This window comes from Proteiniphilum acetatigenes DSM 18083 (assembly GCF_000380985.1).
Lineage (GTDB): Bacteria > Bacteroidota > Bacteroidia > Bacteroidales > Dysgonomonadaceae > Proteiniphilum > Proteiniphilum acetatigenes.
Window position 1 is genome coordinate 1 of record NZ_KB905703.1, and the last position, 115,343, is coordinate 115,343.

The 115,343-nt window shown below is 43.0% G+C and carries 80 protein-coding genes, 2 tRNA genes, 1 pseudogene, 1 CRISPR repeat array and 2 riboswitches (1 of these 86 running past the window's edge); of the genes and pseudogenes, 36 read left to right on the forward strand and 47 right to left on the reverse strand.

The features are described 5' to 3' along the window. The 17 genes and pseudogenes from F597_RS22720 to F597_RS0115395 all read right to left on the reverse strand — a co-directional run. Positions 1 to 221, reverse strand: a pseudogene (locus tag F597_RS22720) (hypothetical protein); the annotation flags it as partial. 258 nt (positions 222 to 479) lie between these two features. Next, positions 480 to 1,244, reverse strand: coding sequence for a creatininase family protein (locus tag F597_RS0115315; RefSeq protein WP_019540638.1), 765 nt, complete (start codon positions 1,242 to 1,244; stop codon positions 480 to 482). A gap of 110 nt (positions 1,245 to 1,354) precedes the next feature. After that, positions 1,355 to 3,205 (reverse strand): cobalt-precorrin-5B (C(1))-methyltransferase CbiD, encoded by a 1,851-nt coding sequence (cbiD, locus tag F597_RS0115320; protein WP_019540639.1) that lies wholly within the window; start codon positions 3,203 to 3,205, stop codon positions 1,355 to 1,357. A 12-nt stretch (positions 3,206 to 3,217) separates the two neighbouring features. After that, entirely contained in the window at positions 3,218 to 4,219 is a 1,002-nt protein-coding gene (locus tag F597_RS0115325) for an ABC transporter ATP-binding protein (RefSeq protein ID WP_019540640.1), read from the reverse strand. Further along, a complete protein-coding gene (locus F597_RS0115330; RefSeq protein WP_019540641.1) occupies positions 4,219 to 5,253 on the reverse strand; it encodes an iron ABC transporter permease in 1,035 nt (344 codons plus the stop codon). Before F597_RS0115330 ends, F597_RS0115325 begins: the two co-directional genes overlap by 1 nt. Before the next feature lie 8 nt (positions 5,254 to 5,261). Next, positions 5,262 to 6,404, reverse strand: a complete 1,143-nt coding sequence (locus F597_RS0115335) for an ABC transporter substrate-binding protein (RefSeq protein ID WP_019540642.1) — start codon at positions 6,402 to 6,404, stop codon at positions 5,262 to 5,264. 24 nt (positions 6,405 to 6,428) lie between these two features. Beyond that, positions 6,429 to 7,163 carry a precorrin-2 C(20)-methyltransferase gene (gene cobI, locus F597_RS0115340; protein ID WP_019540643.1) on the reverse strand — a complete coding sequence of 245 codons (735 nt, stop codon included), beginning with the start codon at positions 7,161 to 7,163 and terminating at the stop codon, positions 6,429 to 6,431. 139 nt (positions 7,164 to 7,302) lie between these two features. After that, positions 7,303 to 9,162 (reverse strand): precorrin-4 C(11)-methyltransferase, encoded by a 1,860-nt coding sequence (gene cobM / locus F597_RS0115345; RefSeq protein WP_019540644.1) that lies wholly within the window; start codon positions 9,160 to 9,162, stop codon positions 7,303 to 7,305. A 59-nt stretch (positions 9,163 to 9,221) separates the two neighbouring features. Then, positions 9,222 to 10,406 carry a precorrin-6y C5,15-methyltransferase (decarboxylating) subunit CbiE gene (gene cbiE / locus F597_RS0115350; RefSeq protein WP_019540645.1) on the reverse strand — a complete coding sequence of 395 codons (1,185 nt, stop codon included), beginning with the start codon at positions 10,404 to 10,406 and terminating at the stop codon, positions 9,222 to 9,224. A 100-nt stretch (positions 10,407 to 10,506) separates the two neighbouring features. Further along, complete coding sequence (cobJ, locus tag F597_RS0115355; RefSeq protein ID WP_019540646.1) at positions 10,507 to 11,919, reverse strand: precorrin-3B C(17)-methyltransferase; 1,413 nt, start codon at positions 11,917 to 11,919, stop codon at positions 10,507 to 10,509. Between the two features lie 29 nt (positions 11,920 to 11,948). Further along, entirely contained in the window at positions 11,949 to 12,875 is a 927-nt protein-coding gene (locus F597_RS0115360; RefSeq protein ID WP_019540647.1) for a sirohydrochlorin cobaltochelatase, read from the reverse strand. Between the two features lie 55 nt (positions 12,876 to 12,930). Continuing rightward, complete coding sequence (locus F597_RS0115365) at positions 12,931 to 14,400, reverse strand: PepSY domain-containing protein (protein WP_019540648.1); 1,470 nt, start codon at positions 14,398 to 14,400, stop codon at positions 12,931 to 12,933. A gap of 18 nt (positions 14,401 to 14,418) precedes the next feature. Next, positions 14,419 to 15,681 carry a DUF4374 domain-containing protein gene (locus tag F597_RS0115370; RefSeq protein ID WP_019540649.1) on the reverse strand — a complete coding sequence of 421 codons (1,263 nt, stop codon included), beginning with the start codon at positions 15,679 to 15,681 and terminating at the stop codon, positions 14,419 to 14,421. 11 nt (positions 15,682 to 15,692) lie between these two features. Continuing rightward, positions 15,693 to 18,050 (reverse strand): TonB-dependent receptor, encoded by a 2,358-nt coding sequence (locus F597_RS0115375; protein ID WP_019540650.1) that lies wholly within the window; start codon positions 18,048 to 18,050, stop codon positions 15,693 to 15,695. A gap of 86 nt (positions 18,051 to 18,136) precedes the next feature. Continuing rightward, positions 18,137 to 22,411, reverse strand: a complete 4,275-nt coding sequence (locus tag F597_RS0115380) for a cobaltochelatase subunit CobN (protein ID WP_019540651.1) — start codon at positions 22,409 to 22,411, stop codon at positions 18,137 to 18,139. A 47-nt stretch (positions 22,412 to 22,458) separates the two neighbouring features. Continuing rightward, on the reverse strand, positions 22,459 to 23,643 hold the full coding sequence (locus F597_RS0115385) for a TonB-dependent receptor plug domain-containing protein (protein ID WP_019540652.1): 1,185 nt from the start codon (positions 23,641 to 23,643) through the stop codon (positions 22,459 to 22,461). A 94-nt stretch (positions 23,644 to 23,737) separates the two neighbouring features. Next, positions 23,738 to 23,944: riboswitch (cobalamin riboswitch) on the reverse strand. A gap of 160 nt (positions 23,945 to 24,104) precedes the next feature. Continuing rightward, a complete protein-coding gene (locus F597_RS0115395; protein ID WP_019540654.1) occupies positions 24,105 to 25,406 on the reverse strand; it encodes a cobyrinic acid a,c-diamide synthase CobB in 1,302 nt (433 codons plus the stop codon). 293 nt (positions 25,407 to 25,699) lie between these two features. Here F597_RS0115395 and F597_RS0115400 point away from each other — a divergent pair, with 293 nt between their 5' ends. From F597_RS0115400 to F597_RS0115420, 5 genes are read left to right on the forward strand one after another with little or no spacing between them, the layout of a single operon-like run. Then, entirely contained in the window at positions 25,700 to 33,430 is a 7,731-nt protein-coding gene (locus F597_RS0115400; RefSeq protein WP_019540655.1) for a SpvB/TcaC N-terminal domain-containing protein, read from the forward strand. Positions 33,431 to 33,485: 55 nt separating this feature from the next. Further along, a complete protein-coding gene (locus F597_RS0115405; RefSeq protein WP_081624394.1) occupies positions 33,486 to 35,468 on the forward strand; it encodes a zinc dependent phospholipase C family protein in 1,983 nt (660 codons plus the stop codon). Positions 35,469 to 35,484: 16 nt separating this feature from the next. Beyond that, positions 35,485 to 36,708, forward strand: coding sequence for a hypothetical protein (locus tag F597_RS0115410; RefSeq protein ID WP_019540657.1), 1,224 nt, complete (start codon positions 35,485 to 35,487; stop codon positions 36,706 to 36,708). A gap of 40 nt (positions 36,709 to 36,748) precedes the next feature. Next, the gene (locus F597_RS0115415; RefSeq protein ID WP_019540658.1) at positions 36,749 to 43,021 is read left to right on the forward strand and encodes a neuraminidase-like domain-containing protein; all 6,273 of its coding nucleotides are present in this window, start codon (positions 36,749 to 36,751) and stop codon (positions 43,019 to 43,021) included. 28 nt (positions 43,022 to 43,049) lie between these two features. Then, complete coding sequence (locus F597_RS0115420) at positions 43,050 to 46,349, forward strand: Tc toxin subunit A-related protein (RefSeq protein ID WP_157279181.1); 3,300 nt, start codon at positions 43,050 to 43,052, stop codon at positions 46,347 to 46,349. A 159-nt stretch (positions 46,350 to 46,508) separates the two neighbouring features. On the opposite strand, the gene F597_RS0115425 is transcribed toward F597_RS0115420, so the two are convergent. From F597_RS0115425 to F597_RS0115435, 3 genes are all read right to left on the reverse strand, one after another. After that, entirely contained in the window at positions 46,509 to 47,927 is a 1,419-nt protein-coding gene (locus tag F597_RS0115425) for a DUF5723 family protein (protein WP_157279183.1), read from the reverse strand. Between the two features lie 71 nt (positions 47,928 to 47,998). Beyond that, a complete protein-coding gene (locus F597_RS0115430; RefSeq protein ID WP_019540661.1) occupies positions 47,999 to 48,610 on the reverse strand; it encodes a hypothetical protein in 612 nt (203 codons plus the stop codon). Between the two features lie 207 nt (positions 48,611 to 48,817). Then, a tRNA-Met gene (locus F597_RS0115435) sits at positions 48,818 to 48,891 on the reverse strand. Between the two features lie 380 nt (positions 48,892 to 49,271). On the opposite strand from F597_RS0115435, the gene F597_RS0115440 reads away from it, so the two are divergent. The 9 genes from F597_RS0115440 to tdh all read left to right on the forward strand — a co-directional run bounded on the left by F597_RS0115440 (position 49,272) and on the right by tdh (position 63,612). Continuing rightward, the gene (locus F597_RS0115440) at positions 49,272 to 51,698 is read left to right on the forward strand and encodes an endonuclease MutS2 (protein WP_019540662.1); all 2,427 of its coding nucleotides are present in this window, start codon (positions 49,272 to 49,274) and stop codon (positions 51,696 to 51,698) included. Positions 51,699 to 51,796: 98 nt separating this feature from the next. Continuing rightward, the gene (locus tag F597_RS0115445) at positions 51,797 to 53,188 is read left to right on the forward strand and encodes an MFS transporter (RefSeq protein ID WP_044060397.1); all 1,392 of its coding nucleotides are present in this window, start codon (positions 51,797 to 51,799) and stop codon (positions 53,186 to 53,188) included. Between the two features lie 101 nt (positions 53,189 to 53,289). Continuing rightward, entirely contained in the window at positions 53,290 to 55,275 is a 1,986-nt protein-coding gene (locus tag F597_RS0115450; RefSeq protein WP_019540664.1) for a glucosamine-6-phosphate deaminase, read from the forward strand. A gap of 293 nt (positions 55,276 to 55,568) precedes the next feature. Next, a complete protein-coding gene (locus F597_RS0115455; protein WP_019540665.1) occupies positions 55,569 to 55,958 on the forward strand; it encodes an START-like domain-containing protein in 390 nt (129 codons plus the stop codon). Between the two features lie 486 nt (positions 55,959 to 56,444). Next, the gene (locus F597_RS0115460) at positions 56,445 to 58,403 is read left to right on the forward strand and encodes an LptF/LptG family permease (RefSeq protein ID WP_019540666.1); all 1,959 of its coding nucleotides are present in this window, start codon (positions 56,445 to 56,447) and stop codon (positions 58,401 to 58,403) included. A 17-nt stretch (positions 58,404 to 58,420) separates the two neighbouring features. Next, on the forward strand, positions 58,421 to 59,641 hold the full coding sequence (locus tag F597_RS0115465; RefSeq protein WP_019540667.1) for a bifunctional 3,4-dihydroxy-2-butanone-4-phosphate synthase/GTP cyclohydrolase II: 1,221 nt from the start codon (positions 58,421 to 58,423) through the stop codon (positions 59,639 to 59,641). A gap of 159 nt (positions 59,642 to 59,800) precedes the next feature. Next, positions 59,801 to 61,312 (forward strand): DNA recombination protein RmuC, encoded by a 1,512-nt coding sequence (locus tag F597_RS0115470; protein ID WP_019540668.1) that lies wholly within the window; start codon positions 59,801 to 59,803, stop codon positions 61,310 to 61,312. A gap of 27 nt (positions 61,313 to 61,339) precedes the next feature. After that, positions 61,340 to 62,530 carry a glycine C-acetyltransferase gene (gene kbl / locus F597_RS0115475; RefSeq protein ID WP_019540669.1) on the forward strand — a complete coding sequence of 397 codons (1,191 nt, stop codon included), beginning with the start codon at positions 61,340 to 61,342 and terminating at the stop codon, positions 62,528 to 62,530. Positions 62,531 to 62,586: 56 nt separating this feature from the next. Beyond that, positions 62,587 to 63,612, forward strand: a complete 1,026-nt coding sequence (gene tdh / locus F597_RS0115480; protein WP_026327517.1) for an L-threonine 3-dehydrogenase — start codon at positions 62,587 to 62,589, stop codon at positions 63,610 to 63,612. Positions 63,613 to 63,615: 3 nt separating this feature from the next. On the opposite strand, the gene F597_RS0115485 is transcribed toward tdh, so the two are convergent. Further along, on the reverse strand, positions 63,616 to 64,443 hold the full coding sequence (locus F597_RS0115485; protein ID WP_019540671.1) for a DUF4230 domain-containing protein: 828 nt from the start codon (positions 64,441 to 64,443) through the stop codon (positions 63,616 to 63,618). 157 nt (positions 64,444 to 64,600) lie between these two features. Here F597_RS0115485 and F597_RS21015 point away from each other — a divergent pair, with 157 nt between their 5' ends. Next, positions 64,601 to 65,089, forward strand: a complete 489-nt coding sequence (locus tag F597_RS21015) for a SixA phosphatase family protein (RefSeq protein WP_019540672.1) — start codon at positions 64,601 to 64,603, stop codon at positions 65,087 to 65,089. Here the strand turns inward: F597_RS21015 and F597_RS0115495 are convergent, their stop codons facing one another. Further along, positions 65,090 to 66,274 (reverse strand): YeiH family protein, encoded by a 1,185-nt coding sequence (locus F597_RS0115495; protein ID WP_019540673.1) that lies wholly within the window; start codon positions 66,272 to 66,274, stop codon positions 65,090 to 65,092. It lies immediately after the preceding gene. Between the two features lie 313 nt (positions 66,275 to 66,587). Here F597_RS0115495 and F597_RS0115500 point away from each other — a divergent pair, with 313 nt between their 5' ends. From F597_RS0115500 to F597_RS0115510, 3 genes are all read left to right on the forward strand, one after another. Continuing rightward, entirely contained in the window at positions 66,588 to 69,437 is a 2,850-nt protein-coding gene (locus F597_RS0115500; RefSeq protein WP_026327518.1) for a TonB-dependent receptor, read from the forward strand. Between the two features lie 116 nt (positions 69,438 to 69,553). Then, positions 69,554 to 70,675 (forward strand): sensor histidine kinase, encoded by a 1,122-nt coding sequence (locus F597_RS0115505; protein ID WP_019540675.1) that lies wholly within the window; start codon positions 69,554 to 69,556, stop codon positions 70,673 to 70,675. Beyond that, positions 70,647 to 71,357, forward strand: a complete 711-nt coding sequence (locus F597_RS0115510) for a LytR/AlgR family response regulator transcription factor (protein ID WP_019540676.1) — start codon at positions 70,647 to 70,649, stop codon at positions 71,355 to 71,357. Before F597_RS0115505 ends, F597_RS0115510 begins: the two co-directional genes overlap by 29 nt. A gap of 191 nt (positions 71,358 to 71,548) precedes the next feature. On the opposite strand, the gene F597_RS0115515 is transcribed toward F597_RS0115510, so the two are convergent. Both F597_RS0115515 and F597_RS0115525 read right to left on the reverse strand, forming a co-directional pair. Beyond that, the gene (locus F597_RS0115515) at positions 71,549 to 72,022 is read right to left on the reverse strand and encodes a Dps family protein (RefSeq protein ID WP_019540677.1); all 474 of its coding nucleotides are present in this window, start codon (positions 72,020 to 72,022) and stop codon (positions 71,549 to 71,551) included. A 178-nt stretch (positions 72,023 to 72,200) separates the two neighbouring features. Then, positions 72,201 to 72,551 (reverse strand): ABC transporter permease, encoded by a 351-nt coding sequence (locus tag F597_RS0115525; protein WP_044060392.1) that lies wholly within the window; start codon positions 72,549 to 72,551, stop codon positions 72,201 to 72,203. Positions 72,552 to 72,621: 70 nt separating this feature from the next. On the opposite strand from F597_RS0115525, the gene F597_RS0115530 reads away from it, so the two are divergent. From F597_RS0115530 to cas2, 9 genes are all read left to right on the forward strand, one after another. Continuing rightward, positions 72,622 to 73,017 carry a DUF6266 family protein gene (locus tag F597_RS0115530; protein ID WP_019540679.1) on the forward strand — a complete coding sequence of 132 codons (396 nt, stop codon included), beginning with the start codon at positions 72,622 to 72,624 and terminating at the stop codon, positions 73,015 to 73,017. 215 nt (positions 73,018 to 73,232) lie between these two features. Continuing rightward, on the forward strand, positions 73,233 to 74,003 hold the full coding sequence (cas6, locus tag F597_RS0115535) for a CRISPR-associated endoribonuclease Cas6 (RefSeq protein ID WP_019540680.1): 771 nt from the start codon (positions 73,233 to 73,235) through the stop codon (positions 74,001 to 74,003). Positions 74,004 to 74,056: 53 nt separating this feature from the next. Beyond that, on the forward strand, positions 74,057 to 76,207 hold the full coding sequence (locus F597_RS0115540) for a hypothetical protein (protein ID WP_019540681.1): 2,151 nt from the start codon (positions 74,057 to 74,059) through the stop codon (positions 76,205 to 76,207). Between the two features lie 12 nt (positions 76,208 to 76,219). Next, a complete protein-coding gene (locus F597_RS0115545) occupies positions 76,220 to 77,170 on the forward strand; it encodes a type I CRISPR-associated protein Cas7 (protein WP_019540682.1) in 951 nt (316 codons plus the stop codon). Continuing rightward, positions 77,167 to 77,877 (forward strand): CRISPR-associated protein Cas5, encoded by a 711-nt coding sequence (gene cas5 / locus F597_RS0115550; RefSeq protein ID WP_019540683.1) that lies wholly within the window; start codon positions 77,167 to 77,169, stop codon positions 77,875 to 77,877. The genes F597_RS0115545 and cas5 overlap by 4 nt, the downstream gene beginning before the upstream one ends. Continuing rightward, positions 77,862 to 80,324, forward strand: coding sequence for a CRISPR-associated helicase/endonuclease Cas3 (locus F597_RS0115555; protein WP_019540684.1), 2,463 nt, complete (start codon positions 77,862 to 77,864; stop codon positions 80,322 to 80,324). The genes cas5 and F597_RS0115555 overlap by 16 nt, the downstream gene beginning before the upstream one ends. 92 nt (positions 80,325 to 80,416) lie before the next feature. Then, positions 80,417 to 80,929, forward strand: coding sequence for a CRISPR-associated protein Cas4 (cas4, locus tag F597_RS0115560; RefSeq protein WP_019540685.1), 513 nt, complete (start codon positions 80,417 to 80,419; stop codon positions 80,927 to 80,929). Continuing rightward, positions 80,926 to 81,945 (forward strand): type I-B CRISPR-associated endonuclease Cas1b, encoded by a 1,020-nt coding sequence (gene cas1b, locus F597_RS0115565; RefSeq protein ID WP_019540686.1) that lies wholly within the window; start codon positions 80,926 to 80,928, stop codon positions 81,943 to 81,945. The genes cas4 and cas1b overlap by 4 nt, the downstream gene beginning before the upstream one ends. Continuing rightward, positions 81,946 to 82,212 carry a CRISPR-associated endonuclease Cas2 gene (gene cas2 / locus F597_RS0115570; RefSeq protein ID WP_019540687.1) on the forward strand — a complete coding sequence of 89 codons (267 nt, stop codon included), beginning with the start codon at positions 81,946 to 81,948 and terminating at the stop codon, positions 82,210 to 82,212. It begins immediately after the preceding gene. Between the two features lie 212 nt (positions 82,213 to 82,424). Continuing rightward, a CRISPR array of direct repeats spans positions 82,425 to 83,097; the repeat unit is 29 nt; unit sequence CCATTAATCGTACTAGGTAGAATTGAAAT. 90 nt (positions 83,098 to 83,187) lie between these two features. On the opposite strand, the gene F597_RS0115575 is transcribed toward cas2, so the two are convergent. The 7 genes from F597_RS0115575 to F597_RS0115605 all read right to left on the reverse strand — a co-directional run bounded on the left by F597_RS0115575 (position 83,188) and on the right by F597_RS0115605 (position 90,449). Further along, on the reverse strand, positions 83,188 to 83,424 hold the full coding sequence (locus F597_RS0115575; protein WP_026327520.1) for a hypothetical protein: 237 nt from the start codon (positions 83,422 to 83,424) through the stop codon (positions 83,188 to 83,190). Positions 83,425 to 83,658: 234 nt separating this feature from the next. After that, positions 83,659 to 85,212: an alkyl hydroperoxide reductase subunit F gene (gene ahpF / locus F597_RS0115580; RefSeq protein ID WP_019540689.1), complete on the reverse strand. Its 1,554-nt coding sequence runs from the start codon at positions 85,210 to 85,212 to the stop codon at positions 83,659 to 83,661. Between the two features lie 74 nt (positions 85,213 to 85,286). Further along, entirely contained in the window at positions 85,287 to 85,853 is a 567-nt protein-coding gene (gene ahpC, locus F597_RS0115585; RefSeq protein ID WP_026327521.1) for an alkyl hydroperoxide reductase subunit C, read from the reverse strand. Between the two features lie 601 nt (positions 85,854 to 86,454). Continuing rightward, entirely contained in the window at positions 86,455 to 88,572 is a 2,118-nt protein-coding gene (locus F597_RS0115590) for a prolyl oligopeptidase family serine peptidase (protein WP_019540691.1), read from the reverse strand. Positions 88,573 to 88,714: 142 nt separating this feature from the next. Continuing rightward, complete coding sequence (gene trxA, locus F597_RS0115595) at positions 88,715 to 89,131, reverse strand: thioredoxin (RefSeq protein WP_019540692.1); 417 nt, start codon at positions 89,129 to 89,131, stop codon at positions 88,715 to 88,717. 1 nt (position 89,132) lies between these two features. Beyond that, positions 89,133 to 90,092 carry a thioredoxin-disulfide reductase gene (trxB, locus tag F597_RS0115600; protein WP_019540693.1) on the reverse strand — a complete coding sequence of 320 codons (960 nt, stop codon included), beginning with the start codon at positions 90,090 to 90,092 and terminating at the stop codon, positions 89,133 to 89,135. Between the two features lie 9 nt (positions 90,093 to 90,101). Beyond that, positions 90,102 to 90,449 (reverse strand): YbbN family protein, encoded by a 348-nt coding sequence (locus tag F597_RS0115605; protein WP_019540694.1) that lies wholly within the window; start codon positions 90,447 to 90,449, stop codon positions 90,102 to 90,104. A gap of 224 nt (positions 90,450 to 90,673) precedes the next feature. Between F597_RS0115605 and F597_RS21020 the strand changes: the two genes are divergently transcribed. Next, the gene (locus tag F597_RS21020; RefSeq protein ID WP_019540695.1) at positions 90,674 to 91,369 is read left to right on the forward strand and encodes a Crp/Fnr family transcriptional regulator; all 696 of its coding nucleotides are present in this window, start codon (positions 90,674 to 90,676) and stop codon (positions 91,367 to 91,369) included. 124 nt (positions 91,370 to 91,493) lie between these two features. Here the strand turns inward: F597_RS21020 and F597_RS0115615 are convergent, their stop codons facing one another. The 6 genes from F597_RS0115615 to thiM all read right to left on the reverse strand — a co-directional run bounded on the left by F597_RS0115615 (position 91,494) and on the right by thiM (position 95,217). Beyond that, complete coding sequence (locus F597_RS0115615; protein WP_019540696.1) at positions 91,494 to 91,757, reverse strand: hypothetical protein; 264 nt, start codon at positions 91,755 to 91,757, stop codon at positions 91,494 to 91,496. A 356-nt stretch (positions 91,758 to 92,113) separates the two neighbouring features. After that, positions 92,114 to 92,188, reverse strand: a tRNA-Val gene (locus tag F597_RS0115620). A 52-nt stretch (positions 92,189 to 92,240) separates the two neighbouring features. Continuing rightward, positions 92,241 to 93,053 carry a bifunctional hydroxymethylpyrimidine kinase/phosphomethylpyrimidine kinase gene (thiD, locus tag F597_RS0115625; RefSeq protein WP_019540697.1) on the reverse strand — a complete coding sequence of 271 codons (813 nt, stop codon included), beginning with the start codon at positions 93,051 to 93,053 and terminating at the stop codon, positions 92,241 to 92,243. Between the two features lie 18 nt (positions 93,054 to 93,071). After that, positions 93,072 to 93,725, reverse strand: coding sequence for a thiaminase II (tenA, locus tag F597_RS0115630; RefSeq protein ID WP_019540698.1), 654 nt, complete (start codon positions 93,723 to 93,725; stop codon positions 93,072 to 93,074). A gap of 62 nt (positions 93,726 to 93,787) precedes the next feature. Then, a complete protein-coding gene (gene thiE / locus F597_RS0115635; protein ID WP_019540699.1) occupies positions 93,788 to 94,426 on the reverse strand; it encodes a thiamine phosphate synthase in 639 nt (212 codons plus the stop codon). Next, on the reverse strand, positions 94,423 to 95,217 hold the full coding sequence (thiM, locus tag F597_RS0115640; RefSeq protein WP_019540700.1) for a hydroxyethylthiazole kinase: 795 nt from the start codon (positions 95,215 to 95,217) through the stop codon (positions 94,423 to 94,425). Before thiM ends, thiE begins: the two co-directional genes overlap by 4 nt. Positions 95,218 to 95,379: 162 nt before the next feature. Next, positions 95,380 to 95,476: riboswitch (TPP riboswitch) on the reverse strand. Positions 95,477 to 95,795: 319 nt separating this feature from the next. On the opposite strand from thiM, the gene F597_RS0115645 reads away from it, so the two are divergent. Continuing rightward, entirely contained in the window at positions 95,796 to 96,911 is a 1,116-nt protein-coding gene (locus F597_RS0115645) for a DEAD/DEAH box helicase (RefSeq protein ID WP_019540701.1), read from the forward strand. Positions 96,912 to 96,960: 49 nt separating this feature from the next. After that, positions 96,961 to 97,404, forward strand: a complete 444-nt coding sequence (locus tag F597_RS0115650; protein ID WP_019540702.1) for a cold-shock protein — start codon at positions 96,961 to 96,963, stop codon at positions 97,402 to 97,404. 88 nt (positions 97,405 to 97,492) lie between these two features. On the opposite strand, the gene F597_RS0115655 is transcribed toward F597_RS0115650, so the two are convergent. Together F597_RS0115655 and F597_RS21025 are read right to left on the reverse strand one after the other, a co-directional pair. Then, the gene (locus F597_RS0115655) at positions 97,493 to 98,242 is read right to left on the reverse strand and encodes a LytR/AlgR family response regulator transcription factor (RefSeq protein WP_019540703.1); all 750 of its coding nucleotides are present in this window, start codon (positions 98,240 to 98,242) and stop codon (positions 97,493 to 97,495) included. After that, positions 98,217 to 99,248 carry a sensor histidine kinase gene (locus tag F597_RS21025; RefSeq protein ID WP_019540704.1) on the reverse strand — a complete coding sequence of 344 codons (1,032 nt, stop codon included), beginning with the start codon at positions 99,246 to 99,248 and terminating at the stop codon, positions 98,217 to 98,219. Before F597_RS21025 ends, F597_RS0115655 begins: the two co-directional genes overlap by 26 nt. A 197-nt stretch (positions 99,249 to 99,445) precedes the next feature. On the opposite strand from F597_RS21025, the gene F597_RS0115665 reads away from it, so the two are divergent. Then, positions 99,446 to 101,896: a TonB-dependent receptor gene (locus F597_RS0115665; protein ID WP_026327523.1), complete on the forward strand. Its 2,451-nt coding sequence runs from the start codon at positions 99,446 to 99,448 to the stop codon at positions 101,894 to 101,896. Between the two features lie 26 nt (positions 101,897 to 101,922). Here the strand turns inward: F597_RS0115665 and F597_RS0115670 are convergent, their stop codons facing one another. The 4 genes from F597_RS0115670 to F597_RS0115685 all read right to left on the reverse strand — a co-directional run bounded on the left by F597_RS0115670 (position 101,923) and on the right by F597_RS0115685 (position 104,305). Next, positions 101,923 to 102,969 carry a DUF2891 domain-containing protein gene (locus tag F597_RS0115670; RefSeq protein WP_019540706.1) on the reverse strand — a complete coding sequence of 349 codons (1,047 nt, stop codon included), beginning with the start codon at positions 102,967 to 102,969 and terminating at the stop codon, positions 101,923 to 101,925. A 162-nt stretch (positions 102,970 to 103,131) separates the two neighbouring features. Further along, positions 103,132 to 103,470: an antibiotic biosynthesis monooxygenase family protein gene (locus F597_RS0115675; protein ID WP_019540707.1), complete on the reverse strand. Its 339-nt coding sequence runs from the start codon at positions 103,468 to 103,470 to the stop codon at positions 103,132 to 103,134. Between the two features lie 34 nt (positions 103,471 to 103,504). Further along, positions 103,505 to 103,729 carry a hypothetical protein gene (locus F597_RS0115680; RefSeq protein WP_157279187.1) on the reverse strand — a complete coding sequence of 75 codons (225 nt, stop codon included), beginning with the start codon at positions 103,727 to 103,729 and terminating at the stop codon, positions 103,505 to 103,507. 210 nt (positions 103,730 to 103,939) lie between these two features. Beyond that, a complete protein-coding gene (locus tag F597_RS0115685) occupies positions 103,940 to 104,305 on the reverse strand; it encodes a winged helix-turn-helix transcriptional regulator (protein ID WP_019540709.1) in 366 nt (121 codons plus the stop codon). A 146-nt stretch (positions 104,306 to 104,451) separates the two neighbouring features. On the opposite strand from F597_RS0115685, the gene F597_RS0115690 reads away from it, so the two are divergent. The 3 genes from F597_RS0115690 (at position 104,452) to F597_RS0115700 (ending at position 108,006) form a co-directional block, all read left to right on the forward strand. Beyond that, positions 104,452 to 105,084 (forward strand): NAD(P)H-dependent oxidoreductase, encoded by a 633-nt coding sequence (locus F597_RS0115690; RefSeq protein WP_019540710.1) that lies wholly within the window; start codon positions 104,452 to 104,454, stop codon positions 105,082 to 105,084. Positions 105,085 to 105,103: 19 nt separating this feature from the next. Beyond that, positions 105,104 to 106,018 (forward strand): VOC family protein, encoded by a 915-nt coding sequence (locus tag F597_RS0115695; RefSeq protein ID WP_019540711.1) that lies wholly within the window; start codon positions 105,104 to 105,106, stop codon positions 106,016 to 106,018. Positions 106,019 to 106,209: 191 nt separating this feature from the next. Then, entirely contained in the window at positions 106,210 to 108,006 is a 1,797-nt protein-coding gene (locus tag F597_RS0115700; RefSeq protein ID WP_019540712.1) for an SWIM zinc finger family protein, read from the forward strand. Between the two features lie 850 nt (positions 108,007 to 108,856). Here F597_RS0115700 and F597_RS23150 read toward each other — a convergent pair. Then, positions 108,857 to 109,087 (reverse strand): DUF7713 domain-containing protein, encoded by a 231-nt coding sequence (locus F597_RS23150; RefSeq protein ID WP_019540715.1) that lies wholly within the window; start codon positions 109,085 to 109,087, stop codon positions 108,857 to 108,859. 64 nt (positions 109,088 to 109,151) lie between these two features. Here F597_RS23150 and F597_RS0115720 point away from each other — a divergent pair, with 64 nt between their 5' ends. Then, positions 109,152 to 110,498 (forward strand): ATP-binding protein, encoded by a 1,347-nt coding sequence (locus F597_RS0115720; protein WP_019540716.1) that lies wholly within the window; start codon positions 109,152 to 109,154, stop codon positions 110,496 to 110,498. 189 nt (positions 110,499 to 110,687) lie between these two features. Here F597_RS0115720 and F597_RS0115725 read toward each other — a convergent pair whose 3' ends face one another. Genes F597_RS0115725 through F597_RS0115735 form a run of 3 tightly spaced genes read right to left on the reverse strand, consistent with a single transcriptional unit; the run spans position 110,688 to position 114,866 of the window. Next, positions 110,688 to 111,380, reverse strand: a complete 693-nt coding sequence (locus F597_RS0115725) for a LytR/AlgR family response regulator transcription factor (protein WP_019540717.1) — start codon at positions 111,378 to 111,380, stop codon at positions 110,688 to 110,690. 1 nt (position 111,381) lies between these two features. After that, entirely contained in the window at positions 111,382 to 112,422 is a 1,041-nt protein-coding gene (locus F597_RS21030) for a sensor histidine kinase (protein ID WP_157279189.1), read from the reverse strand. A gap of 5 nt (positions 112,423 to 112,427) precedes the next feature. Continuing rightward, on the reverse strand, positions 112,428 to 114,866 hold the full coding sequence (locus tag F597_RS0115735; RefSeq protein ID WP_019540719.1) for a TonB-dependent receptor domain-containing protein: 2,439 nt from the start codon (positions 114,864 to 114,866) through the stop codon (positions 112,428 to 112,430). A 323-nt stretch (positions 114,867 to 115,189) separates the two neighbouring features. Between F597_RS0115735 and F597_RS21035 the strand changes: the two genes are divergently transcribed. Further along, positions 115,190 to 115,343, forward strand: partial view of an ATP-binding protein gene (locus F597_RS21035; protein ID WP_019540720.1) — the 5' portion only. It continues 530 nt past the right edge of the window; the window shows 154 of its 684 coding nt (coding positions 1-154); it begins with the start codon at positions 115,190 to 115,192; the stop codon falls past the right edge of the window.

The following is a 115,343-nucleotide window of genomic DNA, read 5'->3' on the forward strand; positions in this document are numbered from 1 at the left end:
CCATATCTCCCTAATTGTAGGAAATTAATCCTGCCGGGAATGACCAGATACAAAATAAACGTCTCCATAAGGAATGATTTGAAACTTTTGTTTAACTTCGTGGTTAGTTCAATTAGAACATCACCGCAGATACCTCTATATTGGTTAAGTATGCTGGTTTTATCCATCTTTAATAGACTTTGATCAGCTATAAAGATACTGATAATCAGCTGCTTAACCATCTTTTTTATGTTAAACTATGTTATGTAAATCATTGAATTTTAATTAGTTAATTGAATATTTACCGAAGTATTGTGTACCACAAAGTAGGGAAATTTAAAAGGCCCAAAATCGCCATTACAGCAACTCCAGGCCTTGATATCTAAAAATACAGCTGTCAAAGTCGGGATTTAGTAAATATAAAAAAATTAGACTTCAATATTGCTCATAAACTGTTTTATAATTGAATGACAAACCTTCGACCAATAATTTTCAGATATTCATTCGTACATGTTATTGATATCATTTTGGGCCAACTCCAATAATACGGCAGCAACTTTCTCGGTAATTGTTTTAAAAAATCGTTTCCCTTTGTCTGCAGTCGACGCTTTAGGATCGCCAATACCGGTATCTTCCGTCACTTGCGACCAACGTCGTTCTGCCCAGAACCAACCTTGTCTTAAGGCTTCGATCTTATGTTTTTTCTCTTTTCCTTCGCCTGCCTCGTCCAATGAGAGTACTAATTCCGGCCTGAGGTGCAACAACAGGCTGGTCTCCATCTCATCGGCATGATCACCTTTGTGTTCAAAGAAATCGTCTCTCCCTTTCCATTGAAACCAATTGCATACGCAAATAAACATCTCCGGATATTTCGCCCCCAGTTCACGCGCCATAATCCTGAAATCATTGCCTCCGTGACTGTTGAGAATAACTAACTTTTTAATACCATGCCGGTTGAGATTTTCCACAATGTCATTCAGGATGATCAACTGTGTACTCGGATAAATATTCATATCGAGCCGGATATCCAACTGTCCGGTATTTACTCCGAAAGGTATATTGGGCAGTACGACCGGTCTTGCGCCTTTTTCCCATGCAATCCGGGCTGCTTCGGCTGCGATGTTTTCCGCCAGAATATTGTCCGTGGCGTAAGGTAAATGGTAGTTGTGTGCCTCGGTAGCACCCCACGGCAATACCGCCAGGTCAAAACCGGCATCCTTGACCGATTTCCAGTTCGATTCCGCTAAAATATAAGGTCTGATCATCTTTTGTTGTTTTTATAAATGATTGGACTTCCGTATGTTGATCCGTCGAAATATATGCAACTGATGAAACTTGAATAAATGAATAAAAGCAAAAGTAGATGAAAATCGCATTATTTCCAAACGCGTCCCTCTTCATCCATCAGCAATATTGTTAATTTGGCATTGGGTAACAGAGGTTCACAAACTTTCCGGCAATGATGGAGCAAAGCTTGAAAGAAGATTTTCTCCGACGCCGGAATAATCTGCCATAGTGCACGGGCAAGCATTATCTCTTCGATTTTTTCAATAGTGGCTCCGGTACAGCCGGCTTCCCTCGCTACGGATTGAATAAAACTCCTGTTCATTACGGATCTTTTACTGTGGGTATCCAGCACTCCTTCCGCGAGTTTTACAGCCTTGCCGATCATAATGCCGAGTGTCACTTCTTCAAAATTTTCCTCTGCCGCTATTTGTAATGTTTCACCGATAAAATTACCATATTGCACGAATGCCTGTGGCAATGCATCGGGATACAGAGATTTCAGGTGTCTCTCACTCTTTGCTCCCGAGTTAATAATAAGATGTTTCACCCCCAACGCTTTGGCAACTTTCGCTTCACGGTGAATGGAGTTGACAAATGCCTCACTCGAATAGGGTTTTACGATACCCGATGTGCCAATGATGGATATACCACCCACAATTCCCAATTTCGGATTAAAGGTCCTTTTGGCGATCTCTTCACCGTGGGGAACTGAAATGGTAATATCAATGCCGGTATGGAGATCGTCCGACAACTTTTCGAGTGTTTCCTGCGTTTCACGCTCTATCATTTTACGGGGTGTGGCGTTGATGGCCGGACCGCCAATTTCCAGTCCCAGTCCCGGGAGTGTTACTTTTCCCACGCCTATACCTTGTAAAAAACGTATTCCGCCGTGTGTTGAATTAATAGCGATATTGGCACATATTTCCGCTCCGTTGGTCATATCGGGGTCATCACCCGCATCTTTTAATACAGTGCAGGTCACGCTGCCATTCGGCTCGAAAACTGTACGGACGATATTGATAGTGACCGGCTCGTCGTTTGGGAGTGAAATGGTGATATCTTCTACCGGAATACCCGACAGCAATGCGGTGAGTGCCGCTTTGGCAGCGGCCGTGGCACAACTTCCCGAGGTATATCCGGTTTTCAGGTCGAAAAAACCGGGTGACAATGTTTCAATCTGCTTGCGCAAACCATGTTTGCCATAGATCGTTGCATGAGCGGAGTAGGGTAGTGGGGGCCTGCGAATAACGAGCACAGGAATACTGAGCGCCAGTGCCGTATCGATTTTCCCGGTAAAGCCACCCGATTCACCGCTCTCTTTTGTAATGATTGCTCCGGGGGACAGGCGCTGGAAAAGTGCTGACTCGTCACGTTCATCCTCATAGAACAGGATATTTTCGTGCGGGAACCCGTTTTTTTCGACAACCGCCAACGACTCATCCCGCTTCATAATACGAAAGATGCATCTGTAATTTAGCCAATAGGATTTCAGTTTGGGAATGGTATTCACTCCCGTGAGAGCAAGCAGATTATGGATATTCTTTTCTTCCAGAAAGCGGATAGCCGAATGATAGTCATCGAACCAGTGCAGGAGCGGATTGTGGGGTAGGAAACTCCGTTCGAATCGGATCACAGGGATTTGTAACTTTTGCGCCGTTATCCCAATGTTCTTATGCACATTTTCGGCAAACGGATGGGCTGCATCCACGATAAGGCGGATGTTGTGGCGAAGGCAGAAACCGGGCATCGACTCTTCGTCCAATCCGCCTGAAATACGCTTACCATGTACACAATCTATTTGTTGGGAGGCGTTTTTGGTAGAATAAAAATAGGGTTTACCCGCTTCGTCGCATACCTCCACAGCAATCCTTCCTTCGGTCGTGCCGCCGATAATGAGGATAGCAGGCTGCATGGGCTGTTTAATATCTGCATTTACCATTGGCTCTTTGAATTAATAGTAGTTCTTCATCTTCTCCAATAGTTCCTCGATACTGTCAACCCATATCTTAGGCTGATTTTCGATTGAGAGGAGGATTCGGTTCTCCACTATTTCGATAGTGTCGTATGACGGGGCATTGCGTTCAGCAAGAATACGGTTACGCAGCAATGCTTTACGGATCATGGAATAGCGTTGTCCGTGTCCGACGAGTCGTATTTGCCGGTCGAAATCATTTTCCACCCGGAACAATCCCGTGTCCTTGTCGAAAAGGATACCTTTACGGGCAAAGAAGTTACTCAAATCGCCGTTAAGAGAGAGGTCTTCGGGCGTACCGACATGGATCCGGGCGCGATCGTCCATCAACCATATTTTATCGGCGATTTGCAGTGCCAGTTCGAGATCGTGTGTGGAAAGGAAAATGGTTTTCTGCGTTTCCCGTGAAAGACGGTGCAGTAACTGCATCATCTCCACTTTGCTGGGGAAATCGAGGAAGGCAGTGGGTTCGTCCAGGAAAATGACCGGCGTATTCTGTGCCAGCGCTTTGGCAATCATCGCTTTTTGACGTTCGCCGTCACTAAGCGTATGCACCATCCGATGGGTGAGATGTGTTATCTTTACAAGAGAAATTGCTTTATCTACTTCCTTATGATCTTTCGGAGTAAGTTTGCCCCAAAAACCGGTGTAAGGGCTTCTGCCAAGTGCGACAAGCTCATGTACGCTCATATTTTTAATGTCGAGCCTTTCAGTCAATACTACGCTTATAAGCATCGCAAGCGCTTTTTCGGAATAGGCTCCGATTTCCTGTCCGTGAATGAAAACCTCTCCCGACAGTTTGGGTTGGAATGCCGAAAGAGTACGTAATAAGGTGGATTTTCCTATACCATTGGCTCCCAGCAGGCAGGTCAACTCGCTGCCAAAAATCTGTGCATCGATGTGTTGAGCCACTACTTTTACTGATTGGCGGTTTTTGTAGCCAATGGCAAGATCACGGAGTTCAATACTTTTGGTCTTCATCAGTTTACCTCATTTTTTCGTTTTCCAAACAACACCGAAATAACAATGGGTGCTCCAATCAGTGCAGTGACCGAGTTGATGGGTAACGCCCCTTCGAATCCCGGCATGCGTGCCACCAGATTGCAGAAGAGTGCCAATGCAGCTCCTGTAAGCGTGACGGCGGGAACAAGTACAATATGGTTGGAGGTGCTGAAAAGCGTACGGCAAAGATGCGGAACAGCCAACCCGAGAAATACGATAGGGCCGCAATAGGCCGTAACTACCGCCGTAAGTACACAGGAACAGGCGATTACTGTAAATCGTGCACGTTTGACGTTCAGTCCGAGGTTGCGGGCGTAATTATCACCCAGCAGCATCAGGTTGAGCGTTTTAATGAGCAGGAAAGATAAGGGGATCAATATTGCCATCACAATGACGAATGTGTGCACCTGATTCCCCGAAACTTTAGAGAAACTGCCCAATCCCCAGATCACATAAGCCCGTACATCTTCATCGTTACTGAAAAATTTCAGTACACCGATGATTGCTGTGGCAATATAGCCGATCATCACCCCCATAATCAACAAAACCACATTGCCGCGTACCCGTTGCGAGATGGCAAGTATAATAGCCATCACAGCCATAGCACCAATGATGGCGCTTACCGTAATGGCTACTTCTCCCATAAGTCCCATACGGCTCAACGCCCTGCCGCTGATACTCCCGGAAAGCAATATAATAGTAGCGACCCCCAGGCTTGCTCCGGAACTGATGCCCAATTCCGACGGACCTGCCAATGGATTGCGGAAGACCGTCTGCATCTGTAAGCCGCTGATAGATAATCCCATACCGGCCACCAATGCCGTAATAGTCTGTGGGAAGCGCGATTTCCAGACAATATTCTGCCAAATGATCTGCGACTCATCATTTTTTCCCAACAGAATATTCCATATATCGGCAAGCGGGATAGAAATGGTGCCCAACGCCAGGTTGAGCATCACCAGAACAATGATGGCAATAAATATGAAGGTGAAAAATAACGTATTACGATTCATTTAAAGAATTATTTCAAGACTTCATAATAGACCGGCGTATGATCCGGCAGCAATTCCGGATGCAAGGCCTTGATAAGGTCGGCCAGTACCACTTCAGGCTCTACGGGGGTGTTTTCGTAGAACGGTTTGTTACGCAGGCTGCAATAAACGACTTGCTTTTCTTTAAATGCTTTGAAATCGGCATAACGCGGATCAGTCTGTTCCAGTGCCTGATAAGTGAACTCTCCGTCAAAACTATTCACGATCCGCCAGAAATCGGCATTCGCGCCTTGTGAATAGACGCTTTCGAAATCAACATAAAATCCACCCGACTCGTTGTCGTTCTGCATAAAATAGTCGCCCCCCGCATCTTCAAAAAGATGTGCCAGATAGCTTTTCCCTCCCACAACATACCAGTTTCCGCCATGCATTTCGCCACTCAATACTTTGGGACGGGGTGATGCCGTGGCTGCCAGGCTCTTGAGTTCGTTATAACGCTTTTCAATTTTATCGAACTGACGGTTTGCCTGCTCTTCTATCCCCAAAAGCATGGCCGTAAACTTTATCCATTCTGCCTGTCCCAGTGGGGAACTCTCTTTGTATCCAAGAAAGGTGACCAAAGGGAAGCCCAGGTTTCTGATGGCATCATATCCCCCTTTTTTGAAAGGCGATACAAGAATAATATCCGGATTGATAGATAGGATTACCTCGTTATCGAAATTTCCTTCGATGCCGATACGGCTTGTCCTGTTCTCTTTGAGTTGCTGTTTGATCTTTTCATTGAACAGGAAACGTGTGCTATTGATTCCGGCAATTTTATCGGTCTGCTCCAACTTAATGAAGTTCGACATTTGCAGTGCCGTCATACATATCACACGTTCCACAGGTGTTTCAATAACAGTGTAATGATCGGGAATCCCTTCGGGCTTGGTACCCCGGGCTACCAATGCATAGTGATAGGTCAACGTGCTTTCATCCAATGGGTCCCGCACATCGACAAGGCGGTGTGTACCAAAATCTGTCACTTTAAATCCCTTTGCATATCTGATATGTATTTCGGTACCTTGGGATGTATCTATATTTTCCGCACTATTTTTTTCTTTTTGCGCATTGCCTTTACATCCGGTAAGAATTAAAAGACAAACAAATAGGATAGAAGTTATTTGCTTCATATGATTATTATCTTTGTTTTATTTTCAATCTCTCTCAATCTCTCTCTCAATCTTTTTTATAATAAGTAGGGAGAAATAGGGAAATAAACGTTGTGTGATTTCATTCCGATCGTTTGTATAAAACTCTTTTTGGGCAATTCCCACGTTTTCAAAATAATGGAATTGTGCTTCGGAAAGGGCCTCAACAGTTTTTTTTATGGTATCTTTCTGTTGTGAGAGTTTCATTAATACGACTGACTTTCCGGCTTCCACTTCCATCACGATCTCTTCAGTCGACGTGCCGGAAGGAAAAACCGACAATCGTTCATCCTGCTTTACTACATGAATACCAGCCAATGCACCGCATGCAATGAAGGCGGGAACGCCGGCAATATGTTGTACGTCAATATCCATTTCTTCCAGTTTGTCGGAAATATAATGGACGGAAGAGTAGAAGCCTGAATCGCCTTCCGCGACAAATGCCACTGACCGCCCTGTCTGATAACATCCCGCAATTTCAATGGCAATATCACTATATACTTTCTCCGCAAGAGTGCGGTCTTTGCTCATCGGCACTAAAAAGATCCTTATTTTTTGTGTATCAATACTGATCTCATCCAGGATATCTTTTGCCCGTGACAGAGGTTTCCCGTCCGATTGCGTGGCCGGACAATAAATTATAGAGACCTCCTGCAATGTCTTTAGTGCTTTCAGTGTAACCAGTCCGGCATCGCCAGGACCAAGAGAGACACAAACAGGTAATTGTTTTTTTATTTCCATTTTTTCTGTCATTGATATAAAACAGTTTCTAAATTCCTACAGTGACTATTCAAGACCGGTCGTTACCTTATTCTTTCATTTCTCCACACTCCTCGTCTCCCCAGTCTTCCTTCCCACTGTCCCACCTTCCACATTCCCACTAACTCCTGAACAGATGTTTAAACTCGTCAGCATACAGCCGTGAAAGCCCGTGGCGGTTATCAATGGCTTCACCTACCACGATCATTGTCGTTAGCGTGAGGTCATTATCGCGGATAATCTTTGCCAGGTCTTTTAACTCTCCGCGATAGATCCGCTCATCTTTCCATGTGAGTTTGTAACAGGCTGCTACAGGTGTGAAAGGAGGATAATGTTCCAGCAACTCCCTTTGCACATCTTCGGCTATGGCTGCGCTCAGGAAAATACACATTGTACTTTGCGAGCGGGCAAGCAGGCGCAACTTCTCCTTCTCCGGCATGGGGGTACGCCCTTCACCACGCGTAAGGATAATGGTTTGTACTTTCCCGGGAATGGTAAATTGTGACCGTAATGCTGCTGCCGCTGCCTGAAACGACGAAATACCGGGTGTAATGTGATACGACATGCCGTGTGCATCGAACAGGGCCATTTGCTCCTGTATAGCGCCGTAAATGCAGGGATCACCCGTGTGTAGGCGCACAATAAGTTTACCCTGGTCGTAAAATTCTTTCATTATAGCGAATTGCTCTTCGAGGCTCATCGGGGCCGAGCTGCGTACTGTCGCTCCTTTTTTTGCATAGTGTGTCAGTTCCTCCGGAACTAGGCTGCCTGCATAGAGAATCAAATCGGCGGCTTCCAGAAAATATTTTCCTTTCAACGAAACCAATTCGGGATCTCCTGGCCCGGCTCCCACGATTTCGATATGTCCGTGGCGTAACGCGTTCCTGTTGATTGCCAAAGAGAATGTGAAGTCATTACCTTCGCTTAATAGCCCTTTCTGTTTCTCCAGGATTAACAGTCCCATTTCAGAGGCTTTCAGCGCCGAAGCTTCCGACACACCTGGCACGGATGTCACACTAGCCACTTTATCAGATGGATTGGGTACGTCTATGCCTTCTAACTCGGATGCGGTGTAGATCTGTAAAGGTACGTTGTAACGTTGGGAAAGATCGTACAACAGTGGTTCATCCTTTTTTAATTCGATAGAGGAAATGCCTGCGATTGCTTCTTTCGCCACATGTTTCTCCGACAGAAAACGATCAATATATTCACCTATCCCGGCAGGACTGCACAACTTACGACAACCGACGCCCAACTGCAATACTCTCGGGTGAAAATAAATCACGGGAACAGGAGAATGGGGATATAAGAATGGAGTGACGGCGATCAATAATTCATATTTTTCCCAGGCAATATTTTCAATGGAATAGAAAATATCAGTATGCCCGGGTTTGGTGCGCTCCAAATAATCACAACCGGCATCTTTTATATCGAGCAATAATGCCGTTGGTCTTTTATTGACGAAGGTCGTAAGTGGATGATTGAAGTTTCGGGCAGTAGTATGTGTTGTCCATCCAAACTGTTCTCCCAGTGTGTCCAGAGCCCACAATCCGGTGTTGTCACTTTGCGTGGTGATGACCTCTTCGCCGCCTATAATGCGTGCCAACCGTTCGCTGAAAATGTTGGCGCCACCTACATGTCCCGATAAAACGGAAATAACGTATTTTCCGGTACTGTCGATATTAATGACCGCCGGATCGGTATGTTTATTCTTTATACAGGGTGCAATGCTACGCACACAAATGCCCATTGCCCCGATAAAGACCAGTACATCGACTGTCGGGAACAATTGTTTTACTCCTTTTGAAAAGGATGATATCTGTACGCACCCTTCTATAGGGGACTTTGTATAGATAACCGTTTCGGGTAGCTCGTGTTGGATCAAACGAGCGATCCCGATAGCGGTTTCCGAAACCAGTATAACGGCAAGTGTTGCCTGTTCAGGTTTGTCTGTTTCAGATTGTATGCTGGAGTTATTCATCTTTCTATTTTTCTATTCTGTTTCAATAGTCTTATGATTTTGAATATTAGCGCTTTCAGCTATTTGGTTGCTTTCATCACATCAATCGAGTTGAAATCATCCGTTTGGATACGGATCGTTTGCCTCAATTGAAGGTTATATTTGGTGATGGCATTCAGAAATAGCCGGCGGCTCTCTTCCGATACAGAGTTGAAGACGATCACTCCGTCATCGACCAAAAGCTCGCTGATTTTTTCTATGATCTCATCCATCTTTCCTCCGTGTCCGCCAATGAAAACTGCGTCGGGGCTGGGGTAGGGAGTAGTATCGATTTGTGCGAAATCGCCAATGACCGTCTCGATACCGGGTGTACCGAATTTTCTTGCGTTATCGTGCATCAACTGTTCCCCCTCAGTGCGTTGTTCGAATGCCACAATACGCAGGTGTGGAAATTGCAGCTTTGCCTCCACCGATACTGAACCGGTACAGAAACCGATGTCCCAGAAAACGTGGCGATCATGCAAATCAAGCATACTGAGCGACAGTAACCGGATAGGCATTTTGGTAATCATCCTGGCTCTTCCGTCAAGCAAATGAAAATCGGATTCCGGAATGCCGAACTGGCGCGGACGTACATATGTACGCCGTAAGATGAGATTATTAGGATATGCGAATATTTTACCAATCACCTCCTCCAATCTCCAGTCCGATACTTTCTCTTTTTCTTCGTTACCAAGCAGTTCGCCCACCGATATGGTATAGTTGCCATAACCATACTCCAGCATCCGCGCGGCAATAGTAGCGGGCGTGTGCTCCTTATTATCGGTCAGCACCCCGATCTTTTCGTAACCCCGTATCAGCGCTTCATCCAATTTGTCCCACGGACGTCCCGTAAGTGACACGATATGCATATCGTGATAGGGCATCAGGAGCCGGTGTGCTAATAATTGCAAAGAGTGGAAGAATGGGAAAACCTTCACTTTTGCTTCCGGCATTTCCCGCAGCACCGTATTGGCAAAACCATAGAATAGCGGATCACCCGATGCGAAAATCACCACGGCTTCGTGTATACGATATTGCAGGAAGACATCCGAAAGAGGCACGGTAATGGGAATCCACACATGCTTCCCTGGCAGATAGGACTTTACGATCTCGTAATGCCGCGCCCCACCCGAAAAGACAGCGTGCGATTGTATCACCTGCCGTACTTCGGGTGTAAAGAACTGTTCACGGTTATCGTCTATACCTATGATAAAGAAGTTCATTTCGGTTTACACATTCATTTGTTTATTCTTTTTGCCTAACGTAAGCAACTAAAAAGAAGCTCTTTAGATATTTTGTGGGGACCCATAACTCGCCTACATTCTACATATCCCTTCCCGGCTTTAGTTGCGCTGCATCATCGAGCGTGAGGATAGAATTCACAAGGGTGGCAGCAAGATTGCTTCCGCCCTTACGTCCCTCCACGATCAGCTTGGGGATATGCCTGAACGGCTTGGTCATATGTTTCGATTCCCGTACATTGACAAAGCCTACCGGTGCGGCAATAATGCCCGCGGGTTCAGCAGTCCCTTTCCGGATCAATTCGCACAGTTCGATAAGCGCAGTGGGTGCATTTCCGAAGACGAACAACGCCTCGGGATGTTCCGCCACCGCCAGGCGGATACCGGCTTGCGTCCGGGTAATCCCTTTCTCTTCCGCCAATGCCGCTACGCGCGGATCATACAAATAGCATTTGGGCTCTATTCCCAGCCGCTCCAAAGCTCCTTTGCGGATGCCGGAAACGACCATGGTTACATCCGAGATAATATGCCTGATCCGCCCGTCCCTGCATTGCTTATGCAGCTTTTCTACGGCGCCTCCGTCGGTATAGAGGATATTCTCCATATCGAAGTCGGCTGTCGTATGGATCGCATGCAGCAATGCCCATTTCTTGTCCAACGCAATATCCCGGTTTTTCAGTTCACTGTCGATCGTCCGGAAACTGCGGATCATGATATCCTGTCCTATATTCTTGGCGCCGTTGTCGATATCTTCACGATAGTAACCCCGGGGAGTGATAAAGGTGTTGTCTGCAGAAAAGTAGGATTGGGAGTTACCGATGATCACCACCGTAAACATATCCACCTCTTCGGGATCAAATTTTTCCAGTGTGGTGACTTTGGTTTGCTGTTCTTCACGTCCCGCCTGGCGGACATAACCTACCGGTGTCTCGGGCGAACAGTATTGCAAAAAGATCTCCTGCAAACGGTACAGTTGCCAATATCTTCCCTTGCTCCTGGGATTGTAGACCGCCGTAACAAAGTCGGCGGATGCAGCTGCTTCAATTCGTTTCTCGATCTTCTCCCAGGGTGTCATCAGGTCGGAAAGAGAAATCACACAGAAATCATGCCCTACCGGACAACCCAACAAGGCGGCTGCTTTCTGAAATGCGCTGATACCGGGCAGGACTTCCACTTCCACATCGCTGTTCCGCTCTGTTTTCATCTCATAGACGAGCGGGGCCATGCCGTAGATCCCTGCATCACCGGAGCTGATCACACAAACCGTTTTACCCTGTTCCGCATATTCAAAAGCCTGTAAAGCCCGCTCGCGTTCTTTTTTCATGCCTGTATCTATACAGACCGTCCCGGGTTTGATGATATTTTCAACAAACCGGAAATAGTATTTATATCCCACAATGACATCAGATACGGCAATCGCATCAAGCACTGCAGGTGTAATATCTTCTTTGCCTCCAGGGCCTATGCCGGCAACAATGATCTTTCCTTTCAACATGATTTTATTTATATTGTAAAGTTGCTTTTTTATTCCTCTTTTTCTCCCGTTTGACGGTACTTCGCTTTCTTTTCCAGAATATCCAGCTTACGGTGAAGGGTTTTGAAAGTAAGATGGTCGATAAAAAGATCCTGTATGGCAACATTTTGCCCGAGTCCCTGCATTTTTACGTCGACGGTATAGCCTGTCTTTTCGAGTTTTTCTTTCCAGTCGCCCTCGATATCGTTTTTGGCATGTTCGCCTGCTACAAACATAAATGGAACCAGTACGACATTTTTCAACCCTGACTGTTGCAACTGAGCGAGCATATCATCATATTCGGGATAACCTTCGATGGTTCCTACGAAGAAATTCTGATGACCTTTCGCTTTCAGCATATAATCGAGCATGGCGTACTGTGCCGTGGTGGAATCGTATGTGCCGTGTCCTACCAAAACATAGCCGAGATTTTTATCGGTTTCTTTGGTAATTGCCGCAATGACCGCTTTATAATCGTGGGGGTCGAAAAGCAGGGGATTCCCAATACGGATCTCCTTAAATTCATCTCTTACTTCATCCGCATTTCTCTCGAGCGATTCCATCTCTTTACCATCAATAATGGTGGAGGACTGAATAAGGATATGGGTATATCCTTCCGATTTGAGTTGTTGAAGCGCTTCGAGTGGATCCTGTTTTGCGATTCCTCTGTCACCCAGACGCTTTATCACAATACGCGAAGTATATGCTTCACGTACTTCAAGATCCGGAAACTGTTGTTTTACCCGGTCGTTCAGCACATCGATTGTCAATGCACGCGTGTCGTCGTGTGTCGTACCGAAATGCACCATCAGGATGGCCGCTTTGTCACCGGCCTGCAGCGAACTAAAAAAGTCGGAATGTTCATAATTGCCGCCGCCATGAGCCAATAAACCGAACGTTGTGAGTAACATAATGAAAGAAATAAAAATCGTTCTCATTGTATAGTTGTTATTTAAAAAGTTGATATTTACATATTTATTATAGTTAGATATCTTATCTGTTCATCTTGCGTATGCGTCTGACAGTATATTTTATCCCCATCCACACGCCGGATAAAGAAATTAATCCTACGCCTATGCAGAGTGCCCATATAACGATTGTCCACAACACGGGTCTCTCCACTAACCATTTTATATGCAGGTAGTGCAAGCCACTGTACAGCCATTTTTTTGCTTTCCGGCTTTTGTTCAGATAGTGGAAATTACCCGATTTGGGATCGATGTAATAACGGCTTTTATCCGCATTGTCCACCTCCACTTTATAGGCCGGAAGCGGGAGTTCCCTCTTCCTGGGAAGATAATACTCTTCATATTGGTCGATGAGCGTGACTGTAAATGCTTCATTGTTTTTATGAATGCGGGAGATCGCTTTTTCTATTTGCGATTGGGGAAGATAAAGTTCTTTCACTTCCCCGGTTGAAGCATCGATACAGACCGCACTGTCTTTTACAATAATATTGTAAACGGGGGTATCCTGAAAATGGCTCCACTCAACTGATTTAATATCAGCATATTGTTGTGTAAGGCTACGGTAGTCCAATATATATGTATCCAATGATAATGGTTGTCCTCTCATTTTCGTGCTGCTGACGCGGTAATCTCCATGTGTTTTGATGATCCACTGAGGTATCCTTTGCAGTGCCATGGCTCCGCTCAACGCCCATGTGGCAGCAAAGATACCGAATGTAAGACCCAGGATATGATGCCATTTCCAGGTGAATTTCTTATAGGGAATTATATTCCGTTTAACCCTGTATCTCCGTATGGAAACGGATATTCCCACGAATAGACCGGATAATGCAACTGCAAGCGCGATAAATCCGCTGACTGTCAGGATCGTTATCCATGCATCGGTATGCTGACGGATGAACGGGAAGTAGAATTTGTGGGGTATAGCGCCCAACCATGCCCAGATCCGTTGTGCTTTATCGGTGAATTGCAATACTTCACCGGTTTTTGACGAGATATACAACTGCTGTTTTTCAGGATTAGTAAAATAGAGTTTATAAATGGGCATCTCATTTAAGTAGCGTGTATACATGATCCATTGATCCCGTTCGTATAGCGTATCCAGTCTAACAACGGGCGAGTTCACCCATTTTTTTGCAATGCCCTCTATGGTTTCCGCTGTGATCGGTTTTATGTGCCGACCTGTTTCTGCACAGATGGTATAAAGGCTGTCTTTTGTTTTGATCGAAAACAGTGTTTGGTTTTGGAAATTTTTAAGGCTGATATTGCTGACACTCTCTCCCGGTATCTGTTGTTGGGACAGGAGTGTACGGATATCAGCTAAAGAATCAGGCAGGGCATCCATATTCTCGTTTATCTGAGTCTGCGAAACATTGGGGAATGGATGATAGACGAGCACCAATCCCGAAATGGTCCACATCAGAAAGAACAAAGAAATGATTGTTCCGGCTATCCTGTGAAATGAGAATACAAAAGCCCTGACCTTTTTCTTCATTTGAATAGTGTACTCAGATTAATTTAAAGCAACGATACGGGAGAAATCATAACCTTCCTCAATGCTTATCGTTTTTTTCATTGTTCCGGTAGGAATATCATAGCTGTATACGCACGGTAAGTTACCTTTACCTTTTGGATTTACGCCGATATAAGCCGTGTTCCCTATTACAACGGAACGCTGTGAGAAATTGCCGGAACTATGAGGCAGACCTAATCTCTCCAGTCTATCCGTTTTTAGATCCAGGATGGCATAGTAGCAATTATAATCGGCACCCCATCCGTCTGCTCCGGTATATTCAGGATCCATAACATAGAGTAATGCCTTTCCGGAAGTCAGTAATTCTGCTGTTACAATTTTGCCCTTGCCACTCGATGGTGTTATGTAGCCGAAATAGTCTTTATCAAATTCTGTCTGGCCATTTTTTATACGGACCAACGATCCGTGTTGTTGTGTGGTACTTGTTGCACCTTCATTGACTGTGTTGCACGCCAGATAATAGTCGCCGTTTGTATCGAAAAACGATTTGCTCTGGAGCAGTTCTCCATAAGCCGTACCCGCCATCATTTCCGCGCGTTCTTCTGTAATCACTTTTTCTACTTTCATATCGGAAGGATTAATAAAGGCCAGGTGAAAACGCTCCTTGTCTTTGTTGTCGAGGTAAGAATAGAGGATCTTGCCATCGCCTGCACGGAAACTGGCAATACCGGATGTGCTGAATTGGGCTATCTCCGGTGCTGATGCAGGAAATTCCAGGGTTCCCTCGCTTATTATCGTCATATTTTCCGCATCCAATTTTGTCCAGATCACTTTGGAGGCATCGCCGTTGGCCGCCATAATCACCAGTGTGTTTTTGTTGATCCAAGCATGCGTATAACGGCGGTCTTTATAAGTATTACTCCCGAAAGCCACCTCTTTGACTGTCACAATACGTTCATTGGTAATGATGTACTTACCGAAGCGGTCTTTTTCTTTTGGTATCTGATAATAATAGGGTGCTTTAATAATGGATTCCTGATCCATTTTTGCTGTAACATCCAGTCCTGATCCTTTAAAATCAACGATTTCGGTGCCATCCAGACTTTTGAGACCCTTGACTATTAAAGAAGCCGTGGACCCCATACCTGCTCCACCTCCAAGGGATACCCATATATTAAAAGGTTCCGGAGTGGGAACTCCGTCGTCCGGATTGTCATTGCCATTGCCATCCGAACAGGCAAAACTCAGCAACCCTGCTGTTGCGATGAGAAATGTTTTAAAAAGAAATTGTAAAGATTTCATTTTGAATAATTTTAATTGATAAATAACCTGAATTTGCAAAAGAATGAGCGCCCCGGCTTCTGTAACAAATAGTTGTCATAGGTGAGGCGGTCGAAAATATTGTTACACTCCAGCGAAACGCTGTATTTTTCGTTTCTAATGGAATAAGTCAGTTGTAGGCTGTTGAGGTACTGGGTGGGGATAGTCGCTTTAGATTCGAGTATTCCGTAACCTTCCCAGGTCAGGTAAAACCAGTGTACATATTGAAAGATATAGGCCAGTTTCAGTTGATTCTCTTTCTGTCCGAATATATCGTGTTTCCTGAAATTCAATTCCACATTGCTATACAGCCATGGGCGGTTAGGCATACGATTGTTGTAAGTTATATCAGGTTTTCCGTTCGCCTGATAGCGGGTTTTGTTCTTTTCATCCAGATAGCTGGCATTGGCTACAAGTTGAATAGAATTGTTATAGTCGTACCGTAGTTCACCTTCAATTCCCTTTACCGAAACGTTATTTACATTAGCATATTGGCTCATACCCTCCGCTTCGGTAATTACCAGCCGGATATAATTTTCAACTTTACGTATAAACCCTGTTGCTTCGTAATACAATCGATGCCGCGGTGCAAGATCGACTGTTCCGAAAACGCCCAGATTGAAATTATTGCTTGTTTCAGGATCCAGCTTGAAATTGGGATATACTGTTGTTCCGTTTCCCAGATACTCACGGGCCAAAGGAAGCCTGACACTGTTTTCATAGGAAGCTTTTACCGAGAGCCATTCAAAAAATCGGAACCGGCTCGCCAGGCCATATCCCCAACTTTCGGAAGTAGAGGATCCGGGCATTTGAGATGAGCCTGTAATCCAACTCAAATCCTGTTGTCCTATCTCAAGATGATTGATATAGCTTTTTCCGAAAAGCGTATTGTCTAACCGCCTTTCCAACAAACGCTGGTTGTAAGAAAGGCCAATGATATGTTTACTCAGGATATCTTCCGATGGTTCAAAATCTTTGTCGATATCATCGTATCGGTTATTCTTTATATGATTCAACAAATAGTTCAGGTTGAGCGAATGATTTTCATTCAACGTATAGTTGAAGTTCGAGCGGACAACGGTCAAAGGCCGTTTGATATGCCTTACTGATTTGCCACGCCCGGTTATTTCGTTGCGCGAGCTTTCGATAAATGTACCGTCCCAACGGTATTTGCGGTAAGCGGAGTCGGTTACCACCGAATAATCCCGGGTATGGGAAACAAACATATCGGTCGTCAGGTTTTTTGTCAGAAAATCTCTTTTGCGGTATTGTGCCAGCATACCGTATGAGTTGTTCTTGCGTTTGGCTTCGCCATATACGGAAGTCTGTACACTTCCGGTTTGTATATCCTTATTTATATTTGAATAGGAAAGTGTGACAGACAGCATATCGGCCCATTTTTTATTGGCAACGCCCATTGCTATTTGGCCGACCATAGAAAAATAATCGTCGTGAAATCTTCTTGTGTTCACCCTTTTAAATTCGGCGACTGCGGCATCCCACACTTCTACGCTTTTCATCATATAGTTATTTTTGGAGTAGTTGACACCTAAACCCGGCCTGATGAAGAAATTGGTACTGGGATTTTGGTACTGCGCATTAAATTCTACCTGGTGCGAGTTGAAAGAACCGATGCTGTATGATGCATCGACATAATTTTTTACATCTTTTTTCGTGATAATGTTGATTGCTCCACCCAATGCATCGGCCCCTAATTCTGTAGGAACCACCCCTTTGTATATCTCGGTACGCTCTACTATGTTGACCGGCAGGTTTGCCAGGTTTACGCTGTTACCTATAGTAGCCAAAGGTACTCCGTCGATAAAATAACGGATTGAATTTCCCGACAGCCCGTTGATGGTCAGGTCGAAATCGGCACCCATACCGCCCTCTTCCCTTATCCTGATACCGCTGCTTCGCCCAATGATTGAATTCAGGTTGGCTATGCTGCCGGCTATGCTTCTGATATCAATTGCATTGACAGATAAATTGCCCTCTCGCAACTGCTGGTTTTTGCCTTTTCCATATACCTCGACCGGAGATAAATTAATGGTTTCTTCTTCAAGGATAAAGTCCTGTGATGTATTGTTCTTTACTTCGAGAGTCTTTATCCGGGTTTTGAAACCGATAGCAGAAATATGGATCGTATACGAGCCGGGGGGAACTTCGAGGGAATAATAGCCGTTATCATTTGAATAAGTGCCGAAAGTAGTTCCCTCCAGCGCAACCGATACGACCGGAATACCAAGACCGGACTCATCTTTGATCTCTCCCGAGATGGTAATTTTATTTTGTGCATCTACCCCTGCTGTCAGCAGGCAAAATATAATAAAAATAAATAAAAATCTCATTCCATAATAATTTTAGAATAATCCGTTGCTTTGGCGCCTGCATCTCTATATTGCATATACCTTGATCGTGTTATCCGCAACCTATTCTATTGATTTTTTCTCCTTTTCCTTATAAGGACCAATATCGTGACAAAACCGACCAGCACGACAACTGCAACGATCAAGCCGTCCAGGGCATTTTTACCTGTTTCCTGTGGTTGCGACAATGCGTCCTTTTTCAATACCATGCCGTCTTTAACTTCAGCAGAGGCTTGCTGTATCTGTCGTATTCCTTCTCTGTATTCCTGTGCGACCTCGGGTGATACCCGTTCGGCAATGAAAGCCTGTAACCTGGTATTATCACCGGAGAAATCGGAACCACTTTCCCCGAATTTTCGCACCAGACCGGTGTGCAATATGGCAAGTTCGTTCAGTTGCTCTTCCGATGCATCCCACATGCCCTTACGGGCAGTTTCGAGCATAACGGCCGATATTTCCTGCAGGGCAGCGGGATTTTCCCGTTCGAAATAGGATTGTACGTCCAGGTTGAATTTGTCCCTCACATATACGTTGTGCAATTCGTCCCACAATTCATCGTCAATGGCATCCGACTTCATCACGTTCCATCCGTACGTGTTACGGATTGTTTTTGCAAAAGTATTTGCAGACGATGCTCCGCCTTTCATTTTTTCCTTGATGTATTCCGGATTGAGTAGGGTAGTACGGCTTTCCACACCGATCGCCTCTTTCAGTTCCTGCATGCGTGAACGATTCCGGTTGCGGTAATCGGCGAGATAGGTGTCGGGCGATTTCCCGGTTACTGTTTCTACTGAAAGGTTGATACCTCCCATAAATTCATACACATGGTCGAGGCTCAATGCTCCCCATGTATTGTTCTGGCGCGGTTGCACCACGATATCGGTGTTTTGCAGCGCTACCTCGAACAGGTGTTGTGAAAAAGCACCCCATTCCTTTTCACTGCCATAGATGGCACTCATATTGTTTATATAGGTCTGTGCCACTTCCGTGGCGTCTTCCCAGGCGTCTCCCTTTTCCACCAATGACATGATACCGGTTCCGTAGTGGCCGTTCAGTCCGCCGAAGACACGCATAACCGAGAGATCACGCGCTTCAAGGGGCGAAATGCCTTTGTCCACAAGCGCCTTCTCCGATTGTACAGTACCGCCCGCCACATAGTTCTCATATTGGTCATCGCCGGCAGTAGCAGCCATTTTTACGGCGCGGGTGATCATCAGCAGGCGCGATGCCGCCAGATCACGCAACTGCCCTGATGTCTGTACCACGATATCGATACGCGGACGTCCCAATTCTTCCGACGGGATAAGCCGTAGATCGGTCACACGGTTCATGCCGTCGCGAATCGGTTCTACTCCTAACATATACAGTGCCTGTGCGAGTGTTGTCCCTTCGCTTTCAATAAATTCTCCCGCCCAGAAGGTATAGCTCACCTTGCGCGGATAGCTGCCGTGTTTACTGCGGTACTGTTCGATGGTGGCATCCGCAAGCGCCTTTCCGGCGTTCCATGCCGTGATGGTAGGTGTATTTTCAGCATTGATGGAAAACATATTCCGGCCTGTGGGCAGCGTATTGGGATTGCGTACGGCGTCTCCACCGGGTGACGGGGCAATATAGCCGCCATTGAGTCCACGCAGCAACGATTGCATCTCCTGTTCGGGTGATTCTTCGAGTAATCTTTTGTACATGCCGACATTGGATGCCGTACGTTCGATTTCCAGTATGGCGGCGGCAAATTCGCGTTCTTCATCCGTTACGGTTTCGGAATCCGCCGGCATACTGCCACCCATTCCCTTCATCTCCGTCGCTCTGGTCGATTTATCTGCTGCTGCCTTTTCCCTTTCCGCCAACATTTTCTTCACACTTTCGGGCATTTTTCCGACACGTGGCATTCCGGCGGGCATTTTTGGTTTTCCGTCTTCTTTATTGTCTTCTTCTTCTTCTTCTGTCGACGGCATACTTCCGCCCATTCCCATCATCTCCATCATTCCCGGAGGAGGGTTCAGGCGACGGTCGATAGCATGTGCCCGCTCCAGATCGGCAGGCGTAAGGCGTGCCACACCGTACAAAAGACGTTGCGGGTTGCTGTTCCCGCTTGCCAATTGTTCGCGGATCGCTTTTTTTACCGGTGTAAGGTAGTTCCCGGAAATAAAAGCATTACTTTCATATTGCTCACGCGTGATGCGCTTATTGAGCAGATCAAGGCGTGCCATGCTGTATGCCAGCGGATCGGCAGATATGGCAAGCACTGACGAGAAGATATCCTGTGTATCGTACGGTTCTCCGAGGGTATAAAGGCGCCCTGTCATTTTTTCGTTGGCGATCTCTTCAATAAAGTTTTCAATATAGGCCATTTCCTCCTCGGTATAGGGTTCCGACAGATCATCGTCGAGTTGCAGGTCACGGTGGATACCGAGTGCCACGGCTGCCGATTTCACTTCCGATGCAGCGTGCGGACGAACCTCGTCGGATGCTTTGCGCCACGCTTCCAGCTTATCGAACAGCTCATCGAAGCTATTGCGCGTACGGCTTTCCATAAACGGGGGTGTGAGGTATGATGACAGCACAGAGTGCAACCTACGTTTAGTGATAATGCCTTCACCCACGTTTGAAATACTGTAATAATAAAAATGGGGAAGCGTACCTATAAGACAATCCGCCCAATCTTCACGCGACAGGGCGGCTTGCTTGCCGGGAGTAAATTCCAGGCTGCCGTGTGTGCCGAAATGGATAAGCGCATCGGCCCGGAATCCTTTTTGCAGCCACAGGTACGAAGCGATATAAGCGTGCGGTGGCGGAACATCCGCGCCATGTACCATCTTAAAATCGTCACCGCCGATCGCGGCTCGGGGTTGTGGGAGGATCACTACATTTCCGAATTGCAATCTTGCAATAGCTACCGACGGTTCTCCATTATGCAGGCCGCTCATATAACTGCCCGGCGCTTCGCCGTAGGTATCGGTTACCTGTTTGTATTGATGGGGAGCCACCACTTCGTTTACCCACTGTTCGTAATCGGTTTTGGATATCCATTGCGGATTGCCGTTTTGCAGAAAATCGGCAAGCGCACCCTCGGCATAACTGCCCCAGACGGCACCCTGCCTTTGTAGTAGTTCGTTGAAGCCGTCAAATGTGTCGGGAAGGCCGTCCACATTGTATCCTTCGCTTTTCAGCCGTTGTAAGAAATTGTAGAGCGAGGGTGCCACTTCCAGGCCGGTAGCGACGAGTGAATTTTGTCCTGCACCGCGAAAATAGTAAATACCTAATCGTTTGTCGGCATTGGATTTGGTACGCAGGGAAAGGTAGTTGGTTACGTTGGCAATGAAATTTGCCGTGCGCTCGGGTTCGGGTTGGATCACGAAGAGATTTTCCCGTGCTTCATCTTCGGTAGAGACGACAAGCGGATAGATACCGCCGTCTATTTCGGGCAACACGATACGCGCTGTCAGGTATCCGCCAGTCGCCCCGTGCGGGTCTTCGAGCCACGCTTCACGGCTTTTACTGACCGGGAGCGGACAAAAAAGCGGAATGTCGTTTTTGGTGAGCCATTGTACGGCGGCATCATCGGCCAGTCGTCCCATCGGCATGTAGATGACCGCTTGCGGTGCAATTTCTTTCAACAATTCTAAACGCCGAGCAGAGCTTGAAAACGGATAAACATTGAATCCTTCACGGGTAAATCCGGTGATAAGACTGTCCACATAAGCGCGGTTGCCTTCTAACGGTGACATGGAACCGGAAAGCAAAGCGATACGAGGAGCACCTTCCTTGTACAGGCCTTTTTGTTGTAAATGGGAGGTTAACTCTTCCGCCGTACGGAAAAAAGTTCCCTCTTCGAGATAATAAAATATGTCGGATGGTACGATGACAGGTTTCGTTACCTCACCGCGAAACAGTTTACGGCCGTCGAATTCAGCTCTGAGATAGCCCAGCATATTGCCGAAATTGGCGCGGCTACGGTTTTCATAATAGGTGTCGAGTGTTTCCCGTTGTTCTTCCGAAAGGTTATCTCCTTTGATGCTGTTGGAGGTGAAAACGAACGAATAAACCGGAATCCCTTTTTTCTCGGCCTTTTCGATGGCTTTTACCTGCGATTCGGTAGGGCGAAACCCCGGTCCGAATACCAGAATGGCATCGTAACGCGTGAGAGAGGAGGCTTTGTCAGCTTCGACTTTTTCTACGCGGATATTCCGGTTGTCATTGGCCAGTATAAAATTCGATACCTGGTAGGTAGGAAAATGCACCAGCGCAATGCGTGTCGGTGCAAAAAAGAGCGTATAGGCGAAATAGACTGCGGCAAGCAGAACAATTGCACAGAGGGAAACAAGTAGCGTTTTTTTATTCATCTCAGGAGATCGAATTGATTATAGTTTTTTCCGATGCAGACTATAAGTTATTTTGCAGCCAACGGATACATCCGTTCCTTCACATGCAATTGAACGAATACCTGCCAATCGGCCTGTAAAAAACCGTTTATATCGTTTACACTTCGCTTCTGATTAGTATCCCCGAACTGCATAATGCTGAAATCGCTCGTCCGGTTATACTCCCCACCTCCTATAAATTGTAATTCGTCAGAAGGAGTGAAGATATCTGTCAGGCGTAGGGTTTCTACATTGGAGGTCGCATTTTTGAAGACAGAATCCTCTTGTTTCATTACCGTTTTCCGGGTATAGAAATCACCGTAATAGGTGAGTTTGAGTTGATGCGCATCACCGAGTTTCTGTTCTGCCGAAACGCCGAACGTTTGGTTCCGGCTCTTGTAGTGGTTATTCAGGATACTTTGGGGTGGATTGAATTCTTCGGTAAAAAAGAATGTACCGGAAGCCGACAATTTCGTCGTACCACGTTCCCAACCGAGTTTCTCTTCGATCTTCATCGAACTCATAGGGTTTCGGGTATAAGTTTGTTGGTTTGAGGGATTCAGATTGTATCCGTTATTCGAACTGCGGTAAAATGAGGTAAGTGATGAAAAACCGTTTTTGGCGAGACCCACACCGGCATCGGTAATCAGGTCATTGAAGCGGCCGTAGCGCACCTTTACCCATCCTTCAAGCGGTTGGGTAGGGGTTTGGGTGATGATATTGATGATCATACCGATGGCATTGGAGCCGTAAAGTACCGATGATGCACCCTTCACCACTTCAATCTGCTTGATGTTGGATAGGTTGAGCCGGTCGAAATCGATATTTCCGCCCGGTGTGTACGAAAGGCGTTCACCGTCGACCAATATCAATATATATTTGTTCTCCAATCCCTGCACCGAAATATTGTTGCCGCGCCCGTCCGCACGGAATGATAATCCCGGAACGGTAAATTCCAATGCATCTACAATGTTCTCGAAATCGTTTTGCCGAATCTGTACACCCGATACCACACGCGTGAGAACAGGTGTGTTGGCCAGTGTCTTTTCGGTACGTGTGCCGGTAACTACAATTTCGTCAAGTCCGTAATCGCTGTAAATATCAGTCGTGTCGTTAGTCCACTGACTGTAGGCGCTATCCTGTGCCACAACAGCATTCGAAGCCAGCATACCCAATACAAGCAGCATAACTGACGTACGCTTTACATACTTCATTTATGATAAATAATAAATTGGTGAATTATTCTTGCGATAGGAAGAATTCATTCATCCGGTTCTGTATCCAAAAACCCGGGACACTTTCACTTGTGTTGTTCTTGCGTTTCTGGCAGGTCTTCTGACTTACTCCCGTGTCTGAACGCCTTCCCATCCCTGATCGGGACAGTGGCATTGGGTTATTTGTTCAGCACGTAAGCGGAGCTTACAGCAGCGGGTCTGTTCAGGACTTTCACCTGATTCCCTTTTCATTCCGATCACGAGAACTCGTAATCGGAACACCAAAAATCGAGTGCAAAGATAGCTCTTTTTGTATAATAAGAGTAATAAAAATGATGGGATATAGTTTTTATCTATAAGGTTGAGTTTTTGATTGCAAATATTTGATAAATGACTTAAGTTTCGCATGTAAATTTGAAGTGTATGCAACTTACGAAACTTGGGTAAATCATAGTTTTGTTCTAATTGAAGAACCTCATCAAATCATCCATTTCTGCCCAGTATATATGTGTATATCCGGCAATTGCATTCTTATAGCGTAATAGTTTCGTCTCAACCGGAATACCTTTGGCATTATATTGAGTGATGATACTTTCTTCATTTCCGGAAACAGATGAGTAATGAAATTCATGTCCCTTCACACTGACACCATTCGATGCGAATTGCCGGTACCCCAGTGTGAGTTTCATTGCTTCCATACTGGCTTTTTGTTTAAAAATATTAACCATGGGATACTCTTTTCCGGATTTGTCGGCAATACACGAAGAGAGGTACATCATTCCCCCGCACTCGGCAAGCAATCGTCCTCCTTGTTCTACATAACGGCGGATACTTTCCTGCATAGAATTATTCTTACTTAGCTTGTCGAGGTACAATTCAGGATATCCCCCGGGAAGATACACGAAATCGGCATTGGGCAATTCTTTATCGTGCATTGGACTAAAAAATGTAACGGTTCCTCTTCTCTTCAGGTACTCAATATTTTCATGGTAGTAAAATGCAAAAGCTTCGTCCGTGGCGACAGCGGATTTTAACACTTTGCGGTGTGATACCGCGTTTTCCTTTGAGAGAACAGGCGGAGTTGAGCTTTTCCGGGTCATCTCCAGTATTTCATCAATAGGGAGATGTTGCTCCACAAAATGGCCCGCTTTCTCAGCAAATTCATCCAAAAGCAGGTTGCCGTCGATACTCAATCCGAGATGACGCGACGGAATCTCCAGATCGTTGTTTTTCGGCAGACGTCCCAATGCGGGTATACCCACATCATTGCAGGCATCCTGTAAAAAACGGTAATGGCTGTCGGAATTGACCATATTAAAAATAACACCTGCAATAGATATATTCTTGTGAAAATTTTTAAAACCATACAGGATAGGTGCTACGGAGTAGGCCGTTGCTTTGGGATTCAAGACCAGTATAATAGGTATATCGAGTATTTCGGCAATATGTGCACCGCTGCCCTGCCACTTGTCAAATCCGTCGAAAAGGCCCATAACCCCTTCGGTCAGGGCAATATCACAGCCGGACGTATAGGTCGAGTACAATTGCTTTACATGTTCTTGTGAGGAAAGGAACAGATCCAGGTTGATAGAGGGTTTACCCGCCGCCAGTTCGTGGAATTTCGTATCGATATAGTCGGGACCACACTTAAACGGTTGTACCTGTAACCCCCGGTTTTTGAATGCCCGCAACAACCCGATGGTCAGCGTGGTCTTTCCGCTTCCCGATGATGATGCGCCTATTAAGAACTGATATCTTGCCATGGTTGCAAAGGTAAGGTTTTTGAATAAAATTTTACCTGTTAAATCACTGTAAACCGACGAATATCCGGATACTATTCATTTCACAGTCATTCCGGATAATTTCCGGATAATAAAAATTGTATTTTTTATGTATTAAATATCAGATACTTATGATTGAATTATGCGCAAATAGTACAAATACATTTTATTGTTAATGCACGATTTGTACAAATTTTCGCATGTATAATCCTACCATTTTAACCCCGCATCCAATTATGTTTGCCAGCGTCCTCAATCGCTAAAGACAATAAAAAATGAATGCGCAATCATCAAATAAATCCAGCTCTCAATTTCTCAAAACAGATGGAGGAAAAACCGAATCCAATGCGATAGAAGTACCATCCATTTCATTACCCAAAGGTGGTGGTGCCATAAAAGGAATTGATGAAAAATTTTCTGTGAATGCTGTAAATGGAACTGCTTCATTTTCCATTCCACTTCCATTCTCTCCGGCGAGGGGTGATTCTCCTACTTTAGATTTATTTTATAACTCAGGGTCGGGCAATAGTATTTTTGGTTTGGGTTGGAACTTGAGTGTAGGCTCAATCAAGCGTAAAACAGATAAAGAATTGCCTCAGTATCTTGACTCCATAGATTCGGATACATTCTTGTTTTCAGAGGCAGAGGACCTGGTGCCGGAATTTAAAAAGAATCCTGATGGAACTTTTACTGTGGATGCTGATAACGAATACATCCTGAACGAAAGAAATTCGACAGATGGATTGTTCACTATCAGAAACTACAGACCACGTATAGAAGGTCTGTTTGCCCGTATAGAACGGTGGACGGAAAAATCAAATGGCAGGATCAGATGGCGCGTAATCACCCGGGAAAACAGAACCACTCTTTTCGGATGGACGGACAATTCCATTTTATCTGATCCGGTTGATTCTTTGAAAATATATGAATGGCTACCTGAATTTGAGTTTGACGATAAAGGAAATTGTACGCATTATCTCTATAAAAAAGAAGATGAAATTGGTTTTGATGAATCATTGTTACACAATCGTAACCGGCTGAAAGATGGTACCATTTCCTATACCAATCTGTATATAGATAAGGTATTGTATGGCAATAAAACACCTTACAGGCAATTTGGAGATGCCTTTCCTGATGAGACAGATTATTTATTTGAAACACTGTTTGATTACGGGACAACCGATTATACTACGCAACACATAGATCAATTAAATCCATGGGATTTCAGACAGGATGCTTTCTCTGATTACAAAGCCGGATTTGAAATCCGTACAACCCGGCTTTGCAAAAGGGTTTTATTGTTTCACCATTTCAAAGGAGCTAATGAATACGACGGACTTGTCCGGTCATTAAATTTTGAATACGACATTTCTTCCGGGCAGGATTTTACCTTTCTGAAATCCATTTCCTCATACGGATATATAAAAAAACCGGATGGTTCCTATTCCTATAAAAAATTTCCTCCCATGGAGTTTGAATACCAGAAGCATGAATGGAACAGTGAAATAAAAACTGTTTCACAGGAAGCGTTGATGCATGCTCCTACAGGTATAGAACATGCTCCTTATCAATTTGTAGATTTATACAATGAGGGACTTGCCGGTATTCTTTCAGAACAGGCAAATGGTTGGTATTACAAACATAATCTTGGTATCCGTAACAATGATGGTGAGGCGGAACTCATGTTCGAACAGGCGAAATTAGTTTCTCCCAAACCATCTTTCATGGGATTGGGCGGCCAGCTCCAATTGAACGATCTGGATGCGGATGGAGGTAAGCAATTGGTCAGTTTTGAGGAAGAACCACGGGGCTATTTTGAACTGGACGATGACAATGAATGGCAAGGATTACGTTCGTTTAAAGGGTTACCCAATATTGATTTTGGTGATACCAATACCCGGATGCTCGACCTGAATGGTGACGGTAAACCCGAAGTAGTAATTTCAGAAGATACTGTTTTTACATGGTATGCATCCGAAGGCAGAGATGGTTTTACTACTGCACGAAAAACATCCAAACCTTTTGACGAAGAAGAAGGTCCGCATATTGTTTTTGCTGACGCTAAACAAACCATTTACCTCGCCGATATGTCGGGTGATGGAATGACCGATATTCTGAGGATCCGGAATGGTGAAGTCTGCTACTGGCCCAATATAGGATATGGAAAATTCGGAGCCAAAGTAACAATGGACCAGGCTCCTGTTTTTGATCATCCTGATGCTTTCAATCCCGACTATGTAAGACTGGCAGATATTGATGGGTCAGGCACTTCGGATATTATTTACCTGGGAAAAAATAAATTCACCTGCTGGAAAAATTTAAGTGGAAACCAGTTTGACATTGCTCCGTTTGAAATCAATCCCTTTCCTGAAATTCATCCGCAGTCCGCAATAACTGTGACTGATTTGTCAGGGAATGGAGTGGCATGCATTGTATGGTCAAGTCCTTTATCAAAAGATGCCAATGCTCCATTAAAATACATCGATCTGATGAATAGTAAGAAACCGCATATCATGGTTTCTTATAAAAATAATCTGGGTAAAGAAGTATTATTGGAATATACACCCTCCACAAAATTTTATATTGAAGATAAGCTTGCCGGAAAACCATGGGTAACCAAACTGCATTTTCCGGTGCACTGTATTTCGAAAACCATTATCGAGGATAAAATTTCGGGTTACCGCCTTGACAGTTCTTACAAATATCATCATGGGTATTATGACCATGGCGAACGGGAATTCCGCGGATTTGGCATGGTGGAACAAACCGATGCCGAGACCTTTGCACACTGGGTAAAACAAGATGCGACCAACATTACCGAACAAGCATTACATCAGGAACCTGTCGTTGTTAAAAACTGGTATCATACCGGAGCATTTTTGAGAAATGACAGAATCCTCAATCAATATGAAAAAGATTACTGGTACAATGAATATGAAAAGGAATTCGGAATTATAACCCATCCTGAGATTGCCTTGCCCGATGCGCATCTTACGGTGCCCGAAGGGATGGATGTCTCATTAATTGACCAACTGACTGCGGATGAGTGGCGGGAAGCCCTGCGTGCATGTAAAGGTATGGATTTGCGTGTTGAAACCTTTGCTAAAGATGCCGTTCAATTTGGAAATACCATGGAAGCCCGTAAAAAAGAGTTGATTCCATTTTCGGCAGCTACCCATAATTGTGTGATAGAACTATTGCAGCCACGAGGCAAAAACAAACATGCCGTTTTTGTTGTAAAGGAAAGCGAAGCTATTACGTATAGCTATGAACGCAATCCCGACGATCCGAGGATCGAGCATGATCTGAATATCCGGTTAGACGAATACGGTAATATATTGGAAGCTGCATCGGTAGTTTATCCCCGGTTAAACCCCGATTCTTCGCTTCCAGTCGAAACGCAGCAGGAACAAAGTAAAACGGTTATCATATATAGCCATAACCAATTTACCAATGATGTTCCGGGTGAAAACACACATCGTTTGAGGATGTCATCCGAAGTAAAAACGTATGAATTGAAAGGCGTAGCAAAATCGGGAGTCTATTATATACCGGCAGACTTTACCGACATTCTTTCGGATGTGAATTCAGACACAGCTTTTTATCATGAGTTTAACAAACCGTTAACCTCAGGAAAAGCACAAAAAAGATTGATTGAACATGTCCGCACTATTTATTATCGAAATAACTTAACCGGAACTTTGCCATTGCATCATCTGGAATCTTTGGCACTTCCTTATGAAAGCTATCAATTGGCCTACACTCCTGAGTTGATAACAGATATTTTTGGCACAAAGGTGGATGCGGGAATTCTTGCTGAAGGTAGATTTACACATAGTGAAGGAGATGATAATTGGTGGATCCGATCCGGTACAATTCAATTTAAAGCATCATCAGAAAGTCAGACGGATGCGCAGGATCGTTTCTATTGTCCGGTCTCTTATACAGATCCATACGGAGCTGTAACCAAAGTAAAGTACTATGGTTCCTATTTCCTTTTTATAGAAGAAACCGAAGATGTATTGGGTAATAAAGCCAGGGTTGATGCATTTAACTTCCGTACGCTTTCTTCCCGAAGGATGAAAGATATCAACGGCAATTTATCTGAGGCTGTTGTGGATGAACTGGGCCTGGTGAAGGCGGTGGCAGTGATGGGAAAAGGCAATGAGGCAGATGACCTCTCCGGCTTTTCTGAAATTACAGACGCTGCAGAATTAACAGCTATTTTCAATTTTCTCCAATCTTCCGATTCCACACAACTCACCGGTTCAGGAAAGAATTTGTTGAATCATGCTTCTTCGAGATTTGTATATGACTTTGAAGCTTATATTAATCACGGTAAACCTGCTGTAGTGGCAGCTATTATACGGGAGCAACATTTTCAGCAGCTTTCTGATTCTCCCGTTCAGATGGTTTTCGAATATTCCAACGGCATGGGCGAAGTGATCATGAAAAAAGTGCAGGCGGCTCCCGGAAAAGCAAAACAGGTTACTGTAAATCCTGATGATTCAATTTCAGTGTCTGAAATAGATACCGCTTCCCTCAATCCCAGACAACTTCGTTGGATAGGCGATGGCAGAACCATCAAAAACAACAAAGACAATGCTGTCAAACAATATGAACCCTATTTTTCAGTAGACTGGGGATACGAAGACTATAAAGAATTGGTAGAAACAGGTGTAACACCGGTAATGTACTACGATGCGCCAGGCAGGCTGATTAAGACCGAAATACCCGATGGCACCTTCTCCAAAGTGGAATTTGATTCATGGAAACAAATTATTTATGATGCCAACGATACAATTCTGGAATCATCATGGTACAACAACCGTACAAACCGTCTTATCGATGCTGCACTCATAACGGAAGGCAAAGATCCGGGCCGGGAAAAAATGGCTGCCGATAAAGCCGCCAAACATGCAAACACACCCGGTATACTGCATTTCGACACCCTGGGCAGGCCGGTCCTCTCTGTTGAGCACAATAAAAATACAGCTACAGACGCTGATGAATTTTACCTCACCCGGGTTTATCTGGACACGGAAGGTAACCTGCGCTCCGTTACTGATGCCCGGGGAAATATTGTCATGCAATACAAGTATGATATGCTCGGCAACTTAGTATATCAAAACAGTATGGATGCCGGACAGAGGTGGCTACTCACAAATATTCTGGGCAATCCGCTTCGGACCTGGGATGAAAGAAACCACGAGTTTCAATATTTTTATGATGTAGCGCAACGTCCCACATATAGCAAGGTAATAGGGGGTGATGGATCTACTCCGCTTGATCACATTTTCGACAGGATAGTATATGGAGAAAGTCTTTTGACAACAAACCGAAGTAACGAAATGACCCTGCAAACCAGAAATATTTTAGGTCAGGTTATCCAACACTATGATACCGGAGGATTGGTTGATACTCCTGACTTCAACTTTAAAGGGCAGCCTTTAGCCACGACGCGTAAATTATTCAGAAAATACAAAGAGATAGCCAACTGGATTGATGCTAATTTGGGGAATGAACTGGAACCCGAAGAATTCAAATTCATCACACAAACCGATGCTTTGGGAAGAATTACCCGACAAACGGCACCGGATGGCAGCATCATTACCCCTTCTTACAATGAAGCCGGTTTGCTGAATGGAGAAAGTGTGGTGCATCCCACTTACGCAATCCCATCTGTTTATATCAAAGATATAGACTACAATGAGAAAGGACAACGGAATAAAATCATCTACGGCAATGATGTAAGCACAAAATTTTATTACGATAAAGAGACTTTCCGACTCAAACGGCTGGAGAGCAAGCGGCTAAGTGGTGACCCCCTGCAGGATTGGTATTATACGTATGATGCTGTGGGGAACATTACGCACGTGGAGGATAAAAATATTCCGGTATTATTTTTTAATAATCAAAAAATTACAGGAGTTTCTACTTATACTTATGATGCCCTATACCGGTTAACTGAAGCCACCGGCAGGGAAAATAATGCCGCTTTAAATTTCGGCGATTGCGACAACTGGAACGACAATCCCTTTATGCACAGCATGAGCCCGGGTGATCCGATGGCGGTACGGAACTATGCACAGAGCTATCAATATGATGAAGTGGGTAATATCATGCAGATGAAACACCTCGCAGCAGGTGGTAACTGGACAAGAAGATATGAATACGAACCTACCAATAACCGGCTCAAAAGCACACATATAGGAGACAATGCCAATCCTGCCGATTATACAAAATACCGCCACCATGCAAAGCATGGGTATATGGAGGAACTGCCCCATCTTGAACAAATTGAATGGAATTTTAAAGAAGAAGTGGTACGCACTACCAGGCAACATTGCACGGATGATACTATTCCTGTAATGACCTACTATCAATACGATGACGGCGGCCAGCGTATCCGTAAGATTACCGAAAACCAGGCCGCACCGGGAAATATGCCTGCCAAAAAAGAGGAACGCATTTATATAGAGGGTTACGAACACTATAAAAAGTATACAGGTACACATGCGGGATTGGAAAGGGTAAGCCTGGGACTGATGGATGAGGATCACCGCTTTGTCATGATTGAAACCCGAAATGATGTGGATGATGGAACGGAAAAACACTTGATTCGTTATCAGCTACACAATCTCTTAGGTTCTGCCGCCTTGGAGTTGGATGATAAAGCACAGGTTATCAGCTATGAAGAGTACCATCCTTATGGTACTACGGCATATCAGGCTAAAAATGCGACCATAAAATCTGCTGCCAAGCGCTACCGCTACACTGGTATGGAACGCGATGAAGAAACCGGCCTGGAATACCATAGTGCCAGGTATTATCTGCCGTGGCTAGGCAGGTGGTTGAGTCCAGACCCGATCGGGATTGGGGATGGGGTAAATGTATATGGGTATGTGAAAAATAATCCGATAAATAACTTTGATTTAGACGGAAAACAATCCCAAAGAGTAATTGTAACAGAATCTCAATTACAGACATTTTCACCACAAGTTGTGCAACAATTAATTGTTGCAGGAGGAGGTACTCCTGGTCCATGTTATGCGAATCCAACATACGAACAACGGCAAGCAGATATCAATATCTTGAGGAATATTTTGAGGGCTGGTAATATGTACGATCCAACTTTTGCTCCTCCTATGCCTACAGCTGCGGAAGTAGAGCGACGCAATAATGAACAAATTTGCGTAGCAGATTCCAGAGGTATGGGCTATTGTGGTCCCCGATATATTGTTGAAGGCCAAAGACGAAGAGCAGATTTTGGTTATAAGTTGGAAGTCGGAGAAAATATCAGAGGAGGAATATTTGGTGCCATCGGCTATGGTTTAGGAGGAGATAGAGGTTCTTATGTGGGCGCCGCTTTTGACGGATTAGCTTCGGCTGCTGCCGGAACTGCCCGTGGTAGGAGCGATATGAGAAGTGTCAGGCCATCCACCCCCTCCAGACCGGTTCCTGCCGAAGTCAGACCCTCCAGACCTGCTACACCTGCTGCTCCTGTAAGGCCTGCTGCTTCTCCAGGGTCTGGTACACCAGGCACACCAAGAGATACCAGGCCTTATTCATCACAACGAATGAGACAACAGCTTGAAGAGCGTTATGGCAGAGAAAACGTTACTTCCACCACAGTTCCACCATCTACCCATCGATCAGTAAGAAGAGCCCCCGTTGATGTGGGTGGAGGAAGAAGTGTGGGATTTGATGAAAGAGGACTTCCCGATTTTAGCCCATTTGCCGTAACGAGTGCAAGAGTCTCAAGAGGGAGCTATAGAGGCGAAATGAGAGCCGCTACCAGACAGCTTAGGGAAGCTCTGGCAAGAGGTGAAAGTGTGGGCGTAACTTTTACACCTGCGCAGTTACGTGCAATTAGAGCCGGAAGATCAACAATACCAGGATATCGCTGGCATCATGTTTCCGGAGGAGAACTTCAACTCATTCCTGCTCGTATTCATGATGCTGTACCACATATTGGTAGCGGGGCAATGAGACATGGGCGCTAATAACTGATAATGACAACAAATCAATGATTAAATAACGGATTAAAAAATTAAAATTATGCCAGGACCAGCATTACATCACATGATAGCAGACAGATTAAAAGCATTGATCTCTCTGAACGAAGGCCTGGGGTCAAAAATGACACCGGCTCAGTACACTGCGTTGCAAAATTTATTAGCAGACGACAAGAACCTGCCTTACCTCTTTTTTGGGTGCCAGGGACCAGATTATCTTTTTTTCAACACAAAAGATATGCCCGGACCAATTGGCGATATGGCCGAATTTTATTTTGAAGTCGTGGATTTTATCGAAGACTTCAAACAAAAATTGCTTGCCGTAGTTCCCCAACCGATATTAGACGCTTTGGAAGCATTTAGCGAGGCAGTGGACGAAATAATTGAAGATTCGGCTTTGCTGAGTGAGCTTCAACAAACGTTTAACGATATCAACCAGTTGCTGGACGGATTTTCTGCCACATTGATGACAATGGTGCAGAAATTTATCACCGATTTCAACCTGTTCGAAGTGTTTGACCATCCTTATCGTGACGGAGTACCCAATAAGAGCAGGCCACCATTTTTGCAAAGTGATAAATGGTGGTGGTTCGATGCACTGCATTATCGCAAGACAGGCAAATTTGCAAAAGCGCTGTTGGATGCTACGGCCGGAGATTTCTCCGATCCCAAGATCTTATATGCCTTGGGTTATCTTACTCATTATTGCGCTGATGTCGTAGGGCATCCCTACGTGAACCTGATTTCGGGAGGACCTTACCGTTCGCACGCCCAACGCCACAAAACCGGCGAGAACTATCAGGATGTTTTCAATCTGCTGAATGCAACGGGAACTGATTGGAACCGCTCAAAACTGCACGCTTTTTATAATTTTAATTTTGATGGGACCATTGATACCGAGAACGACAAACCGGATCCATTTACCGTATTGCCTGATGATCTGGCTGAAATGATCGCTGAAGCCATCAATAAAGTATACCAGGAAGATGGTGATCCCGAACCGGAATATGGCCCTGAAATATCGGCAGGTGATGTAAACAATGCCTATCGTATTTATTATAAATGGCTCAGGAGTTCTACCGACACAGGCACCATTCCCGAACCGGTACCCTATTCATTCTCAAAGGAGATAAGGGAAGTCTGGGAAAAGACAGTGGATAATCTTGGCGATGCCGGTGATTTTCTTGAAGATGCCATTGACAATGCCGGAAGTTTTGGCATCCTGAGTATTTTCATCATCCTGGCCGCATTGGTGATTGCAGCGGTAATGGCAGCGGCTGCCATCGCAGATGGTATTGCCGGCGCCATTACTACCCTCGGAACGTCAACCATACGTGCTGCTGCTTGTCTGATTTACGAACAGGTCTACAATGCCTATCAGAATTTCAGGCTTGGTGTGGCACTAAATGGATTGGCTTTCCCGATGAAAGAGCATCTGAATGATCCCAGGCTTACTCAGTTCGCCAATCCGTCAAATATTGACCCCACCGGTGTCAACGCCTTGCCGTTTGTACCTCATCTGCCTTTGCTGAAATTTATGCCTGCCACTTTTGAAGATACCTTGTTCAATATGGAACGTCATTTAATTTATCCTGTTACTCAAAATGAAAAAGGCGCTGTAATGGGGACACTCAACAGCTACCTGACTGAATCATCGTTACATTACGCTTTTGGCAGAATACCTTTTCAGCCAAAAGACATTCTTGACCGCTTGCAAGGGTTGACTCCCGATGTGAATCCCATACATAACGACGACGGCACCCGCCTGAAAAGTTTACTGATGGAAAAAGCCAGTTTAGGGAATGCAATGGATCTGATTGAAAAAACATTTGAACGTTTTGCCGATAAAGAAGATTTGATCGATTTTAACCTGGACGGGGACAGAGGCTATTCCTATCTATGCTGGACGCAAAAGCAAACGAGCTCTACTGATGCTCCTGATTATCCCGAAAAATTAAAAGTAAATGTACCCGGTGGAGATCCTTCGGATGATAATATCAATGTGGATTTAAGATTTATAAAATAATAAAACATTCATAACTATGAGTTTAGAAAATATACATAAGGCCAGTGAGATCATCAAAAAGCTTCAGGGCCAACGCAGGGAAAAGAGTGTCAAATTCAGGGAAACATGGTATAAGACAATCGAAGCCTCTCCGGTTAAAAAGAGACGCATGCCCGAGGATTTCAAAGATAGCTCCTATCTCTACATCCGTTCCTATGAAGGCGATAACGGCTACAGGCCAGGTGCGAATGTAGCATACTGGAGATCGCCCGATGTAATGGTTTCGCCTGTCTCTTCATTGAACTCTTATACTACGGAATTGAATGCCGGCACATTGTACAATATCAAATGCCTGGTACACAATAAAGGTGATTTAAACGTACCTTCTGCCAAAGTCGAATTTTATTTAGTGACGCCAAGTCTGGGTTTTGATACTCGTTTTGGGAAAAAACTGGGTCTTGCTTCTACCTGGGTCAATTGCTACAGCTCGTCTGAAGTAAACATCCGGTATCTGGTGGAACCGTCTGATGCAGGTCATAAATGTCTGTTTGCAAGGGTGTTCTCTTTTTCCCCGCTCGATATCCCGCTTCATGATACCTTGCTCGACCCTGTGCAGGACAGGCGTATCGGACAGAAAAACCTGAATATTGCAGGCCAGGCAACGCAGATGAACCTGAATATCCTACACATGCCTCAGGCCCAATTGACAGTAAAATTCGTTCCGTTGACCAGGGAGGCAGTTTTAGCAATACGTCATCCTGTTGCTGCGGATTTTAGGATTATCGATAAACCAAGGGAAAAGGCTGAGTTCAGATTGAATTTTGCAAAGAAAGCGGAGCCGGATATAATTGGCGTAAAGTTACCCAAGCGTCTGACGAGTTTGAGTAATCGGTTGGGAGAAATCAAAAGAGGAATTGATCTGAAAATAATTCAACCGGGTAAAATTGAATACAAAGACGCTGCTTTTCATTTTGAGTTCAATCAGGAAGGCAAATATAATCTGAAAGAGCAAAAAAGGATTGAGGATGAGATGAAGAGAATACATAAAATGATTCAATCAGGTGAAAGAAAAGCATCAGATTTCAAAAAAGAGATTGACGAATATCGTCAAATGAACCTTGAAAGACGAATGACATTGCTATCGGTGGACATTCCCAACATAGGATTGCAGAAAGGTGAATTGGCCGGGTATGATGTTGTTGCCATCAACAATATAAATGGGGAAATCTTTGGTGGTATCACACTGCTGGTACATGGTTAATAATGGTATATCAATAAACTGAAAATTAAAAAACAAAAATATGAAACCGGGTAATGATAATTCGCATATCGTAAGGGGAACAATAACCGATAATAGGGGAGTGCCTCTTTCAGGTTATGCTGCGGAACTATTTATTCTCACTATCGTGAATGGCGCTTCCGCGGGCAAAACAATTTCAGGTAAAAACGGGGAGTATGCTATCTCTTACAAAGTTGACGATAGGAACAATAATCCGGATATCGAAGTGCGGGTTTACGAAAAAAACGCACGGAAAGAGATCGGGAGATCTGCCATTCAATTCAATGCATCAGGTGATGAGACCCTGAACATCATTGTATCTAACGATGAAATTAAAAAAGAAACAGAATTCGGTTTGGCTTTAAATGAAATCAAACCCCATTTGGGTCAATTGAATTTAACTGAATTAAAAGAAGATGATAAAAACCGGAATATTTCGTATTTGTCAAACAAAACAGGGTGGGATGCAAGAATAACGGCAATGCTTGCCAGTTCAGCTAAATTGAGTGATAGTTTAAAAATTGATTCCTCCCATATATATGCCCTATTACGGGCAGGTGTACCGGGAACTGAAGAGGCTATTAAATCCGTTTCTTCCAAAGATGCGGAAGCTGCGATAAAAAATGCCATTGAAAAAAATATAATCCCGTCAACCGGTAATATCCGGGAAACTATTGGAACATTGGAGACATTATCAATTAATCAGATTCTTAATAACAAACTGCCATCATCCGTTTCTTCAATGAATGAAATGTTGGATATAAGAAAACTGGACATCCAACAAAAAACTATTTTTGCTCAAATACAAAAAGAAGCAGGCAATGACCCTGGAAAATTATGGAATTCCCTTTCTGAACAAGGATTTGATACCGATACTATTGCAGCTTTACAATTAGACGGCAAACTGGGTTATCTCACAGGACAGAACGTGCCGCTTATCAGGAGGGTATACGACAAATTCAATATCAAAACAGATGTTGAGCTGGCAACCAGCGGATTATACAAAGTCGACGAATGGAAAAATTTGATTGGAAATGACTTGCCCCAGGGAATTACAGCGGATGAATATGCCCGGCATCTTGCTTTTCAGGTGAAAATCGGATATCCTACGGCAGTAGCAGGTGAAATGATAAAAAGAAAAGAAATTGACCTCGGGGCCAATGCACCCACAGATGAACTCTATCAGTTTTTCAGCAGCAATCAGACCAAAAATCTTATTGGAAGCCAACCGGTGAAAAATTGGGACGGATTCGATCAGTTAACTACTCCGGCAAAAGCTTCTGCTAAAATCATGGAAAGGATGTTTCAGATGAGTCCTTCGGATGAATCAATGGTCGCTTTGAGTAAGTCAGGGCTATCTTCGGCATACCTGATAGCCGGTTATACAAAAAATGAATTCTTACAAGCCTATGGTGGAAATTTCCCCAATACCGTGGAAGCCGAAATGACGTATAACAAAGCTGTCGAAATAAACAATGCTTCCATTAGTATTGCTACCGGCTATATTACGGCTCATACCATGCCCAACGTTTATTCCATTACCGGCAAGTCAGAGAAAGTACAAAACGAAACCATTGCTTATCCCACTCTTGAAGAACTACTGGGCAATATGGATTATTGTGCCTGCGATCATTGCAATTCAGTGCTCAGCCCTGCAGCTTATTTAGTTGAATTGCTCCATTTTATTGACCTGGAAAAAATCCCGCATGAAAAAGAAAATCCCATTGATGAATTGTTGAAGCGAAGACCCGATATACAACATATTCAGCTTTCTTGTGAGAACACCAATATGTCTCTTCCCTATATTGACCTGGTGAACGAAATATTGGAACATTATATTCTTCATGGCGATCTGAAGGATTTGACAGGGCATGATATAACAGAAGATATAACCCAATCGGAATTGCTTGCCGAACCCCAGTTTGTGGAAAAAACCGTGTATGATGAGTTGAAATCGAAAGTATTTCCTTATAATCTTCCCTTTCATCAACCGCTTGAAACCCTGCGGAGAATATGTAAAATCTGGGATACAAGCCTGGAAGAAATGTTGTCAGTTTTTTCAGCACCATTGCCTTCAAGGAAGGAGGCCCTTAGCTTTAGTGACGATGAATACAAAACCATTACGGATAGTAACTTTAAAAAATTACCGGAATATTTCGGTGAACCTGATGGTAGCACAATTGCTCAATTGAACGCAGCTATTGCCAATGGAAAAGCCTTTTGTCGCAGGACCGGTATCAGTTATGATGACCTGACGGCCTTGCTAAAAACCAATTTTATAAATCCGGGAGTAAGGATCATTCCATTATTTCAAAAATTACAGATCAATTTTACCGACCTGAATGAATTTTATAACGGCACATTGTCCGGTGCATCATTGGATGCCATGATCCCGCCTGAAATATCGCCGGATGATTATGAAGGTGATATAAAACAATGGCTTAACAAGAATAAGAATTTGATTATGGGGCTGATTACTCTTACAGATACAGTAAGCGGTTCTGTAGAGTGTGATTTTGCTAAAGTAGAATTGAGATACGTACTTCCGGAGAATGCTGGTAATCAGTTGACTGAACTTTCGTATCATAAGTTTCACCGGTTTATAAGACTGCTGCGTAAAACAGGATGGAGTATCAGGACTTTGGACAGTGTCATATCCACTTTGAGTCCGGTTCCTTCAGGACAAATTGTTATTGACAATATTGATCCGGTTTTTGTAACATTGTTCAACAGGATTGCGAATTTTAAAAAAATCGCAGATCATCTCTCCTATTCCGAAAAAAAATTCGAAGAATTGTTGCTCATTCTGAACAGTGCCAACCTGCAGGAATTACGTATCCAACAGTGTGCAAAAATCACAAAATTGAGTGTGCCCGAATTGACAGAATTAAGTGCGATAACCGGAATAGATCCGCTTGCCGATGATATGGAAACCGATGAACCGTCACTCATGAAATTTATTCTGATCGCACAGCAATTAAAAGCCAATTCCTTGAAAGTGGCAGACCTTTCCTATATTTTGCATCATGTGGATTTGACCGGTAAACTTACAGTCTCAGAGGAAACAGAACTTAAGAATGTGAAAATTTTGCGTGAAACGCTGAACAGTGTGGAAAAGGAGTACAGCATTGCTCCTGATAATGCAGATTTCAATTTTGCAAGGAGTAAAATGTCTTTGGTGTATGATGCAAGCATCACTGACTATTTCTTTGGATTGCTTCTGGGGACAAACACCTATAGCGAATCTTTCGTGACAAGTGAAGAAGTGTTACCGAAAAAAATAACTGATGCCGACACCCGGATAGGATTTGATCCATTTAAAAAGGAACTTACATACACCGGGGTTTTATCCAACACTGCCAAAACTTTACTGGAGAATACCGCAGACTCACTTGGATTGGCCGATATGGAAATTATTGGCACACAACCAGACCTGGATGCTTTTATCTCAGATTTCAAGGCTGCTGTTGATTTGTTATTCGTAATCAGCAATGCAGCACTGATCGACTTTACCGCAAATTATCCGGAACTGAAAAATATTTACGATCAGGTTGTCGCCGAATCTACACCTGCGTTACAAACAAAGAAACTGACAGATCTGATTTTGCCGGAGTTGAAGTCGAAACTGAAAAACAATGGTTTAAAGCAGGTTTTGATAACTGTCCTGAAATCTGATGCGGATACAGTGAATGTACTGACTGCCCAAAAAGAAACTATCCGGTCGGCATCTGATGCCTCCGAATCAGTGATAAATGATTTTTTACAGTTGGAAAATATTCCGGTATTCAATCAAAACACCACTCATAGTTTTTATATAGATGTGCCCGCAACGGATGAATATCTCTTTTACGTCTCTGCTGCGCAGGATACAGTCATTTCACTCACGATAAATGAACAGCCGGTAATCACCAATATTACTGTCGGTGAATCAAGGGAGATAAAAAACGTATTGCCTCTGTCATTGAAAACAGGGATATTGCACAAAGTTACAATGACAATTGCGTCGTTGCCCGCGGCTGAAACTGTGAATTTATTATGGCGTACCAAGGCTATGGAGAAATCTGCCATACCGGCCATGGCAGTATATGCAAAAGAAAATGTTGATTTTGCCAGGGAATCGCTTATCCGGTTATCCAAGGCCTCCCAACTGCAAAAACTCTTTGGTCTTACTCCTGCCGAATTGAATTATTTTGCTTCGGCAAATGAAGAAACAAAGAATTTCCTGAATGAATTGGACACGGACGGCAGCATCAACAACGCAGATCTAAAAACCTTATGGGGAAAAATAAATCTGCTTGTCAATTTCAAACAGATGAAAGATGAAAATGAACCTGAAGACAATATATGGCTACAGGTATTACAAAATCCTGATGTAAAGAACAGCCAGAATAAATTGTTACTCGAATATTTCAATTTGTGGAATGAGGCAGATCTTACAGGGGTACTGCAACACTTTGGATTGATCCGCAGCGACCTTTCAAAATTGAGTCTGCTGAAAAAAGTGGTTGATGCCATGGCTTTGTTGAGCAACATCTATTATCCTGCTTCAGATGTACTTTCATGGATTACAAACAATCCCTCTTATGATTTGATCGCCGGCATAAAGGTAACAATAAAGCAAAAAGTGACTGAAGCAATCTGGCTCGAAACCATGCAGACTGTCAGTGACCCCGTGAGGAATTTATTGAGGGATGCTTTGGTGAGTTATGTCTTACAATACAGAAAACCATCGCCTGAAATTGTCACTTCCGATAAACTGTATGAATATTTTCTGATTGATGTGGAGATGGATGCCTGTATGAAAACTTCCCGGATAAGGATGGCGCTTTCAACCTTGCAGTTATTTATTCAACGTTGCATGATGAATCTTGAACCCGATGTGTCTCCCGATTCCATACGGGCTGAGCAATGGGCATGGATGAAGCGCTACCGTTTGTGGGAAGCAAACAGAAAAGTATTCCTCTATCCGGAGAATTGGCTTGAACCCGAATTGAGGGACAATAAATCTCCCTTATTTAAAGAGCTGGAAGGAGAATTACTGCAGGCAGAAGTTACCGACGAGTCAGCAGAGCTCGCATTCCTGAATTATCTGAAAAAATTGGATGATATTGCCAAACTGGAAATCGTCGGTATGTATCTGGATGAGAATGAAAAAGGGAATCAGTTCGATGATGTTCTACACGTGATAGGACGCACCAACGGCAACACAAGACAATACTATTATCGCCGTTATGAGTATGGCTATTGGACACCCTGGGAAAAGATAAACCTCAATATAGAAGGCGATCATATTTTCCCGGTTGTGTGGAAAAAGAGGCTGCTCCTCTTCTGGTTGAATATCCTTGAAAAACCTGTTGAACGGAACACCGGTTCTTCTCCAAAAGCAATCTCCGAAAAGCCATGGACAGACCAAAAAAGGATAAATGTGGAGATCAATATGTGTTGGGGGGAATACTTTAAAGGTAAGTGGACATCACCAAAATCGACCGAGCTCAAACGACCGGTTGTAATACCAAATATCCAATCGTTCGACAGCCGCACACTATCGCTCTATGGAAGAAAAGACAGGGTTGAAAATCCGGCCGGTAGGTTCAGGGAACGCCTGGATTTCTATCTGATATATTATGGTACAGGAAGTATGCACAGGATACTATATACATCAAAGAATGCTCCTCCTTATGTAGAGAAACTAAATACTTTGGTGAATATTAATCAACTGGTAGAGAATGAATACATCACATTCCTTGAATCATACATGGCGCTGAATACACAGAATTATTTTACACAGATGCTTATTCCATCCAGCGTGTTTAAGACAAGAGTGAAACAACCCGCCGGCGCCACAACCAATTATGTGACCGAAACCATTTTTTCCAAAAAGGATGTTTTGCAGCCCGGCCTTTCAATTACTCCCTTGCGGCATCCGACAGAAAATCAGTTTGAAGCGCCATTTTCTTACGCAGATGAACACAGTACCTTTTTTGTACAGCCGGATGAGAAAGTATACAGGAGACTCCCCGAAATTGATAGTTACTTCCCATGGGTTGAATTGCCACTTTTAGAGGTAAATATTCCTGAATTGGTGGACAAACCAATACCCGGCTGGCCTCCGGTAATGGAAGATGTGATCAGGTTTGACGAAATAGTGAATCCTTCCGATCCATGGAATCAGGTAATAGGGCAGGTAGATTTCAATACTAACTACAATAAGATTCTTGTAACAAACGAGCCTTATCTCTTCGAGGGTAAGGTGATTAACACAAGAGGACCTGTGAATAAATTGATAAACAAATAGTTTTATAAGCATTTAAAAGTTGAATGTCATGATAGCAAATAATAATTTTCATTATCAGTCAGAACTAATGCTAAATAATAATCTGATGGTTGACAAAGGATTATTATGGTTATATTATAATAATGCACGAAAAGTGCACTATACACTTTCCCCGCATTATCACCCTTATACCGATGAACTGATTGAAACGCTTAACAGGGACGGTTTACCGGCATTATTGGATGCAAAATATCATAAGAGCCTCGAACGAACGTTGACTGACTGGTATATTCCGGGAGCTTATGCTATGTCGCCATTTCCGAAAGAGAATATTGATGTCACCGATGACGGACCGTATGCCGTTTATAACTGGGAGCTTTTCTTTCATGCTCCCCTTACGGTTGCTGTCCATCTTAGCAAAAATCAGCGTTTTGCGGAGGCACAAAAGTGGTTTCATTTTATTTTTGATCCGACATGTACCGACAGCAGTGTCGATGCACCGCAACGGTTTTGGAAATTCCTCCGTTTCAGGGAAGAAACAAAGGCTGAGTTTATTCAGGAAATGCTGACAGAGCTTGCGAAAAACGAAGACAATGAATTGAAGCAGCGTATGGAGAAAAGCATCCAGGCCTGGCGGGACAAGCCCTTTCAGCCGCATGTTATTGCCCGTACCCGCTACCTTGCCTATCAGCTGAATGTGGTGATGAAATATCTGGATAACCTTATTGCCTGGGGCGACAACCTGTTCAGGCAGGATACCATTGAGACACTCAATGAAGCTACGCAGGTATATGTGCTTGCAGCCGCCGTTTTAGGTCCGAAACCACAAAAAATTCCGCCTCGCGGAAAAAGGATTCCAAAAACTTATAAACAATTGAAAGATACCGGTATTGATGCGTTTGGCAATGCATTGATAGAAATAGAAAACGATTTTCCGTTTAACACAAATCCCACTTCCACCACTAAGGCAACTGAGGGAGGAACTTCAGCACTGTTTGGTATTGGCCGATCTTTATACTTTTGCATTCCGCAAAATGATCAATTACTTGCGTATTGGGACACTGTGGCCGACCGTCTGTTCAAGATCAGGCATTGCATGAATATTGAAGGTGTTGTCCGCCAATTGCCGTTATTCGATCCGCCCATTGATCCCGGCATGCTGGTGAAGGCTGTCGCTGCCGGTATTGATATAGGGAGCATTGTCAACAATATCAATCAGTCCATATCTGCTGTACGCGGACCGCTACTGCTGCAGAAAGCGATGGAAATATGTGCTGAAGTGAAATCGTTGGGAAATGCTTTGCTTTCCGCGCTTGAGAAAAAGGATGCGGAACATATTGCCCTGATGCGGCAGCAACATGAATTAAACATTTCAAAACTGGTGCAGGATATAAAATTCCTGCAGTGGAAAGAATCAGAAGCCGCCACTGAGTCGTTGCTGAAAAGCAGGGCCGTCGCTTTTGAAAGATACCGGCATTACAAGAGAATATTGGGAAGCAGTGATTCGGATATCGATAAATTAAAAACCATTGATCTTGCAAGGCAGGAGCTGAATGAGGAAAACTTTGACGAAGTATATGCACAGTTCATTGGGGAATATGCAGGAGAACTAAGCCAGGAGGATTACAGGAAAGAAACATCTGTCGGCGGCTTAATGGAATTTGCAGGAAATATGGTTACCGGAATTTTGGGCGGTGAATTGGGCAAAACCTTACCATTGAATAAAAATGAGAATGCAGAGTTGAATATTTTCCTGCCCAGCTATGATACCTTCAGTGCTCTTTCTTCTGCATTGAAGTTAATTTCACCGATTGTAGGCCTTATACCCCAGTTTGACGTGCACGGAACCCCATTAGGTGTCGGAGGGGCTGCTGAGTTTGGCGGGAAACAGTTAAAAGCGGCAGCTGACGGAGGTTCAGAAATTGCACAAAAAATCGCAACCGCATTTCTTACCAGCGCAGAGAGAGCTTCCAAAATGGGAGGCTATTACCGAAGGGCAGAGGATTACGTGCTTCAGGCAAACAGTGCCACTGCGGAACTTGTGCAATATGGCAGACAAATTATTTCATCCCTGATCCGTGAACAGATTACCAAAAAGGAATATGAAAATCATATCAGACAAATTGAACAGTCGGAAGAGATGAACGCCTTTCTACAGGATAAATTTACCAATGAGGAGTTGTATAGTTGGATGCAAGGAGAAATTTCAAGGATTTATTTCTCTTGTTACCAATTTGCTTACGATATCGCAAAGAAAAGCGAACAGACAATGAAGTATGAATTGATGCGTCCTGAATTCACTGACACCGATTTCATTCAATTCGGCTATTGGGACAGTGCAAGAAAAGGCTTGTTGTCGGGTGAATCGTTGTATCTGGATCTGAAACGGTTGGAAATGGCTTATCACGAAAACAACAAAAGGGAGTATGAAATTACAAAACACATATCAATACAACGTTTGGACCCAATGGCCCTGTTGAAATTAAAAGCTACCGGCACCTGTGAAATTGTAATTCCCGAATGGATATATGATTTGGACAGTCCCGGACAGTTTATGCGGCGCATCAAATCGGTAGCTGTTTCCATCCCCTGCATTACCGGCCCTTATACTACCGTCCATGCAAAGTTGACATTACTGCAGAGCAGTATCAGGATTTCATCATTGAAAGGGGACGACTACCAACGGTCAGGTTCGGAAGACAATCGTTTCCGGGATTATAACGGCGCCATTCAATCCATTGTTACCAGCTCGGCACAAAACGACAGCGGCTTATTCGAAACCAATTTACGCGATGAGCGTTATTTGCCGTTTGAAGGGGCCGGGGCAATCAGCAGATGGAAAATCGAACTACCCAACGATATTCCCCAGTTTGATTTTGAATCCATCGCCGATGTTGTGTTGCATTTCCGCTATACATGCCGGGAAGCCGGTCATCTGGCAAAGGATGCGACAACCTGGATTAAAGAGGAGATTTTATCTGATCCGGAAAAAGGGTTGCTTCAGTTATTCAGCATCAACAGCGAATTTGCAGGAGAATGGAATCTGTTTAAAACAGCCACCAATAATAATGAAAGAAAATTAGTCCTGAATATCAATAAAAATTACTTTCCTTATTGGACTAAAACATTGGGTATGGATGATCAGATAACCGCTACATTCTGTAGTATGGATTTAAAGAAGAAAAAGCTGACCGTTGCAGCAGAAAATGTGGATTTAGTGGGTGATGTCGACAGTGGATGGAGCCTGACAATAGATAGTACAAATGCAGTTCCGTTTAATTTCCTGAATAAAATGCGTACTGAGAACAAAACTGTTTACATGTTGCTGAGTTATAATGCAGATTTATGAGTAGGTAGTAAGTTTCGCATATAAATTTATAATGTATGCAACTAAAACGGAGACCTTTAGATATTTTTTGGGACCCATAGTGCTGGATGAGCGTTAGTAAAGGTTTTAGCTGCAACTATACGACTTGCGAATCTTAAATTAGGTAGTAATCATGATAAATTAACGGTGTAACTTTTCCCCCATTGGTATGCTAAATCCCACTTGTACGTTAAGGGCCTTGCTTTTGGTCGGGAAAAAATGGGAATTCACGTGTGGGAATATATAATCGCTTGCAAGGAAAAAACGTATTCCCTTTGGGGGAGCAAGGTGGGCGGCAAATCCCAGGGTGTTGAAAGCGCCATGCATCACGGAATAGCTTCCGGTCAGTCCCAGCCAACCGGCATGGACGAAATTTGCTGAAACCGTAAGTTCCGGAGAATTGAAATATGTTCCGAAATAGTTCGAGAACAGGACTCCGAATGACAGTCTTTCATTCAACCTGTATTCCGTCCCGATATTCAGGGAAGATCGCAACGGGACGGTTCGTTTAACCGGCTCTGTTTCCTGCAGGTCCACTGCGGATTGAAGATCTTCCACTACATCTTCAAAAACGTCGTTTAACGACGACGACCCGTCGGTATGCAGTGTATAATCGTTGGGATTGATACGCACCGTTGTTTCGGGAGACTCCAGGAATACGGCGTTTTTCCTTCCAAACCTTATAAAACCGATATCTGTCAGGGCTGCTGAAATTGTTAACCCGTTCAATCCGGGAAATGTTTCCGACAGGTCGTACTGCGCCCCGATATCGAATCCGGCGCCCCATCCGGTCGCGCTTATTCTTTTCCCTTCCGACAGCTCGAATCCGTCAAATTTACCCTCTTCGTCGTGCTTCACCTTTATTCCCGGCATGGATGCTTTCAGCAGCACGGACGACTGAGCTTCCCAGTATTCTGTTCCTGCATCGACGGTTAACCGGGAAGCATTTAAATCGAAATCGGCTATCCCTATTAATCCTTTCATACGTCCGCCGACTATCAGGTTATCGTTTATCAACGGGCGTGAATAGCCCACTCCCAACTCCAGCTTGCCGTTACCCGTGGCACGGATATTTTCTATTTCATATTTTGTCTGTTCCTGACGGCCAAATCCTTTTTTTACGAGTTCGAAAACCGATTTTGGAATAGTGGCATCCACGTGTGTCTTGATATCCAGATCGATGCTCCAGAAATCGTCGTTCCTGTAAAAGCCCAGCCCGAACAGCTTGTAAGAAAACGCGCCGATGACATAATTATTATTTTTCATCCTGTTTAAAAAATCATCGGCATCTACCGATTGGTGGAGAAAGGTTACCCGTTCTCCACCGGCTTTCCTTGTAAGATGGTCGAGGTTGAGTGTATTTGTTTTCACCTCGCCGTAAAAGCTCGGCAATACCGGTAAAACCATATATCCCTGATTGGGACGCAATGCCGGGTTCAAGGAACCTCGTTCGAATGACGATTGCATAAAATATTCAGTTTTACTCTGGCCCTTTGCCGTGCCGGAAATAAAATAAAATGTGATAAAAATAACAAGAATAGGGATTGGAAAACGTTTCATTTTCATTATTTTTTTTGATTCTCAAACAAGATAAATGAGTGATATGCGCTATAGTATGAAAAGAGGGTTGTTTATAAAGTAATGGACATACCGCCGGTATTGAGCACAAGCTTGTCGAACAGGAGGTAGCTGTCTTTACCCAGGGAAGAAGGAAGGGTATCAATAACAATTGAGATACACAATGACCGTGCCGGTTTCATGTATTTCATATATTCTTTTCCGAAAACGATTGCTGCTTTTTGTTTCGATGCGTGCTCGACATATATGTTCGGAATTTTAATCTCCTCAATGACTTTCCCATTTGCATCCAGAATACTGAACCCGATATTCATCGAGAACAGATCCTTGTTTCCCAAATCAAGTTCTAAGTCCGAATTCAATACCACGTCGTCTGCTCCATCATAAAAGAAGTGTTCGATAACCTCATCATTAAAGAGCCCCTCCACAACCGTTTCCAACATATATTGAGAGGCGGTAATTTCCAGTCTCAGCTCTTCGGGGATATCAATCGTGTAGCCCGAAGTGTTCAGGAAGATAGTATCTAATTGCCCGAGAGGCACGGGAGGAATGTTCAAATGGGCCGTTTTGTTTATAGAGTCAAAATCATAATCGTGGTAGATGCACGATTGGAATACCAGGCATAGCCCGATACCGAGTTGAAAAAAAGCTGATTTTAAATTCATATTTTGTGCTGTGAAGTTTCAATATCTGCGATAAATATATGCATTTTCTTTGTATGACGCACCTTCTTCGCAAAAAAACAGATTGTTCCTGCCAAGTATCAAACCTATTGGATAGGTAGGTTATTTATATCATTTGTTTACCCCATTGTTTATCCATAAAAAAAACAGCTACAGGTTTTATGCTGTAACTGTTTAATATTCAATTTGTAGCGAGAGGGGGGCATGATCCCCCGACCTCATGATTATGAATCATGCGCTCTAACCAACTGAGCTATCTCGCCAACAAAAAATAAGAATTTCCCTCCGGAATTCGAGGTGCAAAAGTAGTACAACTTTTTGAATTCTGCAACACCAAAATCGAAAAACATACAGGAAAATTAAAAAACAGTCAAAGCGATCCTCCGGAAGGATCATCATCGGCCTCTGAATTAATATAACCGGTTGTATCTGTCTAAAATGGTAAATATCGGTTTAAAATTGTAATTTTGCAGGCTCAAAGGTATTTTATACAAATCTAGTGTTTGGTATATGGAAACCTTTAGAACCCGCACTTTCAGAATCAGAGAAAGTTCGTCAACCATAAGACTATGATCAATATTTGACAATTGAAACGTCTTGGCTCTTGGTTCTTGGCTCTTGGTTCTATTTAAATTGACAGATAATGATCTATCCCGATAATTTCGAACAGAAAATAGAATTTCAGAAAGTACGCCAACTCCTTTTGGAACGGTGCCTGAGTCCTCTTGGAAAAGAAAAGGTGGAAGAGATGCATTTCTCTGCTTCTTACGATGAAATAGAGCCTCTTCTTTTCCAGACTGAAGAGTTTGTCCGTATCAGGGAGGAGGAGGATTCATTTCCTGCCGACCATTTTTATGATATGCGTCCCGTGCTGAGGCGCATCCGGGTGGAAGGGGCGTGGATCGACCAGAATGCCTTGTTTGAACTGCGGCGCTCATTACAGACCATCAACGGGATTGTGGCATTTCTGCGGTGTGATGAAGAGAAAACACCCAAATATCCATATTTGCTTGCATTGGCAGGTGAGGTCCTGACCTTTCCGGAAATTACCAGGAGGATAGATTCTATATTGGATGGTTTCGGGCAGGTAAAAGACCATGCGTCGCCCCGCCTGTCGGAAATCCGGCGCGAATTAACCTCTACCATGAACGGTATCTCTAAAAGCCTGAATGCCATCCTGCGAAGGGCTCAGGCCGAAGGGTATGTGGATAAGGATGTGTCGCCGAGTATGCGCGACGGACGGTTGGTGATTCCGGTGAACCCTTCCCACAAGCGAAAGATCAAAGGTATAGTGCACGATGAGTCGGCTTCGGGTAAAACGGTCTTTATCGAACCGTCGGAAGTAGTGGAAGCCAACAACCGGATTCGTGAGTTGGAGGCCGATGAACGGCGGGAGATCATCAAAATACTGACAGACTTCACTAATTACCTGCGGCCTTTTCTGCCCGATCTGCTGGAGTCATACGAATTTCTGGCAAAAATCGATTTTATCCAGGCAAAAGCAGCTTTCGCAACGCTGATAGGAGGTATCAAGCCTTCTATCGACAACACTCCGCAAATCGATTGGGTGGAAGCAGTGCATCCATTGCTTTACCTGTCTCTAAAGAAGCAGAACCGGAAGATCGTCCCGCTCGATATTATCCTGGAAGGTGATAACAGGCTCCTGGTGATCTCCGGTCCCAATGCCGGTGGTAAATCTGTTTGCCTGAAAACGGTGGGGCTGTTACAATATATGGTGCAATGCGGATTATTGATCCCGTTGAAAGAGAATTCCAGGGTAGGGGTGTTCAATGATATCTTTATTGATATCGGTGACGAACAATCCATTGAGAACGATCTGTCGACCTACAGCTCTCACCTGCTGAATATGAAATTCTTTGAGAAGCATTGTAATGGTAAATCGCTGTTATTGATCGATGAGTTCGGGAGCGGTACCGAACCCCGGATAGGGGCAGCCATTGCCGAAGCGCTATTGGACAGGTTCAACCGTCGGCAGTCGTTCGGCGTGATCACCACCCATTATCAGAACCTGAAACATTTCGCCAACGAGAATAAAGGGGTAGTGAACGGTGCCATGCTTTATGACCGACATGAGATGCAGCCGCTCTTTCGTCTCGCTATTGGTAATCCGGGAAGTTCATTTGCCGTGGAGATCGCCCGCAAGACAGGTATTCCGGAAGATGTAATAGCCCATGCATCGGAGATCGTGGGGAAAGATTATATCGATATGGATAAATACCTGCAGGATATATCACGCGACAAGCGATACTGGGAACGGAAACGGGACGAGATACGCCGCGAACGGAAACGGTTGGAGGAGATCACTTCAAAATATGAGGCTGATCTGGAAACGATCAACAAGCAGAAAAAGGAAATACTGGCGCAGGCTCGTGAGCAGGCGGAACAGTTGTTGGCCGAAAGCAACGCCCGTATTGAAAATACAATCCGTGAGATCCGGGAGGCAGGAGCTGATAAGGAAAAAACCAAACAGATACGGCAATCGCTCCGGGAATTCAAAGAGAAAATAGAACCGGTCGACATGCCGGAAATAAAAAAGCGAAAAAAGCAGAAACAGAAGCAGACGGCAGGTAATGATAACGGTTTGAAAGCAGCCCAACCTCTTGCAGCCGGTGACACGGTACGGTTGATAGGCCAAAGCTCATCGGGTGAGATTATGGAGATCTCCGGAAAGAAAGCGGTCGTGGCTTTCGGGATGATCAAATCCACAGTCGATCTCAGTAAATTAGAGCGGATAAGTGCCAATCAGATAAAAAAAGAGAAGAAAGCCTCCAATACACGCGACCTGTTACACGAGAGGAAACTCAATTTCAAGCAGGATATCGATGTACGGGGTATGCGTGGCGACGAAGCGCTGCAGGCAGTGATGTACTTCGTGGATGATGCCATTCAGTTGGGAGTGTCCCGGGTACGAATTCTTCACGGCACAGGTACAGGAGCGCTGAGGCAGGTTATCAGGGAATATCTGGGCAGTGTACATGGGGTAGCACGTTTTCAGGATGAACACGTGCAGTTCGGAGGTACCGGTATTACGGTAGTCGATCTTGAGTAAAAACAAGCTTGACAGTCCCTTCAATATTCAAATTTTTTTTTATCTTTGTCGACGATATTAAATTTATTCTGATTTTTTTAACAATTAAACAATCTCTGATGGTTAAATTCTCCAAGCCCTTCTGGGTTGCCAATTTTGTAGAACTTCTCGAGCGTCTGGCATATTATGCCGTTTTTATTGTCATTACACTTTATTTGTCTAATGTATGGGGCTTTTCCGATATTGAAGCGGGAGTCATCGCCGGTTTGTTTTCGGCCATGCTTTATTTGCTGCCAGTGTTTGCCGGTGCCATTTCTGATAAGATCGGGTTCCGTTCGGCCATCATTCTGGCTTTTGCACTGCTGACCGTAGGGTATGCCGGGCTGGGAATCCTGCCTACGATGCTTGAAAGTGCAGGCTTGGTGAGCTATGAGATGACTACCACTTACACAGGGTTGAATGAGAGTTATCTGAGATGGTCTATCATTGCTCCGCTGATACTGGTCGTTATTGGAGGGTCATTCATCAAATCGGTGATATCCGGTACGGTAGCGCGCGAAACCACACCGGAAAACCGGGCTCGTGGTTATTCCATATTTTATATGATGGTGAACATCGGAGCCTTCACCGGAAAGACGGTAGTCGATCCGCTGAGAAGGAGCATGGGCGACCAGGGATTGGTTTACCTGAATTACTTTTCGGCAGCCATGACACTCCTTGCCCTGATTGCCGTTTATTTCTTCTATAAATCGGCAAAGACCGAAGGAAAAGGGAAAAGTTTTGCAGAGCTGGGCCGGTCGTTGGGAAAAGTGATGCTGAACGGCCGTTTGATGTTACTGATATTGATTGTGAGTGGTTTCTGGGTTATACAGAGCCAGATGTATGCCACCATGCCTAAATATGTGATCCGGTTGATCGGAGAGGGAGCATCCCCCGGATGGTATGCCAACGTGAATCCACTGATAGTATTTGTCTGTGTGAATTTCGTCACCTCAATTATGAAAAAACGGAACGCCATCACCTCTATGATGATAGGAATGTTTATTATTCCGCTATCCGCATTGGTGATGTCCTTTGGTACGCAAGTGGGAGTAGCCAATATTCTGGGCATGCATCCCGTAGCATTCATGATGATTGTGGGGATCGCCATGCAGGCGTTGGCAGAATGTTTTATTTCACCCCGTTACCTGGAGTATTTTTCCCTTCAGGCACCGAAAGGAGAGGAGGGACTTTATCTGGGATTCAGCCACCTGCATTCATTCTTCTCCTTCTTGCTGGCTTTCGGGTTGTCGGGATTCCTGCTGGACAAATACTGTCCCGATCCACGGCTGTTCACCAATGAAGCCGGCGTCCTCGATGCAGTGGCTTACGCTGCAGCTACGCAAAACGCCCACTATATCTGGTATGTTTTTGTGGGGATCGGTGCCATCTCAGCCGTCGCGCTTATCATTTACGGGCAAATTACGCGTAAGTTGGATATGAAAAGAGAGCAGTCGGGTACCGGAATTTGAAAAAACAGGAAATGATATCCAGAAACAGAAAACTTGCCCCCTTGCCGGGTGTTATAACATAATAAGTATATAATTATCTTTTTTTAAAATCGTAAAGAGATATGAGGTTAGATCTGAGTTCACACATTACTTTTGAAAGGGTTCCCAAAAAGTATTACAGGCCGGAAAACGATTTCGAGGAATATAATCTGTCGCGTTTCGAGAAACTGCCGGTAGCCATCTTTGAAGAATCGGGGAGAGCGGCAAAAAAAATTGCGAAAGATATCGTCAACGAGATGAAAGTAAAACAGCAGGAAGGTAAACCCTTTGTGCTGGGAATTAGCGGGGGAAACTCCCCTCTGCCGGTTTATGAAGAGTTGGTGAGATTGCATAAGGAAGAAGGCGTCAGTTTCAGTAATGTGATCGCTTTTAACACGTATGAATTTTATCCGGTGCTCGATTTCACCTATAGCAACCTGCAGATGCTGAAGGAGAATTTCCTTGACCAGGTAGATATTGCACCGGAAAATATCTACTCCCCGGATGCGACCGTTGAGAAAGACCTGATCGCTGAAAACTGCGAAGCGTTCGAGCAAAGTCTGAAGAAAGTGGGTGGACTCGATTATTTGCTGTTGGGATTAGGCAGTAAAGGGAACGTGGGATTCAACATGCCTGGTAGCAGCCTTCACTCGGAAACCCGTCTGGTGATGCTTGACGGTGACTCCAGAAAAGACATTGCCCGTAACTTCGGGTCGCTCGACAAAGTACCGGTAAGCGCTATCACTATGGGAATGTCCGATATGATGGATGCAAAAAAGATTTCGCTGGTAGCCTGGAGTGAGCAAAAGGCACAGAGTATCAAGGATATCGTAGAAGGAGCGGTAACCGACCTGGTACCCGGGTCTCTGTTGCAGACACACCCTGAATCCAAAGTCTTTGTAGACCTGGCAGCCGCTTCCGAATTGACACGTATCAGCCGCCCCTGGTTAGTGACCAATTGCGAATGGACCAGCAAATTGATCCGTCGGGCTATTGTCTGGCTTTGCGGGGTGGTAAACAAACCTATCCTTAAACTGACAAATAAAGATTACAGCGATAACGGATTGAGTGAACTGATTACACTCTATGGATCTGCATACAACGTGAATATCAAAATATTCAATGACCTGCAGCATACTATTACCGGCTGGCCGGGAGGAAAACCCGACGCCGATGATACTTATCGTCCCGAAAGGGCAAAGCCCTATCCTAAAAGGGTAATTATTTTCAGTCCGCATCCCGACGACGATGTGATCTCTATGGGAGGTACATTTCAGAGACTTGTCAATCAGGGACATGAGGTGCATGTGGCTTACCAGACCTCCGGAAATATTGCCGTGGGCGACGAAGAGGTGATCCGCTATATTTCCGTGCTGAACAGCATGCGCAAGAAATTCAATCCCGAAAACACAGGATTGCTGGAAAAATATGAAAGTATTCGTCATTACCTTTTACATGAAAAATCGAAAGATGATGTCGATACCCCTGATATCCTTTTCATTAAAGGCAGAATCCGCCGTGAAGAGGCCCGTTCGGCCGACAGATACGTAGGTCTTCCGGAAGAGAATGTACATTTCCTTGATCTGCCCTTCTACGAAACCGGTAAAATAAAGAAAAATCCTATATCGGAAAGAGATGTCAATATCGTAAAAGATTTTATTGAGACCATCAAACCGCACCAGATCTATGTGGCGGGCGACCTGGCCGATCCGCACGGAACGCACAAGGTATGCCTCGATGCAATCCTGGCTGCAGTCGACCTGATGAAAGATGACGACTGGTATAAAGATTGCCGGGTCTGGATGTATCGTGGTGCATGGATGGAGTGGGAGATAGACCATATAGAAATGGCAGTACCACTCTCTCCTGAAGAACTTCGACAGAAGAGAAACGCTATCCTCAAACATCAGTCACAAATGGAGAGTGCGCCTTTCCTGGGAGATGATGAGAGATTGTTCTGGCAACGTTCGGAAGAGCGGAACAGAGCTACGGCTGATATGTACTGGAAGTTGGGACTGGCCTCCTACGAAGCCATAGAAGCATTTGTCGAGTATATTCCCGTGCAATAACTATCGACAGACTTTCAATCTAATAAAGAACTCCCGGTGTCCGAGACAGGTGATCGCTGTTTCCGGGCACCGGGTTTTGTTTTTAAAGGAGCAAGGTGAAAGATTCATCTGCATAGTTTCATTAACTTGGTTTAGCTTTTTAGGGATCGTTCAATCGGCCAGATTCTGTTTCACTTTAAGCTATTTTTGGGGTTTATCTTCAGTATCGCTCAATTCAATATAAAATTAACAGATGGTTTTGGCTATAAATCCCTAAAAAAATTGTATATTGTGAGCCTGTTTTGAATTGATAGATGTCGAAAGAGAAATTTCATATCGAATTCCTGATGGGAAATGCCACCCAGAGTAGTTTGTGGCGAATGATCAGTCAGATTGACGGCCTTTCGGAATGGTTTGCAGATGAGGTGACGATGGATGAATCAGAGACCATCTACAAATTCATGTGGGGAAAAACGGATAATGAAGCCCGGATTATTCACAAAAAACCACAATCAAGCATCCGATACAGGTGGCTTGATGAGGAAAATGAAGAACTTTATTTCGAATTTTTACTACGTAAACTTGACCTGTCGGGTGCTATGACTCTTGAAATAACTGATTTTGCCGAGCCGGATGAGAAAGGTGATGCCATAGCGCTATGGGAATTTCAGGTCGATGAAATGAAAAGAAGGCTCGGAATCTGACTTTCTCATACCGTGATATCTTTATCTTTCAATAAAAATTTAGCCGTTTTGAGTCGCCTTCGCTCCTCGATTTTCAATTCTCGCAACGGCAGAAGACGAGTTTACTCGGATTATGCTCGTATTGCTTAACGAAAACGTTCAATTACATTAGTCGTTTTCTCGCTATGGCAAAGTTCAAACAAGTTTAACTTTGCTCATTTAGCTTAACGAAAACGTTCTATTTAAGAAACCACAATTCGTTTGATTTTATTATCTTTGGATAAGATAGGATGCGCCTCGGAAATCTTTTGAGAGTAAACTCTCATAATTTCTCTTAGCTTTCACTATCTTTGTCATAAAATTAAAAGTTCAATTACATTAGATATTTTCCCGCTATGGCAAAGTTCAAGTATACTTAGATGTTTTCAAGTTCTATTGAAAACATTCAATCAGGTTTGCCTTTGCACATTTAGCTGAACGAAAATATTCTTTTTTGTCCATTTTTTAATGAGAAGATTTTTCCACATAAAGCGGCTGTACGGCTACATTCTTACAACATATATTCCGCTTCTTCTGATGACTTTTGCCATATGCCTCTTTTTGGTATTGATGCAATTCCTGTGGAAATATGTGGAGGATATGGTTGGCAAAGGGCTGGAGATAAGTGTGCTCGGTGAAATGTTTGTCTATGCAGCTCTCACGCTTGTCTATATAGCGTTGCCATTGGCGATCCTACTGGCTTCCCTGATGATGTTCGGGAACATGGGTGAGAGTCTGGAGTTGCTGGCTGTAAAAGCGGCCGGCGTCCCGTTGCTGACGGCTATGAAGCCGCTTACCATCCTGATTGTGGGTATTGCGGTCGGAGTTTTTTTTTATCAGAATAATGCTCTTCCGAAAATACAAACTAAATTTTATTCGCTGCTCATCTCCATCCGGCAGGCCTCACCCGAATTAGATATACCTGAAGAAGTTTTCTACAAAGATATTCCCGGCTATAATCTTTATGTGGGAAAGAAGGACCAGAAAACAGGGATGCTGCATAATGTATTGATCTACGACATTGCAAGCGGCTTCAATAATATGGCCGTGATTATCTGCGATTCGGCTGAGATGAGTACGACAGACGATAAGAAGATGCTTATCTTCACCATGTACAGTGGGCAACAGTTTCAGAACTTTCAACAGGGCAATGGTTCCTCTTCGCGATATAACGAGGACTTCGTTCCCTATGCACGGGAAAGTTTCGATACAAAGACGATGATGATTGCTTACGATGCCAACTTCAACCGTATGGGGGAAGAGGTGATTGAAGGCAGCGCCACCAGCAATTATGTATCCAAGAACTTAGCGGAACTGGGCGCCTCCATCGATTCCATGTCCCTGATCTTGGATAGTGTGAACCGGGTGGACAGGAAAACGATGAAGAACCATTCCTATCTCTCTTTCAGGAATGGATACCCTGCGGGGAAGAAAGACTCCCTGATCGCTGCCGCACGACTTGCCCCCGTAGACGTGCCCCGTCCCGATACCCTGGTGCTGACAAAAGCACTGAACGAGCAATCCGCTATTTTGCAAAGTGCCTATATGAAAGCGGATAATAACAGCAATGAGTTTCTCTTCAGGTCGCTCAATAAAACTACCACGCAGCGTACCATTAACCGGCACTGGGTGGAATGGCACCGCAAATTTACCATTCCTTTCACCTGTCTGATATTCTTTTTTATCGGAGCTCCGTTGGGTTCCATTGTAAGAAAAGGAGGATTGGGCACACCCATCGTGATATCGGTTATTCTGTTCATCATCTACTATATCGTCGAAAATGTGGGTTATAAAATGACCCGCGACGGTGTGTGGGCACACTGGTTCGGTATGTGGTTCAGCTCGTTCGTTTTGCTGCCTATAGGGATTTTCCTGACTTACAAGGCGGTGAATGATTCGGTAATCATGAATGCCGATACCTACGTCAACCTTTTCAAAAGACTCTTTTTCATTCGTGATAAGAGAAAATATCCGGTAAAAAGTGTGATCATTGAAAAACCGGATTATGAAAAAATATCGCAATCACTGTCTGATTTGTCACAGAGGATCGACCGGTTTCTGGACAGATATGGTCGTCTCTCATATAAAGACTACTGGACTGACACCAATTATAACAAGGAATTACGTTCTCTCAGAAGTTCATTGGAGATAATACTCAACAGCCTGTCCAATTCCCGTAAACTGGAAGTATTGGCAAAGGCGGAAGAGTTTCCTGTAATATTCAATATAGTGAGGATTTTCAATACCGGTTCAATACCGGCTAAAATCTGTATGTACCTTTTCCCTGTAGGAATTATTCTCAGATTCCTCTCTATCCCCCTTGAGTGGACAATCAGGAAAGACCTGAGGAATATTCAAAGGTTGAACGGAGAGATGATAAATATTTTACACGGCATTCATGAGCCTGAAACTATAGCTTTAGCATAAAAACAATCCATATACAAATGCAAGAAGAAATTCAATTACATACTATTGAAGAAGCCATCGAAGAGATTCGGAAAGGCAACTTTATCATAGTGGTCGATGATGAAGACCGCGAAAATGAGGGCGATCTTATTATTGCGGCAGAACATATCACTCCCGAAAAGATCAATTTTCTGGAAACTCATGCGCGGGGACTCATCTGTGCCCCCATCACCAAAGAACGGGCCGAAGAATTGGACCTGCCGATGATGGTTTCACACAATACATCGATACATTCCACTCCCTTTACTGTCTCTATCGATCTGCTTACACACGGATGCACTACCGGTATCTCGGCTTATGACAGGGCACAAACCATCCTGGCACTGACCCGTAAAGAGACGGCACCGGAAGATTTTGGCCGTCCGGGACATATCTTTCCCCTTCGTGCGCAAACCAAAGGGGTACTGCGTCGCGCAGGACATACCGAGGCAACGATCGACTTTGCCCGTCTGGCAGGACTCTACCCGGCCGGCGCCCTGGCCGAGATCAAGAATGAAGACGGCTCCATGGCCCGTCTCCCCGAATTGATGGAAATGTCCCGGAAATTCAATCTGAAGATCGTCTCAGTGGCCGATCTGATAAAATACAGACTCCGGACGGAATCGTTGATTGAAAGAGGTGAAGCTGTGCAACTCCCTACGGAATATGGTGAATTCACGATGATACCGTTTCTGCAGAAAGCTACCGGTCAGGAGCATGTAGCTCTGATCAAAGGGGAATGGCACGACGATGAACCGGTGCTGGTACGTGTCCACTCCTCCTGTATGACGGGAGATATTTTCGGGTCAATGCGTTGCGAATGCGGGGAACAGCTCCACAAGGCGCTGCAACTCATCGAAAAGGAAGGAAAAGGAGTGCTTGTCTATCTGAATCAGGAAGGGCGCGGGATCGGACTGATGGCAAAGGCAGCTGCCTACAAGCTTCAGGAGCAGGGGCTCGATACCGTGGATGCCAACCTTCACCTCGGTTACCAGGCCGATGAACGGGATTATGGCGTAGGCGCGCAGATCCTACGCAGTCTGGAAGTGAGAAAGATGCGCCTGATGACCAATAACCCTACCAAACGTGTCGGTCTTGAATCCTACGGACTGGAAGTAGTGGAGAATGTGCCGCTCGAAATCTCCCCCAACCAATACAACCATTTTTATATGGAAACCAAGAAAAAGAGAATGGGGCATGTGTTGAGGAGCATAAAATAGATGTGTTGATGTGCCAATGAATGTGATCAAGTGGTTAAATGGAAAGGTGATTGGGATATTCGAATTTGATCGATCTTCTTTATTCTTCAAATCAACTAATCAGTAAATCGTTAAATCTGTTAATCAATTATGAGTTCTTTGCTCTAAATAAATGATCTTATGAACATTTTGTACCTTCTAATCGGTTTTTTTGTAGGGGGAGTCCTGGGATGGATTATCGCCTCATTACTGAACAGGTCGAAATCGGTTTCAAAAAGTGAATTTGATGCGCTGACCGGCAGATACAACATTTTAAATACCGAATTAGCCTTGTCGAAAGAGAAAATAACCGGCATGGAGGAAGATGAGGCATCATTAAAAAGTGACATAAAGGAACAGGAGGAAACAATTGGCCGGTTACAGAGAGAACTACTGGAGGCGGAACGTGGTAGTGCCACGCTGTCGGCCAATCTGAATGCTGCACAGGAGACTATCCGAAATTACCAGGAAGAGGTAGAACAGATCAGGCACGAACTGAAAACAAAAAACGAAGAATGGAATGAAATAAACAAGTCGCTGGCTCAGTTCACGGCAGAAAACAAATCGTTACTCGAAAAACTGGAAAACCAGAAGGTAGAAATAGTCGAATTACGGAAACAGTTCAATCTGGAGTTCGAGAATATTGCCTCGAAAATCTTAGACGAGAAATCCGAGAAATTTACCCATCTCAACAGGGATAATCTGGATGCTATTCTGAAGCCGTTCGGAGAGAATATCGAGTCGTTCCGCAAAAAAGTGGAAGAGGTCTATATCAACGAGTCAAAAGAACGTTTCTCACTTGGACAGGAGGTGAAGAACCTGCGTGAATTGAACGACCGGCTCAGTACCGAAGCCAATAACCTGACCAGAGCTTTGAAAGGGAGCTCAAAGACACAGGGCGACTGGGGTGAGATGATTCTGGAGAATATTCTTGAACGTTCGGGATTGGTGAAAGGTCGGGAATATTTTGTGCAGGAATCGCTGAGAGATACCGACGGTAACGCTTTCACCGGAGAAAGCGGCTCACGAATGAAGCCCGATGTAATCATCGCCTATCCTGACAACCGGAAAGTGATTATCGACTCGAAAGTATCGCTTACGGCCTATGCCAATTATGTAGGTGCAGACGATCCGGTAGAGCAGAAAAGATATATCGGCGAACATCTTCGCTCCGTACGTAAGCATATCGACGAACTGAGCCGGAAAAGTTATCAGGATTATGCCGATACACTCGATTTCGTGATGTTGTTTATCCCTAATGAACCGGCATATAGCCTGGCATTACAATATGATGAAAACTTGTGGCAGTACGCCTACGAGAAAAAAATACTGTTCATCAGCCCGACCAATCTGATCGCTGCTTTAAAGTTGATAGTGGATCTGTGGAAACGGGAATACCAGAATCGGAATGCGATGGACATTGCCGAGCGCGGAGCTGCGCTATACGACAAATTTGTCAATTTTGTGGATTCACTCACCGATATAGAAACCCATTTGAACAGGGCCAAACGGAGCTATGAGAGTGCTTACAGCCAGTTGAAATCGGGTAGGGGAAACCTGATCGGCCAGGCCGAAAAGCTGCGTGAACTGGGGGTGAAAACTAAGAAATCACTACCCCAGTCATTGCTCGACGAGGTTACCGATGAAGAGTAATCTGACTCAATTAAAAAAGAAAAAGATATGTACGGAAAAATGCAACAACACCTGCATGACGAATTGAAGTCGATTGAAGAGGCAGGTCTTTACAAAAAGGAACGGATCATTGTTTCGCCGCAAAAGGCTGAAATAAAAGTACAAACGGGACAGCAAGTACTCAACTTCTGTGCCAATAACTACCTGGGATTGTCCGATCATCCAAGGCTGATCGATGCGGCAAAACGGGCACTGGATGAAAGGGGCTACGGCATGTCGTCCGTACGTTTCATCTGTGGTACCCAGGATTATCATAAAGAACTGGAGGCGACCATCAGCCGCTTCTTCAAAACCGAAGATACGATTCTTTATGCCGCCTGTTTTGATGCCAACGGTGGTCTGTTCGAGCCGCTTTTTACCAATGAGGATGCTATCATCTCCGATGCGTTGAACCATGCATCCATTATCGACGGGGTGCGCCTTTGTAAAGCGCAACGCTACCGTTATGCCAACGCCGATATGGCTGATCTGGAAGAAAAGCTGAAAGAGGCACAGGCACAACGCTTCCGCATTATTGTTACCGACGGTGTCTTTTCAATGGATGGCAACGTAGCACCACTCGACAAGATTATGGAACTGGCAGAGAAATACGATGCACTGGTAATGGTGGATGAAAGCCACTCGGCCGGTGTGGTAGGCCAAACCGGAAAAGGTGTGACCGAATTATACAATGTGATGGGTAATGTGGATATAATGACCGGCACATTAGGCAAAGCCTTTGGAGGTGCCATCGGCGGATTTACTACCGGCCGCAGGGAGATCATCGATATGCTGCGCCAACGGTCACGACCCTACCTCTTTTCCAACTCCATCCCCCCTATGGTGGCGGCATCAGGCGTAGAAGCATTCAATATGTTGCAGGAATCCAATCACCTGCAGGATAAGCTGCACGAGAATGTAGATTACTTTGTGGCTAAGATGAAGGAAGCCAATTTCGATATCAAACCCACTCAGTCGGCTATCTGTGCCGTCATGCTCTACGATGCGAAACTGTCGCAGGATTTTGCGGCAGAGTTGCTCGACGAAGGTATCTATGTGACCGGATTCTACTATCCCGTCGTGCCGAAAGGCGAGGCGCGCATCCGTGTACAACTCTCTGCCGGCCATGAACGTGCACATCTCGACAAGGCAATTGCTGCGTTTATCAAAGTCGGGAAAAAGCTAAAAGTTATTTCTTAATGTGGCAATATGCTAATGAGCTAATCAGTAAATCAATAAATCATCAAATCAGTCAAATGAAAGCATTGGTAAAATTACGTCCTGAAAAAGGTATTTGGATGGAAGAAGTACCCGTTCCGTCGATCGGTGTGAACGATGTACTTATCAAGATTAAAAAGACATCCATATGTGGTACCGACCTCCACATTTATAAATGGGACGACTGGTCACAGAAAACTATTAAAACGCCTATGACCATCGGGCACGAGTATGTCGGTGAGATCGTGGATATAGGCAGCGGCGTACAAAACCTGAAGGTGGGCGACCGTGTTACCGGCGAAGGGCATATTGCCTGTGGACACTGCCGTAACTGCCGCCGTGGTAAACTGCATGTCTGTGAGAATACCATCGGGGTGGGGGTAAACCGTGACGGCGCTTTTGCCGAATACCTCTCCCTGCCGGCCGCCAACGTGGTGAAGCTCGATCCCCGGATACCTGATGAGATTGCCTCTATCATGGATCCGTTCGGCAATGCTACTCATACCGCTCTCTCTTTTCCATTGATCGCCGAAGATGTGCTGATCACCGGTGCGGGACTGATAGGCAGCATGGCTACTGCAATCTGCCGTTTTGCCGGCGCCCGCTATATCGTGGTGAGCGACTTGAGCGAATACAGGTTGGATATAGCCAGGAAAATGGGAGCTACGCTTACGGTAAATGTCTCAAAAGGAGAAACAATAGCACAGGCAGTAGAGAAACTGGGAATGCGCGGTTTCGATGTGGGACTGGAAATGTCCGGTTCACCTGCCGGATTCCGGGAGATGATAGCCAATATGTACAACGGTTCCAAGATATCACTGCTGGGTATTTTGCCCAATAATACGATGGTGGATTGGAACGAGATTATCTTCAAGGCGCTTACCCTGAAAGGGATCTACGGCCGTGAAATGTGGGAGACATGGTACCAGATGGAACAGATGATCATCTCGGGATTGGATCTGAGCCCCATGATCACTCACCGTTTCAGTATCGATGATTTCCAGAAGGGATTTGATGTGATGGAGGAAGGCCAGTGTGGTAAAGTGATCCTAAACTGGGAATAATAATCAGGATTTGAAAAACCTGACAGCTTTATCGAACTTATCAAACGCCTTATCAAACAGGTTTAACTGCTTTAATAAAGGGAGTTCCTTTTCGGAGCTCTCTTTTTTTTCTTCTTCCGGCTCAGGAAGTACCTTGTAATCATCAATCAGTCCGATATTCTTTATAGCCCATTGGTTGGCTGCCGTCACCTCCTCAAGCAACAATTTCATCTGATCGGCTGCAATCTTCATCAATCCGCTTTGCAATGCAGCTTTTCTCACCTGTTCTTTCGCCAGGGTCTGAATCTGTTGCAGGTCTTTTCTCCCGATCACATTGAACAGATCATCCTCAAAATAATAATAGTTGAAATCACAGTCAACAGAAAGGATTTCCGGTTTGGGAAAATCCTGCAGCCGGATCTCCTTGTGTTCTTCATCTACCTCCCATACGCATTTATTTATATCATAACCGATCAGCACTTGTGCACGCACAATAACCAATGCTTTTTTTGTGGAAGGAATGAACTTAAGCAGTTTTTTTGTGTTTTCATAATTATATATCTCGTTGAGTTGTCCTTCGGCCACTACGATCTTGAAAACCCGTTTTATGCCCTCGACAACCGTATGAGAGGCGGCGACGGTACCCGATTGGGTTTTCCGTATATTCCATAGCTGAAACAGGAGCCAGGCAATGACAATTCCTGTAAGCAACCCGAAGACCAGAATACCCGATATATTCCCGGTCCCCGCATAAGTGGGCCTGAAGAATGTCCGGTAAAGAAATCCGGCAATCAATAACAAAAGAATAGCCGCAGTGATTATGCCGATTCTCTTTACGATCTTTTTCGTCATAAGCAGAATATTTTTGATAGAACACAAAAATAGGAATAAAGATTTGATAAATATGAATTATCAAGTCGGAATACACAAAAATATATTATGTCAAAAATTATAATTACTTTTGTGCCTTGAAAAAAATGTTACAGCGCTACCTATAAGCCAAAACTATATGAAGCAACTTGTTATCTTACGTCATGGCAAAGCCGAACAGGATACAATGGCCAAAGATGATTACGATCGGGTCCTTACCGATCGTGGTAATAAAAACGCCTCCGACATGGGAGGATTTATTTTAAAAAAATGGGGAGTACCCGACCTGATCCTCTCTTCATCCGCAAGACGGGCACATGATACTGCCATACTGGCCGCACAAAGCCTTGGTTATCCGCAGGAAGAGATCAGAACCGACCAGAATCTCTATTTCGCCCCTTCCCGCTGGATACTGAATGTAATTTCAAAATTGCCTGACGAGGTGAATCGTTGCCTCTACGTGGGGCACAATCCCGGAGTGACGGAACTGATCAACGACCTGGGTGTACGCCTCGATAATCTCCCTACCGCGTCGGCGATATGCTTCGAATTTCATATCGGCTCCTGGGCAGAGATCTCGACCGAGAGAGCAGCTTTTCACTGGCTGAAACTGGCGAAAGAATTATGATCAGTAATTACTGAACAGTAGCCAGGCAACCAGCAGGGTCAGTATGATATTAAAACCTTGCGCCGTGAGGAACGACCAGATATATCTGGCATTTTCTTTCCTGAAGATATAACGGAAATCGGTCTCTAATCCGATGCATACGAAAGCCAAAGAGAAAAGTAGTCCACGTGCACCTCTGTTTGCCACGCGCGACAATTCTTTACCGGTTTCGGCATCGAAGGCAAAGCTAAAGATCAACGAAGCGATCAAAAAGCCAAGAACAAATTTCGGGAACCGTTCCCAGAGCACACTGCCCGAAGGACGGATATCGCTGTTGGTACCCTTGTAAGACCAATAGATGGAGATAATGAACGCAGCGACTCCCAGCAACACATTCTGTGCCGATTTGATGATCACACTGTATTGTTCGGCCGTCTCTCCGATAAATTTTCCGGAAGCAACCACGGCGGCCGTCGTATCGATGGTACCCCCCAGCCAGGCACCGGCAACCTCCTCGCTCAATCCCATCCATTTTGCCAGATAGGGCAGGAGATACATCATGGGAATAGCTACAATAAGTACCAGTGATATCACAAATGAAAGCTTCTTGGGATCACCTTTAATCGCACCACTCGTGGCGATGGCTGCCGAAACCCCACAGATAGATACCGAACTCGATAACAACATCGACATCTCCTTGTCTATCCTGAATGCCCTGGTGGATATCCAAAAGCTGAAATACCAGACGGAGAACACTACAATGATGCCCTGTATCATCCCCAACGCACCGGCACGCATAATCTCATTGAAAAGGATGGAACTACCCAGGATTACTAACCCTGCCTTGATATAGTATTCACTCTTGACTGCCGGGGCCAGCCATTTCGGTAAACCAACCGTATTGCGTATGAGCAACCCAATGAGTACGGCAAAAAAGACCGACTCCAGGCCGATCGTCTTAATCGGACTGAGACCGGCAATATATTCTGCCAACCAGGCAAGTGCGTAGACAACCACAAACGAGAGGATAAATCCTCCCTTATCTTTATTTCCCATAAAGAGATAACCCAGATAAGCCAATACGGCTATCACCAGCGACATCTGCACATAATTCTTCATTACCGACGGTAAAAGGATTACCAGTACAAGGATAACTCCTCCGATGAGTGTGGAGACCCAATCTTCACTTTTTAATGTTTTTAGCATGATCAAATGGAGCGTTTTCGTTATAAATTTCTTATATAACTATGGATTTGCAGACAAAATTATAAATAATTTACAAATAATAAAGACAAACAGTCATTTTCTTTCCTTCCGATTTACGGCTTGATCGCCTCAAAGCCACTGTTGGTCGATAAAATAGGAGAGTTCATCTATTTCTTTTGTGGAAACCTGACGACTATGCTATTTTTGTTGCGAATTCAAATATACAATTTGAATTTAAAAAATGGAGGTTGATATAATTCTTCTTTCCGGATGAATCGGTTAAGTGAATGTTAGAAAAGAATATTTTTATCATATGAAAAAGATTTGTTTTTTGGTGATGGCTGTTTTATTCCCTGCTTTCTCATGTATGCTGCAGGCACAGACAAACAGTTCCATATCGGGAAAGTTGATAGAGAAAGAAACGGAAGAGCCGGTGCCGATGGCCAATATACGTGTACTCCAGCAGGCAGACAGCAGTTTTGTTACCGGGAAAGCTTCCGATGATAAGGGGCTGTTTACAATACCGGTAAAAAACGGATCTTATATTCTACATATTTCTTACATCGGCTATAACGACATATTTCGGAATGTAGAGGTGACCTCATCCAATCCGAATGTGAAATTGGGTAATATAGCGATGGAAAACGACAATATCTTACTGTCGGAGACTGTGGTCACTGCCAAAGCACCGGAAATTGCAGTACGGGGAGATACGCTGGAATATAATGCCGACTCTTATAAAGTAACGGAGAGCGCAGTGGTGGAAGACCTGCTGAAGAAAATGCCCGGTGTGGAGATCAGTAGTGAAGGAAAGATTACTGTAAATGGAAAGGAGATCACCAAGATACTGGTCGATGGAGAGGAATTCTTCAGCAACGACCCAAAAGTAGCTTCTAAAAATCTCCCGGCTAAGATGGTGGAGAAGCTGCAGGTGCTTGAGAGAAAAACAGAGATGGCACAGATGACCGGGTTCGACGACGGTGAAGAAGAGAATGTGATCAACCTGCTGGTGCGTCCCGGCATGAAGGAAGGTCTGTTTGGTAATGCCTTCGCAGGATATGGAAGCAAAGACCGCTATGAAGCCAATGGTATGGTTAATTACATGAAGGATAAAGATCAGTATACCTTTCTTGGAGGTATTAATAATACCAATAATGCCGGATTTTCCGATCTGGCAGGAGCCATGTTCGGCAGTATGGGCGGCCGGGGAGGCAGAGGCCGGATGTTTGGGGCAAGAGACGGTATATCCACCTCATTGAATATGGGGGGTAATTTCAGTACCCAACTCTCTTCCAGATTCAAGATCGGAGGTAATGTGCGATACGGATCTACTGATACCGATGTACAGTCGGATGTGTTCACCCAAAATATCCTCAGTGCAGGAAACACCCTGGAAAATGAAAGCAACCGGTCAAATAACAGGAGCCGGAATTTTAATATGGACCTCAGGATGGAATGGAATCCTGATGATGCCACCACCATTATTTTCCGGCCGAATGTGGCGTTCTATAACAACAATCGCGACGAAACAGGGGATTTCCATACCCGGAATGAACTGTCGGGTGATACCATCAATTATGGTAATTCCGAATATTTTTCAGAAGGGAATGGAAAAGATTATGGAGGAAATCTGGATATAAGCCGTCAGTTGGGAAAAGAGGGACGGATATTGAGCGCCCAGTTACGTGCCAATAGAGGCGAATCAGAAAATACCGGTACCAGCGTCTCAGGCACCTTTTATAACGGAACCCGCCCCGATGATCTTATCGACCAGCGCTTCACGAACACAAGCGACAACACCTCCTGGCGGGTTTACCTCTCTTATGTGGAACCGATAGGCAGAAATAACTTCCTGCAGCTGGCATATGAATACAGTCAGAATGTATCGGAATCAGATAAGGATACGCGCACCCAGGATGAGTTTGGAGAATATACCGTACTCGATTCAACCTACAGCAAACGGCTTGAAAATAATTTCGTGAATCAGGAGATTGAGCTGAATTTCAGGTCGGTAAGAGAGAATTACGACTATATGTTCGGTGTCTCAATGGAACCGTCCAGTTCCCGCAGTAAAACATTTATCGGAACAGACATGATACACGACACCAAACAGGATGTACTCAATTTTGCTCCCATGGCACAGCTCAATTATCGCTGGAGCCGTACGCACAATCTCCGTCTGCGGTACTGGGGACGCACTGAGCAACCATCGGTAACACAGCTCTCACCTGTGATTGATGTTTCCGACCCGCTGAATATCCGCTATGGTAATCCCGATCTCAAGCCTTCCTTCCAACACCGGTTCAATGTACGTTACCAACGTTCGAATCCGGAAAAGGCCAGCTCCTTGTCGGCTTACCTGAATGGAGCATACATGACGAATGATATAGTGTCGGCAACTATCACCGATGTGACCACAGGGCGTAAGGAAGCCACTTACCGTAACGTATCGGGAAACTGGAATACCGATGCACGCGTGATCTTCAATGTGCCGTTGAAAAACATCAAGTTCTCCATTTTCTCGATGTCATTCGCAAGATATAACCAGGGATACGGATACTCTAAATCGATTTCCGGAGAGGATGCACCAAAAGAGTTTACCGACGAAGATAAGAATACGAACAGACAGATATCATTGATGGAAGCACTTGGGTTGAACTACCGTTCTGACCAGTTCGACTTCTCTATCCGCGGTAATGTCAATTTCAACAATGTTACCAACAGTCTCGAAGGACAGATCGACCAGCAATATCTGAACTATGGCGGAAGCGCTACCACTGCGATTTATCTGCCGTGGGATCTGACATTGGAAAGCGATATCAATTACTCCACCAACTCAGGTTATGCCGACGGTTTTGAGCAAAACGAATGGCTGTGGAACGCTTCTTTACAGAAGACGTTGTTTAAACAAAAGAACGGCACCATCCGTTTTAAAATATATGATATCCTGCAACAACGCAGTAATATCAACAGAAGTGTGACATCCAACTATATACAAGACACGACCACTAATACGCTTACAAGTTATTTCATGGTGCATTTCGTGTATAGGTTCAATATATTTAAAGGCGGTGTCACACAAGAAGATATGATGCCTCAGAGAAGAGGCTTTGGAGGTCCTGGAAGAGGTCCAGGTCCCGGCGGACCGGGTGGTCCTATTTAATAGGATTTGAACTTTTTCGTTGAATCAAATGAGCAAAGGATAATTTTGCTTCTGCTGAGAATTGAAAACGACTAAGGTAAGTCTAATGAAACTGAACGGCTATTAATTGCAGGATAATGGATGAACTGTTAAAGTCAAAACAAAGAGGAGCATGGAACAATGTGCTTATGCACATATTACTGTGGGGGGTGATTTTCATTCTCCCCTACTTTTTTATGGATTCCGAACGTATATTTTACTGGCAGTCCTTCATGCGGTCGCTCCCTGAGTTACTGGGATTCATGCTGGTATTTTACCTCAACTATTTCCTGCTGATCGATAAGCTCTTATACAAAGGGAAAACCAAGCAGTTTATCTTTTATAACCTGCTGCTTATTGTAGCAGTAGCGTTCCTGATGCATTACGGACGGGACCTGATTGAAAACCTTATACCGGAACTGAGGCCGCGGAGGCGCATGAAACGGGGTGGGGGTAGAGGTTGGAGTAACAATATGCAGCTCCTGTTGCTGGTAAGAAACTCTACGTGGTTGTTTTTGATGGCCGGATTGAGTGTAGCGTTGAAGATGACCGTTCGTTGGTTTGAAGTGGACAACGAGCGGAAAGAATTGGAGAAAGCAAAGTCGGATGCGGAGCTGCAAAACCTCAAGAACCAGATCAATCCCCATTTCCTGCTGAATACACTGAACAATATTTATGCGCTGATAGAATTCGATCCTCCTAAGGCACAACAAGCTGTGGTGGATTTGAGTAAGATGTTGCGCCACCTGCTTTACGAAAATAACCAGACTTTCGTCCCCCTTCGCCAGGAAGCCACATTTATGCGTAATTACATTGAGCTGATGCGGATACGTCTGCCTGACAATGTGAAACTGACAACTGATTTTTCTTATTCCGAATCCGGAAATACGCTTATTTCTCCCTTAATTTTTATATCTTTGATTGAAAATGCATTCAAGCATGGTATCAGCGGGGAAAAGCCCTCGTTTATCAATATCTCGCTCAGAGAGTATCCCGATGGAAAAGTGGAGTTTGTCTCCCGGAACAGTTACTTCCCGAAATCGGAATCCGATAAGAGTGGGAGCGGTATCGGGCTCGAACTGGTGAAGAAAAAACTGGAGCTGCTTTATCCCGACAATTATCAATGGAAGACCTCTATTGAAGACGATGTTTATACAACCATGCTTTTGATCGATACAAAAAAACAGTCGAATGATACTCAATTGTTGGATCGTGGATGATGAACCATTGGCGCTATCGCTTCTGGAGTCGTATGTACAGAAAACCTCTTTCCTGAAACTGACGGGCAAATACAGCAATGCGTTATCGGCCATGAAGCATCTGGCGGATGAGAAGGTAGACCTGCTCTTCCTTGATATTCAGATGCCGGAAGTGAATGGGATGGAGTTTGCCCGCCTTATCGGTGACCATACCAGGATCATTTTTACTACCGCTTTTAGTGAGTATGCCCTGGAAGGATATAAGGTAAGTGCGCTCGATTATCTTCTGAAGCCCTTTTCTTTTGCTGATTTCCTTACTGCTGCCAAAAAGGCACTGAACTGGTTCGAAATGACCGATAAGAAGCCGGCTACCGAAGCGGTACAGGAGAATTCGGGTATCTTTGTGAAATCAGATTACAAACTCCTGCATGTGCTGTTTGACGATATTCTCTATATCGAAGGACTGAAGGATTATGTGAAAATATATACAGAAAGTCACCCAAAGCCGATTTTGTCGCTGATAAGCCTTAAAGCGTTGGAAGAAGACCTTCCGTCAGATCGCTTTTTGCGTGTCCACCGCTCTTATATCATCCACAAGAACAAGATTTCAAGTATCAATAAAAGGCGTATTATCATCGGTGAAAAACAGATCCCGATGGGGGACACCTATCGCAAACAATTTATGTCGATAATAGGGCAGTAGAATTTTATAGAGCAATCGGGTATTCGACAGACCAATAAAAATGGCTGAATGGCATAAAAAGAGAGCAAACCAATAAGTGATTCGCTCTCTTTTATTTTGATCCTTAACGCTGATCCGGATATTCAATCGACACTTTACATATCAATATTCAAATACCTTGTTTTCAGCATTATGAAATATTCAATGGTTCCCTATGAAAGATATGCAGTGAGCATCCAGACAGTTTTTTCCTGTTCCGAGATATAGTCGCTCATCAACGCCACGGTACCTTCGTCATTTCCTTCCGAAGCAGTTTCCAATACTTCGCGTTCCAAAGCGATCAGCACTTTCAGTGAGTCGAGGATCTCTTTTACGATCTCCTTTGAGTTGGATACCACACCGGTTTCTTTGATGACCGATACTTTCAGGTATTCACTGAAGTTATGAGCCGGCACGCCGCTCAACATCAGGATGCGTTCTGCTACTTCATCCACCTTTTCAGCCGTGTCATCGTAATACTCTTCGTATTTTTCGTGTGCACCGAAAAATTCAACGCCTTTCACGTTCCAGTGGTATCCACGAAGGTTGGTGTAGTAAACCTGCAGGCTGGCCAGTAATTTCTGTAAGCCATCCACTGTCTTTTCTGTACTCTTCGGATCTAATCCTAAATAATCTAATGTCTTCATATTCGTTTCTTTTTATAGTCTTTGTAAATATGTCTGATGCAAATTTACTAAATATTATCATGGTCGACAACCTTTTTCAGCATTATCTGGAATAAATAATATCTATTCCGCATCCCCCTTTGTTTTTCACTTTCCCTCTTCCCTTTTCCCTTTTCCCTTTTCATTTTTCACTTTCCCGCTACCCCCTCTTCCTGTAACTGGCGATCGCCCATCCGTTCAGGATAATTGCGAAAAGGGTGATCTTCAGCAACTGCCCCGATATGTCGGCCAGGGTGCTGCCGTTGAGATAGAGCATACGCGGGCTGGCGGTGAGGTAGGTGAACGGATTGACGGCGGCAATCGCCTGTGCCCATGCGGGCATACTCGATACCGGCGTGAACAGGCCGCTCAGCAGGATGAAGACCAGGATATGAAGAACATCACCAGGAAGCTGGCCTGCTGCATCGCTTCGGAGTAGTTGGAGATGATGAATACGATTCCGGCGAACAGCACTGCGAAGAAGTTGCCTGACGGCCAGAGCCCGTATCATCACGGGGCTTTCCCCCCTGCATAAAATCATTAAACGAGGACATCCGGGCAATGAAAACGTATACAGGGCGTTGATAGGCAAAGCTTGTCGCGAAGCGGTAGAAGGCGCTTATCCCGATTTACACGTCAATTACGGCAAAATTCAGATTTCCGCGGGTAGGCTTCAATTACCCACAGATATCCATCTTCATCTTGATCCTCTTTCCCACACGGCCACTTTCAGTTGGAACACACAACTTGTATATCCTTTCCTACCGGGAAGCGCTAATGATAGAATAAATATTGTTTGTTTCGATACCGTTCACCCCGCAGAAGTGAAAACATCTCCGGAATATATCCGTGCCGTAGGCAAGGCAGTTGTGACGCTTGACGAAATGTGGCATCCGGCCACGACCCATTTCTGGATCTACTTCACTTCGCACGACCTACAGGACATTTCCAATAGTGTTTACATTCAACCGGAATAGGCTGAGTGCAGCTCTTAGGGCTAAATCTGACTGATTCGGGTTTCAATATACGCTTGAATGGTTTTTTGCACCTGATTTCGGGCTGATTTGTGTTTTATTATTAGTTGCACATGTAACGGGCGTGTTAACGTAAAATAACGAAATCTTTCTAAGGATTGATTAAATAAAGACTATTTTTACGACAATATATAGAGGCTTATAATCAATACGTATAAATGCGCTTTAAATTGATTTTAATTATCGATAGAAACACAAAAGGCGAGCGGATACCTTTGAATTACCAATATGCCGCATCGTCTTTGATATACAGGATACTTTCCAATTCAGGGAGTGAGTTTTCGTCATGGTTGCACGAAAATGGATTTCAGGACGATCAAAGGCGTTTCAAATTATTTACTTTTTCGAGACTGTTCATGCCGCGATATTCCATAGAGGGCGCGTATTTGAAAATACTCTCCGATACGGTGGAATGGTATATCTCCTTTTTACCGGATCGCAGCACGCAGGAATTTGTGCAGGGATTATTCAAGGAACAGCTTTTTGAATTAGGCGACCGTCGCGCGAACATTCGTTTCCGTGTACGGAGTGTGGAAATGTTGCCTCCGCCGGTGTTTACGGAAACCATGGCATTTGAAACATTGTCTCCGGCTTGTATTGTACGACAGGAAGACGATGGCTCGGAGAAATATATTGCACCCGACCATCCTGACGCCTCCGGGATAGTGAGGCTTAACCTCCTGAATAAATACAAAGCGTTTTATGGCCATGATTTTCCGGAGGAGCATTTTCCATTCTACCTCAGAGTGTTTACAAAACCACGTTCGAGCTTGATTGCCATCAAAGAAGGTACGCCCCAGGAGAGCAAAATCCGAGGCTTCATGTGCCGGTTTGAGCTGACTGCCCCCTTGGATTTGATGAAGATAATGTATGATACGGGCCTGGGAAGCAAAAACAGCCAGGGGTTTGGAATGAGTAAGGTGGTATGAGACTTGTAATCCTATGGTAATTGAATGTAAATTAGTATTTTAATCATAAAAACATGAGTTTAGAAACAGTATTGCAAATTGGCAAAGTTCTTCGAAATTCGGAAAACAGCCTGAAATATTTTAAATATGTAGAGCCATGTCCCAAAGATAAAGATGGTAATTGGCCTATTTGTATCACTATTCCTGTCAAAGAAGATTTTTCCTTTGATTGGGAAGGAATGAAAATAACGCCAGAGAATCAACGTGAAAAATTATATTATCTGCGTTATTCGACTTCTGACAATGATTCAAGTCCTAAGAAATATCTATTTGGCGATATTTGTTATGCAAGAAAAAGTGAAATTGATAAAACAGGAAAAATTAAAGGAATAAAAGATTTTGGAAATTTTACTTTTGAAAAAGGACAAGGAAATGCTTTTTTAAATGGTCAAAAAGCATATGAAGAAATAATTCGTGATTTTCTTGCTGACTTTATTATATCGAATGTATTGAGTGCTGTTGAAAAAAATAACATTGCTCATGTATTAAAATTCGTATTGGATAATTTTAAACAGAATAAAATCATTGGCTTACCTAAGAAGCTTAGTGGCTATTCTCAAATCATTGAGACTGCAATTATGCAGTTAAGAGAGAATGAAAAAAATAATGATTTAGCACAATTCCATGACAGATTTGGAAGTGAAATTGAAAAATTTAACAGACTTCTTTTATTTGCACCAGTGTTTGAAACTTACATAAATGACAAAGACATTATAAAAGCGTCTTTATCAAATTTAGATGATGTACAAGAATATTATTTAAAGGTCATAAAAAACAATAATCAGAATGTATTAAAAAAATTGTTGAGTCAAGGAGAATCTTTAGATTCATATTCTGATGAAACAAAAAAAAGGTTTTTGCAATTTGCCGATTTTTCTATTTTTATTCATTTTGAATATATAAAAGGCGATGAAAAGATTAGTTGGCATCAATTTGAAAAAGTTTTTGATGCTATTAAGGATAAATTAAATTCAGAAGTTACCAATTTAACGGCAAATGGATTGGTTCCAAGTAAAAACATCTATCGAACACTCTGTTCCGGAAATGAAAAAAACGATATTCAGTTCCCAGCTTTTGGAATTGACAATGGTTTTAAATCCTTTGCTTTTAAGAATAAAGAGCAATTTGAAGATTTTCTTTATACTGGAAGCATTCTGAATAAGTCTTTTCGACGATTAAAATATACAAATATCGATATGTTTGTTTATCCGGTAGCTTTTAAAGGAGAAGAAATTAGCGCAAAAGATTATGATGATTTCTTTTTTAATAAAAAGGATGAAACAAGAGTTAATAATGACCCCGTTTTTTTAATTTTATATAATGAGGGAACTAAACGTTTTAATAGATTCGATTTTGTTTTTGCCGATAGTGGAGGAAATACGACAAACGATTTAATTGAGATTTCTGGAATAGAAAAAAGTGCATTACGAACATTACAAAGCAGGATTGAAACAATAGCTAATGAAGTTGATATAGAGAGGAGAGCTGAATTAAATAATATAGCTGAATTTAATAAACTCCAAATAGAAGTTTCATTTCGTAATCTGCTCGGAAATACTCTTGTAGACAACAACGGTAGGATTATATTCAAAGCTAATTCAAAGTATCAATCTCATCTATTGAAAGTCCTACCTTTAATATATACCGCCAATTATTATAATGACGATCTAATATTGCCTTCATTTATTCAAACCTCGGAATATATTGTCAGAAATGTTGAAAAGAAAAAAATCGGGTATAATTATGCTGATTTGAAATATCATTTAAAATTCTTACTAAAAATACAAAACACTAAAAACGATAGATTTATGGAAATTACATCATCTGAAAGTTATCAAATCGGGTTCATGCTTGGGGAGATGGCAAAGAACCTGAGTTTGGAGATTAACTCTTTTGAAAAGAATTATGTGGGTAATCTTACCCGAAGAATTGGAACTTTGCCTGATTTCATCAAATTAAAAAATGAAATTGAGCAAAAACTGATTATGCACGATAAAGCAAGGTACACTTTTCAAACTTCGTATGACTTAGCTCAAAAAATAAAAGGGTTTAAATCGAGATATGATAAGGAAGAATGTGCTTTCGGTTTTATGGAAAGCTATTTTAGACCCATACCTAAAAAAGATATTACTACCTCCGCTGAAACGAATACTATTAATAATTAAAGACGTATAGCAATGGCAAATCAATTAAAAAAATCAGAGATTTTATTTTTATACGAAACTTCGTATAATATTCCGAACGGTGATCCTTTTACAGGAGAACAACGCTATGACGAGGAAACAAAAAAAATACTTGTGAGTGATGTCCGGATGAAAAGGTATATCCGAACTTATTTTGAAGACATTAAGAAACTTCCAATTTATGTAAGTGAAAAAACTGGAGCTGGAAAAACCGACTCAAAAGGTGTTCTTACATGGATTGCGCAAAATAGAAATATGAATAAACTAACTGATATTGGTGAACTTCTGAAGGAGCAAATAGACGTTCGTTTGTTTGGTGGTATTTCTACTTTAGATGATAAAGTGAAAATCAAAATTGATGGTAAAGATGTCGAGTTTATAAATGGGCATGTCCAATTTACTGGACCCGTTCAATTTGCTTTGCTGAATCCATCTTTGAATGAAGTAAACTTAAGAATGCATCAAAATACAACTCATTTCACCTCGAAAGCTGATAATACTCAAGGTTCAATTGGTACAACGACCTTGGTTCCTTATTCATTGATACAAGTACATGGTTGGTTTAATCCTAAAGTTGCTGAAAGGACAGGGATGACAGAAGATGATTTGAAATTAATGTATGAAGGACTTTGGTATGGAACAAGCGGAGACGGTAGCTCACATTCTCGCAGTAAAGTTGGACAAAATTCTGTGCTTCTCCTCGAAATAGAATACGCAAAAGACAATCAAAAAATTTATGGCGTTGAGCGGTTGATTGAATTAAAGCCTAAAGACGACAAAAAAGGGGAACAATTGCGGAGTATGGATGATTACGACTTGGATTTCTCAAAATTGATTACAATTGCAGCAACTGATAAAGTAGAGAAAATAAAATTCTACACGGAAATTATGTCGATTAAATCTAAATTAATAGGTAATCCTAAATTTGAAGCAATTGTGTTATGAAAGGCTTTCAACTTATCATAGAAGGTAATTGGGGGCATTTTAAAAAACCGGAAACGAATAACAATCCATTGTCTCACGATTTAATTACCAAAACGGCTCTGATTGGAATGATCGGAGCTGTATTGGGAATTGGACGCGAAGATATGAAAAGTAAATTTCCGCAATTATCGGATAATTTGCTTTATGGTGTACAATTGTTAAATCCCGTAAAAAAAATCTCATGGGGGTTTACCAGTAAAACAGCAATTAATCCAACGGCACCGGGTAGTCCAAAATATTTTGAGTTTCTGAGAGATCCAAAATTCTTAGTCTCCATTGCATTGTTTAAGGAAGAATCAAGAGACGACTTTGAATCTTTCAAAACAGCAATTAAAAATGGTACAGCGGAATATACACCTGTTTTAGGTTGGCATAACTGCCCTGCAAATTTGGAATGGAAGTCCGAGGGACTTTTTTCAGAGGAAAAGGACGGAGACTTTGAAACGACCGGTTTTGTATTAGCAGGAGAACATACACCTAAAAATTTAACTGGAAATTTCAGAATCGGTTTTGATAAAATGCCCACGTTCCAAAACGATGATTTTTGGAATATACCAGAGCGATATAGAAATGTAATTTATCCTGATTGTCCTAACTCAATTACGGTTAATGGGAAATATTACGAATATCATTTTAGCGATAAAATAGAAAAATGGTGTCTGATATAGAAAGACTCAAATCACATCCCGATAAGCTATTATTAAATCATATTCAAGGTGTAAGGGATAATGTGAAAAAGCTAACCAACTCCCACTTGGCGGAGTTGGTGGCTCTTTTGCACGACCTGGGTAAAATAAATCCTAATTTTCAGGATAAACTTGATCCGGAAAAGACAGTTAATGGATACAGCAATCACGCTTATCTGTCTGGTTATGCGTTTTTTTGTGCCTTCTGTTGTAATCGAAATAATTTTGAAGTTCTAAAGCAATTCCTTCAAATCGAAGATTTAACTCAAAACGATTTGATTGCCTTGGTTGTTATAATTGCTAAGCACCATGGTAATTTACCCGATTTTTGTCCTAAAGATTATACTGGAACTGGTGCGAGTATATTATCTAAAGACGAAACCTTTGCTTTATTTCGTTTTCTTAACCACGAACAAAATCTGCCTGTTTGTGAATTTATCAGGCATTTTTTACCAATTGAAGATTTTAGGCAATTACTTTTTAGCTCCGTAATGCAAAAAGGTTATTCAGAGCAATTGGTCTTTAGGGATGACAAGAATAAATTAGCTTTAGATTTCTTTCTTGATTTTCAGTTTGCTTTTGCGTGCGTATTGCAAGCAGACAAAGCTGATGCGGGAAAGATTGGAGGTTTTATTGATAAACAACAACAAGATGTAAGGTCTTTTTCGGAAAACTTCAGTTCTCAATTGAATTTATATTTGAATAAGTTGGATCAAAATTCTGAACTGAACAAACTAAGAACAAAAATTCGAGATAATGCGCTACAAAATATTTTTGTCGGTTTAAAGTCCGAAAAGCATGTTTTTGAACTTACAGCTCCAACAGGTTCCGGCAAAACTTTGATGATGCTTTCTTTGGCTTCTGAAATCATCAAAGAGAAAGGAGCAAAACGAATAATTTATGCTTTACCTTTTCTATCTATTACCGAACAAGTTGAAACCGAAGTTTTAAAGATATTTGGAGGCCAAGGGAATTTCATTCAAAGAATTGATTCAAAATCGGAAAATATCCAATTTGAAAACTTACAGAAAGAATTGGATGGAAATCCGACAAAAGAAAATATATTAGAAGCAAGCATTTTGGAATTTCAGGAAAATACATTTGCCTATCCATTTGTTATTACGACTTTTGTCCGTTTTTTCGAAACATTATTAAGTAATCGTAATGCAGAATTATTGAAGTTGCCGAATTTTTCAAATTGTATTTTCCTATTGGATGAAATACAGGCATTGCCACCAAGATTATATGGATTCTTCGTCGCATACTTAAGTCGGTTTTGCGAGAAATTTAATAGTTATGCTATTATATCAACGGCAACGCAACCCAATTTTGAATTACCAAAAGATAACCAAGAGGCTATAGAATTCTTTAAGGATTATTCTCGACCCTATCCGTTATTACCACTGAATTATTTTGATAGTGACTTATTCAATCGTTATCAGATAAATTATTTCAAAAATTCTATTGATTTGGAAACTTTGAAGGAATCAATTCTTGCAGAAAATCGTTCGGTTTTGGTTATTTTGAACACAATTGACGATACAAAGGAGTTGTATAAGCTTCTTCAGGATGAACTTGGCAATGAAGAATTATTGCTTTTAAATACTCATTTTACGCCCCGACATAGAAAGATAAAAATTTATATGGCTAAGCGACGATTACGAGAGGACAAAAAAATCATTGTCATTTCAACTCAACTTATAGAAGCCGGAGTAGATATAGATTTTCCTATTGTTTATAGAGATTTTACGACTGTAGCAAGTATTGTGCAATCAGCAGGTAGATGCAATAGAGATGGGAAACTTCAGGAATATGGAAAAGTAAAATTAATCAGATTGCAGAAAAATGGTCAAGAAAGAGTGAATCTTATTTTTAGGAATCGAAGAGACAAGGATATCTTAAAGCTAACTTATGGCGCATTGAAGGGAATTAATTATCAAGAAAAGGACTTATTAAGAGTGCAAAAGGCTTTTTTCGATTCAATCCAAAAAGATTTAGATTGGGGTAAACATTCACAATGTGGTCCAAAATTTGAATTTGACTTTATCAAGGATATTCAGGAATGTATGTATAATAAAATTGGCCAGTTTCGATTAATCGATAAACAATTATTTGGAGAGGAAAGGCAATATTATGTGGCTGAAAAAGATTCAGACGATTCATTTGAGAAGCTTTTGGCCTTAGATAATGGACTCATGACTCTTTTGAAAAATAATGCTGATGCTTCGATAATTAGGATACAGCGAAAAAAAATAGAAATGCAAATAAAGAAGATGTCACTAAATATTGTAAATGTGAGATTTACATCACATAACTTCGAACCGGTTTTAGGTAATGAGAAAAGCTATTATAATTTATATAAATTATCCAATAGCGCTTATTCCTTCGAATTGGGTGTTGATTTGAGAAATAGTTTTTGTATAATTTAATAGGTTTCACGTATGATGAATTGTTCTTGCAAACTTCAATAGTCTTATGCTTTGAGAGCGAATTATTATTCGAAGAAACGATAATTGCGTCTATGACTATCACCGGCACTCATTTCAATTATTATCAGGTTTGTAAACGAAAATTGTGGCTGTTTTCAAACGGGATCAGTATGGAGCATACCTCTGACTTGGTGTTTGACGGTAAATTAATCCACGAAAACAGTTATCCACAGCGGTCGGAACGATACGAAGAACTGGAAGTGGATGGGTGTAAAATCGATTTTTACGATGCCCGGAATAAGATCATCCATGAGATCAAACGTTCGGACAAAGTGGAACAAGCGCATGAATGGCAAGTGAAGTATTATATGTATGTGTTGGAACAAAACAGTGTTGAAGGGGTTACTGGACTGTTGGAGTATCCCACGCTTAGGCATACAGCTAAGGTGGTCATCACGGAGGAGGACAGAACGAAAATCAAGGCTATGAAGCAAGATATTCAGGGGATTATCAGGTCGGATGATTGTCCTCCTATAATTAATGCAAAGATCTGTAGAAATTGTAGTTATTATGAGTTTTGTTATGTAAGTGAAACGGAATCATGAAGAAAACATACTATCTCTTTAATCCGGGTCTGTTGGAACGAAAGGATAACACATTGAAATTTACTCCATACGAAGAGGATGGAAATGGCGAGATGTTTCATCCGGGACAACCTCGTTATCTTCCGGTGGAGGATATCGCTGAGTTTTATGTGTTCGGTTCCTTACAGGCCAAGAGCTCCCTTTTCAATTTTCTGGGACAGAAAGATATCGCCCTTCACTTCTTTGATTATTATGAAAATTATACCGGTTCGTTTATGCCGCGTGATAGTTTATTGTCCGGCAAGATGTTACTGGCACAGACATCGGCTTATCAGAATAAGAAAAAAAGAATGGAGATTGCCCGTAAATTTATAGAGGGCGCGGCTTTCAACATGATCAAGAATCTGAGGTATTACAATATACGCGGAAAGGATCTGGACGGGGTGATCGGGAAGATAGATGAATATAGCTCCCAGATAGTCCATTCAACAGTGGTTGACGAGTTGATGGGAATCGAGGGTAATATCCGGCAAACTTATTATGAAGGCTTCGATCTGATCATCAACGATTACAGCATGGAGGGAAGGAGTAAGCAGCCGCCCCGCAATGAGGTGAATGCGCTTATCTCCTTCGGAAATATGATGTGTTATAGTCAATGTCTGAGGGCGATACACCAGACGCAACTCAATCCTACGATCAGTTATCTTCATACTCCGGGAGAAAGGCGATATTCGCTCTCGTTGGATATTACGGAAATCTTCAAACCGATCCTGGTGGACAGGGTGATTTTTAAACTGTTAAATAAAAGGGAATTGCAGGAGAAGCACTTCGATCATAAACTGAACCGGTGCTTGCTAAATCCTTCTGGCAAAAAGATCTTTGTAAAAGCGTTTGAAGAAAGATTGACAGAGACTATCCAGCATCGTTCCCTGAAACGGAAAGTCAGTTACAGACATCTGATGAAGCTCGAATGTTACAAATTAAGTAAGCACCTGCTGGGTATGGAAGAGTATAAACCCTTTAAAATGTGGTGGTAGATGTATGTGATTCTGGTGTATGATATTGGCGAAAAGAGGGTAGGGAAGATGCTTAAACTTTGCCGGAAGTATTTAAGTTGGATTCAGAATTCCGTATTTGAAGGGGATATAACAGAAGTTAGGCTAAAAGAATTAATCTTGAGTGCGGAAAAGATAATGAAAAAAGAAGAGGATGATAGTTTGATTATTTTTTCCAGTCGTTCAGATAAATTTCTTGAGAAGCAAATTATTGGTAAAGAAAGAAGTAGTACCGATAATTTTTTATAGCTCATTGTCGATGGGACTGTTTATCTAATTGCTGAATAGCAAATTTAACCGAATGAGTTCTTTGACATATTGAAAATAAGGACATAAACTAAGTTGTCGATACCCCGGGATTTTTGTATCTTTGGCTATCGACAACTTTTTCAACAAGAATTCGATGATATTTTTCTGTTTAAATGCTGATATACAGCTTTATTTTTTGCCGTTTTTAACGGCCATTAATCGTACTAGGTAGAATTGAAATACTTTCTCGAAAGAGGCGATTTTATCAGAAGTGGCCATTAATCGTACTAGGTAGAATTGAAATTTTTATGCGGAAATAGATGAGAACGAAGAGGATAGTCCATTAATCGTACTAGGTAGAATTGAAATCAATGAATAAAGGTGCAAAAGCACATACGATAAATACCATTAATCGTACTAGGTAGAATTGAAATACGCTGAATCAAACACGATAAAGGTCGGGTGTGAATCCATTAATCGTACTAGGTAGAATTGAAATATAGCTTGGAAAGAAGTGGATGCGCTTATTGGAATGCCATTAATCGTACTAGGTAGAATTGAAATAAATCTATAACAAGGTGGATTGAAGAGGATGAGACCATTAATCGTACTAGGTAGAATTGAAATCTGTAAAAGAGATTGCAGACTTTTTTTGCAAGCACCATTAATCGTACTAGGTAGAATTGAAATTTACTAACGACAATAGCATAGCAAGTATCTTTATTGTCCATTAATCGTACTAGGTAGAATTGAAATAGAAGCTGAATTTTGAAAACGGCAAATGGGAGAATCCATTAATCGTACTAGGTAGAATTGAAATGTGATTTGGACGAAATCAACAGAATAATCAAAAGTGCCATTAATCGTACTAGGTAGAATTGAAAGGGATATGGATTGAAGATGTGCAAAAAAAAGCTGTCCCAAAACGAAGTTTACTTCGCTGAGACAGCCTCTTTTCCATAAGTTTCAGAACGGCTATTTCTTATCGGCTTTACTTTTACCGGCCGTTTTTTTGTCACCGCAACAGCCTTTTTGGGCATCTTTGCCCTCTTTGCAGCAGCCTTCTTTCTTCTCTTTTTTATCTTTATTTTCTTTGCAGCATTCGGTTTTTGCTTTGTCTGCCTGTTTCGCCGGCTTAGCGTCCTGCGCCATTACCCCGGCGGTGAAAGAGAGTACAAAAAGCATCGCTGTCGATAGAATCAATTTTTTCATATGTCCTAACAATTTTAGAATGATTATAAATGAATTTGTCAGCGCAAATATACGATATATAACTCTTATTCTACAGTAGCAGTATTGTTGATAATTGTTAATGACGATGCTGCCATGCCGCAAAATGAGCGGATGAATAGGCTGATTGGCGAACAAGTCACCTGCATGAAGAAGGGCATTTCATTGGCCGGAAACTTTCATCGCCGTATATCTCTTTACGGATACCCAGAATGATCAAATCACCCCGCGGATCCTGTCGTCGAATGCCGTCAGAGCTGCCTTCGCGCCTTCTCCCATAGAAATGATGATCTGCTTGTAGGGAACCGTCGTTACGTCGCCGGCAGCATAAATCCCGGGGACGTCCGTACGTGCGCGTTCGTCGATCTCTATCTCTCCGAAACGGTTGGTCTTTACCACATCTTTAAACGCTGCGCTGTTGGGCGCCAGACCGATCTGTACAAATACCCCGTCTAGGTCGATAACCCGTTCTTCTTCCGTCTTGCGGTCTTTCACCTTCAACCCGGTGACTTTTTCTCCGTTGTTGATCACTTCGGTCGTTTGCGAGTGGAGGAAGATCTCTACATTCGGCAGGCTTTTCACCTTCTCCTGTAATACCTTGTCCGCCTTCAGTTCTTCCAGGAACTCAAAAACGGTGACGTGAGAACATATCCCTGCCAGGTCGATAGCCGCCTCTATACCGGAGTTACCTCCGCCTATTACTGCCACACGCTTGCCTTTATAGAACGGACCGTCGCAATGCGGACAAAAAGCCACCCCTCTTCCGATGAACTCGGTTTCACCGGGCACGTTCAGCTTGCGCCAGCTGGCTCCTGTAGCAATGATCAACGCAGGTGCGGTAAATATCTCACCACCCTGGGTCAAGACGATCTTCTGTTTATTTTCCACTGTTACATTCTCGACTGAACGATGTTCGAAAATATCGATAGGATATTCGCTCATATGGTTTTTAAGATCATCTGCCAATTTGCTACCGGTTGTCCTGGGAACCGAGATCAGATTCTCTATCCCTCCCGTCTCATTGACCTGGCCCCCTACACGTTCGGCGACAACAGCCACATTCAACCCTTTACGGGCACTGTAGACAGCCGCTGCAACACCGGCAGGCCCTCCGCCTACCACAATCACGTCATATTCGCGGATGGTCTGTTCTTCAACTTCGGATGTCTCCGTACCATAATGCGCTTCCAATTTAGCCAGCAATTCGCCGAAATTTCCCCGGCCGACGTGTAAAAGTTCGCCATCGGCAAAAACTGCCGGCACTCCTTGCAGATCCAGAGCATCTGCTTCCTCCTTATAGATAGCGCCATCCACCGCTTCGTGCGTAATACGCGGGTTGATCACCGCCATGGCGTTCAGAGTCTGAACCACGTCCGGACAATTGGTACAGGTCAGCGACATATAAGTTGTCAGACGGATATCTCCCTTTAACGATTTCAATCTCTTCGTTACGAATTCATCGGGCAGGTTCTTACCTTTACCATCCGCATTCAGGACAGCCAGCAGCAGTGAGGTAAACTCATGGCCGGTCGGTACTGCACGGAATCTGATTCCCGTTTTCTCACCGTTTTTCAATATATCGAATGCGAGACCTTCACCCGGATTTTCCTGCAATGACAGACGATCCGAAACCGATACCACGTCGTTGAGTAGTTCGAGCAGTTGTCCACGGTTTGGATGGTTTTCTCTGACCGAAACATCGAATGTGTAATCATTACTGAGTTCCGAGAAGATACCCCGTAGTTGTTCTATTAAAGATGTATCTAGCATAATGTGTTAATAAAAAGACGGGTAACCCGTAGTAAACAATTCACCACAGGTTACCCGTCAGTAGTGATTGTATATTAAATTTTTCCTACCAGGTCGATGCTGGGTTTCAAAGTTTCCTGGCCTTCTTCCCATTTCGCGGGACAAACTTCGCCGTCGTGGGTCGCCACAAACTGGGCAGCTTTTACTTTGCGTACCAGTTCTTCAGCATTACGACCAATACCGTTGTCGTGAATTTCGGCGATCTTGATCTTTCCGGAAGGATCTATTACAAATGTACCCCTGTAGGCAACTCCTTCTTCTTCTACCATCACGCCGAATGCACGGGTGAGGAGCCCGGTCGGATCAGCCAGCATCGGATATTTAATTTTACGAATGCTTTCAGAAGCATCGTGCCATGCTTTGTGAGTGAAGTGTTTGTCTGTACTTACCGAGTAAACTTCTACGCCTATTCTCTGCAGCTCTTCGTACTTTTCAGCTACATCCACCAATTCTGTGGGGCATACGAATGTGAAATCCGCGGGATAAAAGAAGAAAATAGCCCATTTGCCCAATACATCGTTGTGGGTTACTGTTTTGAACTCGCCTTCGTGGTAGGCTTCTACTTTAAACTCTGTCAGTTGTGAATTGATAATTGAACTCATAATTTTTTCTGTTTTATAATTGAATGTTTCAGTATTGTGTAACATTTGATGTTTTGTAAATATTCCCGGAAGAACCTACCTTGAAAGAATACATTTATTATCGCTTATTGAAGCCCTCAGAACCGGTTCTTCCTTATTCGTGTTACAAAGATAGGTAAAGATTTTATTTATTGAAAAGCTTCTTTAATCGATAATATTTATATGGTATTGACTTAAGTTTTTGGCTTGGGATAAGACATTTCACCTGTTTTTGTCAATCTTCTGTCCGTCAGATAAATTCTGTAGTAATTGTTATTTTACTTCTACAGAAGTAGGTAATTATTTTGATACTCAATAGAAAACAGGTGAAAGACGAGACTGTCTCGAAATGAAGAGGAAAAGAGTAACCTAAAGCAATTTATTTACATATTCTACAAAGGTTTTAGGATATCTGAAAAGTCTATTCATTTCTTATTAAAATAGGAATTAAGGCAAAAGTACTGCTTTCTAATGAAAGCGTAACTGATATTTTTCTATGAAGATTGATTTTGAATCAAACTTTATAATAAAAAAATCCCAAGAGAAAAGCCTGGGATTTTTTTTGGATTTGTTACAAAGAATATTAGCTCCCTAATTGTCGTACTCCCATATTAAACAGAGTGAATGCCTGAATATCCGCATTTTCTTCTATAGTCTTGGATAGTGGCTTTCCTGCCCCGTGTCCGGCATTTACCTCAATCCTGATAAGCACGGGGTTTGTACCGTTTTGCTTTTCCTGTAGCCCGGCTGCAAACTTAAAGCTGTGCGCGGGCACAACCCTGTCGTCGTGGTCGGCTGTGGTAATAAGCGTTGCCGGATATTCTATTCCCGGTTTTACGTTATGAACAGGAGAATATGTCAATAAATACTCAAACATTTCCTTGCTTTGGTCGGCTGTTCCGTAATCATAAGCCCAACCGGCTCCTGCAGTAAAGGTATGGTAACGCAGCATATCCAAAACTCCAACCGCAGGAAGCGCTACTTTGAACAAATCAGGACGTTGTGTCATACAAGCGCCGACCAAAAGTCCCCCGTTAGAACCTCCTCTGATCGCCAGATAATCCGGTGAAGTATAACCATTCTCAATCAGAAATTCTCCTGCAGCAATGAAATCATCAAATACATTTTGCTTTTGCGTTTGAGTTCCTGCTACGTGCCATTGTTTACCATATTCTCCTCCTCCTCTCAGATTCGGCACGGCATAAATTCCCCCGTTTTCCATCCAAACCGCATTGGCAATTGAAAAGCCCGGAGTAAGACTCACGTTAAATCCTCCGTAACCATAAAGAATGGTCGGATTTTTTCCGTTGAGTTTAATTCCTTTTTTGTGCGAAATAATCATAGGAATTTTTGTTCCGTCTTTTGAAGTATAGAATACCTGTTTTGACTCGTAATCATCGGAATTGAATTTCGCTTTTGATTTTTCGTACACTTCTGTTTTTCCTTCTTTCGGTTCGTACGAGTATATCGTTCCTGCCGTAATATAATTCGTAAACGTGAAATAAAGTGTCGTATCTTCTTTTTTACCTCCGAATCCTCCTACTGATCCCACTCCCGGAAGCTCAACCTCACGAACTAAATTCCCATGGTAATCATATTGCTTTACCTGCGAAATCGCATCTTTCATATAGTGGGCAAAGAAATACCCCGAACCGGTGGAAGGAGAAAGTACATTCTCCGTTTCAGGAACAAAATCGACCCAGGGAGCAGAAGGGTTTTTGGCATCAGCTATCACGATTTTGCGGTTAGGTGCATCTTTATCGGTTACGATAAACAATTTGTCCCCGTCATTTTCAATAACATAATGATCGTTATCGAAATTATTTACAAGAGTAACAATCTTACTGTTTGGATTTGTCAAATCTTTAATATACAATTCATTTCCGTAAGTGGAATTAGCCGCAGTAATAATCAGATATTTATCATCTTCCGTTACATAACCCCCGATATAACGTCTTTTTTGGTCAAGTCCGAAAACTATTTTGTCTTCCGATTGCGGCGTTCCCAATTTATGGTAATACAATTTGTGCTGGTCTGTCATTGCGGAGAGTTCACTTCCTGTCGGCTTATCATAGCTCGAATAATAGAATCCCTCGTTTCCTTTCCACGAAAGTCCGCTGAATTTAATATCAATAAGTGTATCTCCCAGAATTGCTTTGGAAGTTACATCCATAATGATGACTTTTCTCCAGTCACTTCCCCCTTCCGAAATAGCATAAGCCACCGTTTTGCTGTCTTTGGAAAATTCCAGCCCTGCCAACGAAGTAGTTCCGTCCTCTGAGAAATTATTCGGATCAAGGAAGATCTCTTCATTTCCGTCTTTATCCCTTTTGTACAAAACGTACTGATTCTGTAATCCGTCGTTTTTGAGATAAAAAGTGTAATCTCCTTCGGTAAACGGAGCGCCGATTTTCTCGTAGTTCCACAAATCTTCCAGTTTGTTTTTAATTTGATTTCGGAAAGGAATTTTTTCCAGATAGCCAAATGTCACTTCGTTTTGCGCTTTAACCCAGGCTGCCGTTTCGTCTGAACGGTCATCTTCCAGCCAACGATACGGGTCTTTAATTTCCGTATCGAAATAGGTATCCACCGTATCCACTTTCCTGGTTTCAGGATAAGTAACCTCTACTACTTGTTTGTTTTCTTGCTTACACGAAACCAAAGCAGATACAATACACATAAGGATAAGAACTTTTTTCATATGAAATGATTATTTAATTATTCACAAAAGTAGTTTTTTATAATCAAAGTCAAAAATAATTGTTAAAATGTTCTTCAAAAATTCCTGAATTTTGAATAGAAAAAAGATTAAATCCCTAAAATCTTGTTCGCTATAAATGCTATTACACACTACGAATTTGTTTCAGCAGGAAATCCCTGTTTTTGATCCCTACGAAACGGTTTATCTCGACGCCGTTTTTGAACAGGATCATTGTGGGAATACTCCGCACATTGTATTTCCGGGCAAGCGACTGGTATTGCTCAATATCTACTTTTCCGACATGGAGGTTCCCCGTCAGTTCATCGGCCACTTCGTTCAACACGGGGGCCATCATCCGGCAGGGAGCGCACCATGCCGCCCAGAAATCGACCAGCATTACTTTGCCTTTTGTCTGGTGCTGAAAGTTTTTATCCGTCAGGGTGATAATCTTTTGATGGTCGCCGACCATGGGAGTCTTTCTTATTTTAGCCTGGAGTCTGTACATATAAATAATAAAAGCCGGCGCGAGTAACCCGATAATAATTAAAACTGTTTGCATATCATGCCGGAATTAGTTGTTTCTTCGTTTTCAAATTGTGCAAATAGGCGGACGCGCTGAGTGCTGCCACCGTTCCGTCTCCCACGGCCGTGGCGACCTGGCGGAAACGCTTGGCGATGCAGTCTCCCGCGGCATATACGCCTTCGATGTTGGTGGACATGTCGGGATTTACCTGTATCTCTCCCCATTGGTTCAGTTTCACCTTGCCTTTCAGTAACTCCGTATTGGGGATATAGCCGATAAAGATAAACACGCCATCGGTGCTGAAACGGCTCGTTTCGCCCGTCCTGAGGTTCTTTATATCCACGCTCTCCAGCTTATCGTTCCCGTAGAATGCTGTAATAGACGACTCCATGGTAAAATCTATTTTCGGATTGTTGCGGGCTTCTTCCACGGCATGTTCGAAAGCCTGGAAATGATCGAACTGGTGGACGATATGGACCTTGGAGGCATATCTGGTGAGTGATACCGCCTCCTCAAGCGCTGAATTACCGCCGCCCAGCACAATAATTTCTTTATCTGTAAAGAAATCACCGTCGCAAGTGGCGCAATAGGATATTCCCCGGCCTTTGAATGTATCTTCACCCGGCACGCCTAATGTCCGCGAACGTCCACCCGTAGCAAGGATGACGCTGTCGGATGTGTAGCTGCTTCCGTCGGAAAGTGTCAGGCCTTTGGTTTCCCCTGCCAGTTCTAAACCGGAGATTACGACATTAGCCCGGATATCGCATCCGAAGGACTTTGCCTGTTTTTTCATCGTGTTGGCAAGTTGATAGCCGCTGATGCTTTCCACTCCGGGATAATTGGCAATTTCATGGGTAAGCACCATTTGTCCTCCCACCGTGCCCTCATTCACGATAAGCGTCCTGAGTTTCGCGCGCGACAGGTAAATGCCCGCCGTAAGCCCGGCGGGACCTGCCCCTATTACGATCGCATCATAATGATTCGTTGCGTTCATCATCTCAATCAGTTAGTTTTTACCGAACTTCTCATCCAATATTGCGGTAACCTGCTCTCTGGTCTGAATGCTGGAAGTGGCTTTTACCACTTTGCCATTCTTGTAATAGATTGTAAAAGGAATTCCCATAAATCCCCTTACTTCGGGCAGGTTGCGGATTACATACGCTTCGGGGTTGTCAAATTCCATGTCACAGAATTTTACGTGCGGGTATTCTTCTTCGAGTTCTTCGGCGATTCCATATACCGGGATACACATAGGCCCCATGCGTCCGCATATAACCATTACGTTTTCGTTCCCGTTGATGATGTCAGCATGATCTTCCGCTGTCTCAATGTGATGCAAATTTGTGTACAACATAATTCTGATAATATTAATTGTTTATACTTGACGATGCAAAATTACAGCGGCCAATGCGATAAATAAAGGAATTTACGCTCTTACAGGACAATATCCGCATTGAGATCGGATAGCTTTTTTATTGAGAAAGATTAACTTTGCATCCGGATACTTTTTATTGAATGAGAAAAACTCGACTGATAATCAGATCTCTGACATTTTAGCGATAAACCGATTTTACCGTAATGAAGACGATATTAGAAAACGACAACAATTTCGTATGTGACATACAGGCTCCCTGTTTTCAGATGTTGACGCCTGAAGAGGTTGAACTGGTACAGAAAAGCAAAACGCAGGTACTGTTCCGGAAAGGCGATAACCTGACCAAGCAAGGTGCTTTTGCCTCTTACGTGCTTTTTGTGATTGACGGTATGGTAAAACAATATATGGAGGGTGAGGGGAACAAAAGTTTTAATTTAAGAATTATCCGTCCCGGGGAATTCGTGGGACTATCCTCTGTTTTCCTCCGGAATACATTCAACTATTCATCGGTAGCCCTGACCGATTGCAGGGCATTCCTCGTGGAAAAGGATGCGATAGCCGGCGTGGTTAAACAAAACGGAATGTTCGGATTCAATATCATCAAAAGATACTGCGAACAGAATGCCGATTTGCTGGAAACACTGCACACCGTGATTTATAACCAGATAAACGGCCGTATGGCTAAAGCCTTGCTATATATCGACGGATTCAAGAAGGACTACCCTGAGATATTCCTGCTTCTCTCGCGAAAGGATATTGCCAACTTTGCCGGCACTTCTGTCGAAAGCGCAGTGAAACTGTTGAAAAATTTTGAGAAGGACGGATTAATACAGTTGAATGAAAAAGATATTTTGATTATCAACTACGAAGCACTGGCTGAAATAAGTAAAAGAGGTTAATAAAATTTATATTTTTGATTATTCTATTTCAATGCCCAGAGCAGATAATTGTTTGGTTATAATTCTAGGCGTTCAGGATCTTGTCTATTATCCCAAAAAGAAAGTATATATAAGTTATTCTTTATCACGGTGTAATAGATAGCATAATCATGCATAACTCCACTTTATGGATAGCATTGTGAAATATTTTTTTCGCTTCACTATGGGACATAACATTTCCGTTTTTCACGTCTTCCAATCCTCTATCTATTGCCTCCATTTCTGCAGCTGAAACTTCTATCTCATTTTCGTCGGTATGGCTCGTAAAGCGAATACGCATTTCTTTCAGGATAGACTTTACCAAGTTGCTTTGCCTTTCGTTTCCGGGTGTGATGATTATTGTTTCCATACTGATCTCTTTTTTATTTCTCGTAAAGATATACGATTTTTTCTTTTTATCAAATACCCATGCTTTTTTATCAGATAAAAAATAATAATAGAATGACCTCTGTCAAATTCGGGTTCGAATCCTAAAAGGTTAACCACTGGTACTTGAACCTTTTATCGGCCAATAATGAAATGGAGTATATGTGTTATCCTTTTAATATCAGGTGATTAAAAGATAGGGACAATGCCTATATAGGATTCGATCCCTGTTAACCACAATTTTTGGAAGTGGGTGAGAATGAAAAACCCAAAAATATGGAATTCTGGAAATCAGTTGATTGTAAAAAAATAAGCCTCAACTTGCGCTGAGACTTTGAGTGAACTGTGCAGGATTCGAACCAGCGACCTCTGCCCTGTCAAGGCAGCGCTCTAAACCAGCTGAGCTAACAGTTCGAGCCGCAAAAGTACTGAAAAATATGATATGTTCATCATAATTTCTTTTTTTCTATCTCCAGAAATCAAAAAAATGATGAACAGGTCCGTGTCCTTTGCCGATTTCATATTCAGCGCCGACTAAAATAGCTCGATCTATATACTCTTTCGCTTTCCTTACAGCATCGTTGAGCGGCAACCCGTACGCCAGAAAAGCGGCAATGGCCGAAGATAATGTACAGCCTGTTCCATGGGTGTTTTTAGTTGTGATACGTTGGGAACTTAGTGCTGTCAATTTATCGGTTTCGGCATTATAAAACACATCTATCAACTCATCCTCTGCCAGATGTCCGGCTTTTAATAAGACCGATACGGAACGGCCAAAAGAAAGATCCTTTACAACTAACGGTAAATCCTTTTGAGACCGGATCTCTTTCCCCAGTAATATCTCCGCTTCGGGAATATTGGGCGTTATGACGCGCACATGCGGTATCAACTCTTCTTTCAATGTACTGATGGCTTCGTCCTGCAGTAATTTGTCACCGGATGTGGCCACCATCACCGGATCCAGCACAATATCCCTGATGGCATATTCAGACAATGTGTCTTTCACCGACCGGATGAGTTCGGACGAATGGAGCATCCCTATTTTAATTGCATCCGCTCCGATATCATCCAGCACGGAACGGATTTGCCCTACAACAAATGGTACAGGGACAGGGTGTACACCGGTTACACCTACCGTATTTTCATCTACCACGGCCACAATCACCGTCGCACCGTAGCATCCGCAGGCGGAGAATGTTTTTAAATCAGCCTGGATTCCTGCGCCTCCACTCGGGTCACTGCCTGCAATGGATAAGGCTCTTCTATACTGTTTTTTCATTTTTTTCTTCTTTTAAAATTAAACTGGCCATTGTTCCTGTCTGTAAGCGCTGTCCCAGAAAAGCCATTCAAGTTTGGTACTTATAATAAAAGACTCGGTCATAGCTTTTTTGCGGTCTTCGGTACATTGTTCCGCAATTTCATCGCAAATGGCGATGGCTGATATGACGGACCTTGCAAACTCTTCGCCGCCATAGGTATCTATCCACTTTTGGTATGGATTATTATCTTTCGTTTGATGCTCCAATATATAATCTCCCACTTCCTTATAAACCCAAAAACAAGGCAATACCGTAGCCAACGCCACTTCTATGGGTGCATTGGCCAGTTGTTTCTGAAGAAAGGAAGTGTATAACAGACAGCTTGGCGATGGTTCTATCGCTCCGTTGCTCTTTAGCTCCTGCATAAAGGATTGATGCAATACTTTTTCAACCGCCAGAGTACCACCGGCAAAATGGATGAAAGCTTCGATATGCCCGGGATCCTCTAATTTTGATGCTATCCCGGTCAATACTTTCCCATAATCCGACAGATAAATAGCATCCTGCCGGATGTAAAACAGAAACGTTTCCTTGGGTAAGGTTCCATTGATCAGCCCTTTGATGAACGGAAGTGCCAATATTTTCTCATAAACGGGCTTTGTCGATTGCCATGCTTCTTCGCTCCACTTCATATTATGTATTTTTTGATTGACTGATGATACTTAAAATACGATCATCATATGTATAAAATCTACTATGCTTTTTTTGATTGATTTACGATATCCGACAGCTGTGATGCCGCCAACCGGGGATCTGCCGCCGACATAATGGCCGAAACAACGGCAATACCGTCTGCGCCGGCTTGTATTATATCCCGGGCATTGCTGTTGTTGATTCCACCGATACCGACACTGGGATGTTTCGACAAGAGAGAAATCTCACGAACGCCTGTCAGGCCTAACTCTTTAGCAGTATCTGTCTTGGTCGGAGTACTGAAAACAGGAGATATCCCGATATAATCTATATCCAGCTTATTGGCCTCAAGCACATCCTGTACATTTTCAACGGACAGGCCGATTATTTTGTTCTTCCCTAATATTTTCCGCGCAACTTCATAGGGAAGATCGTATTGGCCGATATGCAGTCCTTCGGCTTCGCAGGCAAGCGCTATATCTAACCTGTCATTGATAATCAACGGAATATTGTAAGGCTTCAGACACGCTTTGATTGTAATCGCCTGCCGGTAAAATTCTTTTGAAGAACAGTCCTTTTCGCGCAACTGCACCATGGTAACCCCTCCTTTTACAGCCTCTTCCACTACATATTCCAACGGCCTGCCCAGGGACAATAAACGGTCGGTAACCAAATACAGACTTAAGTCGAAATTCTTCATAGTCGAATATTTTGCCTTATGGCATCTTCGTCGATATTGAAAAGTGTATCCAGAAAGTTTATTTGCAGACTGCCGTTTCCTTTCGAGGTCCCGGCCGCAATTTCTCCTGCGATACCCATAATAAACATGGCGTGGGTGGCCGCTTCAAGGAAGTTCGGGTTGATAGCGGTAAAAGTTCCTACGATAGCGGATGCGGTGCATCCCATACCTGTCACTCTTGCCATCATCGGGTTCCCGTTCTTTACGGTCTCAACGGCGATTCCATCGGTTATATAATCCGTTTCCCCGCTGACAACCACGATTGCACCGGTTTCGTTGGCCAAAGCTTTAGCCGGATTTAATGCAGCTTCAGAACTGTTTGTACTGTCAACACCTTTGGTCCGCGCGTTGGCATTGGATAAGGCGATTATTTCCGAAGCATTGCCCCGGATGACCGAAGGCCTGCACTCTTCTATTATTTGCATACATACCCTCGACCGGTATGATGTGGCTCCGGCGCCCACAGGATCGAAGACAACCGGGATATGTCTATCCAATGCCGTCTTGCCTGCTATCAACATGGCTTTTACCCATTCGGCCTCAAGGGTGCCGATATTGATAACCAACGAAGAAGCTATACCGGCCATTTCGGCAACTTCATCCAGCGAATGCGCCATTACCGGCGATGCGCCTACTGCCAGCAACGCATTTGCCGAATTATTCATCGCCACATAATTGGTTATGTTATGTATGAGTGGGGACCTTTCTCTTACAAGGTTCAGGTCCCGAACCAAATTTTCAATACGTATCATTTTTATTAGAATTTAGATAGAATATGATTTTAAACATTATATTGTCAGAGGCTTTGTCCCTTAATCAACAAAACTTTTATCCATTTTTCAGCAATAAAAAAAGCCGTTCCATATTGGTGAAACGGCAATGATTGAATACATTGAATACTATGTAAACGTAATCTTTTTAAATTTCCGTTTCCCTACGATGTCAATTACAACATATCAGGTTCAAGGGTTTGATCTCAGCTCTTTATAAAAAGCACCCCTAACAGAGATATCACAAAGATATATATAAATGATGAATAATCCGGGTTTTGTCAATAAAAAACATTTATTATTGAGGCACCAAAGCTGTATATAATTTCAAAACGAATTGAATAATACTTAATAAACCGATTTATTTTCGTATCTTTGTACCCATTAGCAATTAAGTTCATATTGGATCTTTCTTCATCAATGTTTTGCTCCGCTGTTTTTTGCGGGTCTTCCCATCGCCGAAATCGACATCAAAATCAACTTATTTGTTTAAGTTATCAATCAGTTGCAAGAATGTGCCCATACAATTTAACGTGACACATCTTGTTTAATATTAAAACATGACATTTAAAGAATTATCTATTGTAGAGCCGGTATTGAGGGCTCTGAACGAAAAAGGACATACAATTCCCACACCAATACAACAACAGGCTATTGCCCCGGCACTTGACAACCGTGATATCTTAGGACTGGCACAAACCGGCACAGGAAAGACCGCAGCTTTTGTACTTCCCATCATACAACAACTCTATTTGAATAAATCTCAGGGTCGAAAAAGAGAGATCAGAGCGTTGATTTTAACACCTACGCGGGAACTGGCTATCCAGATCAACGAATGCCTGAGCGATTATATCCGCTATACGGGGCTTCGCCACTGTGTGATTTATGGTGGAGTAAAGCAGAATGCACAGGTAAATGCATTGAAACAGGGGATAGATATATTGGTAGCTACTCCGGGACGTCTGCTCGATTTAATGAACCAGAAGATCATCAGTCTCCAGTCTATCCGCCATTTTGTGCTGGATGAAGCTGACCGGATGCTGGATATGGGATTTATCCACGATATCAAGCGGTTGTTACCACAACTCCCCAGGGTGAAGCAAACCCTCTTCTTTTCGGCTACCATGCCGTCTTCTATAGCTGATCTCTCACGCTCTATCCTGCACAAGCCGGTCAGGGTAGAGGTGGCGCCGGTATCGTCGGTAGTGGACACCATAGAGCAATATATCTATTTTGTAGAAAAACCGGAGAAGAAAAATCTGCTGATAGACCTGCTGAAAAAGGATAGAAAGAAATCGGTACTGATATTTTCCCGCACCAAACATGGAGCGGATAAGATCGCAAGGATACTTAGCAAGTCCGGAATAAACAGTGCAGCCATCCACGGGAATAAATCGCAGAATGCCAGACAAAAGGCGCTGTCTGATTTTAAATCGCACAAAATACAAACCCTTATCGCGACCGATATTGCAGCCAGGGGAATAGATATCAACAATCTGGAACTGGTCATCAACTACGATCTTCCGGATGTGGCCGAGACCTATGTGCATCGCATCGGCCGCACGGGCAGGGCAGGGAATACAGGTACTGCGTTGACGTTCTGTGCCGATGAAGAGAGGGATATGTTAAAAGATATCCAGAAATTGACGGGAAAAACCCTTGTGGTAGCAAGCTAAACAACAATTCAATAAACAAAAAATAAATAAAGATATTTCAGGTATAAATATGGCTAAATCAGTTTCGTATAACAAAAGAGACATAGAAAAGAAAAAACAGGAAAAACGTTTGGAAAAACAAAAACGTAAAGAAGAGCGCAAAGCCAATGCAGGTTCCGGCTCATTGGATGATATGATCGCATATGTGGATGAAAACGGGGTGATCACCGACACTCCACCGGATCCGGTAAGAAAGCAGGAAATTGATATCGACAATATCGTGGTATCCACTCCAAAGAAGGAAGATGTCGTGGAGCCCGAACTCAAGGGACGGGTGGAATATTTCAATCCCGACAAAGGATACGGCTTTATCAAGAATGCGGCCAATATGGATAAATACTTCTTCCATATCAGCAGCGCACCGGCTTCTATCGATGAAGGAGATAAGGTTACCTTCGAGTTGGAACGCGGCAAAAAAGGGATGAATGCCGTGAATATTGTCATTACGGATTAAAGGATAGCCAACCGGACGAGATGACTTACAGTGGCTATTCAAAGATATAAATGCCATCCGTCAGAAGAGGTCTACATTGTAAACCGCATTACTCCACAATCCATTGCCGGAATTCGGATGCCCGGTTCTTACTCACATAGATCCTTTCGGGGATTGCCGTATCAAGCGTCAATAGCAACCGGTTATCAAACCAGATGGTGATATCTTTCACGCTTTTCTTTGCTACGATAAATTGTTTATTCGCCCGGAAGAATTCTTTCGGGTTTAATGTCGACATAATGCTGTCGAGCGTTTTCCTGTACGGATAGTTCTCACCGTTACGCATAAACACCCTTGTGTCATCGGACGAGGTATAGAAACAGGATACCTGGGCAAGGGACACAGGCAACAATTTGTCGTTTATGGGGATCAGGAGCCTTTCGGGATAACCTTGTACAAGGCTCAGTTCCGGCATCTTAGACAAATACCGGTGAATTTCCGTACGTCCCAGTTTATGATATTTATCCAGCGCCCGTTTTAAATATACTGGATCAATGGGTTTCAGGATGTAATCGATACTGTTTACCCTGAACGCCTCGATTGCATATTCATCATAAGCCGTAATAAATATAATAGGGATTTCTACCGTAATAGCCGAAAAAATATTGAACGCGGAGCCGTCAGACAAATGGATATCCATGAAAATCAGGTCCGGCGCATGGTTTTTTCCCAGCCATCGTACCGTTTGGGAGACACTTTCGGTAATTCCGGCGATTTCAATTTCCGGGGCAAGGTCGGCCAATATGGTTCTCAGGTTATCGACAGCCACCGTTTCATCTTCCACGATCAATACCTTCATACGATTTTTCCTTTAATGGTAAGAACACCCGAAAGATCCCGCCATCGGTTTCAACCCTAACCTCGCTGTCAAGCAGCAGTGAAAAACGGCTGATCAGGTTTGAAAGCCCTATCCCGCTTTCGGTCGGCGGGTCCAGTCTCTTCTGTATCGGATTTGAAAATATCAACTCATCCCCTCCATTCAGTGCAATGGAAACCACCATCGGATTTTCACTGTCGATCATGTTGTGTTTGATCACATTTTCCAGCAGCGGAAGAAAAGAAAGTGCCGGTATCAGCAGGTTGCGTTTGTTTTGGGGGATATCTATCGCAAACGACAGTTTATCGGCATACCGTACTTCCTGCAGGTAGCGGAAGGAATCCAGGAAACCGAGCTCCTCCTCCAGTTGCACAAGCCCTTTCCTGTCGCTCTGCAGGATATACCGGAACACGTTCGACAGTTTGTTGATGTATTCAAGGACGGTTTCCTTGTCCCGGTTACGCACCAATGCCGCTAACCCGTTCAGCGAATTGAAGAAAAAGTGCGGGTTGATCTGGTTTGTCAGCGCTTCGCAACGGCTTTGGAGGTTGTCGAGTTTCAATTGTTCGATTTCATGTTCTTTTTCCCGGTGCTTTATATAGAAAGTATAAGTATAACCGAGCAACAGGCAAAGCGCGCATACCACGATAAACTGGAATATCAGCAAGCCGCTGAACTGGTCCAGGTTTTTATCGGTAATTCTGGATATGGAAACGTACAAGGCATACGCCACGCTTGTCAACAGCACGGAAACGGCAATTCTCCTGAAAAAAAGGGCCTGGTTCATATTCCGTATATTGGTCCATACCAATATCCAAATCAATGCACTGAAAAAGAGATAGCGGAATATAAAAAAACCAAAATTCGCCAGGTATTCCGCGCTGTACTTTCCCCATAGCTTGACCATATTGGGATAAACGATGAACAGCCCGAATACCAGGCTCAGCATCATCAAACGTTTGTTGGACAGTTTTGTGATCAGTTCCATCGTAATGCTTCCTTTTTTTACAAAAGTAAGAATTTTCTGAGATTCGTTCTTAAAAACATCCGGATTTACAGCCGTGATAATTTCGTCTACACCGATATTTTTTTCGTTTTAACGGAAAAAGCGGTTTGTCGAACGTCGATATGCTGCAATTTTGCAAGAGCAAAGATATATTTTAGGTAAAATCAATCAGAAATAGAATGAAAATATTTTTACTATCCTTTTCGATGTTATTTTATTTTCTGTCCCTTTCGGCTAATCAGGGAAGCGTCCGCGGAAAAGTAGTGGATGCCGGAACACGGGAAAATTTATCCTATGCCACGGTCAGCGTTGAGAACGCCAGTACCAATGCCCTGGTCGGAGGCGTACCGACCGACGAAAGCGGTGAATTCAGGATTGATAACATAGAAAACGGCACTTACATTCTCCGCATTTCCATGATCGGTTTTACGACGCTGGAAAGAGAATTCACCATATCGGCTTCCCGGCCGGACGTCAATTTCCGGACCCTCCAACTCTCCGAAGATGTGCAGATGCTTGATGAAGTGGTTATTGAAGGCATACAATCCCAGATGAGGTTCGAAATAGACCGGCGGGTGTTCAATGTCGCTCAGAACATCGCATCCACCGGAGGTTCCGCCAGCGACGTGCTGGCAAATATCCCCTCGGTGGAAGTCGATCCCGAAGGGGAGATCTCTTTACGCGGAAATGCCAGTGTCACCATCTGGATAAACGGCAAAGCCTCCGGCCTGTCGGCAGATAACCGCGCCCAGGTGCTGGAACAACTGCCGGCGGAAAGCATCGAACGGGTGGAACTGATCACGAATCCTTCTGCCAGATATAATCCGGAAGGTACTGCCGGGATCATCAATATCATCCTGAAACAGGATCGCAAAGCCGGATATTACGGCAGTATACAGGCAGGGGCAGACAGCCGCAACGGCTATAACATGAGCGGTAACATCAATTACAGCAGCGGAAAGTTCGAATCTTACCTGAATATCGGTCACCGTGTGCGCGAAAGGGAAGGGAGGGGGTATACGTACCGCAATTATACGGACGATGCCGGAAATGTACATTCATACCTTAACCAGATCAGGGGCGACGAAGAGCGTGAATGGCCTTATTTCGGCCGTGCCGGAATTACGTATCATCTCACGACAAAGGACCATTTCAGTATCAATACATTCGGATTGCTTGATTTTGAAAAGGAAGACGACAGCATGGATTACAGCAGCAACGTCCCGGGTTCATTTGTCCGGAGCTTCCGGCTTTCGGAGAATGAAAACAACATGAAGATGGGAAATGTGGAATTCAATTACAGAAGGGATTTCAGTGAGAAGAGCAATCTTGACCTGACTGTTTCTCACCATGCAATGGATCGTGAGGAAAGATCCCGGTTTACCCAGCAGTCCGAGTTTGCCGACGGAAGTGAGAGCAGTTCCTACCAGTTCCAGCATCAGGATAATAAATCGAGGTCATGGGAGATACAACTCGACTATGTCACCGAATTCGGGCAGCAGAACAAGGTCGAAGCCGGTTACAAGGGAGATCTGTCGCGGACAGAAAGCCCGGTGGAAACCGTTTCGGGAGCCACCGAAGAATCCGCTGTGTTCGATGAGGACCTTTACAATTTTTTCCGGTATAACCAGGATGTGCATGCACTGTACGCCACCTACTCGAAACGAATCGGTAACTTCGGATTCCAGACGGGATTAAGAGGCGAATATACCCGGATGGATACCAAATCCCTGGCATACGGGGAAACGGAAGACAATGTAGCTCCTTATGAGGATGATTACCTGAGCCTTTATCCCAGCGCTTTCCTATCCTACACATTACCCGGAAATAACGAACTCCAGTTGAATTACACCCGAAGGGTCTCCCGCCCCCGCAGAGGGCAGTTGAACCCTTTCATGAACGTGATGGATTCGACCAATATCACGTACGGTAACCCGTATCTGACACCGCAATATTCCAATGCGCTGGAGCTGAATTATATCAAAAGCTGGGATAATCACATGTTATCCACTTCGCTGTATTACCGGAATACGGACGATGTGATCCAGCGGATCAACTATCTGAACGCCGATAACATCATGATGAGTACGCACGCGAATGTCGCAAAAACACAGTCTGCCGGCGTGGAGTTCATTGTCAAGAACAGCCTGTTCCGTATCCTGGATCTCACGTCCACCCTTAATCTCTATTACAACAGTATTTCAGGGTTTAGCTATCTTCCTACCGGAGCACAAGATCCGGTAACGGGTGAGGCTGATGACGATTTTTCCTGGAACGGGCGCATCGTAGCCAATGCCGCCCTGCCGTACGACATCACCATGCAGGTTACGGGAAATTATAATTCCAGGCAGATCATCTCACAGGGATACACGAAGCCGAACGGATCGGTCGATATCGGTTTCCGGAAATCATTCCTCAACCGGGCATTGCATCTGACACTCAACGGACGGGATATTTTTGAGACCCGGAGAAGGGTTACGGTCACTTCCGGCGCCGGATTCCAGCAGGAAAATATGTTCAGGGTCTCGGGAAGAACCATCGGTCTGACCCTTACTTATTCTTTCGGCAATATGAACGGCAACCGGAATAATGATCGCCAGCAGCCAATGATGGACGACGAAGAATTCTGATGAACTTTGTTCCGATTCTCATAGGACTATTTATTCATTAATGCATAAAGCGCAAAAGAGCCCAACCAATGGCTGCCCATATAATCATCATCAGTTATATTATCCAGTGAATAGTTGAGGTGATTGTCCGCTATCGTTCTCAGATATTCCAGTTCGGGCAGTTTTTTCGCAATACTGTAGAAACATGTCGCTCTGCTGAAATTTAATCCGTCGAGATGAACCAGATGTCCATCCGTACGATCCGAAACTTTACCGGGCTCCAGTGAGAAACCGGGATCAGACATCTCCGGCAGGAAATTCTTCAGCCATACACGGTATTCCTCTGTATCCAATACTTTACTCATCAGCAAGGCCTCTTCAAGGCAAGGGGAAAGAAAATCACTGCCGCCGGGCTCATAAGAGAGGTTACAGTTCAGGTCGTTTCCATACAATCTTATTGCATGCGCTGTGATCAGTTGTTCAAACTCTTTATCGCCTGTACACCGGGCATAATCGATAGATAAAGAGAGCCCGAAAGCAGTATTCTCATGTTGTCCGGTGCGGATAGGGTAGTAGAGCTTCGGCAGATATTCTTTATATTTGTCCACGAGTATGTCTGCTAAAGGCTTTAGCGTTTGACCCCACCGTTGGGCATCGGGGTCATCCCATGAGAGCAATTCGCTTTGTAGTTGAAACAACCATGCCCATCCATAGGTGCGCTCAAAGTTCCGGTTGTTATAATCCTCAAAAAAAGCCGATTCTACAAATACATTTTCCAGTGTTATATTCCTGTTCAGAATGGCCCTTACTTCTCCTGAGTTATCCAGTTGAGGATAATCCTTCAATAATTTTACAATGGACCAATAGCTGTGTACCGCTGAATGCCAGTCGAAACAGCCATAGAATACAGGACGCAACTCTTTCGGATTTTTCAGTTCATCCGTACTGCCTAATACCTGTCCCAGCTTATTGGGATATTCAATCTCTATACAATGGACAGGCAGCCTGAATATTTTTTCTGCCTGTTGCAGATCCAGCGTTTGGGCATTGATATATCCGCAAAATAATAAGAAAACAAAGAAAAACTTTTTCATATAACTAAAACTATTTATTTTCTATTTCAAAGGATCTGAAAAAAATCTTCCAACTCTCATTTGCATGTCATTGCCAGAAAAAGGAGTTGAAAGATTCTGAGGTTTTGATTGTTGCATCCCGTTTCGGTAACACGGATGGGATGTTTACAAGCTGTTTTATTACTATTCAGCGGCGAAGGTTGCGATAAGTTCAAATTCTTCAAAAGTCATATTCAGGTCTTTACGGTTTATAGGTTCTTTCCCCATTTCTTTCCTGAGTTTATGCTTGTCGATATGCGATTGTGAATGCTCTTTGCTGGCGTGCCACTTTTCCTGAGACTCTTTATCTTTCCAGTAAATAAGCACTTTTATGATATCAAAATCGTCCGCCTCTTTGTTGACCAATATTTCGCGGCGGATAAAGCCTTCTGCTTTGTTAGCCCTGGAAGGGAGCAATAAATCCTCTATTACAGCGTCCGAAATATTTTTCGCCACTTTCATATTACGTGAAATTACATACATAACTGTGAATTTTAAAATGTTTATTACTACAAGACTATTTATTGCGCACAAGCGTATCCAGCAATGTTTTCAGATTATACCAGCAGGTATTTTCCTTATTGATTGTCTGAACCAGAATATCCTGTTCGTTCATGGGAACTCCTAAAATCCTGAAGATATCAAAAACTTCCCGTTCCGCCACGTTCACACAATATAGCCTTTTCTCATGTTCAGCATGTTTCCTGCAATTATCGCATGCTGAATTTAAATGACTGACCATCACCATAATTTTTATTGTTCTTCCTTAAACATCCATCTCCTTGCGGAGTATATCAATTAAAAAATAAAATTACTTCCTTGCGATGTAGGATGCAATACCCTAAAATAATGATTTTTCAGTAGTAAATTAATCTGTTTTGGGGATAACAGGTATACTACTTAACACCTTTATCCATATCGTAAGAATGAACAATAGTATGGCAGGAATAGTTTACACTGCCTTTCCTACTGTATTTTCCCGATGTTCCAATCCCCATTCCACCATTACGTCCAACACTTTGGTCAGGGATTGGCCGGATCTTGTCAGTTCATACTCCACCGTAACAGGAACCGTATCGTAAACCGTTCTTGTCACAATGCCGTTCACTTCCAGATCCCTCAACTCTTTAGACAACATCCGCGGAGTGATCCTGGGGATGTTCCTTTCCAGCTCCTTGAAGCGTTTTTTGCCGAAAAGCAATGCCCCGATGATGGGTAACTTCCATTTGCCACTGACAACATTCATCGTGTCATTGATTGCCAATACATAGCTGCCTGCACATTGCTTTGCTTTATTCAGTCCAATCGAATGATTCATATATGCCTGATCTCTTTGATACTATACTAAAGTATATCAATATACATAAGTATAGTAGTTACTATTATATAGCAAATATAGCTAAATTTGCACCATCAAAAACTATTTTATCAATAAAAATTGCAACAATATCAAATTAAAAAAGTATGTCATTAATAAATAACTTGAACTGGCGTTATGCCACAAAGAAAATGAACGGGCAGACCGTTCAGAAAGAAAAACTCGATTACATTTTGGAAGCGGCAAGACTTGCTCCTTCATCATCAGGATTACAGCCTTACAGGATTTTTGTGATCAGCGACAGGAAGGTTCTTGAAAAAATAAAAGAGGCCGCTTTTAACCAAAGCCAGATAACAGATTGTTCCCATCTGATCGTTTGGGCTGCCTGGGACAGCTATTCATCAGAAAAGATCGGGGATGTGATGGTAAAGACATCAAGGGAACGTGGGTTGCCTGATAATGCATCGGAAGAGTATGGCCAATCGCTTTGGAGTAATTATCAATCTCTGGGCGAAGAATGGCATAAGAATCACGCTGCCAAACAAGCCTATATATCATTCGGATTAGCGATTGCGGCGGCAGCGGAGCAACAGGTCGATGCCACGCCTATGGAAGGTTTTGACTCTGTTAAGCTGGACGAAATTCTCGGGCTTGAAGCCTTAGGGTTAAAGAGTGTCGTTATCTTGCCTGTCGGCTATAGGGATGAACAACACGATTGGCTCGTAAACCTCAAGAAAGTACGCACACCAAAAGAAGAATTTATCACAGTAATTGATTAATCCATAAAATAACAAGTGTATGGCAGCTCCGGACTCATGGGTCAAAAGTAGGAATCATTTCCTTGCGGATAGGACAAAAGATAGTATGAAATTCGGGGCTGTCCACTTGGAAGTAACCCATAAGGAAAAATCACTTTGGTTTTACAGGGATATTATCGGGTTACAGTTACGGAAAGAGAACGGGTATCTGGAAATGGGTACCGATACCGAAACACTGGTCGTACTGCACCCAACGGCAAAACTCCCCAAAAAGCAGAGGTATAGCGGACTTTACCACTTTGCAATTCATCTGCAATCCGAGGCAGAGTTTGCCCGTGTGCTTGCCCGGCTTATTTCCAACCGATATCCGGTTTCACCGACAGACCATACTATTTCCAAAGCAATCTATCTTGACGATCCGGACGGGATTACGGTGGAAATAACGTTTGAAACCCCCGGACGATTCTCCCAATATATTGCAAAGAACGGAAGACTGCTTTCCCTTGACACAGACGGGACAGAGAGGCTTGCATCCGCACCGCTTGACGTAGGCTCCTTAATGCAAATCGTCCCCCATGACGGCATACAAAAGCCATTACCCGTTGATACCGTTATCGGGCATATTCACTTATACGTCGGCGATCTTCAAAAAGCAAACGAATTCTATAAAAAAATCGGCTTTGAAGAACATTATTTTGTTCCCCGGATGAAATTTGCCGATTTGAGCGCGGGAGGTATTTTCAAACACAGAATGGCGATCAATACCTGGCAGGGGCCGCATGCACCACAGCCGCCGGACAGTACGGCAAGGATGAAGCATTTCACAATTAAATATGTTTCGGAGAACGGCTTGAAATCGGCATTGGCAAATGTGCCGGAGTTCGAAAAAACGGATGAAGGCTACGTTGTATCTGATCCGTCGGGTATCAGGATAATTCTGACAACTGAGGACTGATGAGAACTGATTGGATTTGATTAAATGCGATTTATGATTACCACCTCTACCTTACTTTTCCCGCTTTGTTGCTTGTCCCTGTTTCAATAGATCGTCATTTAAGGTAAATCCAGAAGAGGGTAATCATTATTTTTTATTAAATAGTTGTAAAAATACAACTATATTTGTGTGGTCATTAAAACAATCATTCCATGAAAATATGGAAAGTGAAAGAAATGATTGAATTTCTCATTTTTGCCAATCAGGCTGGAAAAAATATGAAAATATCACTATCCGAATTTGAACATCAAATAGATGAAATTATCCTGAAACGAGGCCTCCAATATTATAAGGAAGGACATGTCAGCCATATAGAAGAGCTTGGTACGGGAGAGTACGAAGCTTTGGTTGAAGGATCGGAGGATTACACAGTCAATCTGACTATACGAAATGGGATCGTAGAAGATTATAGGTGCGATTGCCCGTATGATATGGGACCGGTATGCAAGCATATAGCAGCAACTCTTTTTTATTTACAAAAGGATTATATCGATATTGACAATATACCGGTGGCAAAGAAAAAAATATCCGTCACAAGTTCTCAACCGAAGAAGGAAACCATACCCGAACAAATAGAAAGAATCTTGACGGCCTTGTCGGATAATGATTTAAAAGATTTTATCCGGCAGACTTGTAAAAGCGACAAAGAATTCAGGCTCCGATTCCTTACAAAATTTGCCTATATGAATGGTCCGGCAGCGGCATCCAAAGAGTTTTATAAAGGCCGGATTCAAAACCTGGCCGATGTTTATTCAGGTCGGTATGGTTTTATTGCATATCGTGAAGCGGGAGAATTCAGTAGGGCTGTGTCTGAGATGTTGGATGATGTCAGGAGGGATATTGAAAGCAAAAAATACAAAAATGCTTTATCTGTTATTTTTGCTATATTGGAAGAGGTAACTCCCGTCCTGAATTCAGCTGATGACAGTGGTGGTTATATCGGAGGCTGTATTGAAGAGGCTATCGGGCTCCTTGACACGCTTGTTGATGAAAATATGGATGAATCATTGCGTATTGATATTTTTAATCAACTTGTCACTACCTATGGGAGTGGAAAGTTAGACGGTTGGGACTGGAAATTTGATCTGATATCCTTTGCGATCCGTCTGTTGAAAACTTCTCAGGAGAAGGAACAAATCAAAGCAATTATAAATAAGATCAAACCAACCGGAAAAAGCTGGGACTGGGATTACAGGAAGGCACAGGAATTGATGCAGGAACTGTTGTTAAAAACGGAAAGCGAAGAGGCCGTTATACAATATTTGAAAGAAAATATTTCCAATCCCGATTTCAGGGAAAAGCTGATCGGGGAAGCAATAAGGGTAAAAGATTATCAATATGCGCTTGAATTAACGCATGACGGCATCGTAAAAGACGGAAACGAGTTCGTCGGATTAGCCGACAAATGGCGGGAATACCAATTGGATATCTACCGAAAGCTAGGTGACAATGAAAATACAATTCGCCTGGCCCGCTATTTCGTAATGAATAGGAATGGATACTCCCAATCGTTGAAATATTACTATGACCTGTTAAAAAAGACAATCCCTGCTGGCTCATGGGATAAATACCTTGAAAATATGATTGCTGAGATTTTCAAAAAAGGGGAGTGGGTGGATTATGAAAAGCTAGCTTCTTTCTATATCTGGGAAGAATATTGGGAACGGTATCTATCCCTGTTGCAGAAAAATACCTCCTTATCCCGGATAGAAGCAGCGGAAAAACATTTGGGGACTTTATATCCGGAGCAACTGGTAACTCTTTATGACACTCAACTCCGGTCTTTTGTTGAGAATAATATAGGACGGTCGCACTATAAAGATGCGTGCCGTTATATGCGGAGAATGAAAAAATTAGGCGGCAGCCAGATAGTTGATAAACTGATCCGGGATCTGAGGATCCAATATAAGAACAGGAGAGCATTGCTTGAAGAATTAACTAAAGTATAGTCAATTGCCGGTTATCCCTTTGCACCTTACACAATGAAATAGTAAAACCTAAATTTTATTCTCTTTGACGAGCGTCTCTATCTCTTGTATTATTTCACTGGCCCGTTGCCTATTAAGTCCCACCTTTGCTGCGGTAGCCATCATATCACTGACAGTCGGTTCTCCATTATTATGAATGGTTGTCGTATGGAACCCGTTAAATCCGTTACCCTGTAAGTCGAAGACTAAAATCTGTAACTATTTCACTAAAATACAGGGACAATTTGATGGAAAGCGTATCCACTTGCTATTGCTGAAAGGCAAATATGGGTATTGACTTATGAGAAACATTGCCGCGGAATGATAATTGCCACTTTTGCCTTTCTTTGGTGAAATATATCTTATTCCTGGAAAATTAAATCTGGCAGCATATGCCCTTATCTACAGCTCTACTTTTACATTTTCTTGGAGAATTATCTCCTGTTTCTGGAGAATTATCTCCTGTTTCTGGAGAATTAAATCCAGATGCATAATCCTCTATGTATTCAACAACCGAAAGCCATCACGTTGAGTGTACGACTTCAACGGATAATATGGACAAGTTTTGTCAGGCGATCTGTGCGTTTTCCAATGATGTTTCGGGTAGCGTATCAACTCTTTTCCCCATCCGTGGAATGGAGTAAATTCGTTGGCACGGGTAATTGAACCAATGATTTCGTCAGTGTTTCTTTGTAGAAAATCACTTATTGTATTTCGATAGTAATAATTCATCAGATCCGATTTTGATTTTATCAGTTCAAAACAACCTCTTTCCCCTGTCACCCGGTTTTTGATAATAAAGCATTTGTCAAAAATATAATCTTAGGTGTTGCTAACAATCAGTGATGTCATCAAACTGCATTGTGAATTTGAATCCTTCAAAGGCGCGGAAGGTTCGGAATTGCTCCAAAGTGAGTTTATATCCATCCACTTCGAAATATTCTCCCAGAAACCGGCCCTTCATTATGTTGTTTCGGATAGAAAGTTCCCCGTACGAATCATCTTCCATTGATTTGGTGGTAATCGGCAAAACATATATAAAACATTTAGTGTATACCGGCATTTTGGGTATTAAAATTTGGTGGAATTTATTATTAGGATTATATTTGCTAATAAAATTGTGGACAATGGAGTATAATATGATTTATTTCAAGAGAAAAATGTACAACACCATATTAAAATGGAAATCCGAACGTACTGGTGATACCGCTTTACTGATACAAGGAGCAAGACGTGTTGGTAAATCTACAATAGCAGAGGAATTTGCTCGTAATGAGTATAAATCATACATATTGATAGACTTTTCAAAAGTATCCAGGGAGGTAAGTGATTTATTCAATGATGTTTCAGATTTGAATTATCTGTTCCTTAGATTACAATTCATTTATCAAGTACAATTACACGAAAGGGAATCGGTAATTATCTTTGATGAAGTACAGTTGCAACCATTGGCAAGGCAAGCTATCAAGCATTTGGTGAAAGATCATCGATATGATTATATTGAGACCGGCTCATTAATATCTGTCAGATCAAAGAGTCGTAATATAATTATTCCCAGTGAAGAGACAAAAGTGAATATGTACCCTATGGATTATGAAGAATTCAGATGGGCACTTGGTGATACCACAACCATTCCATTATTGCGTACTGCTTTTGAAAAGAAGATGCCATTAGGGGATACGGTTCATCGTAGACTTATGCGGGACTTTCGTCTGTATATGCTTGTAGGAGGAATGCCACAAGCCGTTGCGGCATATATTAAAACAAATAATTTTTCAGCTGTAGATTTAGCGAAACGAGATATCATTGCTCTATATGGAGAAGATTTTGGAAAAATGGATGACTCAGGAAGAGCGAAAGCGATGTATGATGCGATTCCTGCTCAGCTAAGCAAGAATACATTACGCTACCAGGTAGGAAAAGCTATTCCTGATGAGAAGGTGGGAAGGGTAATAAATATCGTAAAAGTTATGGAGGATTCTATGACTACTAACGTTGTATACCATTCTGATGACCCCAATGCAGGTTTAGCTCTGACGAAAAATGAAGAATACTTTAAGATGTACGTATCAGATACAGGTTTGTTTGTTACACTTGCATTTATGGATAGCGATTTTACAGAAAATATTATTTACGATAAGTTACTTAACGATAAACTTAGTACTAACTTAGGATATGTCTACGAGAATGTCATCGCCCAGATGCTCAAGGCAACAGGGAAGAATTTATTCTATCATACAATTCCTTATGCCGAAGGTAAGAAGTATTATGAGATCGATTTTGTCATACCCGATAAACACAAAATATCTCCCATTGAGGTGAAATCCTCAGGGTACAAGTCTCACAAATCGTTAGACGAGTTCTGCATTAAATTTTCCGACCGTATAATGAATAAGTACTTGATTTATACAAAGGATTATAAGAGAGAAAATGGTGTTGATTATATTCCGGTTTACATGACAATGTTCTTGTAGTAGTCTGTAAGTACCGTATTTGTTTGTGTGCTTTTTGCAGTAAAGGACTCATGATTAGTAAATAAGTTGCAGATAATCTGTATTTTAGTGATAAGGGTTTCTCCATCTTTTTTAAAAAGACCCTTCATTTACTACTTACACACTTCAGGGGATAGTGTCGTTATTTTATGGTTTGATGCACCATCTTCTTTATCTACACGACAATAGTATATCGAACACCCGATCTCTCAAATTACGGGCGACAGTGATTTTATACTGACCAATAACCAATGTATTGCCATCAATACCCTGCACGTGATGCGTATTGACAATATAAGAACGGTGCACTTGCAAAAAGTTTTTCTGCGGTAGGATATCAAGTAATTGTTTCAATGCCATCCGAACTACTTCTTTTGAGCCTGCTGTATGAATCAAAACATAATTTTCCATGCTCTCAATGAACAGGATGTCATTCAAGACCACCTTCTTTAATTGCTTATCTGTTCTTACAAAAATATGCTTCTGGTCATCAACATGTTGCTCTTGCCCAATCAGGTTATGCACCTTATTGACAGCTTTCAGAAAACGGTCAAACGAAATAGGCTTTAAAAGATAGTCGACCACATCTAACTCATATCCATCTATTGCATAACGATCATACGCGGAGGTGATAATCACTTTAGGAGGATTACGGAGACTCGACAATAGCTGGAGGCCGGACATATAAGGCATCTCAATATCCAGAAAGAGCAAGTCCGGCTGTACGGTCTTCAACATATTATTCAGTTGAATAGCATCTTCGCACTCACCGACTAAAGTCAGAAAGTCAATTTTATCCACGTATTCGGTCAGTCCGGCACGGGCAGTTGGTTCATCATCTGTTATAATGCATTTTATTTCCATATCAATCCTTTTCCAGTTTAATCCGTAATTCGGCCGAATATGTATTTACTGTCTGAGTCAGCTTTAATTCGTATGCGGAGGAGTACAAAAGTTCCAGCCTCCTTTTCAGATTCTCAATGCCTATGCCTTCTTTTCTTTTTTCTTCATCCTTCAGGTCGGCGATTGAATTTTCCAACGTAAAACAGATCGCTTCTCCTTCGAGCTTAAAGGATAACCAAATCCGATACTCCCCTCCTACATATTTAAAGGCATTCTCCAGAAGAGGCTGGAACAGTAAGGGATGTATCTTCTGTTCGGACAATAAAGAATCGTAATCGGCTTGCAGTTGCAGGCGTTTGCTGACTCGCTGCTTCTGAAAACTAATATAAGATTGTATAAAGCTGATTTCCTCTCCGACCGTTACAATCTTGTTCACATTGTACAACTGATAGCGTAACAGTTCGGACAATAGCTCAATACTTTTACGGGCTTCCTCTTCCTTTGTCTGGAAATAAATCGTATTTAAAGCATTAAACAGAAAATGAGGATGATATTGGGCTTTCAGGTATTTGAGTTCGGTGTCTAAGTTTTCATTCCGAACCTTCTCCAACAGCAAGGCTTGTTCAATGAAATTACTGTTTATCATATCGCTCCGTACCATGGAATAATAAAGTAGAGCAATCGGAATACATATTACATTGGCAATCATGTAATCAATAATCCCATTACCCATATAGAGAACGCCGATACGCTCTCCAATAAACATCACCACATTTAGCCCGACAAATAGCGAGATGAACATTTTAAGGTATTCATTTTGAAACAAACCGCATTTCGGTATATCATATTTCTTGTTCTGAAACCGAAGGCGCCAGATAATATCAAAAGCATAACATATACCGATTACAACCAACTGCGACACAATATGCTGACTAAGAGAACCGGTCCAGAAACCTTCGTTCTTGGTCAGGTCGGTAACTGCCCGGAGTGCGTTAAACATCACGACGCCAAGGAAGAAGGGCATCACCCACCGGAAAAAGGTATCTTTCTTTATTATATTCATCAGTATCACAAATTTAATCTTTTGCTTTCTTCTAACCTATTGTTTTGTCGTGAATCTTTTGTTGCACTTCCTGAATTGAAGCGCCAGATAAATAACACGCCTGCCATCCTGGTATCCGTTTTCTCCTTGTACCAGCCTTTTGTTGATCCAACCAAATCAATATGCACACGGTTTGTCGCAAAGATATCATCAATACTGAACTGAACAGAGGCCTTGTTCTTAAATATGTTTTTTCTGACTCCGGCTGAAACCTGGCCAAGAGGATGTACGCGTGCCTGTCCTTCTGCCATCCGTCCGTTGTAAAAGCCTGTTATCTCTGCTGTCCACCCATAGGGTAAACTCATTTGATTACTAACATGTACCATAGGTGTCAGAGCCTCATTGACTTCTTCCGTGTCGTTTAACGCCCAATTAAACCGGTTGTATGTCAATGTCCCGTTTACATGTATTGTCCACCAGAAAAAAGGCTTCATATTATTCAAAGACAAACGAACCCGATAGGCATGGTTTGTCTGCAAATTTTTCGGGGTAACAATAATAAGTTGATTTTCTTTTATGATATAACTCTTGGCTATAGGGTTTGTCCGACGGCTGTATTGAAGGTTAAGCCCATATTGTTGTCTGAAGAAATATGACAATTCAAAATTGTCGGAGAACTCGGGTTTGAGTTCTGTATTTCCCTGTTCACGTGTATAGGTGTCATTTATTTCAGTAAAAGGATTTAGATCCCTGTAATTTGGTCGGTTAATGCGGCGACCATACATGAATGATAATAAATGATTTTTGGATAATTTATATTGAGTAATCAGATTGGGAAACAGATTTGTGTAGTGATTTGAAAAAAGCGAATCTCCTTTTTCGGTTAAGTCTGTTTGCCGGCTTTTAACATTCGTATTCTCTAAACGTAATCCGGCATCAACAGATAAAGACGGCAAAATAGTCGTTTTCAATTTTACATAAGCCGCATTGATGTTTTCATCATAAAAGAAACTATTGCTCAACTGTGTATTATTCATCCATTCATCGTCATAGTAGTTCCTATACAATGCTGTACTGCCAATAGAGATAAAGGCTGTTTTCGCACCTGCATCTAAAGTTGTCCGTTCGGAAAGTGGATAGGTAATATTTGTTTGTCCGGTGTTAATATCAATATCGCCATCCATATTTCCGGTTAGTAAATCGTTGTCCATACTTGTGGAAGATGTTTCAAAACGACTACTTTGCGATTGGTTATTTTCTCTTCCAAAACGCTGGAAATCGAAAGAAACATCCCATTTTCCTTTTTCTCTGAAAGCATATAGCAAGCTTGTTCCACCGGTAAAATTCGAATGTTTAACCTTTAACACATTCCCTGTTATTCGTAATGAATCCTCAGTTGATGAAGAAATAAAAAACCTCGAATCAGTAGTTTCATGCTTTCCCCACTCGTACCAGTTTGCCGTAACGTAAGCATCTAATGTGATTCGGTCAGACAATTCATAGCCTGCTCCACTACGTATAAAATGAGATTTATGGCGCATTTGCCGGTCGGCGGTCATTCGTAATGTCAATATATCCGACTCTTGACTTTCAGTCAGGGGATAATATCTCTCTGAAACCATATCCATATAGTTCTTGCCCCAATTATAGGAATAGTCTGTATAGAAATTCAACCTGTTCCCACGCATGGAGAAGTTTATGCTTTCATATCCTTTTGCGCGCTTTCCTTGTTGATAATTAGAATAGAGCGAAAGATTAACTCCCTGTATCTTCACTTTCTTGGTCTGAATATTGATCAAACCCGAATTACCGGACGCATCGTAACGGGAAGACGGATGTGTGGTCAGTGCAATCTTGTCCACCGAAGTGGACGGAATAGCCCTGAGCAGGTTCGCCAGATTTTCCCCGGACAAATAAGTTAGTTTATCGTCTATCAGCACATTCACTCCCGCTTGCCCGTACAAATAGATAGAACCGTCCTCACGCACCAGGACACCGGGAATATTCTTCAGCACATCAAACGCACTGCTCTTGGAGGCCGCCAGCAAAGAAGAAATATTAACAACCGTTTTCCCTGCCTCCAGTTCTATCTGTTTTTTCTCAGCCGTGACCACCACATCGGGCAACATATGCACATCTTCTTCCATAACTACTGGCGGGAGGATCTGCTTCTTCCCTCCTTCAATCAATATTGGCCTCATTTGTTTTACATAACCCAACATGGCTATTTCCAACAAATAGCGACCGCGCGGTACATCAAGGAAGTTATATTTACCGGACAAATCCGTCACCGTACCAGAGACATACGAAGAATCAGCAGCATTCAATAATAACAAAGTAGCATTTTCCTGCGCCACACCCTTATTGTCCTCTACAACGCCCGACAATACAACCTGACCGGTCTGAGCATTAAGCCTCAGAAAAACAACAAAACAGAGCGTAAAAATCAAAATTATTCGTTTCATCTTTTTTTAGACAAAACTATATTCCGAAGTCAGCGAGGCAAAATTATTGTGATGAACGGTAGTTTTTCATTGACGAATGATCAGAAACAAGATACATCAACAAAAAAATGAAAATATCAAAATATCAAAATAAACTCTAATAAAACTCTGACGGATCTAACTGAGTTCCCCTAACGAATCTAAAGAAACTCCAAAGATCGAGTAGCCTACGGGTAAATCCTGAGTGTGCCAGATTTAAAGGAACAAGCTCGGAAGAATTTATCGATCAAAAGAGTATTATCTCCAATATAGCCATACAAGCGGAAGAGGCTTATAATTTTATATTGCGCCATATAAACAGAGGAGCCGTTGTTGAAGGTGTTTATACGGTATCTCGTTGGGAATATCCTGTCAAAGCCATAAGGGAAACAATAAGAAATGCTGTTGTCCATAGGCAATATGCGCTCACAGGTAAGGATATTAAGGTCGCTGTTTATG

Bases quoted from the DNA above. Each gene is read 5' to 3' on its own strand.
- F597_RS0115615 (WP_019540696.1), bottom strand. From the start codon at position 91,757: ATGGAAACAATAATCATCACACCCGGAAACGAAAGGCAAAGCAACTTG.
- F597_RS0115485 (WP_019540671.1), bottom strand. From the start codon at position 64,443: ATGACGAAAAAGATCGTAAAGAGAATCGGCATAATCACTGCGGCTATT.
- F597_RS0115735 (WP_019540719.1), bottom strand. From the start codon at position 114,866: ATGAAACGAATAATTTTGATTTTTACGCTCTGTTTTGTTGTTTTTCTG.
- tdh (WP_026327517.1), top strand. From the start codon at position 62,587: ATGAAAGCATTGGTAAAATTACGTCCTGAAAAAGGTATTTGGATGGAA.
- F597_RS0115405 (WP_081624394.1), top strand. From the start codon at position 33,486: ATGCCAGGACCAGCATTACATCACATGATAGCAGACAGATTAAAAGCA.
- F597_RS0115330 (WP_019540641.1), bottom strand. From the start codon at position 5,253: ATGAATCGTAATACGTTATTTTTCACCTTCATATTTATTGCCATCATT.
- cas1b (WP_019540686.1), top strand. From the start codon at position 80,926: ATGAAGAAAACATACTATCTCTTTAATCCGGGTCTGTTGGAACGAAAG.
- cas6 (WP_019540680.1), top strand. From the start codon at position 73,233: ATGCGCTTTAAATTGATTTTAATTATCGATAGAAACACAAAAGGCGAG.
- F597_RS0115455 (WP_019540665.1), top strand. From the start codon at position 55,569: ATGTCGAAAGAGAAATTTCATATCGAATTCCTGATGGGAAATGCCACC.
- F597_RS0115575 (WP_026327520.1), bottom strand. From the start codon at position 83,424: ATGAAAAAATTGATTCTATCGACAGCGATGCTTTTTGTACTCTCTTTC.
- F597_RS0115700 (WP_019540712.1), top strand. From the start codon at position 106,210: ATGAAAATATGGAAAGTGAAAGAAATGATTGAATTTCTCATTTTTGCC.
- F597_RS0115655 (WP_019540703.1), bottom strand. From the start codon at position 98,242: ATGAAGGTATTGATCGTGGAAGATGAAACGGTGGCTGTCGATAACCTG.
- F597_RS0115465 (WP_019540667.1), top strand. From the start codon at position 58,421: ATGCAAGAAGAAATTCAATTACATACTATTGAAGAAGCCATCGAAGAG.
- F597_RS0115665 (WP_026327523.1), top strand. From the start codon at position 99,446: ATGAAAATATTTTTACTATCCTTTTCGATGTTATTTTATTTTCTGTCC.
- ahpC (WP_026327521.1), bottom strand. From the start codon at position 85,853: ATGAGTTCAATTATCAATTCACAACTGACAGAGTTTAAAGTAGAAGCC.
- F597_RS0115525 (WP_044060392.1), bottom strand. From the start codon at position 72,551: ATGATACGGGCTCTGGCCGTCAGGCAACTTCTTCGCAGTGCTGTTCGC.
- F597_RS0115335 (WP_019540642.1), bottom strand. From the start codon at position 6,404: ATGAAGCAAATAACTTCTATCCTATTTGTTTGTCTTTTAATTCTTACC.
- F597_RS0115695 (WP_019540711.1), top strand. From the start codon at position 105,104: ATGGCAGCTCCGGACTCATGGGTCAAAAGTAGGAATCATTTCCTTGCG.
- F597_RS0115720 (WP_019540716.1), top strand. From the start codon at position 109,152: ATGGAGTATAATATGATTTATTTCAAGAGAAAAATGTACAACACCATA.
- F597_RS0115450 (WP_019540664.1), top strand. From the start codon at position 53,290: ATGAGGTTAGATCTGAGTTCACACATTACTTTTGAAAGGGTTCCCAAA.
- thiE (WP_019540699.1), bottom strand. From the start codon at position 94,426: ATGAAGAATTTCGACTTAAGTCTGTATTTGGTTACCGACCGTTTATTG.
- F597_RS0115425 (WP_157279183.1), bottom strand. From the start codon at position 47,927: ATGAAACGTTTTCCAATCCCTATTCTTGTTATTTTTATCACATTTTAT.
- F597_RS0115380 (WP_019540651.1), bottom strand. From the start codon at position 22,411: ATGAATAAAAAAACGCTACTTGTTTCCCTCTGTGCAATTGTTCTGCTT.
- F597_RS0115545 (WP_019540682.1), top strand. From the start codon at position 76,220: ATGGCAAATCAATTAAAAAAATCAGAGATTTTATTTTTATACGAAACT.
- F597_RS0115590 (WP_019540691.1), bottom strand. From the start codon at position 88,572: ATGAAAAAAGTTCTTATCCTTATGTGTATTGTATCTGCTTTGGTTTCG.
- F597_RS0115685 (WP_019540709.1), bottom strand. From the start codon at position 104,305: ATGAATCATTCGATTGGACTGAATAAAGCAAAGCAATGTGCAGGCAGC.
- F597_RS0115315 (WP_019540638.1), bottom strand. From the start codon at position 1,244: ATGATCAGACCTTATATTTTAGCGGAATCGAACTGGAAATCGGTCAAG.
- F597_RS0115605 (WP_019540694.1), bottom strand. From the start codon at position 90,449: ATGTTGTACACAAATTTGCATCACATTGAGACAGCGGAAGATCATGCT.
- F597_RS0115440 (WP_019540662.1), top strand. From the start codon at position 49,272: ATGATCTATCCCGATAATTTCGAACAGAAAATAGAATTTCAGAAAGTA.
- cbiE (WP_019540645.1), bottom strand. From the start codon at position 10,406: ATGAACTTCTTTATCATAGGTATAGACGATAACCGTGAACAGTTCTTT.
- F597_RS0115515 (WP_019540677.1), bottom strand. From the start codon at position 72,022: ATGAAGACATTAGATTATTTAGGATTAGATCCGAAGAGTACAGAAAAG.
- cbiD (WP_019540639.1), bottom strand. From the start codon at position 3,205: ATGGTAAATGCAGATATTAAACAGCCCATGCAGCCTGCTATCCTCATT.
- trxA (WP_019540692.1), bottom strand. From the start codon at position 89,131: ATGCAAACAGTTTTAATTATTATCGGGTTACTCGCGCCGGCTTTTATT.
- F597_RS0115360 (WP_019540647.1), bottom strand. From the start codon at position 12,875: ATGAGAACGATTTTTATTTCTTTCATTATGTTACTCACAACGTTCGGT.
- F597_RS0115410 (WP_019540657.1), top strand. From the start codon at position 35,485: ATGAGTTTAGAAAATATACATAAGGCCAGTGAGATCATCAAAAAGCTT.
- thiD (WP_019540697.1), bottom strand. From the start codon at position 93,053: ATGAAAAAACAGTATAGAAGAGCCTTATCCATTGCAGGCAGTGACCCG.
- F597_RS0115690 (WP_019540710.1), top strand. From the start codon at position 104,452: ATGTCATTAATAAATAACTTGAACTGGCGTTATGCCACAAAGAAAATG.
- F597_RS0115505 (WP_019540675.1), top strand. From the start codon at position 69,554: ATGGATGAACTGTTAAAGTCAAAACAAAGAGGAGCATGGAACAATGTG.
- F597_RS0115370 (WP_019540649.1), bottom strand. From the start codon at position 15,681: ATGAAATCTTTACAATTTCTTTTTAAAACATTTCTCATCGCAACAGCA.
- F597_RS0115540 (WP_019540681.1), top strand. From the start codon at position 74,057: ATGAGTTTAGAAACAGTATTGCAAATTGGCAAAGTTCTTCGAAATTCG.
- tenA (WP_019540698.1), bottom strand. From the start codon at position 93,725: ATGAAGTGGAGCGAAGAAGCATGGCAATCGACAAAGCCCGTTTATGAG.
- F597_RS0115420 (WP_157279181.1), top strand. From the start codon at position 43,050: ATGATAGCAAATAATAATTTTCATTATCAGTCAGAACTAATGCTAAAT.
- F597_RS0115430 (WP_019540661.1), bottom strand. From the start codon at position 48,610: ATGAATTTAAAATCAGCTTTTTTTCAACTCGGTATCGGGCTATGCCTG.
- F597_RS21025 (WP_019540704.1), bottom strand. From the start codon at position 99,248: ATGGAACTGATCACAAAACTGTCCAACAAACGTTTGATGATGCTGAGC.
- F597_RS0115510 (WP_019540676.1), top strand. From the start codon at position 70,647: ATGATACTCAATTGTTGGATCGTGGATGATGAACCATTGGCGCTATCG.
- cas2 (WP_019540687.1), top strand. From the start codon at position 81,946: ATGTATGTGATTCTGGTGTATGATATTGGCGAAAAGAGGGTAGGGAAG.
- cobI (WP_019540643.1), bottom strand. From the start codon at position 7,163: ATGGAAATAAAAAAACAATTACCTGTTTGTGTCTCTCTTGGTCCTGGC.
- cobM (WP_019540644.1), bottom strand. From the start codon at position 9,162: ATGAATAACTCCAGCATACAATCTGAAACAGACAAACCTGAACAGGCA.
- F597_RS0115650 (WP_019540702.1), top strand. From the start codon at position 96,961: ATGGCTAAATCAGTTTCGTATAACAAAAGAGACATAGAAAAGAAAAAA.
- F597_RS0115725 (WP_019540717.1), bottom strand. From the start codon at position 111,380: ATGGAAATAAAATGCATTATAACAGATGATGAACCAACTGCCCGTGCC.
- F597_RS0115645 (WP_019540701.1), top strand. From the start codon at position 95,796: ATGACATTTAAAGAATTATCTATTGTAGAGCCGGTATTGAGGGCTCTG.
- F597_RS21015 (WP_019540672.1), top strand. From the start codon at position 64,601: ATGAAGCAACTTGTTATCTTACGTCATGGCAAAGCCGAACAGGATACA.
- F597_RS0115400 (WP_019540655.1), top strand. From the start codon at position 25,700: ATGAATGCGCAATCATCAAATAAATCCAGCTCTCAATTTCTCAAAACA.
- F597_RS0115680 (WP_157279187.1), bottom strand. From the start codon at position 103,729: ATGGTCAGTCATTTAAATTCAGCATGCGATAATTGCAGGAAACATGCT.
- F597_RS0115385 (WP_019540652.1), bottom strand. From the start codon at position 23,643: ATGAAGTATGTAAAGCGTACGTCAGTTATGCTGCTTGTATTGGGTATG.
- cobJ (WP_019540646.1), bottom strand. From the start codon at position 11,919: ATGTTGAAAGGAAAGATCATTGTTGCCGGCATAGGCCCTGGAGGCAAA.
- F597_RS0115555 (WP_019540684.1), top strand. From the start codon at position 77,862: ATGGTGTCTGATATAGAAAGACTCAAATCACATCCCGATAAGCTATTA.
- F597_RS0115675 (WP_019540707.1), bottom strand. From the start codon at position 103,470: ATGTATGTAATTTCACGTAATATGAAAGTGGCGAAAAATATTTCGGAC.
- trxB (WP_019540693.1), bottom strand. From the start codon at position 90,092: ATGATGAACGCAACGAATCATTATGATGCGATCGTAATAGGGGCAGGT.
- F597_RS21030 (WP_157279189.1), bottom strand. From the start codon at position 112,422: ATGAATATAATAAAGAAAGATACCTTTTTCCGGTGGGTGATGCCCTTC.
- cas4 (WP_019540685.1), top strand. From the start codon at position 80,417: ATGACTATCACCGGCACTCATTTCAATTATTATCAGGTTTGTAAACGA.
- F597_RS0115495 (WP_019540673.1), bottom strand. From the start codon at position 66,274: ATGCTAAAAACATTAAAAAGTGAAGATTGGGTCTCCACACTCATCGGA.
- F597_RS0115415 (WP_019540658.1), top strand. From the start codon at position 36,749: ATGAAACCGGGTAATGATAATTCGCATATCGTAAGGGGAACAATAACC.
- F597_RS23150 (WP_019540715.1), bottom strand. From the start codon at position 109,087: ATGCCGGTATACACTAAATGTTTTATATATGTTTTGCCGATTACCACC.
- F597_RS0115470 (WP_019540668.1), top strand. From the start codon at position 59,801: ATGAACATTTTGTACCTTCTAATCGGTTTTTTTGTAGGGGGAGTCCTG.
- ahpF (WP_019540689.1), bottom strand. From the start codon at position 85,212: ATGCTAGATACATCTTTAATAGAACAACTACGGGGTATCTTCTCGGAA.
- F597_RS0115365 (WP_019540648.1), bottom strand. From the start codon at position 14,400: ATGAAGAAAAAGGTCAGGGCTTTTGTATTCTCATTTCACAGGATAGCC.
- F597_RS0115325 (WP_019540640.1), bottom strand. From the start codon at position 4,219: ATGAAGACCAAAAGTATTGAACTCCGTGATCTTGCCATTGGCTACAAA.
- thiM (WP_019540700.1), bottom strand. From the start codon at position 95,217: ATGATACGTATTGAAAATTTGGTTCGGGACCTGAACCTTGTAAGAGAA.
- F597_RS0115670 (WP_019540706.1), bottom strand. From the start codon at position 102,969: ATGAAAAAGTTTTTCTTTGTTTTCTTATTATTTTGCGGATATATCAAT.
- kbl (WP_019540669.1), top strand. From the start codon at position 61,340: ATGTACGGAAAAATGCAACAACACCTGCATGACGAATTGAAGTCGATT.
- F597_RS0115500 (WP_026327518.1), top strand. From the start codon at position 66,588: ATGAAAAAGATTTGTTTTTTGGTGATGGCTGTTTTATTCCCTGCTTTC.
- F597_RS21020 (WP_019540695.1), top strand. From the start codon at position 90,674: ATGAAGACGATATTAGAAAACGACAACAATTTCGTATGTGACATACAG.
- F597_RS0115375 (WP_019540650.1), bottom strand. From the start codon at position 18,050: ATGAGATTTTTATTTATTTTTATTATATTTTGCCTGCTGACAGCAGGG.
- cas5 (WP_019540683.1), top strand. From the start codon at position 77,167: ATGAAAGGCTTTCAACTTATCATAGAAGGTAATTGGGGGCATTTTAAA.
- F597_RS0115445 (WP_044060397.1), top strand. From the start codon at position 51,797: ATGGTTAAATTCTCCAAGCCCTTCTGGGTTGCCAATTTTGTAGAACTT.
- F597_RS0115395 (WP_019540654.1), bottom strand. From the start codon at position 25,406: ATGGCAAGATATCAGTTCTTAATAGGCGCATCATCATCGGGAAGCGGA.
- F597_RS0115460 (WP_019540666.1), top strand. From the start codon at position 56,445: ATGAGAAGATTTTTCCACATAAAGCGGCTGTACGGCTACATTCTTACA.